This window comes from Geodermatophilus sp. SYSU D01176, assembly GCF_054050015.1.
This window is the reverse complement of sequence record NZ_JBJGYN010000002.1, coordinates 115,344-230,686: the sequence shown is the minus strand read 5'-3', so window position 1 is coordinate 230,686 and position 115,343 is coordinate 115,344. Positions and strand designations below refer to the sequence as shown.

Sequence of the window (115,343 nt, the reverse complement as noted above, 5' to 3'; positions counted from 1 at the left end):
ACTCGGTGTTGCCCACCTGCACGGCGATCGGCCCACCCTGGGTCACCCCGTGCCGGACGCCTCCGGTCAGCGTGACGACGTCCTGCTCGAAGGACATCCGCGCTCCGCGGCCGTGGCCGAGGCGGCGGCGGGCGAGGTCGACGTCGAGGTCGGGCGTCGTGACCTGCACGCCGGCGGGGAGGCCCTCGAGGATGGCGGTGAGCTGCTGGCCGTGCGACTCACCGGCGGTCAGCCAGCGCAACATGACCGCGATTGTGCCAGTCGGGTGGCCCCGTCCCGGCGGCCCTCCTGCAGGGGCCCGCCGCGAGCCTGCGAGTGGCGGGAGGCAGGAGGGTCCTTCTGCTGAGCCCGCGGAGGTGGGGAGGACGGGGTCCTCCTTCAGGGCAGCGCGTGCCCCTGCAGAGCGAGCGCCAGGACGGCCCCCACCAGCAGCGGCGGCCCGAACGGCAGCGCGGTGCGCCAGCCGGCCCGCCCGGCCGCGATCAGCGTCAGGGACGCCGCGGCCCCGGTCACCAGGCCGAGGAACACCCCGGCCAGCAGCGCACCCCAGCCGACCCACCCCAGCACCAGGCCGAGCAGGCCCAGCAGCTTCACGTCGCCGAACCCCAGCCCTCGCGGGGAGACGACGGCGGCGACCGCGGCCAGCCCGAACGCGACCGCACCGGCGAGGGTCGCGCGCAGCAGCGCCGGCCAGGTGCCGAGCGCGACCGCGTCGACGGCCAGCGCCGTGGCCACCGCGGCGTACGCCGGCACGGTCACCCGGTCGGGCAGCCGGTGGACGGCGAGGTCGACCTGGGCGAGGACCACCCCGGCGAGGCCGGCCCAGGCCAGCGCGACGGTGCCCGGTCGCACGCCGCCGGCCAGCAGCGCGCCGGCCAGGGCCAGCGCGGCCAGGACGACGGTGAGCGCGGTGCGCCGCGCGCCGGCGCCGGCCGCGCGGTCCCGCCGGGCCAGCCGGACCGACACCCGGGCCAGCCACGGCCCGAGCAGCAGGCCGCCGGCGAGCGCGAGGACGGCGACGGCGCCGGCCGGGACGTCCGCGGCGGGCACGCCGGTCAGCGGGGACCGACGGCGGCGTCGAGCGCGCCCCGCATCGCCACCAGCGGCGCGGGCTGCCCGGTCATGAGCTCGACCTGCGCGGTGGCCTGCCAGAACAGCACCTCGAGGCCGCCGACGGCGGTGCCGCCGACCTCGGTGACGGCCGTGGCCAGCGGTGTCGGCCAGGGGTCGTAGAGCACGTCGAGGACGGTCTGTCCCGCCGTCCAGGGCAATCGCGCGACGGCCGGCTGGCCGCCGACCGGCACGGTGCTCACCACGACCTCGGCGTCGACCACGGCCGAGGACAGCGACACCACCGTCGTGGCGATCCCGAGGGTGTCCAGGACGCGCAGCAGGTCCGCGGCCCGGCCCGGCTCGCGGACGACGACGTCGACGTGCCCGGCGCCGAGGGACGCGAGCGCGACCGCCGCGGCCGCCGCCGTCCCCCCGGCGCCGACGATCGCGGCCCGGTCCACCGAGGTGACCCCGGCCTGCTGCAGGGTGGTGCCGACACCGAGGACGTCGGTGTTCTCCGCCCGCCAGCCGGCCTCGGTGCGCACCAGCGTGTTGGCCGCGTGCAGCAGGCGCGGCAGCGGCTCCACCACGTCGGCGACGTCCACCGCCGCCTGCTTGCACGGCATGGTCACCGAGAAGCCGCGCCACTCCTCGCCAAGCCCGGCGAGCAGCACCGGCAGGTCCTCCGCGCCGACGTCGAGGGCGTCGTAGCTCCAGTCGTCGAGGCCCAGCGCCGCGTAGGCGGCCCGGTGCAGCAGCGGGGACAGCGAGTGCCCCACCGGGCGGCCGAGGACGGCGGCCCTCACCCGCCCGGCTGCTCGCGCAGCCACTGCTGGAACAGCAGCACGTTCTGCTGGTGCTCCTCGGCGGTGCGCGCGAAGCGGGTCTCACCGGTGTCCGGGTCGATGACGACGAAGAAGCGCCAGTCGCCCGGGGTCGGCGCGAGCACCGCCTGGATGGCCTGCTCGCCGGGGTTGCCGATCGCGCCCGGCGGGAGGCCGGCGTGGACGTAGGTGTTGTACGGCGAGGGGTTGGCGCGGTCCTCGGGCGTGGTGGTGATCCCGGACTTGCCGTTGGCGTAGTTCACCGTGGTGTCCAGCTGCAGCGGCATGCCGTCGGCCAGCCGGTTCTCCAGGACGCGGGCCACCATGGCCATGTCCTCGGGCGAGGCGGCCTCGGCCTGCACGATGCTGGCCTTGGTGAGCACGGTCAGCCGGTCGGCCTCGGGCACGCCGAGCGCGTCGAGCGCCTGGTCGGTCCGGGCCACCATGCCGGCGAGCACGTCCGCGGGGGTGTCGTCGGGCTCGATGTCGTAGGTGGCCGGGAAGAGGAAGCCCTCGAGCATCCCGTTGGCGTAGGCCGGCAGCCCGATCGCGGCGGGGTCGGCCGCGACGGCCTGCAGCTCGGGCAGCGGCGTCCCGGTCTCCTCGGACAGCAGCGCCAGGGTGGCGGCCACGGTGAGCCCCTCGCGCACCGTCACGCGGGTGACCTGGCGGGCCGCGGGGTCCAGCAGCAGGTCGAGGGCGGCCGCGCCGCTCATCTGCGAGCGCAGCGCGTAGACGCCGGGCTGGATGCCGGTCGCGGCCGGCTCGTTCTCGGCAGCGTCGACGAACGGGCCGGGCGAGGCGATGACGCCCTCGGCCACGAGGGTGCGGGCGATGTCGCTGAGCGTGTCGCCGGAGGAGACCCGCACCTCGACGGTGCCGCTGCCCTGCCCGGTGTAGTCCTCACCGCCGGGGTTGACCAGGCCGATGAGCGCCTTGCCGCCGTAGAAGATGCCGCCCACGAGGCCGGCGAGGACGAGCAGCGACAGGATGACCGCGAGCGGGCTGCGCCGGCGCCGCGGCCGGCCGGAGCCGCTCCCGCCGCGGGGCGGCCCGTCGTCGGGACCGGGCTCGTGCTCGTCGTGCCAGGGCTCGTCGTGCTGCGGCTCGGCGCGCCGGCCGCGGCGCCGGCGGCGGACGTCCTCGGAGCCGGAGGCGCCGAGCACCTCCAGGCCGCCGGTCGAGTCGGCGTCGTCCCACCCGTGCGGGTCGACGTCGTGCGCGTGGGTCCCGGCCTCGTGCACCCCCGGGACGGCGGGGACGGCGCCGAGCCCCACCGTGGCGTCGTCGGCGGGGGCGTCGGAGCGGCGGGACAGCCGGGACCAGGCGCTCTCGGGTCGCGGCGGCAGGTCGGGCAGCGGCTCGGAGGGGTGCGGCGGGCGGTCGGACCGCGGCTCGCCGACGTCGAGCAGCGGGCCGCGCAGCGGTCCGGTGCCTGGGTCGGCTTCGGCCCGGCGGCGGCGCGGGCGGGGGGGCTGGTTGGGCATGGAGGCCAGCCACGCGGACGCGGGCACGCCGCTCGGGGTGTCCGGGGAGGCGTGCCGACCCCGCCGTCCCGGCGGGGTCGGGTCGCTCACGAGCGCTCCCGCTGCGCGTCCAGATAGGCCTGGAGGATCACGACGGCCGCGGCCTGGTCGATCACCGAACGCTGGCGGCGGCTGTCCAGACCGTTCGCCCGGAGGGAACTGGCTGCGGTCACGGTGGAGAGCCTTTCGTCGACGAGGTGCACGGGCACCGGGCCGATGCGCCCGGCGAGTGCCCGAGAGTAGGCACGCGCGTCCTTCGCCGAGGCGCCCGACGCACCCGAGAGGTGCCTCGGCTCCCCCACGACCACCTCTGTCACCTCGTGTTCCGCGACGAGGGCGGCGATCCGGTCGAGGTCGGACTCGTCCCGGGCCCGCTGCACCGTCTCCAGCGGGCTGGCCAGGGTGCCGGTCGGGTCGGAGATCGCCAGCCCGACGCGCACGGTGCCGACGTCGACGCCCAGCCGGCGGCCCTGCCGCCTCGGGCGCGGCGGGATCGGCAGGCCGCCGGGCAGCCCGCCGGAGAGGTCGATCTGGGCGGTCTCGTGCCGCACCGGCGGGAAGCCGGCGCGCAGGTCGATCTGCTCGGTCGCGTGGTGGACCGGCTGCCGCGGCGGGGTGGGCGGCGTGGCGCGCGGCCGCGACGGGGGGACGGCGGGCCGCCCCTGCATCGGGCGCTCGCCCGCCGGACCGGTCTGGTCGGGGTGCTGGTCGGGCACTCCGCTCACCTCCCTGCGGCGGTCGCGACCGCCTGTTCGCCGGCCTGCAGGGCCGCTGGGATGCCCGCGGGGTCGGTACCGCCCCCCTGGGCCACGTCTGGCTTGCCTCCGCCACGTCCGCCGACGGGGGCCGCTGCCGCCCGCAGCACGTCGCTGGCCGACAACCCGCGCTCCTGTGCGGCCGGGTTGAGGGCCGCCACCAGAGCCACCTTGCCCCCCGACTCGGACGCGAGCAAGACCACCGCCGGACGGTCGGCCGGCAGCCGGCCGCGGACGTCGAGGGCCAGTGTGCGCAGGTCCCCGCCGCCGAGTCCGCCCGGCGCGCTGGTGACCAGGGCCACCCCGCCGACGTCGCGGGCCCCGGCGGCCAGCTCCCCGGCCGCGGCCAGGGTCTGCTGGGAGCGCAGCTCGGCCAGCTCCTTGTCGACGTCGCGCAGCCGGGCGAGCATGGCGCTGACCCGCTCCAGGACGTCGTCGGTCGGGGTCTTGAGCAGCTCGCCGAGCTGGCGCACCAGGTCGCGCTCGCGGGCCAGGTAGCGGAAGCCCTCCAGGCCGACGACGGCCTCCACCCGGCGCGAGCCCGAGCCCACCGAGGACTCGCCGGTCAGCGCCAGGGTGCCGATCTGCGCGCTGCCCTGCACGTGGGTGCCACCGCAGAGCTCGCGCGACCAGGGCCCGCCGATCTCGACGACCCGGACCTGCTCGCCGTAGGTCTCGCCGAACAGCGCCAGCGCGCCGATCGCCTGGGCCTCGGGCAGCGACATGTAGGTGGCGCTGACCCGGTGGTCGGCGCGGACGGCGGCGTTGGCGACGTCCTCGATGTCGTGTCGCTGCTGCTGGGTCAGCGCGCCCTGCCAGGCGAAGTCCAGCCGCAGGTAGCCCGGGCGGTTGTAGGAGCCCGACTGCAGCGCCTGCGGGCCGAGCACCTGGCGCAGCGCGGCGTGCACCACGTGGGTGCCCGAGTGCGCCTGGCAGGCCGACAGCCGCCACTCGCGGTCGACCTCGGCGGTCAGCTCGGCGCCCTCGCGGAGCTCGCCCTCGAGCACCCGCACCTGGTGGGCGATCAGGCCCTTGACCGGCCGCTGCACGTCGAGCACCTCGGCGCGCCCGCCGTCCCAGGTCAGGACGCCGGCATCGGCGACCTGGCCGCCGGACTCGGCGTAGAACGGCGTCCGGTCCAGCACCACGCGGGTGATCTCGCCGGGACCGGCCGGCGTGCTGGGCGCGCCCTCCTCGGCGGCCAGCTCGGCGACCAGCCCGAGCACCCGGGAGTCGGTGCGCAGCGTGTCGTAGGCCCGCCAGTCGGTGGGGCCGTGGTCGGCCAGCAGCCGGCGGTAGGCCAGGACGTCGACCGAACCGGTCTTCTTGGCGCGGGCGTCGGCGCGGGCCCGGTCGCGCTGCTGCTGCATGAGCGCGCGGAAGCCCTCCTCGTCGACGCGCACGCCCTGCTCGGCGGCCATCTCGAGGGTGACGTCGATCGGGAAGCCGTAGGTGTCGTGCAGGGAGAATGCCTGCTCGCCGGAGAGGGCCGGCGTCCCCGCGGCCTGGGCCTCGCGCACGGCGGTGTCGAACAGCGCCGTCCCGGAGGTCAGCGTGCGCCGGAACGCCTCCTCCTCGGCGTAGGCGACGGCGGAGATGCGGGCGAAGTCGGCCTCCAGCTCCGGGTAGCTGGCCTTCATCGCGTCCCTGGACACGGGCAGCAGCTCCGGCAGGGTCGACTCGTCGACGCCGAGCAGCTTCATCGACCGGACGGCGCGGCGCAGCAGCCGGCGCAGGATGTAGCCGCGGCCCTCGTTGCCGGGGGTGACGCCGTCGCCGATGAGCATCAGCCCGCTGCGCACGTGGTCGGCCACGACCCGCAGCCGGACGTCGTCGCCGTGCTCGCGGCCGTAGGTGACCCCGGCCAGCTCGGCGGCCCGGTGCAGCACCGGGGCGACCTCGTCGATCTCGTACATGTTGTCGACGCCCTGCAGCAGGTAGGCCACCCGCTCCAGGCCCATGCCGGTGTCGATGTTCTTCTTCGGCAGCTCGCCGACGATCCGGAAGTCCTCCTTGCTCCGGACGTCGGTGAGCTCGTACTGCATGAAGACGAGGTTCCAGATCTCCAGGAACCGGTCACCGGCCGTGTCGACCAGCGGGCCTCCGTCGGGGCCGAACTGCGGGCCGCGGTCGAAGTAGATCTCGCTGCACGGACCGCCGGGGCCGGGCTGGCCGGTGTGCCAGTAGTTGTCCTTCTTGCCCAGCCGCTGGATCCGCTCGACCGGGAGACCCGCGATCCGGTGCCACGCCTCGGCGGCCTCGTCGTCGTCCAGGTAGACGGTGACCCAGATCCGCTCCGGGTCGAAGCCCAGCCCGCCGTCGTCCACGGGGCCGGTGACCAGCTCCCAGGCGTGCTGGATCGCCCCCTCCTTGAAGTAGTCGCCGAAGGAGAAGTTGCCGTTCATCTGGAAGAACGTGCCGTGGCGGGTGGTCTTGCCCACCTCCTCGATGTCGAGGGTGCGCACGCACTTCTGCACGCTGGTGGCCCGCGGGTAGGGCGCCGGCTCCCGGCCGGTCAGGTACGGGATGAACGGCACCATCCCGGCGACGGTGAACAGCAGGGACGGGTCCGGGGAGACCAGCGAGGCACTGGGGACGACGGTGTGCCCGCGCTGGGCGAAGTGCTCGAGGAAGCGGCGGCGGATCTCGGCGGTCTGCATGTCCTACTCGTGTGGGGGCTCGGTCGTCGGGGTCGCGGCGTCCCGCGACGCTCAGCGGTCGGTGGCGTGCCGGCCGGGCAGCTGCGCCTGGCCGGCCTCGGGCAGCGGGGCGTCCAGGCCGGTGCCGGCCCGCAGCTCCCCCTCCCGCTCGGCCATCGCCGCACGCACGTCGGCGCCGAAGTCGCCGATGGCGTCGGCCAGGTCGCGCAGCCCCTCGGCGATGGAGGCGCCGATGCCGGCCGGGGTCATCTTCTCCGCGGCCGCGGACAGCTTGCGGACGACGAGGGCGCCGATGGTGATGCCCATGGCCAGCCAGAACAGCCGGCGCATCAGGCGGCCCGCCGGGCGGCGCGGCGGGAGCGGCGCGCGGCCTTGTCGCGGGCGGCGGCCTCGGCGATGGCCTGGCCCTCGCGCCGCTTGCGGGCGGCGCTGCGGACGCCGTAGCTGAACGCGGCCACCTTGATCAGCGGGCTGCCGAGCGTGGCGGCGACGACGCTGGTGAGGGCGGCGACGTTGCTCGAGACGTTGGCGGCGTTGCCGGTGATGTCGTCGACCCGCTCCAGGTTGCTGTTGACGTGGGCCACCGTCGTCGACGCCTGGCTCAGGATCGGGCCGCTCTGCTCCCGGGTCTGGCGGATCGTCAGCGTCGCCTCGTCCAGCGTGCGACCCAGCTTGAGGATCGGGACGGCGAGCAGCACCACCAGCAGCACCAGCGCCAGCGCTGCGATCAGTCCGGCCCACTCTCCTGCGGACACCCGGTCCTCCTGGTTCATCTGCCGCACTTCCGCGGCGCAACGGTCGATCTCGGCGTCCGGGCCCCCGCCGGTCGCCGCCGGCGGGCGTCGGCCCGGCGTGGTCACAGTAGTCGCGGCCTACGGAGGCCGTCCGTGCCCCGCCGGGACTCAGCGGCCGCGCCGGACGATCGCGCGCAGCTTGGCCAGCCGCGCCCCGATCGTCGCCTCCGCCCCGCGGTTGGTCGGCCGGTAGTAGTCCTTACCCACCAGGGCGTCCGGCGGGTACTGCTGCGGCACCACGCCGTCGGGGTGGGCGTGCGGGTACACGTAGGTGCCGCCGTGGCCGAGCTTCTTGGCCCCCGCGTAGTGCGCGTCGCGCAGGCCGGGCGGCACCGGTCCGGCCAGGCCGGCGCGGACGTCGGCGACGGACTCGCCCATGGCCACGGTGACCGCGTTGGACTTCGGCGCCGTCGCCAGGTGGACGACGGCCTGCGCCAGCGGGAAGTGGCCCTCCGGCATGCCGATGAAGGCCACCGCCTCGGCGGCGGCGACCGCGGTCTGCAGCGCCGTCGGGTCGGCCATGCCGATGTCCTCGCTGGCCGAGATGACCAGCCGGCGGGCGATGAAGCGCGGGTCCTCGCCCGCCTCGACCATGCGCGCCAGGTAGTGCAGCGCGGCGTCGACGTCACTGCCGCGGATGGACTTGATCAGCGCGCTGGCGACGTCGTAGTGCTGGTCGCCGGACCGGTCGTAGCGCACCGCGGCCTGCGCCACCGCCGTCTCCAGGGTCGGCAGGTCGATCCGCGTCCCCCCGGCCGCCAGCGCGGCACCGGCGCCGGACTCCAGCGCGGTCAGCGCCTTGCGCCCGTCCCCGCCGGCGATGCGGACCAGGTGCTCCTCCGCCTCCGGGCTCAGCGTGACCGCGCCGTCCAGCCCGCGGTCACTGGTCAGCGCACGGCGCAGCAGCGAGCGGACGTCGTCGTCCCCCAGCGGCTGCAGCGCCAGCACCAGGCTGCGGCTCAGCAGCGGGCTGACGACGGAGAAGAAGGGGTTCTCGGTGGTCGCGGCGATGAGGCTGACGATCCGGTCCTCGACCGCCGACAGCAGGCTGTCCTGCTGGGTCTTGGAGAAGCGGTGCACCTCGTCGATGAACAGCACGGTGCGCCGGCCGGCGTAGGTGAGCTCGCGCTTGGCCCCCGCGATGACCGCCCGGACCTCCTTGACGCCGGCGTCGAGGGCCGACAGCTGCACGAACTGCCGCTTGGTGGCCAGCGAGATGACGTGCGCCAGCGTCGTCTTGCCGGTGCCCGGCGGGCCGTAGAGGACCAGCGACATCGGCTCGTCGCCCTCGACGAGCCGGCGCAGCGGCGCGCGCGGGCCCAGCAGGTGCGACTGGCCGACGACCTCGTCCAGCGACCGCGGCCGCATGCGGACGGCGAGCGGCGCCCCCGGGTCGACGCCCGAGTTGTCCTGCTCCGGCTCGTCGAACAGCGAAGTCACGACGCCCTCGGTCCGCTCCCGCGGCGCGCTCCGCTCCTCGGTCGCTGCGTCATGACTCGCCTCCGCGGTCGCTCCGCTCCTCGCTCGCAGAGCTCGCTGCGATGCTCACTCCCTGTCGGCTCGGGCGCTCCCTGGGATGCTCACGCGCCTGTCCGCTCACGCTTGCGAACGCTACCCGCGGGGCACGACAGACCCCGTGCAGCAACGACGCATCGGAGACCGCACCGTCGGCGCCATCGGCCTGGGGGCGATGCCCTTGTCGACCAAGGACGACCGGCCGTCGCGGGAGGAGGCGATCGCCGTCGTCCACGCCGCCCTGGACGCGGGCGTGACGCTGATCGACACCGCCGACGCCTACGCCCGCGACGAGGCGGAGTTCGGCCACAACGAGGAGCTGGTGGCCGCGGCCCTGGCCGCCTACGGCGGCGACACCTCCGGTGTGCTGGTCGCCACCAAGGGCGGGCACACCCGGCGCGGCACCGACTGGGAGCTCGACGGCTCCCCCGGCTACCTCCGCAAGGCGTGCGAGGACTCGCTGCGCCGGCTGGGCGTCGACGCGATCGGCCTCTACCAGTTCCACCGGCCCGACCCGGACACCCCGTGGGAGGAGTCGATGGGCGCGCTGCGGCAGCTGGCCGACGACGGGCTGGTGCGCACGGTCGGCATCTCCAACGCCGACGTCGCGCAGATCGACGTGGCCCGCTCGATCGTCGGCCCGGCGCTGGTGAGCGTGCAGAACCAGTTCTCCCCCGGCTGGCGGTTCTCCGCCGACGAGATCGCCCACTGCGAGGGGCACGGGCTGGCGTTCCTGCCGTGGAGCCCCTTCGGCGGGGTGTCGGCGGCCGGGTCGCTGGAGTCGTCCGCGCCGGCGTTCACGGAGGTCGCCGAGGAGCTCGGCGCGTCGGTGTACCAGGTGACGCTGGTCTGGCACCTGGCGCAGTCCGAGGTCGTGATCCCGATCCCGGGGGCCTCCCGGCCGTCGTCCATCGAGGACTCCGCGGCCGCCGCGGACCTGCAGCTGACCCCCGAGCAGCTCGCCCGCCTGAACACTTCGGACTGACCCGCCCCTACGTCGTGCGGTCGAGTGCCTGCCGCCGCTCCGCGCCCAGCAGGTCGCCCAGCCACGGCGGTGTCGCGATCCCGGGCCGTCTCTTCCGGAGACGTCGGGCCAGAGCCCAGCCGGACTCGGGGACGGCGACGCTGGCCAACGAGCGCAGCAGCGGCGTCGGATCCCGCAGCGAGGCGGCTCGCCAGAACTCCGCGGCCGCGGCCCGGCGGTGGCCGCCCCGCCGAAGCGAGGACGCCATCCAGCGGTGGAACCAGGCCGCATCGAGGGGACGGCCGCCGCGCAGGTCGGCGGAGAGCTCCTCGATCAGCCGCAGCTCCGCGAGCACGCCGTCCGACGAGGTGGACATGTTGGCCGCGTGCATGCGGTAGCCCACCAGTGGGGCGTCCACCGTGGCCGGTGCGCCGAGGCGCGCCAGCCGGATCCACAGCTCCCAGTCCGCCAGCACGCGGAATCGGCGATCGAAACCACCAGCCTCCTCGACCAGCCGTCGCCGCGCCACCACGTTGGAGCATCCGCCCGGCACCGTGTTCCACCAGGGCAGCAGAGCAGTGAGTTCCTCGTCCGGCGGCGGGACGGTGCGATAGCGCACGGTGCCGTCGGGCTCGAAGCCCACGACCCCCGCGACCGCCCAGTGCCGCTCCGCCGCCTCGGCGGCACGAAGCTGCGCCGCGAGCTTCTCGGGCGCCCACAGGTCGTCATCGTCGCAGAACCCGACCCAGGTGCCCCGGGACGCGGACAACGCCCGGTTGCGGGCCGCGACGACACCCCGCGAGGTCTCCTCCCGCAGGACGCGGACGCGGGCATCGCACAGCGCCGCGACGGCGTCGCCGGTCCCGTCCGTGGAGCCGTCGTCCACGACGACGACCTCCAGGTCGACGTCGGTCTGGGCCAGGACGCCGGCGAGGGTGGTCCGGAGGAGCGCCCGGCGGTTCCTCGTCGGGATGACCACGGTCACTCGGGGCGCGGGGTCAGCCACGGCACCTGCGGGATCGGCCGAACACGCGGCCATCATGCCGCTGACCCCGGCCGCGGCGCGCTTCCGGGCGCGCGTGAGCACCGGGAGCCGGGTGCGCGTTGGTCAACTGTCCGGCGGGTTCCCCCGGGGCGCACGACGGAGTGGGTGGAGAACGCCCTGGGGTCAGACCTGCGCGCGACCCCTCGCCGGATTGTGGCGCGCCCGCGAGCTGGTCGGGTTCTTCGCACTCCGCGAGCTCGAGTCCGTTACGAAAGAGGTCGCGCTGAGGGTGGCCTGGGTCCTGGTGCAGCCGATCGCGGTCGTGGCCGCCTTCACCCTGGTCTTCGACGAGTTGGCCGGCATCGGCCACGGCTTCCCTACCCGCTGTTCGCGCTGACGGGCCTGGTCCCCTGCACCTACTCCTCCAGCGCCGTCGCCTGGGCGAGCACGGTGCTCGTCGGCGACTTCGCCCCGATCACGAAGGTGTACTGCCCCCGTCTCGCCGCGCCGGCCGGCGCCCTCCTGCCGCCGGTGGTCGACCTCGGGGTGTTCCTGCTGCTGGTCGGTCTGCCCATCCTGCATGACGGCGCCGCGCCGACCTGGCGGGTGCTCGCCGTCCCGATGTCGCTGCTCCTCCCGGTTCTGACGGCGTTCAGCGTCTCCTGTGGCTGTCGACGCTCAACGTCCGGTACCGCGACGTCCAGCACGCCATCGTCCCGCTGCTGCAACTGTGGCTGTTCCTGAGCCCGGTCGCCTACCCCAGCACTCTGCTGTCGGGCCGGCGGGAACTGGCCTTCGCCGTGAACCCCCTGACGGGGTCATCGGGGTCGGGCGGTGGTCGCTGCTGGGAGTCACGTGGCCCGGCTGGTCGCTCGCCGTCTCCCTGGTCACGGTCGCCGTCCTGCTGGCCGGGGGCTGCGGTCTTCCGGCGAGCCCAGCGGACCTTCGCGGACGTGATCTGAAGCGATGGACCGCGTCGAGCTGACCCGGGCGAGCAAGCACTTCGTGCTGGGTGGGCACCGCAACGCCCGCGAGGCGCTGAGCGCCACGGCCAGGTCGGCGATGTCCGGGGCCGGGGGACTGCCGCCGTAGAGGTGGAGCATCTCCGCGTTGGTGACGCCGGCACCACCGAAACGCGGGTGGAGCTGTCGTCCCACACCTCCAGGACCCGGCCCCGGATGTCGGCGCCACGCTTGGTCAGCACTCCTCCGTGTAGTACCGGTCGACGGAAGGCCCGTCGAAGCGGAACTGCCGGCTCGACGGGGACGTCCGGCGCAGGTCCCCGAACCGGACCGCGCCCACCGGGGGCCGGTAGTGCCGGCCGAGCACGGTCGCCCCGAGCCGGAGCTTCAGCGAGCCGGGCAGGACGCGGGCGGCCAGCTTCGGCCACCGGCGGTCCCCGGGCATGGCGTCCCCCGTCGTCGGTTCGGCTCCGTCATCGCGGTCGGGCGCCTGGTGCGTAGGTAGAACAGCACCCCGGCCAGGCAGCCGCGCACCTGGGGTGCCAGCAGGGCGTCCGCGGCACGGGGCGCACCCCGGAGCCGGCGCAGCAGGGCCTTCGCCGCGGTCGTGGCGTACCACCTCGGCAGGACGAGGAACAGGCGGACGAGGTTGCTGCGCCCCCGGTGCCGCTCGAACTGCACGAGCAGCGCACACGCGTGCCCGCGCATGTAGAAGTACATCTGCCGCAGCAGCTCCTCGTGGGTGCGCCGGTGGTGGTGGCGCACGACCGCCGAGGGTTCGTAGCGGCACCGGCCCCCGGACGCGAGCAGCCGGTACCACATCTCAGAGTCACCGCTGCACCCCGCGGCGCCGACGTCCAGCCGCTCGTCGAACCCTCCGAGGGCCGCCACGGCGCTCCGGCGGAAGGCCATGTTCGCCCCGGCGCCGATCTCCCAGACCGGCGCTCCGCGCCGGTGGCGGGTCAGGAACTCTGGGCCGAAGTCCCGGCGCGCGAACCCCCGCCCGAACCCGGCGTGGTCCTCGAAGAGCACCTGCGCGTCGGTGTCCAGCTCGGCGGGCAGCACCAGCCCGGTGACCGCCGTGATCGAGGCGTCGTCGAAGGCCCGACGCGTCCGCCACGTCCAGTCGGGGTGCGGCTCGGCGTCGTCGTCGGTGTAGGCGACGAACTCCGTTGTCGCCGCTCGCAGGCCCGTGTTGCGGGCGATGTCCAGGCCGGGCCGTGGCTCCAGGACGTACCGGACGCCCGGCATCCGATCCACCAGCTCGCGGGTGGCCGCGGACGACGGCGCGTTGTCGACCACCACGACCTCGGCCGGGGGCACGATGGAGCGACCGAGGGCCGCGAGGCAGCGGGCCAGCCATTCCGGCCGGTCCCGCGTGCAGATGACGACCGTGACGTCGTCGGCGGCTCCCGGGAGCGGTGCGGCTGCCCGGCCGGGACCGGCCGCCGCCTCGTCCCGGGCCGCGGCCAGGCGCGCGTCGGCCCGGGAGAGCGGCAGCTGCGTGGCCGGCACGACGAGCTGCCCGACCGGCACGCCGCCCGACCACAGGAGGAGCAGCACGTCGGCCGGGGCTGGACCGGCCGGCAGCGACGGGAGGACCGGGTCGAGGTCGCCGTCGAGGTCGACGCCGATGATCGGCCGGGGCGCGAGCGAGTGCGCGGCCGGTCGTCCCCCGGTGATCCGTCTCCGCCACCGCCCGGCCCAGGAGCGGCTCGCGTACCGCAGGCGCCGGAGTCGGTGGCGCCGGGGGTGCCGGTAGGGCCAGAGCGCCGCGTCCATCGCCGCCAGCACGTCGGCCCGGCGCTCGCCGGTGCGTCGCAGGTACGCGTCGAACCACACCAGGAAGGCCTCGTGCGCGGGGCTGAGGTCGGCGGGGTCGAAGGTGCCGGCCCGCGCTGCACGGGCGCAGACGGAGTCGTCGTGCTGGCGGTAGCGGTCATGCCAGGAGCTGGCCACGTACACCGGGACGGTGCGGTAGATCTTGGCGAAGAAGGCACGGTCCTCGAACATGCCGCGGAAGGATTCCTCGAACCCGCCGACGCTCGCCACGGCATCCTGGCGGAGCAGGACGCTGCACGTCGCCGGTGCGTTGACCTGCTCACGCAGCAGGCCGGTCAGCAGCCGGGGCGGGTCGACCACGGTATCTCCGGGCACGCCGATCTCCCGGAGCTCGTCGGTCCGGCCATCCGGGTCGCCCTGCCAGCTGTGCCAGTACTGGGTAGGGCCGCAAATCATGCCCACCTCGGGATGGTCCGCGGCGAGGCGCACCTGTGCCGCGAGCTTGCCGGGCAGCCACACGTCGTCGGCGTCGAGGAAGGCCAGCAGGTCCGCGCGGGCGTGCGCGATGCCGAGGTTCCGGGACGCGCTCATGCCGCGGTTCGTGCCGCCCGGGTGGGCCAGGTACCGAATCCGGTCGGGGTGGCGGCGGGCCCAGGCCCGCGCGATCGCGCCGCTCCGGTCGGTCGATCCGTCGTCGACGAGGAGCAGCTCCCAGTCCGGGAAGGTCTGGGCGACGACGCTCTCGATCGCCTCGTCGAGGAACCGTTCGGCGTCGAGGAAGATCGTGACCACGGAGACGGCGGGGGTCATGGGCTGAGCGTCTCCAGCGCCAGACCCCGCTCCCGGATCGCCGCCACGACGATCGGCAGCGCGGCGATGGTCGCCGACCGGTCGAGGGCCTCGTCGGCCAGCGGGTGCTCCACCCAGTCGTGGAACAGGACGACGTCACGCGAGGCGGCCCGGCCTGCCACGGAGACGATCTCCTCGACCGTGGCGCCCGGCCGCCAGTCGGTGGGATCGACGGTCCAGAGCCAGGTGTCCACGGGCAGCCGGCGCAGCATCACCGCGCCGGCGGGATCGATGTGGCCGTGCGGTGGGCGGAACAGCCGGACATCGGCCCCGAGTACCTCCGACACCGTTCGCCGTCCCTCCGCGTACTCCTGCCGCAGCTGCGCCCGAGCTGTCTCCCACGGGAGGGGGTGGGTCATGCTGTGCGACCCCACCGCGTGCCCTCCCGCCCGGATCCGGTGCACCAGCTCCGGATGCGCCCGGGCGTTCCTGCCGACGCAGAAGAAGGTGACACGAACGCCGAGCTCGGCGAGCACGTCCAGGATCCGGTCGGTCGAGCCGGGCTGGGGACCGTCGTCGAAGGTCAGGCCGACGCAGCCCTCCGGCACGCGCCTGCGGACCTGCGCCACGCGGTCCTTCCCCCGCCACTGCCACTCCTCCGCCCGCGCGCTCACCGCCGCGGGCACCCGCCTCGTCACGCGCAGGATTCTTCGCAGGGGCCTGCGGCGGGCAGGCTCTCGGTCGAGGAGCACAGCTAGCACCCCCGCCCGTCCGTGAGGGCGGGAAGCTGCTCCCGGAACCAGGCGATGGTGCTCCGGAGGCCGTCCTCCAGTCTGATCCGCGGTTCCCAGCCCAGTCGGGTGCGGGCGAGGGTGATGTCGGGCCGGCGCACCGTCGGATCGTCCTCCGGGCGCGGGAGGGGCACGATCTCGACGCCGGCGCCGCACAGCTTCCGGATCACCTCGGCGAGCCGCAGGATCGACAGCTCCTGCGGATTGCCCAGGTTGACCGGGCCAGCGAGATCCGACCGCAGCAGCCGAACGAGCCCGTCGACGAGGTCGTCCACATAGCACACCGACCGCGTCTGGCTGCCGTCACCGGCGACCGTGATCGGGCTCCCAGTGAGTGCCTGCCGGATGAACGTCGGGATGGCGCGTCCGTCGTACGGCCGCATCCCGGGGCCGAACGTGTTGAAGATGCGGGCGATCGCGGTGTCCACTCCGTGGGTCCGGCGGTAGGCCATCGTGAGGGCTTCGGCGAAGCGCTTGCCCTCGTCGTACACACCGCGGGGACCGACGGGGTTTACGTGCCCCCAGTACCCCTCTGGCTGCGGGTGGACCTGCGGGTCGCCGTAGGCCTCGCTGGTCGAGGCCAGCAGAAATCGGGCGCCCTTTTCCCGGGCGAGGCCGAGCGCGTGCAGCGTGCCGATGCTCCCCACCTTGAGCGTCTCGATCGGCAGCTTGAGGTAGTCCACCGGGGAGGCCGGGGACGCGAAGTGCAGCACGGCGTCGACGCGTCCAGGGACGTGGACGTAGTCGGTCACGTCCGCCCGGACGAGCCGGAAGTGCTCCGAGGGCAGGAGGTGCGCGACGTTCCCCGGCCCGCTGGTGAGGAAGTTGTCCAGGCAGACGACCTCGTACCGCTCGGCCAGCAGCCGGGCGCACAGGTGGCTCCCGAGGAACCCCGCCCCTCCGGTCACGACGGCCCGGCTCCGCCCGCTCATGCAATTCGTCTACCACGTTCGGGGCCAGTCACGGCCCCGTGCCGCCCCGCCCGCCCCATCTGCGGGAAAGATGGAGCGATGTCCATTCCGGGGGGCGGCCACCCGATGGTCAGCGTCGTCGTGCCGACGCGGAACCGCCCGCGACTGCTGGCCCGCGCGCTGACGGCGATCCTGCGGCAGGACTACGCCGGTCCCATCGAGTGCATCGTGGTCTTCGACCAATCGGAGCCCACCCTCCCGCCGGATTTGAGCGTGCCGCAGAGACGCAGCGTCCGGGGGATCACCAACACCCGGACACCGGGACTCCCGGGCGCCCGCAACTGCGGGATCCTGGCCGGCAGCGGGGAACTCGTCGCCTTCTGCGACGACGACGACGAGTGGCTGCCCACCAAGCTCACCGAGCAGGTGCCGGACCTGTTGCGGTCGACGCGCCACTCCGTCGCCTCGACGGGAATCGTCACCCTGATGCAGGGCCGGAGCCGCGAGCGGGTCCTCGACCTGCGTGAGGTCCCCCACGAGATGTTCCTGGACTCGCGGGTGATGGAGGTGCACTCCTCGACCCTGCTGATCCGCCGCTCCACGCTGCTCGACCAAATCGGCCTGCTCGACGAGAACATCCCGGGTGGCTACGCCGAGGACCACGAGTGGCTGCTCCGCGCGACCCTGCACGCCCCCGTTCTGGTGACCCCGGCTGCCCTGGTGCGCGTGCTCATCCACCGCTCCTCGTACTTCTCGGAGCAGTGGCAGCTGATCGCCGACGCGAGCCGCTACCTGCTCGAGCGGTATCCCGACATGGCGCGCTCACGCCCGGGCCTGGCGCGGATCTACGGCCGCCTGGCGCTGGCCGAGGCGGCTTTGCGACACCGCCGGGTGGCCCTCCGCTACGCCTGGGACAGCATCCGCCTGCAGTGGCGCCAGCACCGGGCCTACACCGCGATCCTGATGGCCGTCGGCGTCCTCACGCCGGACATCGCGATCCGGCTCGCCAACCGGCTCAAGCGCATCCTGTCCTGGCGCGCGGAGCGCGCCGCGGTACGGGCCCGCTCCCGCGAGCAGGAGCAGCACGGCAGCGGGGCGGTCCCGGCCGGGTGAGGCCGCGCCCCAGCGTCGACCGCGCTCAGCGACCGAGGGTCTCCTTCCGCGCCGCGAGCGCCAACGCCGCCTTGCCGGCGTCCGCTCCCCTCGTCGATCCCCAGGTCGGAGCGCTCCAGCAGCTCCTTGCGGACGGCGGCGGAGCGGACGCCCTCGGGCACCGTCCCGATGGTCATCTCCGGTGGTCGGTGCTCCTCCGCGGCGAACAGCTCGAGCCCCATCTCCTGAGACTGCGTGGGAGCAGCCGGTCGGCCTGCGCATGACGGGCGATGGCTCCGGTCAGTTCGAGGGCGTCGCCGTCCATCGTGCGGGTCACCTCATGGGCCACGGCCCACCGGCCATCCAGTCCGGGATCGCCGAGACGACGGTGACGAACACGCCGCCGACGCTCAGGTGACCAGCCACCGAGGGGGCCGCGACGCCGGGCCGGGCACCGTCGGACACCGCACCGTCGACCGCGGACACCGCGTCGACGTCGACCGCCCGGAGCTCGTTGCGCAATCCGGGACCCATGCGGTACTCGTCCTCCGCATCCGTGCGGCTGTCCAGCTCGAGGGCGACGCGCACCCCCACCGCGGCGATGCTCCGCCGGATCCAGGGGCGGCGAAAGGCTCGGGCCCCCTCCGCTCACAGCTGTTCCCGGGTTGGCTGACGGAGGTGGTCAACTGACGAGAGCGCGCGATGTCGCACGCTTCGAGGCGTTCAGCCGTGCGAGATCACGCGATCTCGCTGCCGCGACGGCACGAAGCCTCGACCAACCGGCACACCGCTGTCATTCCTGAAGGAGGGAGGCCGTGTCAACCCCGTCGGTTTGTCGGGATTGACGTTCGTTCGGCCCTCTCCGCCCGGCTGTCGGGCGCGTTGAACGGGCGGTGTCGGGGTCAAGGATCGGCCGGAGGCCGACCGCGGAGCGGCCGGTGGTCCTTGATGCCGGCGCCGTTCGACGCATGCTGTTCAGCGCGGAGAGGGGGTCTGTCGGTCCTCCGTCCAAGCGATGGTGTCGGCAGGCTCCAGCGCCCGGTGCCCCCGGCGCGCGACAGGCCCCGCGGAGGCTGTCGGTCATTCCTGCGCCGCCCGCGGTGGGCGGCATGGAGTGCGGTGCGACAACGCGGTCGGCGGGGTCAATCAGACGGGGCGACCTCGCCACGGGTGGGGGTCATGACAAGCGGCGACCCGCGCCGACCGCGGTGGCCCGGTGATCACGCCGCCGAAGGGAGGATGTGATCGGTCAGCCGGCGGACGGTGTGATCGCGCAGCGCGTAGAAGGCCAGTTCGACCAGTTCCCGTGCCGCGGCCACGGTGCCGATGTTGCGGCCGCGGCGGGCGGCGACCCGGTCCCGGTGCGCGCCCAGGCGGCTGTGGCTGCTCGCCCGCTGCACCGCCTCGACCGCGGCCCAGCGCACCAGCCGGCTGCCCTGCTTGGTGATCCGCCCGCGGCGCACGGTGGTGTCGGACTCATGATGCGTCGGGGTCAGCCCCGCCCAGCTGGTCAACCGGGTCGGGCCGGCGAAGCGGGTCACGTCCCCGATCTCGGCGACGAACACCGCGCCCAGCACCGGCCCGACCCCGGGGATGGTCTGCACCGCCCGATAGCCCGCATCGGCGCGCAGCCGGGCGGCGGTGACCTTGCCCACCTGGTCGATCTCGGTGTCGACGGCCGCGATCAGCCGGCGCAGCGACGCCACCCGCAGCGCTGCTGCCGAGGTGAGCTCGCACCGGTCGAGCAGCGCCGTGCCGGCGACGCCGAACAGATCGCTGACCGGCACCGCCACACCCTGCCCGGCCAGCACCGCGTGCACCTGGCAGCGCAGGTTCGTGCGCAGCTGCACCAGCTTGGCCCGGTGGCGCACCAGCTCACGCAGCTCCCGGGTGGCCGGCGGGGCAATCCACGCCTCCGGCAACCGGCCCATCCGCAGCAGATCGGCCAGGTCGGCCGCGTCGCGCTGGTCGTTCTTGACCCGCCGGTAGGAGAACGCCTTCACCCCCAGCGGATGCGCCAGGTGCACCACCGCGCCGAGCTCGGCGAGCTCATCGGCGGCCCAGTACCAGCCATAGGTGGCCTCCAGCACCACCTCCGGCCGCTCACCGGCCCGGGCCATTACCACCGCCAGCCGGTCGGGATCGTTGACGATGCGCACCGTCTCCAGCGTCTGGCCGGCCTCGGTCATGCGCACCAGCACCGAGCGACGCCGGTGCAGGTCGATACCGACGTACTGCCGCCCGTCGTAGTCTTCGCTCACCCGGGGCCTCCCTCGTCGAAAACGGACGTGAGCACCCCGAGCATCACCGGGGAGTCCCACGAGGAGCGGAGGCCCCGCTCCTTCATCGCATCAGGGGTGAGCGGGGTCGGTCGGCCCCGGGGCGCCGGGCTCGCCCGGCAGCGCCGGCTCGTCGGGGATCGCGTCGATGCCGGCCTCCTTGCGCTGCGCGTCGGTGATCGGCGTCGGGGCACCGGTCAGCGGGTCGTAGCCCGCGCCGGTCTTCGGGAAGGCGATGACCTCGCGGATGGAGTCCACCCCGGCCAGCAGCGCGCAGGTGCGGTCCCAGCCGATCGCGGCGCCGGCGTGCGGCGGCGGACCGTAGGCGAAGGCCTCGAGGAAGAAGCCGAACCGCTCGCGGGCCTCCTCGCGGGACATCCCGAGCGTCTCGAACACCCGCTCCTGCAGGTCCGGGTCGGCGATGCGGACCGACCCGCTGGCCAGTTCGTTGCCGTTGCACACCAGGTCGTAGGCGTCGGACAGCGCGCCGCCCCTGTCCTCGGCGAACCGGTCCCGCCACTCGGGGGTGGGCGAGGTGAACGGGTGGTGCATGAAGGTCCAGTCGCCGTCCTCGGTCTCCTCGAACATCGGGAAGTCGACGACGAAGAGGAACGACCACGAGCCCGGCTCGATCAGCTCCAGCCGGCGGGCGATCTCGTTGCGCGCGGCACCCAGCAGCTCCTGCGCCGGACGGCGCGCGCCGGCGGCGAAGAACACGCAGTCCCCGGGCGCGGCCCCGACCGCCTCGACCAGGCCGGAACGCTCCTCCTCGGAGATGTTCTTGGCGACCGGCCCGCCCAGCGTGCCGTCCTCGGCGATGGTCACGTAGGCCAGGCCCCGGTGCCCGCGGGACCTCGCCCAGTCCTGCCAGGCGTCGAACGCCCGCCGCGGCTGCGACCCGCCGCCGGGCATCACGATCGCGCCGACGTAGGGCGCCTGGAACACCCGGAACGGGGTCTGCGCGAAGTACTCCGTCAGCTCGGTCAGCTCGATGCCGAAGCGCAGGTCGGGCTTGTCCGAGCCGAACCGGTCCATGGCCTCGCGGTAGCTCATCCGCGGGATCTCGGGGACCTCGTAGGAGGCCAGCTCGCGCCACAGCGCCCGGACGACGTCCTCGACCACGGCCAGGACGTCGTCGCGCTCGACGAAGCTCATCTCGAAGTCCAGCTGGGTGAACTCCGGCTGCCGGTCGGCGCGAAAGTCCTCGTCCCGGAAGCAGCGCGCGATCTGGTAGTAGCGCTCCAGCCCGCCGATCATCAGCAGCTGCTTGAACAGCTGCGGGGACTGCGGCAGGGCGTACCACTTCCCGGGCTGCAGGCGCACCGGGACGACGAAGTCACGGGCCCCCTCCGGTGTCGAGCGGGTCAGGTCCGGCGTCTCGACCTCGACGAAGCCGTGCTGCGCCATGACCCCGCGAGCGACCCGGTTGACCTCCGAACGGAGCCGCATCGCCCGGGCCGGACCCTGCCGGCGCAGGTCGAGGTAGCGGTACCGGTAGCGGACGTCGTCCGAGGCCGCCTGGTCGGTCTCGATCGGGAACGGCAGCGGAGCCGACGGCGAGAGCACCCGCAGCTCGGCCGCGGCCACCTCGATCTCGCCGGTCGGCAGCTCCGGGTTCTCGTTGCCCTCGGGACGGCGGCGCACCTCGCCGGTGACCAGCACGCAGAACTCGTTGCGGAGGTGGTGGGCCTCCTCCTCGCGGACGACGACCTGGACGTAGCCCGAGGCGTCGCGCAGGTCGACGAAGACCACGCCGCCGTGGTCGCGGCGGCGGGCCACCCAGCCGGCGAGGGTGACCGTGGAACCGGCGTCGGACGCGCGCAGCGTTCCGGCGTCGTGGGTGCGCAGCACTGGAGGGCCTTTCGGGGGTGGGTTACCAGCGGTCGTGGACGTGCGCGCGGATGCGCTCGTCGTAGACGCGCTCGAGGTCGGCGAGCTGGGCGTCGGTGAGCGGGGGCAGCCCGGCGGCCGCGACGTTGCCGCGGACCTGCTCGACGGTCCGCGCGCCGGGGATCACCGTGGTGACGCCGGGCTGGTCGATGACCCAGCGCAGCGCGAACGCCGCCGTGGGTGCGTCGCCGGCGATCTCGGCGACCTCCCGGGCGGCCGCCACGCCGACCTCGAAGGGCACGCCGGAGAAGGTCTCGCCGACGTCGAAGGCCTCGCCGTGGCGGTTGAAGTTCCGGTGGTCGTCGGGCGCGAACGCCGTCGTCTCGTCGTACTTGCCGGTCAGCAGCCCGCTGGCCAGGGGCACGCGGGCGAGGATGCCGACGCCGGCCTGCACGGCCGCGGGCAGCAGCTCCTCCAGCGGCTTGCGCCGGAAGACGTTGAGGATCACCTGGATTGTCTGCACGCCCGGGTGCTCCAGCGCGGTCAGCCCCTCGGCGACGGTCTCCACCGAGACGCCGTAGGCCGCGATCGCGCCGTCGGCCACCATCGCGTCGAGCGCGTCGTACACCCGGTGGTCGGAGTACACCGCCGTGGGCGGGCAGTGCAGCTGCACCAGGTCGAGGGTGTCGACGCCGAGGTTGCGCCGGGACTGGTCGATCCAGCCCCGGAGGTTCTCCGGGGAGTACTGCTCGGCCGTGTGGGGGTTGGCCTGCCGACCGGCCTTGGTGGCGACGAACGGCCGGTCCGGGCGGGCGACCAGCGCCCGGCGGATCCGCTCCTCCGACCTGCCGCCGCCGTAGACGTCCGCGGTGTCGAGCAGGGTGACCCCGGCGTCCAGTGCCGCGTCGAGGACGTCCTGCGCGGTGTCCTCGTCGACGTTGCCCCAGTCCGCACCCAGCTGCCAGGTGCCCAGGCCGACGACGCTGACGTCGGCCCCCGTCCGGCCGAGCGGCCGCTGCTCCATGGTCGTCACTCCCCTACGCTCGCACGCACTCGGTCGAACAGCTCGCCCACCGGGACGGGGCGCTGCTCGCCGGTGTGCATGTCCTTGAGCTGGCCGACGCCCTCGGCCAGGTCCCGCTCGCCGATGACGACGACGTGCGAGGCGCCCGACCGGTCGGCCGCCTTCATCGCGCCCTTGAGCCCGCGCCCGCCGTAGACGGTGTCGGCCGCGACGCCGGCCTGGCGCAGCTGCCCGACCAGGCGCACCGCCACCCGCCGCGCCTCCTCGCCCAGCGGGACGACGAACGCCTGCACGCCGGTCGCCGCGGCGACGTCGAGCCCCTCGGCCTGCACCGCCAGCAGCGTCCGGTCGACCCCGACGGCGTAGCCGATGCCGGAGACGTCCGGGCCGCCGAGCGCGGCCGAGAGTCCGTCGTAGCGCCCGCCGCCGCCGATCGCCGACTGCGCCCCGAGCCCGTTGTGCACGAACTCGAACGTCGTCTTCGTGTAGTAGTCCAGCCCGCGCACCAGCCGTGGCGCCTCGGTCCAGGTCACGCCGAGGTCGGTCAGGTGCTGGCGGACGGCGTCGTAGTGCGCCCTGGTGGAGTCCGAGAGGTGGTCGACCATCAGCGGCGCGTCGTCCAGCTGCGCCTGCACCTCGGGGCGCTTGTCGTCGAGCACCCGCAGCGGGTTGATCTCCGCCCGGCGGCGGGTGTCCTCGTCAAGGTCCAGCTTGTCGAGGTAGGCGACGAGCTTCTCCCGGTACTGCGGCCGGCAGGTCGCGTCGCCCAGCGAGGTCAGCAGCAGCTCGTAGTCGGTCAGCCCCAGGTCGCGGAAGCCCTGCACCCCGAGCGCGACCACCTCGGCGTCCAGCGCCGGGTCGTCGACGCCGAGCGCCTCCATGTCGACCTGGGTGAAGTGCCGGTAGCGGCCGGCCTGCGGGCGCTCGTAGCGGAACGCCGAGCCGACCGTCCACAGCTTCACCGGCAGCGCGCCGGTGTGCAGCCGGTGCTCGATGAAGGCCCGCATGAGGCCCGCGGTGAGCTCCGGGCGCAGCGTCAGCGAGCGGCCGCCGCGGTCGTCGAAGGTGTACATCTCCTTCGTCACGACGTCGGTGGACTCGCCCACCCCGCGGGAGAACACCTCGGTGTGCTCGAACACCGGCGTCTCCACGTAGCCGTAGCCGGCCCGCCGCAGCGGCGCGGTCAGCGTCTCCCGGACGGCGAGGAACCGGTCGGACTCCGGCGGCAGGACGTCGAAGGTGCCCTTCGGGGCGGTCAGCCCGCTCACGAGCCCTCCTCGTCGGCGCTCGTCGGCCGCGTCCGCGGCGTCGCTGTGCTCTCCGGTGAGCTCGCGACCGCGCTCACAGCCCGCGCCCCTTGGGCGCGCCCGCCGCCTGGGCCAGGTACGGGTTGGTGGCCCGCTCCCGGCCGATCGTGGTCGCCGGGCCGTGCCCGGGCAGCACCACCGTCTCGTCGTCCAGCGGCAGGACGACGTCCTGCAGCGAACGCAGCATGTCCTCCCACGACCCGCCGGGCAGGTCGACCCGGCCCACCGAGCCGGCGAAGAGCACGTCGCCGGCCAGCAGCCCCGGCGCCTCCCCCAGGTCGAGGGAGAAGACGACCGAGCCCCGGGTGTGGCCGGGCGCGTGCCGCACGGTCAGCTCGACGCCGGCCAGCGACAGCACCGCGCCGTCGTCCAGCGGCTTCACGTCGGCCGGGTCGGGCAGGGCGACGCCGCTGATCAGCGGGGCCAGCTGCGGGCCGTGCCAGCGCGCCGGGTCGCTGAGCATGCCGGAGTCGGCGGGGTGCAGGTAAGCGGGGATGTCGTAGCCGTCGCAGACCGGCAGCACCGAGAAGGTGTGGTCGAGGTGGCCGTGGGTGAGCACGACGGCGACCGGTTTGAGGCCGTCGTCGGCCAGCATCCGGGCCAGCGGCTCGACGGCGTCCATGCCGGGGTCGACCACCACGCACTCCTGCCGCGGCCCGGGGGCGACGGCGTAGCAGTTGGTGCCGAACGCGCCGGCCGGGAACGAGCGGATGAGCACCCGTGCAGGTTACGCGGGGCTCCCGCGGCGCTCCGGGCCTCTCCGCTGCCGGGGAACGGTCAGGTCCGGCACCTAGACTCGGGGCTTCGACCAGCGGGGTGCGGGCGCACCCGGACGTCCCCCCGCAGCCGTCCGTCTCGAGGAGTACCACGCGTGCCGAGCAACAAGCAGCGGCGGGAGGCCGCCCAGCGGCGCCTGCAGCGTCAGCTGGAACGCCGCGCCGAGCTGGCGCGCAAGCGCCGCCGCAACCTGCTGATCGGGATCACCGCCGCCGCCGTCGTGCTCGTCGTCAGCACCGTCCTGCTGATCACCGGCATCGGCGGCGACGACGACACCGATCCCGCCGCTGCGGAGCCCACGGCCACCTCACCGGCCCCGACCACCCCCGGGGTCGTCGACGGCAGCGACGGCACCTGCGACTGGACGCCGGCCGACACCACCGCGAACCCGAACCTGCAGGCGGACACCGGCACCCCGCCGGTCGACGTCACGCCGACGGGCACCACCGCGGTCGACATCACCACCAACCTCGGCCCGATCGGCCTGACCCTGGACAACGCCAACGCCCCGTGCGCGGTGGCGAGCATGGTGCACCTGGCCGGGCAGGGCTACTTCGACGACACGGTCTGCCACCGCCAGACCGACTCCGAGGGCCTGAAGGTGCTGCAGTGCGGCGACCCGAGCGGCACCGGCATGGGCGGCCCGGCCTACGAGTTCCCGACCCAGGTCACCGGTGACGAGACCTACCCGCGCGGCACCGTGGCGATGGCCAACAGCGGCCAGGGCTTCGACGGCAGCCAGTTCTTCCTCGTCTACGGCGACAGCCAGCTGCCGCCGTCCTACACGGTCCTCGGCACCATCGACGAGGCCGGCCTGGCCACGCTCGACGCCATCGCCGCCAACGGCAACGACGGCAGCAACGGGCCCGGCGACGGCGCGCCCACCCAGGAGGTCCGGATCCAGTCGCTGACGGTCGCCGCGTGAGCCGACGGCTGCGCGCCGCAGGTGGCCTGACCGGGGCGCTGCTCACCCTGACGGCGTGCGGCGGCTCCGCCGCGGAGGGCGAGCAGGGCGGGGGCACCACCGACGCCGGGGACGGCGGCGCAGCGGGGACGGGCACCGTCGCCTGCGCGTGGGGAGAGCCCTCGTCGGCGAACCCCTACCTCACCGAGGTGGCACCGCCGGAGGACGTCGTGCCCACCAGCGGCACCACGGACCTGCTGGTGGCGACCAACCTCGGCGACCTCACCGTCACCCTGGACCGGGCGGCCACGCCGTGCGCGGCGGCCAGCCTGGTGCACCTCACCGAGCAGGGCTTCTTCGACGACACCCCCTGCCACCGCGAGGTCGACAGCGAGGGGCTGCAGGTGTTGCAGTGCGGCGACCCGACCGGCACCGGTGCGGGCGGGCCCACCTACACCTCACCGACCGAGGTGACCGGTGCGGAGACCTATCCGCGCGGCACCGTGGCGATGGCCAACAGCGGCCAGGGCGTCGACGGCAGCCAGTTCTTCCTCGTCTGGGGCGACAGCATGCTGCCGCCGGCGTACACCGTCGTGGGCACCGTCGACGAGGCCGGGCTCGCGGTGCTCGACGAGGTGGCGGCCAACGGCAACGACGGCTCCCTGGACCCCAGCCCCGGGGGCGGCGCCCCGAACGTCCCGGTGACCATCGAGTCGGTCACCGTCGTCTGATGCGGCCGGGCGGTCCGATCCCTCCGCCGACGTCCTCGCCCGACGGCGAGATCGCCGGACCCGCACGCTGCGCGGCTCGGATCCGTGCGAGATCGCCGATCTCGCCGGGGAGAGCGCCTATGCGGTGACGCGCTCGACGTCGAAGACGCCCTCCACGTTGCGCACCGTCTGCAGCACGGCGCCCAGGTGGGCGGGGTCGGCCAGCTCGAAGGTGAACCGGCTGATCGCCACCCGGTCGCGGCTGGTCTGCACCGACGCCGACAGGATGTTCACCCGCTCGTCGGCCAGCGCCTTGGTGACGTCGGAGAGCAGCCGGTGCCGGTCGAGCGCCTCGACCTGGATGGCCACCAGGAACACCGACCCCGGCTGGGAGGCCCACTCCACCTCGACCAGCCGCTCGGGCTTGCGCTCCAGGTCGGCGGCGTTGGTGCAGTCGGTGCGGTGCACGCTCACCCCGCCGCCGCGGGTCACGAACCCGAGGATGGCGTCGCCGGGCACCGGAGTGCAGCACTTGGCGAGCTTGGCCCACACGTCGGTCATGCCGTGGACGACGATGCCCGGGTCGCCGCCGGAGGAGCGCCGGTGCGCCGGGCGGCGCATCGGGATGGTCGTCTCGGCGATGTCCTCGACCGCGCCCTCGGCGCCTCCCAGCGCGGCGATCAGCTTCTCGACGATCGACGAGGCGGAGATCTGGTTCTCCCCCACCGCGGCGTACAGCGCCGTGACGTCGGCGTAGCGCAGGTCCTTGGCGAGGGTGGCCAGCGCGTCGTCGCGGAGCAGCCGCTGCAGCGGCAGGCCCGCCTTGCGCATCGCCCGGGTCAGCGCCTCCTTGCCCGCCTCGACGGCGTCCTCGCGGCGCTCCTTGGTGAACCACTGGCGGATCTTGGTGCGCGCGCGGGACGACCCGACAAACGCCAGCCAGTCCTGCGAGGGCCCCGCGGTCGGCGACTTGGAGGTGAAGATCTCGACGACGTCGCCGTTGTTGAGCGTGCTGTCCAGCGAGACCAGGGTGCCGTTGACCCGGGCGCCGATGCAGCGGTGGCCGACCTCGGTGTGCACCGCGTAGGCGAAGTCCACCGGGGTGGCGTTGCCCGGCAGGCTGACCACGTCGCCCTTGGGCGTGAAGACGAAGACCTCCTGCGGACCGAGGTCGTAGCGCAGCGTCTCCAGGAACTCGCCGGGCTCCTGCGCCTCCCGCTGCCAGTCCAGCAGCTGGCGCAGCCACAGCATGTCGTCGGGGGACCCGGTCTTGGCCCCGCGGCCCTCGGCGGCGGGGCGGCCGCCGGACTTCGCCTTCTCCTTGTACTTCCAGTGCGCGGCGATGCCGTACTCGGCGGTGCGGTGCATGTCGTGCGTGCGGATCTGCAGCTCGACCGGCTTGCCCTGCGGGCCGATGACCGTCGTGTGCAGCGACTGGTACATGTTGAACTTCGGCATCGCGACGAAGTCCTTAAAGCGGCCGGGCACCGGCTGCCAGTGCGCGTGCATGATGCCCAGCGCCGCGTAGCAGTCCCGCACCGAGTCGACCAGGATCCGGATGCCCACGAGGTCCCAGATGTCGGTGAAGTCCCGGCCGCGGACGATCATCTTCTGGTAGATCGAGTAGTAGTGCTTGGGCCGGCCGGTGACGACGGCCTGGATGCCCGCGGCCTTGAGCTGCTCGGTGACCGCGGCGGTGACCTCGGCCAGGTAGGTGTCCCGGGACGGCGCCCGCTCGGCCACCAGGCGGACGATCTCGTCGTAGCGCTTGGGGTAGAGGGTCGCGAACGCGAGGTCCTCGAGCTCCCACTTGATGGTGTTCATGCCCAGCCGGTGGGCCAGCGGGGCGAGGATCTCCAGCGTCTCCCGCGCCTTCTTCTCCTGCTTCTCCGGCGGGAGGAAGCGCAGCGTGCGCATGTTGTGCAGCCGGTCGGCGAGCTTGATGACCAGCACCCGGGGGTCGCGGGCCATCGCCACGATCATCTTGCGGATGGTCTCGGCCTGGGCGGCGTCGCCGAGCTTGACCCGGTCGATCTTGGTGACGCCGTCCACCAGGTGCGCGACCTCCGGGCCGAACGCCTCGGTGATCGACTCCACCGTCTGCCCGGTGTCCTCGACGGTGTCGTGCAGCAGCGCGGCGACCAGCGTCGTGGTGTCCATGCCCAGCCCGGCCAGGATGGTGGCCACGGCCAGCGGGTGGGTGATGTAGGGATCGCCGCTCTTGCGCTTCTGCGTGGCGTGCGCGGCCTCCGCGAGGTCGTAGGCCCGCTGCAGGAGGGCGAGGTCGGCCTTCGGGTGGCTCTGCCGGTGCAGCGCGGCCAGCGGCTCCAGCACGGGACGGACCACCCCGCTGCGCTGGCCGGAGGCGATCCGGCGGGCCAGCCGGTCGCGCACCCGGCGCCGGGGTACGCCGCCCTGCGGGTCCTGCTCACCGGGGGGCTCGGTGCCCACGTCGTCCGGACGGCGGACCAGCGGACGGCTGGGCAGCGGCTGTCGCTCGCCGCCCTCTGGCGTACCCGCCCCCGCGGGCAGTGCGGGCGCGTCGGGCCGCACGGCAGCCACGTTGGTGGCAGCGTCGGGGCCCATGGCGACTCCTGCTCGGCCGTCGGTCGGGTGACCCTCCCCATGCTAGACGGGGAGGGCCTGCTCGCGACCCCACCTGGGAGTCGGCTACCTCTCAGGTGGTCCAGAGCGCGTGCACGGTGTGCGGGACCAGCCGCTCCCGGCCGGCGAGACCGGCCAGCTCGATGACCACCGACACCGCCACCACGACCCCACCCAGCGCCTCGACCAGCGAGACGCTGGCCGCCAGGGTGCCGCCGGTGGCCAGCACGTCGTCCACCACCAGCACCCGCTGCCCCGGCGCGATGGAGTCGGTGTGCACCTCGAGGGTCGCGGTGCCGTACTCCAGCGAGTAGTCGGCCGAGAGCCGCTCGCGGGGCAGCTTCCCGGCCTTGCGGACCGGCACCACGCCGACGCCGGCTTCCAGCGCCACCGCGGCGGCCAGCAGGAAGCCGCGGGCCTCGACGCCGACGACCACGTCGAAGCCGGGGTCGCCGGCGCCCGCGCCGGCCACCGCGGCCGCGCGCGGGTCGACGAGGGCGGGCGCGGCCAGCCCCTCGACCATCCGGCGGAAGGCCGGCCCGTCGGCGAACACCGGTGTCAGGTCCCGGAAGACCACGCCCGGCTCGGGGAAGTCGGGGATGTCGACGGCGAGCCCGGCGATGAGCTCGTCCAGCGGCAGGTCGCCGGCGGCGGCCGCGGTGCTCACCGGCGCTTCCGGCCGCCGGAGCGGCGGGTGCCCGGCTGCTGCGGGCGGGCCCCGGGCCGCGGCGCGGCGGTCGCCCCGCGGCGCGGGGACGGCCGGTCGTCGGGACGCACCGACTCCGGCGACTCCACCACGACGTCCGCCCGGGCCGGGCCCAGGTCCTCCTCGCGCTCGGCGAGGGCGACCCCGGCGGTCCGGCGGGCGGAGCCGGCCGCGCGGCGGGCGGTGGCCACCGTCCCGGTCCCGGTCGCCCGGTCTCCGGCCTGCCGCGCCTGGGACGACCGGCGGGCCAGCACCCGCCTGCGCAGCGCCTGCACCTCGGGCTCGCGCTCCTTGAGGTCCGCGACGATCGGCGTGGCCAGGAAGATCGAGGAGTAGGCACCCGCGGCCAGCCCGACGAACAGCACCAGGGCGAGGTCCTTGAGCGTCCCGACACCGAGCAGGCCGGCACCGACGAACAGCAACCCGGCCACCGGCAGCAGCGCGATCACCGAGGTGTTGATCGAGCGCATCAGCGTCTGGTTGACCGCCAGGTTGGCCGCCTCGCCCCAGGTCATCCGGGCCGACTTGTCCAGGTCCTTGACGTTCTCGTCGACCTTGTCGAAGACCACGACGGTGTCGTACAGCGAGAAGCCGAGGATGGTGAGGAACCCGATGACGGTCGAGGGGGTGACCTCGAAGCCGATCAGCGCGTAGACGCCGGCGGTGACGACGATGTCGTGCAGCAGCGCCGCGATCGCACCGACCGCCATCTTCGGCTGGAAGCGGAGCGCCAGGAAGGCGATGACCGCCACGAGGAAGACGGCGAGGGCGACGAGCGCCTGGCGGGTGATGTCCTGCCCCCACTCGGGGCTGACCGCCTCGGGGCTGACCTGCGCCGGCTCGACCCCGGCCGCACCGGCGATCGCGTCGACCACCGCCCGCTCGGTGTCGTTGTCCAGCGCCCCGGTGCGCAGCAGCAGCTCGTCGCCGCCGACCACCTGGGCCGAGGCCACCTCGGCACCGGCGTCCTCCGCGGCCGCTTGCACCTGCTCCAGCTGGGTGGCGTCGCCCGGCAGCCGCAGGCTGTTGCCGCCGGCGAAGTCGATGCCGAAGTTGAAGCCCCGGACGACGATGAAGACGACGCACAGCAGCAGGACCACCGCGGTGACCACGTAGATGAGCCGGCTGCGGCCGACGACGTCCAGCCCGGCCTCGCCGTTGTAGAGCCGGTGCGCCAGCGAGGCGCGGTGCCGCGGGCGCCGCGGGCCGGTCTCGCCCTCACGGGGCAGTCCGGCCTCGGCCAGCGCGGTCTCGTCCGCGGCCGCGGCCGCGTCGTCGGCCGCGCTGCCGGCGGGGGCCGCCTCGTCGGCGTCGGTGCCCACGGGCAGCTCGTCGGCGTCCGGTCGGGACTCGCGGCCGGTCATGCGTCGCTCCTGTCCTGCGTGGTGCGGCCGGCGCCGGCGGCCACGAGCTCACGGTCCCGGGTGGGACGACGGCCGGCCGCCGCGCGCGGGCGGTCGAGGCCGGCGCCGAGGCCGGACACGCGGCTGTTGCTGAAGACGCGGTAGCGCGCCAGCACCGCCATGAGCGGGTGGGTGAAGAGGAAGACGACGACCAGGTCGAGGACCGTCGACATGCCCAGGGTGAAGGCGAAGCCCTTGACGTCGCCGATGGCCAGCACGTAGAGGATCGCCGCGGCGAGGAAGCTGACCGCGTCGGCCGAGAGGATCGTCCGGCGGGCCCGGACCCACGCCCGCGGCACCGCCGAGCGCAGGGTGCGGCCCTCGCGGACCTCGTCCTTGAGGCGCTCGAAGTAGACGACGAACGAGTCCGCGGTGATGCCCAGCGACACGATGAACCCGGCGATGCCGGCGAGGCTGAGCGTGAAGCCGATCTGCCGGCCCAGCACGACCAGGACGGCGTAGACGACGACCGCCGACAGCACCAGGCTGGCGATCATCACCAGGCCGAGCAGCCGGTAGTAGAGCAGCGCGTAGACGAACACCAGCGCGATGCCGATGGCGCCGGCGATCAGGCCGGCCTGCAGCTGCTCGGCACCGAGCTCGGTCGAGATCGACTGCGCGGTGGCCTGCGTGAAGGTCAGCGGCAGCGCGCCGTAGCGCAGCTGGTTGGCCAGCTCCTCGGCGCCCTCCTGGTCGAAGGACCCGGTGATCGTGGTCGGGTTGGCGGTGATCGCGCCCTGGATGGTGGGCGCCGAGATGACCCGGCCGTCGAGGGTGAAGGCGACGTTGGCACCGACGTTGGCCGCGGTGTACTCCGCCCAGGTCTGCTCGGCGTCGCTCTCGAAGTCCAGCAGCACGACCCACTCGCCGGTGCCCTGCTGGGTGCCGGCGCTGGCGTCGGCGATCTGGGTGCCCTCGATGATCGACGGGCCGAGCAGGTACTTGGCCGTGCCGTCCTCGGTGCACGCGGCGACGTAGCTCTCCGGCAGCTCCACCTCGGGCGTGGTGTCCTCGGGGTCGCAGGTGAGCGTGGCGTACTCGGCCGCGGCCTGCTCCTGGGTGACCGGCGGCGCGCCGGGCTCGGGCAGCGAGGGGTCGGCGACGGCGCCGTCGCTCGGCGCGGCCGACCCGGTCGGCGCGGCCGGGTCGCTCGGGGCGGCGGGGTCCGTCGGCGCCGCGGGGTCGGTGGGCGCCGCGGGATCGGTGGGCGCGGCCGGGTCGGTCGCGCCGTCGGTCGGGGCCGCGGACTCCCCGGCGGCGGGGGTTTCCCCGGTCGTGGGGATCTCCTCGGCGGCCGGGGCGGCCGGCTCCGGGCCCTGGATCACCGGGCGAAAGCGCAGCTGCGCGGTCTGGCCCAGCTCGCGCGCCTGCTCGCCGTCGTCCCCGGGGACGGAGATGACGATGTTCGCGTCGCCCTCGGTGACGACCTCGGCCTCCGCGACGCCGAGGCCGTTGACCCGCTGCTCGATGATCTGGCGGGCCAGCTCGAGCTCGGTGGGGTCGGGAGCCTGGCCGTCCGGGGTGGCGGCGGTGAGCGTCACCGTCGTCCCGCCGCGCAGGTCGAGGCCGAGCTGCGGGGTGCGGGTGTCCCCGGTGAGGAAGACGAGGCCGTAGAGGACGGCCACGACGAGGAGGAAGGCGCCGAAGTACCGGCGCGCAGGCAGCGTGCGCTGGGCCACAGGGCGGCTCCGGATCAGCGGGTGCGGTCGGCCGGGCCGCCGTCCGCCGTGCCGTTCGTGTCGTCGCCGGGGAAGACCGTGCCGCCGGCACCGGGGCCGGTCGCTCCCGCGGGCTTGCGGATCTCGAGGACCGCCTGCCGCGCGAAGGTGACCACCACGCCGGGGGCGATCTCCAGGTCGACGGTGCCCTCGCCGAGGGCGGCGACGGTGCCGTGCAGGCCGGCGGTCGTCATGACCGGGGTGCCCGGGGTCAGCGACTCCTGCAGCGTCCGCTGCTGCTCCTGGACCTTCTTGCGCTGCCGCGCCGGGAGCACGATCAGCAGCACGAAGGCCAGGACCAGGATGACGAGCGGGAACAACTCCACGACAGATGTGCCTCTCTACCGCGCCGTACGGGCCGCGGTGGGTGCGGCCCGGGACGGGGCCGCTCGGGTGCGTCGGCTACGGCGCGGGGACATCCGGGCGACCGTGCGGGACGCGCGCGGGCGACGCCGGACGAGTTGCGCGCCAGCGCTCCGCAGTCTAGGCGTCGAACAACGTTTCTGACGACGAACCCGGGGCGTGTGGGTCGGCTGTGACCCGACCGAGGGGGACGCCGCCGCGCGGCACCGGCTGCCCGAGGTGCTGCCACGCCGCCTCGGTGGCCACCCGCCCGCGGGGCGTGCGGGCGAGCAGGCCGGCGCGCACGAGGAACGGCTCGCAGACCTCCTCCACGGTGTGCGGCTCCTCCCCCACGGCCACCGCCAGGGTGGCGACGCCGACCGGACCGCCGCTGAAGCGCATGACCAGCGCCTCCAGGACGGCGCGGTCGAGCCGGTCCAGGCCCAGGTGGTCGACGTCGTAGAGGGCGAGCGCGGCCTCGGCGACCGCACGGGTCACCCGCCCGTCGGCGCGCACCTCGGCGTAGTCGCGGACCCGGCGCAGCAGCCGGTTGGCGATGCGCGGGGTGCCCCGGGACCGCCCGGCGATCTCGGCCGACCCGTCCGCGGTGAGCTCGACGCCCAGCAGCGCGGCACTGCGGGCCAGCACCCGCTCGAGCTCGGCCGGCTCGTAGAACTCCATCTGCCCGACGAAACCGAACCGGTCGCGCAGCGGCCCGGTCAGCAACCCGGCTCGCGTGGTCGCCCCGACCAGCGTGAACGGGTTGATGTCCAGCGGGATCGCGGTCGCCCCCGGCCCCTTGCCGACGACGACGTCGACGCGGAAGTCCTCCATCGCCATGTAGAGGAGCTCCTCGGCCGGACGCGCGATCCGGTGGATCTCGTCGATGAAGAGGACGTCGCCGGGAGCGAGGTTCGACAGCATCGCGGCGAGGTCGCCGGAGCGCTCGATCGCCGGCCCGCTGGTGATCTTCACCGACGTCCCCAGCTCGGAGCCGATGATCAGCGCGAGGCTGGTCTTGCCCAGCCCGGGCGGGCCGGAGAGCAGCACGTGGTCCGGCGGGCGGCCGCGCCGCTTGGCGCCCTCGAGGACCAGCTCCAGCTGGCGGGCCACCTTGGGCTGGCCGATGAAGTCGGTCAGCGAGTGCGGCCGCAGCGCCGACTCGACGACCCGTTCCTCGTCCCCGGCGCCCGCGGACACCGAGAAGTCGCGGGCCACGCCCTCGGCCGGCTCGGCAGACAGCCCCCGGTCGAACGGCGAGCTCATGACCGGCCCAGCAGGCGCAGCGCCTGGCGCAGCAGGACGGCGACCTCCACCGAGCCGGTCGAGGTGACCTGCTCGTCGGCCAGCGGGGCGAGCTGCACGATCGCCGCGTCGGCCTCCCTGGTCGTCCAGCCCAGGCCGACCAGCGCCGCGGTCAGTTGGTCACGCCACGGCGCGACGGGGGTGACGGCGGGCAGTCCGGACGGCGCGGCGGCGCCGTCGAGCTGGGTGTCGGTCGTGGTGGCACCGAGCCGGTCGCGCAGCTCGAGGATCAGCCGCTCGGCTCCCTTCTTGCCGATGCCCGCCACTTGCATGAGGGCCTTGACGTCGGCCATCGACACCGCGCGGCGGACCTCGCGCGGCGGGTGGATGGCGAGCACGGCCTGCGCCAGCCGCGGTCCCACGCCGTTCGCCGTCTGCAGCAGCTCGAACAGCTGCCGCTCGTCGTCGTCGGCGAAGCCGTAGAGGGTGAGCGAGTCCTCGCGCACCACCAGGCTGGTCGCCAGTCGCGCGTTCTCGCCCACCTGCAGCCGGGCGATGGTGCCGGGCGTGCACTGCACCGCGAGGCCGACGCCGCCGACCTCGACCACCGCGCCGTCCGGCGACACGGCCGCCACCCGTCCGTTCACCGAGGCGATCACCGGGACACCCCCTGCCAGCGCGGCAGCGTCCGCTGCACCACCGGCGCGCCGATCCCGCCGGCCAGCGCCGCGACCTCGAGCCGCTGCTGCGCCGGGCCGCGCCAGGCGTGGCAGACCGCCAGCGCCAGCGCGTCGGCGGCGTCGGCGGGCTTGGGCGGGGACGCCAGTCCCAGCACCCGGGTGACCATCAGCGTGACCTGCTCCTTGTCCGCGCGGCCGCTGCCGGAGATGGCGGCCTTGACCTCGCTGGGGGTGTGCCAGGCGACCGGCCGGTCGGCCTGGGCGGCGGCGAGTGCGGCCACACCCGCCGCCTGCGCCGTCCCCGTGGCGGTGCCCTTGTTGTTCTGGGTGAAGACCCGCTCGATCGCCACGACGTCGGGCCGGTGCTCGCGCAGCAGCGCGGTGACGGCGGTGTGCAGCTCCAGCAGCCGCAGCTCGAGGTCGAGCTCCGCGGCGGTGCGCACGACCCCCACGCCGACCGCGACCGGCCGCGCGCCGGGACGCCCGTCGACCACTCCCCACCCGCACCGGGTGAGGCCCGGGTCGATGCCGAGCACCCGCATGGAGCCTCCCGCCGTCAGCCGAACTGGTGTTCGACCCACGCTAACCCCTGCGGACGACGGTCCCGCGCCGCCACACCCGGCCTCCGGCGATTTCCGCGGAAACCGCCGGACGGGGCTCAGCCGACCTTCTCGAGCACCTCGTCGGAGACGTCGTAGTTGGCGTAGACGTTCTGCACGTCGTCGCAGTCCTCGAGCGCGTCGATCAGCCGGAAGACCTTGCCCGCGGCCTCCTCGTCGAGCTCGACGGAGACGCTGGGCACGAAGCCGGCGTCGGCGGAGTCGTAGTCGATGCCGGCGTCCTGCAGCGCGGTCCGCACGGCGACCAGGTCGGTCGGCTCGCACACGACCTCGAAGCCGTCGCCCTGGTCGCGCACCTCCTCGGCGCCGGCGTCCAGGACGGCCATGAGCACGGCGTCCTCGTCCACACCGTCGCTCTTCGGCACCACGATGACGCCCTTGCGGGAGAACAGGTAGGACACCGAGCCCGGGTCGGCCATCGACCCGCCGTTGCGGGTCATCGCGGTGCGCACCTCCATGGCCGACCGGTTCTTGTTGTCGGTCAGGCACTCGATGAGGACGGCGACACCGCCGGCCGCGTAGCCCTCGTAGGTGATGCTCTGGTAGTCGACGCCACCGGCCTCGAGGCCCGCGCCGCGCTTGACCGCGCGGTCGATGTTGTCGTTGGGCACCGAGCTCTTCTTCGCCTTCTGGATGGCGTCGAACAGCGTCGGGTTGCCCGCCGGGTCCCCGCCGCCGGTGCGGGCCGCGACCTCGATGTTCTTGATCAGCTTGGCGAAGAGCTTGCCGCGCTTGGCGTCGATCCCGGCCTTCTTGTGCTTGGTCGTCGCCCACTTGGAGTGGCCACTCACGGCATTCCCCTCTCGTTCCCGGCGGCAGCGCCGTCCCTCTCGGCCAGGTGGCGTCGGACGATGTCGACGAACAGCGCGGGCACCCGGCGGTCCCCGGTCAGCTCGGGGTGGAAGCTGGTGGCCACCAGGTTCCCCTGGCGGACCGCGACGATCCTACCGTCGGCCGCTCCCCCGACGACCCGGCCGAGGACCTGCACCCCCTCCCCCGCCTGCTCCACCCACGGCGCCCGGATGAACACGGCGTGCACGGGGCCGCCGGCCACGCCCTCGATCTCCACCTGCGACTCGAAGGAGTCGACCTGCCGGCCGAAGGCGTTGCGCCGCACCGTGACGTCCAGCCCTCCGACGGTGACCTGGTCAGGCGGGGCGTCCAGCAGCCGGTCGGCGAGCATGATCATCCCGGCGCAGGAGCCGAAGACCGGCAGCCCGCCGGCCACCGCGGCGCGCAGCGGCTCCAGCAGGCCGAACCGGGCGGCCAGCTTGGCCATGGTGGTCGACTCCCCACCGGGGACGACGAGCGCGTCGACCGCCGCGAGCTCCTCCGGACGGCGGACGGTGACCGCCTCGGCACCCAGCTCCAGGAGGGTCGCGAGGTGCTCGCGGACGTCGCCCTGCAGGGCCAGCACACCGACGACGGGCTTCCTCGACACGAGGGACCAGGCTACGTCGACCGGTCAGGGCCCCGCCGCCCGCTGCGAGCTCCAGGTCAGGAGCCGCTCCAGCGGGCCCCGGCCCAGCGCCACCCGCCACGCCGTCGCCAGCAGCAGGGCGGTGACGGTGAAGCGGACCCAGGTCCCCCAGTCGTCGGAGGAGTCGACGTCCAGGGCCGCGATGACGACGAGCTGCGCGGTGTAGACCGTCAGCGCCAGCGCGCCCACCGACGCCAGCGGGTACGTCAGCCGCGGCAGCAGGTCGGCCACGACCAGGCACACCCCGACGACGGCGACCGCGACCCCGCCGGAGCCAACCACCTCGAACGGGGTCGAGCTGTGCGGCTGGGCGCCGGCGAACCAGGCCGGGTCCCACTCCCCGGAGGAGCCGAAGCCGGCCTCGATCCCGACCAGCCGCTGCCCCGGCGCGAGCTGCCGGGTGCTCAGCCAGCCGCCGAGGTAGCCGGTGACCGCGGCGACCGACCCGCCGGCGACCAGCCCCGCGCGCACCCGGGCCGCACCCAGGTCCAGCCGGCCCACGGCCAGCCCGACCAGCACGAACGCCAGCCAGACCGCCGCCGGGTAGTAGCCGGTGACCAGCAGGAAGGCGAACGCGCCGCCCTCCTCGTCCCGCGCGGTGGCGTACTGCCCCACCGCGAGGGTGAGCGGCGGCGCGACCAGGGTGACGACGCCCGCGGCGAGGAGCAGCCGCGCGGGCGGCCAGCGCAGGAACGGCAGCGCCAGGACGAAGAGCACCGCGTACACGCCGAGGATGACCGCGACGAAGGTGTCCAGCAGCTCCAGCACGCCGCCGATGGCGAACACCCACGCGGCGCGGACGAGGACGCGGGTGCGGGCCCGGGCGAGCTCGCGCCCGGCGGCCGGCGTGCGGCCGCCGGAGATCAACGCGATGGAGACGCCGGCCAGGGTGGCGAACAGGATCGACGAGCGGCCGTCGACGAGCGCCCGCCAGGTGGCCGGGTCCCAGCCGAGGTCGCCGGTGTCGCCCAGGTGGGCGCCGAACATGCCCAGGACGGCGAGGCCGCGGGCGACGTCGAGACCGCCGATCCGCCGTCCGGCCGCGGTCTCCCGGGACGGGCGTGCGGCGACGCGGGCGCCCTCGACGTCGTCCCGCTGCGCCGTCATGGGGCTACCAGCCGCGGGTGGCGTACCGCTCGCTCTCCGGCAGCGTGGCCACGTTGATGCCGACCATCGGCTCGCCGAGCCCGCGGGAGACCTTGGCGATCACGTCGGGGTCGTCGTGGAAGGTGGTGGCCTGCACGATGGCCGCGGCCCGCTGCGCGGGGTCGCCGGACTTGAAGATGCCCGAGCCGACGAACACGCCCTCGGCGCCCAGCTGCATCATCATCGCCGCGTCCGCGGGGGTCGCGATGCCGCCGGCGGTGAAGAGCACGACCGGCAGCTTGCCCAGGCGGGCGACCTCGGCCACCAGGTCGTACGGCGCGCGCAGCTCCTTGGCGGCGACGAACAGCTCGGTCGCGTCCAGGGTGCCCAGCCGGCGGATGCCGGCGCGGATGGCCCGCATGTGCCGCACGGCCTCGACGACGTTGCCGGTGCCGGCCTCGCCCTTGGAGCGGATCATCGCCGCGCCCTCGGCGATCCGCCGCAGCGCCTCGCCCAGGTCGGTGGCGCCGCAGACGAACGGCACGGTGAACTCGCTCTTGGCGATGTGGTGGGCCTCGTCGGCCGGGGTGAGCACCTCGGACTCGTCGATGTAGTCGACCCCGAGGCTCTGCAGCACCTGCGCCTCGACGAAGTGGCCGATGCGCGCCTTGGCCATGACCGGGATGGTGACCGCGTCGACGATGCCCTGGACCATGTCCGGGTCGCTCATCCGGGCGATGCCGCCCTGGGCGCGGATGTCGGCGGGCACCCGCTCGAGGGCCATGACCGCGACGGCGCCGGCGTCCTCGGCGATCCGGGCCTGCTCGGGGGTGACGACGTCCATGATGACGCCGCCCTTGAGCTGCTCGGCCATGCCGCGCTTGACGGCCTCCGTCCCGGTGGTGCTGGTGCCGGTGCTGCTCGGTTCGGTCGCGCTGTGCTCTGCCACGGGAACTGCCTCGGTCTCGGACGTCGGGGAGGGGCCCTCGATGCTACGGGCGCGCCCGGCTCCCCCCGGCGGCGCTTCCGGTGACCTCCCGCAGGTCGTCCTCGATGTCGAAGAACCGTGGCAGCGGACGGGCGGCGTGCAGCCGCAGCAGGGTGGGCAGCCGGCGGGTGCGCAGGGCGTGGGTGTCGCGGACGGCGTCGTTGTAGAACCGCCGGGCCAGCCCGACCCGGGTCGCCGTCCCCTCCAGGTCGGCGCGCAGCGCGGCGGGCACGCCGGGCAGGTCGCCGGGGAGCTCGCGCAGCTCGCGGCCCACGGCGTTCTCGGCCAGCTCCCGGTCGCCGGCCCGCGGGGCGCGCACCTCCCGGACGCACGCCCCCAGCCGGGCGGCCCGCTCGACCCCGATCGCGGCGGCGTGGTGCCGGCACAGCTCCTCGGCCAGGGCGGCGCGGCGCTGCAGCTGGGTGTCCAGGGCCGTCCACGCCCGCTCGACCCGCGCCTCCAGGCGGCCCAGCCGGGTGAGCGTCCACGTCACCCAGGAGACCAGCAGCAGGACGACGACGGCGGCGGACAGCAGCCAGACGTCGGGGGTCACGACGGCTGAGGCTAGCGCTGCACCCACCGTCGCAGGGCCGACCGGGTCGGCGGGTCCCCCGGCACGGCGGCCAGGTCGGCCAGCCGCGTGTCGTCGTCGCTCGCCGTCACCTCACCGCTGCCCGGCAGCAGGACGGTCTCGTAGACGGCGAGCACCCGTCGGGCCACCACCGACCAGTCGTACTCCGCGGCGACCCGGCGGCCGGTGGCGGCCAACCGCGCCCGGCGCTCCGGGTCGGCCAGCAGGTCCGACACGGCGCGCGCCAGGGCGCGGGCGTCCCCGCGGCGCACCAGGACGCCGGCGGCGCCGTCCTCGAGCACCGCGGCGAACGCGTCGAGGTCGCTGGCGACGACGGGGGCTCCGGCGGCGAGGGCCTCGATGAGCACGATCCCGAAGGACTCCCCGAGCAGGTTCGGCGCGCAGTAGACGTCGACCGACCGCAGGAACGCGCCCTTCTCCGCCTCGGTGAGCTCGCCGAGCAGCGCGACGTGCGGGGCGAGGTCCTCGCCGAGGACGTCGCGGACGGCGGCGGGGTCGCCGCGGCCGGCGATGAGCAGCTGGGCGCCGGGGTGCCGGCGGACGACGGTGCGCATCGCCTCGAGCAGCACCGGCAGGCCCTTGCGCGGCTCGTCGTAGCGGCCGAGGAAGCCGATGGTCGGCCCGTCGACGCCGCGGGCGCGCCCGGGCAGCGAGGGCCCCTCGGCGAAGGCCCGCACGTGCACCCCGTTCGGGATGATCACCGCGTCGCCGCCGAGGTGCTCGACCTGCACCCGCCGGGCGAAGTCCGACACCGCGATGCGCCCGGCGATCTTCTCCAGCCACGGCCGGACGAGCGGGCCGAAGGCGGCCAGGGTCTTGGACCGGGTCGTGGCGGCGTGGAAGGTGGCCACGATCGGGCCCTCGGCCATCATGCAGACCAGCAGGCCCACCGACGGGGGCACGGGGTCGTGCACGTGGACGACGTCGAAGTGCCCCTCGCGCAGCCAGCGGCGCACCCGGGTGGCGCTGACCGGCCCGAACTGCAGGCTGGCCATCGAGCCGTTGTACGGGACCGGCACGGCGCGCCCGGCCCAGGTCGTGTGCTCGTCGGGCAGCGACTCCTCGCGCTCCGCGGGGGTGAGCACCTCGACGTGGTGGCCCAGCGCGCGCAGCGTCTCGGCCAGGTCGCGCACGTGGTACTGGACGCCGCCGGGGACGTCCCACTGGTAGGGGCAGACCAGCCCGATGCGCATCAGCGGTGCCCCTCCCGTGGTGGGTCGGGCGGGACGTCGTCCCAGATCCGGCCGAGGACGTGCCAGTCCTCCGGGTGGTCGGCGATGCCGGCGGTGAAGGCGTCGGCCACGCCCTGCATCGCGGCGGTCACCCGGTCCCGCAGCCGCCCGGGCCCGTCGACCGGGACCTCCGGGTGGACGACGTGCCGCCAGCCGTGCTCGGTGAAGTGCGACACGGCCGGGTGCAGAGCGGCGCCGGTCTGCGCGGCCAGGAGCGCCGGCCCGCCCGGCATCGTGGTGCGGCGGCCGAAGAGGTCGACCGGCACGCCACCGCGGCCGAGGTCCCGGTCGACCAGCAGGCAGATCGACCCCCCGGCGTCCAGCCACTCGCGGAGCACCACCGAGCCCGGCCGGGGCCCGCCGGTGAGCGGCACGACCCGCATGCCGAGGGTCTCGCGGTAGGCGAGGAACCGCCGGTAGAGCGACTCGGGCCGCAGCCGCTCGGCGACGGTCATGAAGGGGCCGCCGAGCCAGTCGACCAGCCAGACGCCGGCGGCGTCCCAGTTGCCGCTGTGCGGCAGCGCGACCACCAGGCCCCGCCCCTGGTCGCGCGCGGCCTCGAGGTGCTCGCGACCGGGCAGCTCGGTGCCGGCGAGGATGCGCTGCACGCCCAGCCGGGGCAGCCGGAAGGCCTCCTGCCAGTAGCGCGCGTAGGAGCGCACCGCCCGCACGGTCAGCTCGTCGAGCGCGTCCTCGCCGAGCCGGCCCCCGGTGGCCACGCGCAGGTTGGCGCGCAGCTGCCGCACGCCCCGGCCCCCACGCCACGCCACCCAGCGGCCGGCGGCGTCGGAGGCACCGCGGGCCACCGGCTCGGGGAGCGCCTGCACGGCGTTCCAGCCGGCGGCGTAACCGAGGTCGGTCAGCCGGGCCGTGGCGCGGGCCCGCAGTCCCGGCTCCCCCGGGAGCAGCCGCAGCGCGGGCGGGCGCGAGGTCGCCGTCCCCGGCTCCGACCCCGGGGCGTCGGTCACAGCACCAGGCCCGTGGACGGCGGGGTGGACGGCGGCGTCGGCAGCGCCCGGCCGCGGGCCTGCCGGTGGACCTCGGCGAACCGCTGGGCGACGGTGACCGCGCTGCCCACCGTGAGCACCCACAGGGCGACGTGCAGCGACCAGGGGATGCCGAGGCCCAGGAAGCCGGTGCCGACCAGCACGAGGATCAGCCGCTCGGTGCGCTCGACGATGCCGACGTCGCAGCGCAGCCCCATGCCCTCGGCGCGGGCCTTGACGTAGGAGGTGAGCACCCCGAGCACCAGGCACAGCAGCGCGAGCAGCACGAGGAGCCGGTTGTCCCCGGCCCCGGAGAACCACCAGACCAGCGCGCCGAAGATCGCGGCGTCGGCGGCACGGTCCCCCGTGGAGTCCAGCACGGCACCGAACACCGAGCCGCCGCCGCGGGCCCGGGCCAGCGCGCCGTCGAGCATGTCGAGCAGCACGAAGACGGTGACGGTGAACGCGCCCCAGAACAGGTGCCCGGTGGCGATGAGCCCGACCGCGCCGGCGATCGCGCCCAGCGTGCCGACCAGCGTGACCGCGTCCGGGGTGACGCCGGCCCGGGCTAGCCGGGTCACGACCGGCGCCCAGAACCGGCCGACCGCGGCGCGGGCGTTGCCGCCGAGCACCTCAGGCCTCCGGCGTGGGCCGGCCGTCCGGCCAGTTCTGCGCCAGCAGCGCCCGGGTCTCCCGCAGCACCTGCGGCAGCACGCGGGTCAGCCCGATGACCGGCATGAAGTTGGTGTCCCCGCCCCAGCGGGGGACCGCGTGCTGGTGCAGGTGGTCGGCGATCCCTGCGCCCGCGACCGAACCCTGGTTCATGCCGATGTTGAAGCCGTGCGCCCCCGAGACCGCGCGGACCACCCGCATCGCGGTCTGCGTGAACGCCCCGAGCTCGGCGACCTCCTCTGTCGTGAGGTCGGTGTAGTCGGGCACGTGCCGGTACGGGACGAGCATCAGGTGCCCGGCGTTGTACGGGTAGAGGTTGAGCACCGCGAACACCAGCGCCCCGCGCGCGACGACCAGTCCCTCCTCGTCGTCCATCTGCGGGATCAGGCAGAACGGGCAGTCGTGCGCGCCCGTGGGCTTGCCCTCGCCGCGGATGTAGGCCATCCGGTAGGGCGTCCACAGGTGCTCGAAGACCGTCGTCGGCCCCTCGTCCGCCGTGACCGGGAGCCGGTAGGCCTCCGGGAGCTCGCTGGTCATCCGGCCACCAGCGCCTCGGCGGTCGGGTCGGTGTTCGCCCGGCTCGCGATCCACTCGGCGACGGCGGCGACCGCCTTCTCGACCGGCACGCCGTTGTGCTGGCTGCCGTCGCGGAAGCGGAAGGAGACCGCCCTGGCCTCCGCGTCGGTCGCCCCGGCGATGAGCACGAAGGGCACCTTCTGCTTGCTCGCGGTGCGGATCTTCTTCTGCATCCGGTCGTCGGAGTCGTCGATCTCCACGCGGATGCCCCGGGCCCGCAGCTGCAGGGCGACGTCGCGCAGGTAGCCGACCTGGTCGTCGGTGACCGGGATGCCGACCACCTGCACCGGGGCCAGCCACGCGGGGAAGGCGCCGGCGTAGTGCTCGGTGAGGACGCCGAAGAACCGCTCGATCGAGCCGAACTTCGCCGAGTGGATCATCACCGGCTGCTGCCGGGAGCCGTCGCCGGTCGTGTACTCCAGGCCGAAGCGGGCCGGCTGGTTGAAGTCGTACTGGATGGTCGACATCTGCCAGGTGCGGCCGATGGCGTCGCGCGCCTGCACGGAGATCTTCGGCCCGTAGAACGCCGCGCCGCCCGGGTCGGGGACGAGCTCCAGGCCGGTCTCCTCCGCCGCCTCCTGGAGCACCTCGGTCGCGACCGCCCACTCCTCGTCGGACCCGATGAACTTCGCGGAGTCCCCGCGGGTCGAGAGCTCCAGGTAGTAGTCGGTGAGCCCGAAGTCGCTGAGCAGGCCGAGCACGAACGCCAGCAGGTGCCGGATCTCCCCGGGCGCCTGCTCGGGGGTGACGTAGCTGTGCGAGTCGTCCTGGGTCAGCCCGCGCACCCGGGTCAGGCCGTGGACGACCCCGGACTTCTCGTACCGGTAGACCGAGCCGAACTCGAAGAAGCGCAGCGGCAGCTCGCGGTAGGACCGCCCGCGCGACCTGAAGATCAGGTTGTGCATCGGGCAGTTCATGGCCTTGAGGTAGTACTCGCTGCTCTCCAGCTCCATCGGCGGGAACATGGTGTCGGCGTAGTACGGCAGGTGCCCGGAGGTCTCGAACAGTCCGCGCTTGCTGATGTGCGGGCTGCCGACGTAGTCGAAGCCCTCCTCGATGTGCCGGCGGCGGACGTAGTCCTCCATCTCCCGCTTGACCACGCCGCCCTTGGGGTGGAACACGGCCAGGCCGGAGCCGATCTCGTCGGGGAAGCTGAACAGGTCCAGCTCGGCGCCCAGGCGGCGGTGGTCGCGGCGCTCGGCCTCGGCCAGTTGCTCCAGGTACGCCTTGTGCGCCTCCCGGCTCTCCCAGGCGGTGCCGTAGATCCGCTGCAGCTGCGGGTTCTTCTCGCTGCCGCGCCAGTAGGCCGCCGCCGACCGGGTGAGGGAGAACGCGGGGATGGTGGACGTGCGCGGCAGGTGCGGGCCGCGGCACAGGTCGGTCCACACCAGGTCGCCGGTGCGGGCGTCCCGGTTGTCGTACATGGTCAGCTGCGCGCCGCCGACCTCGACGGAGGCGCCGTCATCCGAGGACGCAGCCTCGCCGCCCTTCAGCCCGATGAGCTCGAGCTTGAACGGCTCGTGCGCGAGCTCGGCCTGCGCGTCGGCGTCGCTGATCTCCCGGCGGGAGAAGTACTGGCCCGCCCGGACGATCTCCTGCATCCGCTTCTCGAGGGCCTTGAGGTCCTCGGGGGTGAAGGGCCGCTCGGGGGCGAAGTCGTAGTAGAACCCGTTCTCCACCGGCGGGCCGATGCCCAGCCGGGTCCCGGGGAAGAGGTCCTGCACGGCCTGGGCGAGCACGTGGGCGGCCGAGTGCCGGATCACCGCGCGCCCCTCCGGGCTGGCGGCGGGCACCGGCTCGACCTCGGTGTCGGCCTCGGGCGCCCACGCTAGGTCCTTGAGGTCGCCGGTGGCCAGGTCCCGGACGACGACCGCGCCGTCGGGGCCCTTGAGCGGGGTGCCGGCCGCCTTGAGCGCGTCCTGGGCCGTCGTCCCGGCCGGCACCCGGATCGGGGCGGTGGCGGCGAGGGTGGGCGCGGCTGACACGGGAGCTCCTGCGGGGTCGAGGATCGGGCACCCGCGAGCCTAGTGCGCGGTGCGCGTCCCCCCGGGACGCCGCCCGGGGGATCAGGCCGGCAGGAGCTCGACCGGGTCGCCGACCCGCACCGTCCCGGGCCGCCGCACCTCGGCGTACACCCCGAGGCAGTGCTTGGGCGTGCGGGTGACGGCGACCTCGACCTCGCCGAGGCGCACGGTGCGCCCCACCCAGGTGCGCTCGTCCTCCCCCTCGGGGAGGTCGAGCAGCAGGTTGGCGCGGGGGTCGTCGGCCGAGCAGCCCTCGGGGACGTCGCCGGCCGCGGCGCGGGCCACGGCCGCCCGGCTGACCAGGTGCACCGCGGCGGCGTCCACCTGCGGCTGCTCCGACCGCGCCAGCCGGACCGGCCGGCCCAGCACCTCGGTGAGCGTGGTCGTGTCGGCCTCGGCGTCCCCGGTGGCGACGACCTGCGCCATCTGCGGGGTGCCCTTGACCGTCACCCGCTCCCCCGTCGTGGTGTCGACGACGGTCCAGGCGCGGTCGCCGACCAGCCCCGCCGTCCCGACCTCCGCCTCCCGCACGGTGCGCCCCCCGAGGCTCTTCACCGGGTAGACGCTCACCTGCACGACGCTGCCCGCACCCGTCACGAGGCGACCGTACGTCCGCCCGGTCCGCCGGGCAGCCGCCGGCGCAGGCGACGCCGCTGGGCGTCGAGATACGGCCGCGCCCGGCGCTGGCCGCCCTCGCGATCGATGGCCGCCTGCAGGGCGTCCAGCGCCCGGACCACCCGGTCGGCGTCGGGCTGCCAGCCGCGCCGCTCGCACTCCTCCAGCCAGTCGACCGGCGCGCGGTGCCCGCGCTCGGCGTTGCAGCGGCTGCAGGCGGCCACCTCGTTGGCCGGCCACGACGGCCCGCCCTTGAGCCGGGGGACGACGTGCTCGGTGGTCGGCCGGACCAGGCCGCCGAGGACGCGGCCGCACCAGGTGCAGGTGTCGCCGTCGCGGGCGAGGGCCTCGGCGAGGCGCTCGGCGCGTCGCGGCCGGCGGGGCCGGTCCGGGACGGGCGGGGCTGGGGACCGGCGGCGGGACACCTCCCCGATGGTCCCCCTCGGCCGCACGCGGCGCTGCCCGCGGACGACGAGAGGCCCGGGTCCGATGGACCCGGGCCTCTCGTGCCGGTGGGCGATACTGGGTTCGAACCAGTGACCTCTTCGGTGTGAACGAAGCGCTCTACCACTGAGCCAATCGCCCGGCACTGCTCATTGTGCCAGACCCTCGTCCCGGCAACGGCACCCACCCGGCCGCCCGACGCTCAGCGCCAGAGCGGCACCCACCCCGGCACCCAGTCCGGGACCCCCATGACGTGCAGCACGACGACCAGGACGCCGTAGACGAAGGCGGCGGTGGCCAGCGCGACGGCCACCCGCACCCACGCCCGCTGACGGCCCAGCCACTCGGTCCACGCCCGGACGTGCCGGCGGGTGAAGTGCAGCAGCCGCTCGGCCCAGGCGAACTCGGTGGCCAGCAGGAACAGGCCCGCGATGACCGTGAGCCAGCCGGGCCCGGGCAGCGGGATGGTGACCAGCCCGACCGCCACGACCAGCCCGCCGACGACCCCCACCACCAGCCGGTAGCCGTGGTCGAGGGGACGCCGGGCAGCCAGCCGCCGCCGCCAGTGCGTGCGCGCGACGCGCTCCCGCAGGCTGCGGTGGCCGTCGTCGCCGTGGCGGACACGCCGCGCGCCGGGAGCCCGGGTGCGGGCTTGCTCCGCGCCGGACGGGGTCACCGTCTCCGGACCGCTCAGCTGGGCACCTCCCCCGACGCCACGATCTCGGTCGGCTCCGGCGGAGCCTGCCGACCGGGCTCGAGACTCACCGCGTAGCCGGTGTAGGCGTCCAGCCCGGACGACCCGGAGCCTACGGTCCAGAGCGCGGGTTGCGGGGACGTGACGTCGAAGGTGCCCAGGGGCGCCGGCGAGCCCGCCCCGGTCCCCCACACGACGTAGGTCTGGTCCTGGACGTCGTTGGGCGCCAGGCCGTGGGCGACCACCTGCACCTGGTCGTCGCGGGCCACGACGGTCGCGACCGTCGTCCCCCCGGCCGCCATCGGCGCGATCGTCGCCTGGCCGGGGGTCAGCAGCGCGTCGACCAGCTCCGCCTGCTCCGCGGCGGTGGCCTGCGCCTCCTCGCGGGCCGAGCTGAGCACCACGTTCCAGGTGCCCAGGGCCAGGATCGCGGCGACCGCGGCCGCCGCGAGGGCGTGGGGCAGCACCCGGCGCCAACCGGCCTCGTCGTCCGCCGGGCCCAGCGGGAGCGAGACCCGGTGTGCACCCGACGCCGGGCGCTCGGGCCCGGGTGGGAGGACCGCGCCGCCCGCTGCGGAGGGCACCGGCGGCACCGGTGGATCCGTCCGCCGGCCGTCCCCCGCCGGCCGCGGCAGCTGCTCGGTCTCCTCCACGGCGGCCCGCAGCCGGTCGCGCAGCCGCTCCGGCGGCTCGGCGGGCGGCAGGTCGGCGGCGAGGGCGCCCATGACGTCGGTGGTCTCGGCCACCGTCCCCCGGCAGCGGGGGCAGGTGGGCAGGTGCGCGGCGAAGAGCTCCTCGTCCTCCGGCTCGAGGGCGTGCAGCGCCCAGCCGACGGCGAGCTCGTCGAACGACTCGTGGTCGCCGCGCCGCGGGTCCCGGGGCGCGTTCACCGGCTCGTCCCGTCGACCGGCGCGGACGCGCCCAGGGCGCCGGCGGGCGCCGCTCCGCCGAGCTCCTCGCGCAGCCGGCGCATCCCCGCCAGCATCCGCGTCTTCACCGTGCCCAGCGGCGTGCTGGTCAGCGCCGCGACCTCCCGCTGTGTGTAGCCCCCGTAGTAGGCGAGGGTGAGGGCCTCCCGCTGCGGAGCCGGCAACGCGCTCAGCGCCCCGCGCACCTGCTCGGACACCACCCGGCTCCACGCCTCGTCCTCGACGTCACGGGTCGACGTCGGGGTGGACAGGGCCAGGTCGTCCTCGGCCCGTGTCTGCCGGCGGCGGTGCGACTCCTCCCGGCGGACGGCGTCGACGGCCTTGTGGTGGACCATCGCCAGCAGCCACGAGGAGAACGAGCCGCGGGCGGCGTCGAACGCCCCCGGGTCGCGCCACACGCTGAGGAACACGTCCTGCAGCACGTCCTCGGCCAGGACGTCGTCGTTGAGGATCCGCCGGGCGAGCGCGAAGGCCGGGCGGCTGTACCTCTCGTAGAGCTCGTCGACGGCGCTCCGGTCGCCCGCGCGCAGGCGGAGGAGGAGGTCGGCGCCCGCGGGGCCGTCCCCGACGCGCCGTGCCGAACTGCTCACGAGCTCCATCGTCACACGCGGTCTTCGCAACAGGCAGGCGGCGCGGTTCAGGTGTGCCCGGAACGGGCACCCAGAGGAACGACACGCCCGGAGATCGTCCGGGCGTCACCTCGGTCAGGGAAGGTCGTTGTTCGAGACATGATCAACCGCGCCACGCCCGGGTACACCTGCCCGACGACGCTGCACCTCGTGGGTCCGCAGTCGTGGACGGAGGTCCCCGCGCTGCTCAGCTACGAGGTCAGCGACCCGTTCGCCGTGCGCATCACCTTCGGCGACAACGCCGAGGAGGACGGCATCTGCTGGCTCGTGGGCCGGGACCTCCTCCAGGCGGGCCTCGACCGGCCGGCGGGCGAGGGCGACGTCCGGCTGTGGCCGTCCCGGACCTCGGGCGACGTCCTCTTCCTGCACCTGCGCGCGCCCTCGGGCGAGGCGCTGTTCGAGGTCTCGCGCGGCACGGTCGCCGGCTTCCTGCAGTTGACCGCGAACGTGGTCCCCTTCGGCGAGGAGTCCTCGGTGCTCGAGGTGGACGGCGAACTGGCCGCCCTGCTGTCCAACGGCGGGGCGGACCCGACCGGTCGGTGACGACCGGGGGGACCCCCCGCGAACCCCTCTCCGGAGGTCGGGTATGGTTCTCCCTGCACGACAGCAACGCGGACGTGGCTCAGCTGGTAGAGCATCACCTTGCCAAGGTGAGGGTCGCGGGTTCGAATCCCGTCGTCCGCTCGGAACCTCGGGCGCTGGTCGCGAGACCGGCGCCCGTGTGCGGTGGAGTGGCCGAGAGGCGAGGCAACGGCCTGCAAAGCCGTCTACACGGGTTCAAATCCCGTCTCCACCTCGGCGCCGCCGAGCACGGTGGAGCGGATCGGGCGATTGGCTCAGTGGTAGAGCGCTACCTTGACACGGTAGAGGTCACTGGTTCGAACCCAGTATCGCCCACAGACACGAGAGGCCCGGGTCCGGTGGACCCGGGCCTCTCGCCATCTCGGGACGGCCCGTGCTGTCCGTCCCGCCGGCGCCGCCACGGTGCGGACTGCCGCATCGGGACTGCTCACGCGGGGAGGTCGGCACCGCCGGCGGCCGACTCCCGCGCCCGTTGCCGGGCCTGCCAGGCGGTGCTCCCGTACGCGAGCGCTGCGGCCGTGCGACAGAGGGGGAGCCACGGGTCGTCGTTCGAGATCCACTGCGGGACTGCCAGGACGGCGGAGAGCACGGCCAGCCCGACCCGGATGCGCGCGGTGTTGCGGACGCGCTCGGCGTCCCGGTTCAGCGGGACGGGCGCATCGGCGGGCGCGCGGCGAGTGTGCCCTCAGCCCAGGGCGGGTGCCACGCGCTCGGCCCAGAAGCGGTCGACCTGCGCCTCGAGCTCCTCGACGGTGCCGCTGTTGTCCAGCACGACGTCGGCCACGGCCCGGCGTTGCTCGTCGGTGGCCTGCGCGGCGATCCGCGCGCGGGCGTCGTCCTCGCACAACCCCCGCTCGACCAGCCGCCGCACGCGGGTGTCGAGGTCGGCCTCCACGACGAGGACCAGGTCGTAGGCGCCGGCCTGGCCGGTCTCCACGAGCAGTGGCACGTCCTGCACCACCACCGAGTCCGGCGGCGCGGCGGCGACCAGCTGGGTGGCGCGGGCCCGCACCAGCGGGTGCACGATGCCGTCCAGCCGGCGACGGGCGTCGGGGTCGGCGAAGACGATGGCGGCCAGCGCCGGGCGGTCGAGCGCACCCCCGGGGCCCAGGACCCCGGACCCGAACGCCGCGACGACGGCCTCGAGGCCCGGGCTGCCGGGCTCGACGACCTCCCGGGCGATGCGGTCGGCGTCCACGATCCGCGCGCCGCGGGCAGCCAGCAGCCCGGCCACGGTGCTCTTCCCCGATCCGATCCCGCCGGTCAGCCCGATCCGCAGCACGCACGGACAGTAGCCAGGGCGCGGGAGACGGTCACGGACGGGTAACACCCGCCCGCCGTGTCCGGCGCGTCGCTCCAGTCACACGCGCCCCATCGGCAACTCTCTCCTCGGCGATCTTCCCCGCCCCAGAGAGGCAGAACCGACCATGTCCCGTCCCGCGCACGCCGCCCCCTCGTCGACCCCCGCCGCCACCCGCCGCGGTCCCGGTCGGCACCGGCTCGACCGGCCGGCCGGCGTGCGGGCCACGGACCTGCCGATGGTCCGCGAGCGGCTGGAGCGCGCCGGCGCCGCCCGTCCGCGCAACGCCTTCATGCGCTGGCTGTCGGCCACCGCCCCGGCCGGCCGGCACACCTGGCAGTTCCTCGCCACCAGCGGCGGTCGTCCGCGCACCGCGTTCGCGATCATCCTCAGCCTCTGAAGGCGGGCCCCGCGACGGGGCCGCGCAGGCCGGGAGGCCCCGTGGACGTCGTCCCCGGGGCTCTCTTCGTCCCTCCACGGGGATGGGGGGGACGACCGAGGCCCGGAACCCCGCGGGGTCCCGGGCCTCGGCCTCAGGTGGTGCTGTTCAGCTGTGCGGAGCGGGGATCACTCGCCGCCGGCCAGCTTGGCCCGCAGCGCGGCGAGTGCCTCGTCGCTGGCGAGCGTCCCGCCGGAGGTGTCGCTGGTCTCGACCTCGCCGCCGCTGGAGTAGTTGCCACCGGCCGCGGCCTCGGCGTCGGCCTCCTTGGCCGCCGCGATCTGCTTGCGGTGCGCCTCGTAGCGGGCCTGGGCCTCGGCGTACTGCCGCTCCCAGGTCTCGCGGGCCTCCTCGTAGCCCTCGAGCCACTCGCCGGTCTCCGGGTCGAAGCCCTCGGGGTAGATGTAGTTGCCCTGCTCGTCGTACGAGGCGGCCATGCCGTAGGCGGCCGGGTCGAACTGCTCCTCGTCGCCGATGACGCCCTCGTTGGCCTGCTTGAGCGACAGCGAGATGCGGCGCCGGTCGAGGTCGATGTCGATGACCTTGACCAGGATCTCGTCGCCGACCTGCACGACCTGCTCGGGGATCTCCACGTGGCGCTCGGCCAGCTCGGAGATGTGCACCAGACCCTCGATGCCCTCGTCGACGCGGACGAACGCACCGAAGGGCACCAGCTTGGTGACCTTGCCGGGCACGACCTGGCCGATCTGGTGGGTCCGGGCGAACTGGCGCCACGGGTCCTCCTGCGTCGCCTTCAGCGACAGCGAGACCCGCTCACGGTCCAGGTCGACGTCGAGCACCTCGACGGTGACCTCCTGGCCGACCTCGACGACCTCGGACGGGTGGTCGATGTGCTTCCAGGACAGCTCGGAGACGTGCACCAGGCCGTCGACCCCACCCAGGTCCACGAACGCACCGAAGTTGACGATCGAGGAGACGACACCCGTGCGGACCTGGCCCTTGGCGAGCTTGTTGAGGAACTCGCTGCGGACCTCGGACTGGGTCTGCTCCAGCCACTGGCGACGGGAGAGGACGACGTTGTTGCGGTTCTTGTCGAGCTCGATGATCTTGGCCTCGAGCTCGCGGCCCACGTAGGGCTGCAGGTCGCGGACGCGACGCATCTCGACCAGCGAGGCGGGGAGGAACCCGCGCAGGCCGATGTCGAGGATGAGGCCACCCTTGACGACCTCGATGACGGTGCCGGTGACGACCTCGTCGGCTTCCTTCTTCGCCTCGATCGTGCCCCAGGCGCGCTCGTACTGGGCGCGCTTCTTGGACAGGATCAGGCGGCCTTCCTTGTCCTCCTTCTGGAGGACGAGGGCTTCCACCTCGTCGCCGACGCTGACGACCTCGTTGGGGTCGACGTCGTGCTTGATGGACAGCTCGCGCGAGGGGATGACGCCCTCGGTCTTGTAGCCGATGTCCAGCAGCACCTCGTCCCGGTCGACCTTGACGATGACGCCTTCGACGATGTCGCCGTCGTTGAAGTACTTGATCGTCTGGTCGATGGCCGCGAGGAAGTCCTCGGCGGTGCCGATGTCGTTGACGGCGACCTGGGGGGTGCTGTTAGGACGGACCTGGGTGGAGGTCATGTGGTCGAGTGCTCCGGACGGGGGATGCGTAGGGACAGGACGTCCCGCGGCCGGGTGACCGCGGGGAGCGGGGAGAGCCGGCGCGCGCCGTACCCCTTCACGGGTTCAGCACTGACAGACCTCTGGCGCATCCCCCATGGTACGGAGCCGGAGACCGGCCGGTCCACCTGGGTGCAGCACCGGGGAACGACCCGCGGCGTGTCACGATCGGCGTGTCATGGACACCCCGGCCGCGCCCCCGCCCGCCCTGCCCCTCGCCGACGACGGCTACCCGGCGCCGAGCGGGGTCGCCCGCCGGCCGGCAGGAGCGGCCGAGTCGGTCCGCGCCAACCGGCACTGGTGGGACGCCGCGGCGCCGGCCTACCTCGCCGAGCACGGCACCGACCTCGGGGACGTCGACTTCCTGTGGTGCCCGGAGGGCCTGCGCGAGGGCGAGGCGCGCCTGCTGGGGGACGTCGCCGGGCGCCGGGTGCTCGAGGTGGGCTGCGGGTCCGCGCCGTGTTCGCGGTGGTTGCGTCGCGAGGGGGCGGACGTCGTCGGGCTCGACCTCTCCGGCGGGATGCTGGCCCGCGCCGCCCAGCTCAACCGCGCCACGGGCATCGCCGTCCCCCTGGTGCAGGCCGACGTCGGGGCGCTGCCGCTGGCCGCGGCCAGCGTGGACCTGGCGTGCTCGGCGTTCGGCGGGCTGCCGTTCGTCGCCGACGTCGAGGGCGCGCTGGCCGAGGTGGCGCGGGTGCTGCGGCCCGGCGGGCGGTTCGTCGCCTCGGTGAACCACCCGTTCCGTTGGCCGCTGCCGGACTCCCCCGACCCCGAGGACCTGCGGGTTGTGTCCTCCTACTTCGACCGGACGCCCTACGTGGAGACCGACGAGGACGGCGTGGCGGTCTACGTCGAGCACCACCGCACCGTCGGCGACTGGGTGCGCGCCGTCGCGGGGGCGGGGCTGGTCCTCGACGACCTGCTCGAGCCGGAGTGGACGCCGGGTCGCACCCAGGAGTGGGGCCAGTGGTCGCCTGCCCGCGGCGCGCTGGTCCCCGGGACGCTGATCCTGGTCTGTCTCAAGCCCGACTGAGGACGGGACGGCCCGGATGCAGGGGCCGGCGCCGAGCCTGCGAGGCGTGGGGGCATCGGGATCCTTCGTCCGGTCCGCGTCGTCGACGTCGCCGCGGAACGCCTCGTCGAGCAGCGCGCGGACCGCGGCGGGGGTCTGCGCCGGCACGTGTGCGGTGTGCAGCAGCTCGACGACGACCACCCGGGATCCTCGCAGCCCGACCCTCGACCTCAGGCCGAGCGTCAGACCCGAACGCCCTCCTGCCCGTCGTGGCGACACCGCGAGCCCGGCCGGGGACGGCACCCGGCAGGGTGCACCGGTCGCGGGGGCCCGCAGGGTCCCAACCGGGACACGGGAGGGGCTCCACGCAGCCGGGGGACGGCACCCGGCCGCGGTGCGGTCCGGTAGGACCGCGATCAGCTCAGTGGGCGGCCTCGTTCCAGGTCCGGCCGAAGCCCACCGAGACCTCCAGCGGGACCGAGAGCTGCGTGGCACCGGCCATCTCCCGGCGCACCAGCGTCTCCAGCGCCTCCCGCTCCCCCGGCGCCACCTCGAGCACGAGCTCGTCGTGCACCTGCAGCAGCATCCGCGAGCGCAGGCCCTGGGTCGCGATCGCCTGCTCCACCCGCAGCATGGCCACCTTGATGACGTCGGCCGCCGAGCCCTGGATGGGGGCGTTGAGCGCCATCCGCTCGGCCATCTGCCGACGCTGGCCGTTGTCACTGGTCAGGTCGGGCAGGTACCGCCGGCGGCCCAGCGTCGTCTCGGTGTAGCCGGTCTGCCGGGCGTCGTCGACGACGCCGTCGAGGTACTCCCGGATGCCGCCGAACCGCTCGAAGTAGGCCTGCATCTGCTCGCGCGCCTCCTCGGTGGAGATGCGCAGCTGCGAGGCGAGCCCATAGGCGGACAGCCCGTACGCCAGGCCGTAGCTCATCGCCTTGATCCGGCGGCGCATCTCGGGGTCGACGTCCTCGATCGGGATGTTGAACGCCCGCGAGGCGACGAAGGAGTGCAGGTCCTCCCCCGAGGTGAAGGCCTCGATGAGCCCCTCGTCGCCGGACAGGTGCGCCATGATCCGCATCTCGATCTGGCTGTAGTCCGCCGTCATCAGCGACTCGTAGCCGGAGCCGACGACGAACGCCTGCCGGATCCGCCGGCCCTCCGCGGTGCGGATCGGGATGTTCTGCAGGTTCGGGTCGGTCGAGGAGAGCCGGCCGGTGGCGGCGATCGTCTGCTGGAACGTCGTGTGGATGCGCCCCACGTCGTCGACCATCGGGATGAGGCCGTCGATGACGGTGCGCAGCCGGGTGACGTCCCGGTGGCGGAGCAGGTGCTCGAGGAACGGGTGACCGGTCTGCGCGAGCAGGGAGGTCAGCGCCTCGGCGTCGGTCGTGTAGCCGGACTTGATCTTCTTGGTCTTCGGCAGGCCGAGCTCCTCGAACAGGACCGCCTGCAGCTGCTTGGGCGAGCCCAGGTTCACCTCGCGGCCGATCACCGCGTAGCACTCGGCGGCTGCCGCGGCGACGCCCTCGGCGAACTCGCGCTGCAGCTCCTGCAGGAACTCCAGGTCCGCGGCGATGCCGCGCTCCTCCATGTGGGCGAGCACGAAGGTCAGCGGCAGCTCGATCTGGCCGAGCAGGTGGTCCCCACCGCGCTGACCCAGCACGGACTCCAGCGCGTCGGAGAGGTCGTTGACGGCGACGGCCTTGAGGACGTCGGCGTGCGCGGCCTCGCGGGCGAGGTCCTGCTCCGACGGGCCCAGCCCGTCGAGCGTCAGCTGGGCCTCCTCGGCGGCGGAGTCCTTGAGCTCTCGGCGCAGATAGCGGACGGCGAGGTCGCCCAGGTCGAACGACCGCTGCCCCGGCAGGGCGAGGTAGGCGGCCAGCGCGGTGTCGCTGACCACGCCGGCGAGGTCCCAGCCGCGCGCCCAGACGGCCAGCAGCGGGCCCTTGACCTCGTGCACGACCTTCTCGGCTGCCGGGTCGGCGAGCCAGGCGGCCAGCGCCTGCTCGTCGGCGGCGTCCAGGCCGGGGCCCAGGTCGACGAAGGTGGCGTGGTCGTCGGCGGCGGCCAGCGCGAGGCCGGTCAGCTCGCCGGTGCCCCGGCCCCAGGTGCCCCGGAAGATCAGCCCGGTGCGGCTGGTCCGCGCGTGCTGCTCCAGCCAGGCGCCCAGACCGCCTGCGGGCACCTCGTCCTCGGTGACGTCGAAGCCGCCCTCGGCCTCCGGCTCGGCGCTGGTCAGCGTGGCGAACAGCCGGTCCCGCAGGACCCGGAACTGCAGGTTGTCGAAGAGGGTGTGCACCTCGTTGCGGTCCCACGGGCGGACGGCGAGGTCGGCCGGCCCCACCTCCAACGGCACGGCCCGGTCCAGCTCGGTCAGCCGCCGGTTCTGCAGCACGGAGGACAGGTGCTCGCGCAGCTTCTCGCCGACCTTGCCCTTGACCGTGTCGACCCGGTCGACCAGGGCGTCGAGCGACCCGTACTCGCGGACCCACTTGGCCGCGGTCTTCTCCCCCACGCTCGGGATGCTCGGCAGGTTGTCGCTGGGGTCGCCACGCAGCGCCGCGAAGTCGGGGTACTGCGCCGGCGTCAGGTTGTACTTGGCCTCGACCTCCTCCGGGGTGAACCGGGTGAGGTCGGAGACGCCCTTGCGGGGGTAGAGCACGGTGACGTGCTCGTTGACCAGTTGCAGGGCGTCGCGGTCGCCGGTGCAGATGAGCACGTCCATGCCCTGCTCGACGGCTTTCACGGTCAGGGTGGCGATGACGTCGTCGGCCTCGTAGCCCTCGGCGGTGATGACCGGGATGTGCAGTGCGGCCAGCACCTCCTGGATCAGGCTGACCTGGCCGCGGAAGTCGGTCGGGCTCTCGCTGCGGTTGGCCTTGTACTCGGCGTAGATCTCGCTGCGGAACGTCTTGCGCCCGACGTCGAAGGCGACCGCCACGTGGGTGGGCTGCTCGTCCCGCAGCACGTTGATCAGCATCGAGGTGAAGCCGTAGACGGCGTTCGTCGGCTGCCCGGTCGTCGTGGAGAAGTTCTCGACGGGCAGGGCGAAGAAGGCGCGGTAGGCCAGGGAGTGGCCGTCGAGGAGCAGCAGCCGCGGACGCGTCCGCTCAGCGGCGGGGGCGGCGGGGCTGGACGCGGGGGCGGAAACCGGAGCGGACATCGCCGCCGATCCTAGGTGCGCCCACCGACGACGCCTGGCCGACGAGCCCAGGAGGGCCCCGCTGCCCCACGGCCCCCTGCCGGGTCCCGCCGCCGGCCCTGTCCGGAGGCTCGCCCGAGCCTGCGAGGGGTGAGGAGGACGGGGTCCTCCCACGGTGGGGGGCAGGGGGTCCCTCGACCTGCAGCGAGTCCGTCGCGGGAGCGCTGGCTACGGTGCGGGGGTGACCGCCGACCGCCCCGACTGGCTCGACGCCGGGCAGACGAGCCCGCTGGACGACAAGCTCGGTATCCGCCTCACCGACTTCGACCCCGACCACGTGGTCGCGACGATGCCGGTCGAGGGCAACCAGCAGCCGTTCGGGCTGCTGCACGGCGGGGCCACCTGCTCGCTGGTCGAGACGGTCGGCTCCTGGGCCGCGGCGCTCGGGGCCGGTCCCGGCCGACAGGCGGTCGGGGTTGAGCTCAACGTCAGCTACCTGCGGGCGGCCACCGAGGGGGTCGTCACCGCCGTCGCGACGCCGGTCCGCCGCGGTCGGACGCTGGCCACCTTCACCATCGAGGTCACCGACGAGCAGGGCCGCGTGACCGCCACCGCCCGGCTCACCTGCATGCTGCTGGCTGCTTAGGCCCGACCCTCGGCGACGTCCGGCAGCGACACCAGGCGGGCCGGCGGACGACGGCGCACCGGCGCACGGCGCGGCACCGGAACGGTGACACCGCCGCGCTGCCAGGCCGCGAGCGTCCGCGCGAGCGTCTCCCGCGGCACGATCCGCCGGGTGGTCAGCGGCGCGAAGCCCATCCGCGCGAAGAACCGCTGCCGCTCGGCCTCGTGCCCGCCGACGGCCCCGACGACGTGCGCGGCGCCGACCTGCGACGCGTACACCACGGCGGCGGCGAGCAGCGCCGCACCGGCGCCGCACCGGCGGTGGTCGCGGTGGACGACGAGATTGTCGACCGTGACCTGGGGGACGCCGAGGACCACCGACAGCGGGTCGACCCCCAGGACAGCCAGCCCGACGGCGAGTTCGCCGCCGCGCTCGCCGCCGTCCGGCGCGTTCGGGCCGGGCAGCACCGCGAGCACCACCTGGTGCGCCGGGTCGGCGAGCAGCCGGCGGAAGCCGGCCGCGGCCGCCGCCCCGGGGGTCTGACCGGTCAGCACCCCCTCGGCGTGGGCCTCGGCGCGGTGCTGGCGCACCAGGGTGAGCACGGCGGGCAGGTCGGCGGGACGCGCGGCGCGCGTCGTGACGCGGGACCGGGAACCGGGAACTGACACGGGGGCCTCCCTGGACGGTGGCCGGAGCCTGCACCCGCCGGCCCCCGTGATCACGACGGCGCGCCGCCCGTGGGACGGACGTGACGGGTGCGGCGTGTCGCGGACAGGTAACAGCTGGGCCGCGGGGACGTCGAACCGCAACACCGCTGGGTTACCGTCCCCCGTCATGCACACAGCCAGGGAGGTCGAGTGACGCACGCACCAGGCCGGGTGCCGGGACGCGGTGCACCCGGGGGACCCGCCCCCACGGGGCGCCGGTCCGCACCGGGATCCCGGACGTCCGGTGGCCGGATGCTGCTCCGCCTGCTCCTGCTGACCCTCCTCGGCGGCCTCGCCCTGACGCTGGCTCCCGGTACGGCGTCCGCGCAGACCGAGGAGCCCGCGGCCACCGAGCAGGTGTCGGGCACCCTGCGGACCAACCTCAGCGGGCCCATCGAGGGCGTCGAGGTCGTCGTCACCACCGCCGACGGCGGCGAGGTGGACACCGTGGAGACCGACGAGAACGGCCAGTGGGCCGTCCCGCTGCCCGGTCCGGGCCAGTACACGGTCACCATCGACGCCGAGGACCTGCCCGAGGGCGTGGTGCTCACCGGCGAGGACAGCCGCACGGTCGCCGTCGACGCGGGTCGCAACCAGGGCGTCATCATCGCGCTCAGCGACGGCAGCCGGGAGGCCGGCGGCGGCACGGTCCGCTGGATCCAGCTGCTGGTCGAGGGCCTGCGGTTCGGCCTGCTCATCGCCATGGCGGCGGTCGGCCTCTCGCTGATCTTCGGCACCACAGGGCTGACCAACTTCGCGCACGGGGAGCTGGTGACCATCGGCGCGATCGCCGCGTGGTTCATCAACGTGGAGGGCGGCGTGCCGCTCATCCCGGCCGCCCTGATCGCCATGGTCATCGGCGCGGGCGTCGGGGCGCTCAACGAGCTGGCCCTCTGGCGGCCACTGCGCCGGCGCGGCACGGGCCTGGTCGCGGCGCTGGTCATCTCGATCGGCCTGTCGCTGCTGCTGCGCTACCTGTACCAGATCATCTTCGGCGGCGGCTCGGAGGCCTACGCCGACTACCGCGGTCAGCGGGCGGTGAACTACGGCGCGTTCACCATGACCAACGCCGACCTGTCCTCGATCGTCATCGCGCTGGTCGTCCTGCTGCTCGTGGCGGTCATGCTGCAGCGCACCAAGATCGGCAAGGCGATGCGGGCGGTCGCCGACAACCGCGACCTCGCGGCGTCCTCGGGCATCAACGTCAACCGGGTGATCCTGGTCGTCTGGATGATGGGCGGCGCGCTCGCGGCCCTCGGCGGCGTCCTGCTGGGCCTGTCCGACGAGGTGCAGTGGGACATGGGCTTCCGCCTTCTGCTGCTCATGTTCGCCGGGGTCACCCTCGGCGGTCTCGGCACCGCCTACGGCGCCCTGGTGGGCAGCATCGTGGTGGGTGTCTTCGTGCAGATGTCGACGCTGGTCATCCCGAACGACGTCAAGTACGTCGGCGGACTGCTCCTGCTGATCGTCATCCTGATCGTGCGGCCGCAGGGCATCCTCGGCAGCCGGGTGAGGGTGGGCTGAACGATGGGTGAGCTGATCGACGCGCTGGCCGTCGCGCTCAAGGCCGGCCTGGGCTTCCAGGCCATCTTCCTGGCGCTGCTCGCCATCGGGATCAACGTGCAGTTCGGCTACACCGGGCTGCTGAACTTCGGGCAGATCGCGTTCGCGATGCTCGGCGGTTACGGCATCGCCATCTCGGTGAGCCAGTGGGGACTGAACTTCTGGGTGGGCGTGGCCGTCGGCATCCTCGCGGCCGTCGTCCTCGCGCTGCTGCTGGGTCTGCCGACCCTGCGGCTGCGCGCCGACTACCTGGCCATCGCCACCATCGCGGCGGCCGAGGGACTGCGGCTGCTGTTTCGCTCGGTGTCGGCCACCCCGGTCACCAACGGCACCCGCGGTCTGTCCGGCTTCAACGCCGACTTCGTGGCGCTGGCGCCGTGGGACACCTCGCGCCGCTACCCGATCCTCGGCACCCGGTGGAGCGGCGCGGAGCTGTGGGTGACGACGGTCGGCTGGCTCCTCGTCGCGCTGTCCTGCGTGCTGATCTGGCTGCTGGTGCGCAGCCCGTGGGGCCGGGTGGTGAAGTCCATCCGCGAGGACGAGGACGCCGTGCGCGCGCTCGGCAAGAACGTCTACGTCTACAAGATGCAGGCCCTCGTCCTCGGCGGTGTGCTCGGCGCCCTCGGCGGCATGGTCTACGCGCTCGGCACCGCGTCGGCCAACCCCGACCAGTACCAGAACGCCAACACGTTCCTGGCCTACGCCGCCCTCATCCTCGGCGGCGCGGCCCGCGTCCTCGGCCCGGTCGTCGGCTCGATGCTGATGTTCTTCATCATCCAGTTCGCCGACACCGGCCTGCGTACGCTGATCGACAACGGGGTGATCCCCGAGGACCTGCTCTCGGCGACCGACGTGGCTCAGATCCGGTTCGTGCTCATCGGGCTCGGACTCATGCTGCTGCTGGTCTTCCGACCACAGGGCATCTTCGGTGACCGACGAGAGGTGATGCTCGATGCCCGCTGACCCGACTCCCGGCCAGTCGGCCTCGCACGGCGCGACCGCCTCCGGCGCGACGGCCTCCTCCGGCGCGGCCCGGGGCGCCTCCGGCCCGGAGCAGGCCTGGCGGACGGGTGACGCGCCCCGCCGGGTGGCCCAGGCGGCGCTCAAGGACCTCCCGTGGGAGGTCGGGGTGGCCAAGCCCGACCCGGCCATCGTCGTCGACGGAGTCACCCGCACGTTCGGCGGCCTCACCGCGGTGTCGGTGGACCACCTGGAGGTGCAGCGCGGCGGCATCACGGGGCTGATCGGGCCCAACGGCGCCGGCAAGACCACGCTGTTCAACCTGCTGACCGGCTTCGACCAGCCCAACACCGGCTCGTGGTCCTTCGACGGCCGCCCGCTGGGCAAGCTGGCGCCGCACCAGGTGGCCCGGCTGGGCGTCGTCCGCACCTTCCAGCTCACCAAGGCGCTGTCCCGGCTCACCGTGCTGCAGAACATGCTGCTCGGCGCACAGGGGCAGAAGGGCGAGAGCTTCCTGCGCGCCCTGGTGCCGGGCATCTGGCGCGGTCAGGAGCGGGCCAACACCGAGAAGGCGATGGAGCTGCTCACCCGGTTCAAGCTGGACCGGAAGAAGGACGACTTCGCAGGCACGCTCTCGGGCGGCCAGCGCAAGCTGCTCGAGATGGCCCGCGCGCTCATGAGCGACCCGAAGGTCGTCATGCTCGACGAGCCGATGGCCGGGGTGAACCCCGCGCTGACGCAGAGCCTCCTCGGCCACGTCAAGGACCTCCGTGAGGAGGGCATGACGGTGATCTTCGTCGAGCACGACATGGACGTCGTCCGGGACATCAGCGACTGGGTCGTGGTCATGGCCGCGGGCAAGGTCATCGCGGAAGGTCCGCCGGAGTCGATCAGCCAGAACCAGGCGGTCGTCGACGCCTACCTCGGCGCGCACCACGATGCCCCGCTCACGGTCGAGGAGGAGGACCGCGTCCTCGCCGAGGCCCAGGCGGAGATCGCCCGCGAGGAGAACGCCGAAGGCGACGTCATCGGCTCCGACACCCGACGCGAGGAGGACCGATGAGCACCATGGACGACCCGGCCATGGAGGACCCGATGTTCCAGGTCGGGCACTCCGAGGGCGGCACCCCCGACGAGCGGGCGATCGCCGGGGAGCTGTCCCGGGCCGAGCTGGCCGCCACCCGGGAAGAGCACGTGCGGCTGGCCGACGGCGCCCTGGTGCGGGCCGACGAGCTGATCGCCGGATACGTGCCGGGTGTCAACATCCTCAACGGCTGCGACTTCTACCTGCAGGACGGCGAGCTGGTCGGCATCATCGGCCCGAACGGAGCCGGCAAGTCCACGCTGCTCAAGACGCTGTTCGGGCTCATCCCGGTGCGCTCGGGCACGGTGACGCTGCGCGGGGAGGACATCACCTCCGCCCCGGCCCACCGGCTGGTCTCCCTCGGCGTCGGCTACGTGCCGCAGAACAACAACGTGTTCCCCTCCCTCACCATCGAGGAGAACATGCAGATGGGCGCCTACCTGCGGCCGAAGGTCTTCCGCGAGCGCTTCGACTACGTGGCCGACCTGTTCCCGCTGCTCGGGGAACGCCGCAGGATCAAGGCCGGGTCGCTGTCGGGCGGCGAGCGGCAGATGGTGGCCATGGGCCGGGCGCTCATGATGGAGCCGTCCGTCCTGCTGCTCGACGAGCCGTCGGCCGGTCTCTCCCCCGCCTACCAGGACGAGGTCTTCATCCGCTGCCGGCGGATCAACGCGACCGGCGTCTCGATCATCATGGTGGAGCAGAACGCCCGCCGGTGCCTGCAGATCTGCGACCGGGGCTACGTCCTCGACCAGGGCCGCAACGCCTACACCGACACCGGTGAGGCCCTGATGCACGACCCCAAGGTCATCGAGCTCTACCTGGGGACGCTGGCCAAGGCGCACTAGAGAGGACCACCCTTCCCCCACACCTCGCACGCTCGGCGCGGGTCCCTGAAGGGCGGCCGTTCCCGCACGTCACCCCGATGGCGCCGGTCCCCTGTGGGGCCGGCGCCGTCGTGCTGGGTAGGCAGACGGCGTGAACTGGACCTGGGAACTGCGGTCCCGCGACGGCGGGATGAACGGGCTGGAGTTCGCCCGCTGCACGACGGCGAGCGGCTTCTCCCGCGTGCTGGTGCACGCCGCACCCGCGCAGCTGGAGCTGACGGTGGTGGCCGACGACGACACGGTGGTGCTGCGGGGCGACGCGGACCGCGACGGCGCCTACTCCCCCATCACGCTGCTCGAGCTCGACGGTGGCGGGGTGCGCCGCACCGAGGTCTGGCCCGGACCCGAGCTGCACGGGCTGCCGGTGCTGCTGCCCGGCGGTGAGGTCGGCGTCCTGACGGCCTGGGAGCACGCCCCTGATCGCAGCTGGTGGCGCTGGTCGGTGGAGTTCTCCAACCACCGCGGCCGGCCCGCCGACTGGGCGCCCGAGGGCCAGCACCTGCAGCGCTGACCCCGCGGACGACGACGGCCCGGCACCCGCGAGGGGTGCCGGGCCGCTGCCCGTGGGACGGGGCTACATCAGCGCTGCGGGCCGATGCCCTGCGAGTTGAGCCCCTCGATGATGCGGGCTGACTCCTCGAAGCCGATGACCACGATGGCGTCGGGGTTGAAGTCGGCCATCTGCTGGATCTCGGCGTCGTAGTTGGCGGCCTGCGGGTCGTAGGTCAGCGTCTGGATGCTGTCCTCGGGGAGACCCGCCGCGACCAGGTTCTGCCGGGTGTTCTCCATGAGCCCGGTGCCGTACGGGTCGTTGAGCGCCATGATCCCGACGGTGTTGTTGCCGTCGTTGATGATCAGGTCCGACAGCGCCCGCGCCTGCAGCGTGTCCGGGGGCGCGGTGCGGAAGTACAGCCCGTTGTCGTTGTAGTCGGTGAACTGGTCGGAGGTGTTCGCCGGCGAGAACTGGAGGACACCGGCGCCGGTGATCCGGTCGATGACCGTGAGGCTGACGCCCGAGGAGGCCGCACCGATGATGGCGCTGACGCCCTCCTGGAGCAGCCGGTCGACCGTCTGGGTGGCGGTGTCGGTCGACGCGTCACCGGAGTCACCCTCGGCCAGGCGGACGTCCTGACCGAGGACACCGCCAGCGGCGTTGATGTCCTGGACCGCCAGTCGGGCGCCGGCCACCTCGGGCGGGCCGAGGAAGGCCAGGTTGCCGGTGAGCGGCAGCAGCGTGCCGATGACCAGTTGCTCGCCGGTGGTGCCGGCCGCTGCATAGGCCGGGCCCTCGTCGGAGGAGGCGTTCTCCTCGTCCCCGGCGAAGACGAAGCTCGTCGGAGTGAGGACGCCCTGGTCGTCGAACTCCATGATGCCGAAGCTCGCCCGGGCCGGCTCACCCGGATCGCTGAAGGCCAGCGGTCCGGAGATGCCGTCGTAGTCGACGTTGCCGCCGTTGTTGATGATCTCCAGGCAGGCGGCGAAGTCGGTGCACTTCTCGCCGCCGAACGTCATCCCGTTGACGAACGCCTTGAAGACGTTGGCGTCGTTCGTGCCGGCGGCCTGCGCGGCCAGCGCGGTGATGACGATGGCGTCGTAGGTCTCGCCCGCGTAGTTGTAGTCCTCGAGGTTGGGGTCGATCTGGTCCAGCCGGCTGGTGAAGTCCGACGACAGCTCGGTCAGCGGGGTGGTGCCCTTCATGCCGTCCAGTGCCCCCGGCTGATCGGAGAAGGCATTGGCCAGCGCGTTGCCCATGTTGCCGTCGGTCCCGTAGACGTTGACCAGCCGCTCGCCACCGCCGCCGCCGCCGGCCCCGTTCTCACCGCCGCCGTCGTCGTCCCCGCCGCCGCACGCGGTGAGGACGAGCAGCGCCGCGGCCGAGACGGCGGCAGTGCGCGCGAGGATCCCTGTGCGCATCAAACAACTCCCACTGTGGTGTAGGCGTGCACCCGGCTCGCCCAGGCGGGCGACCGGTCAGTGGGGGGAAGGTAGCTGCCGGATCCGGGGGTGGAGCCGGGGTCGCCCGGACCGTGATCAGGTCGTGACCTGCTCGCTCCCAGCTCGTCACAGAGTGTGTTCGGCGCGCCACGAGCGTCACACCGGCGGTGTCAGCTCCCCGGCGCGGGGTCCGCCGCGGCCTGCGGCTGCAGGATGCGCTGTGCGAGCGCCTTCATCGACGTCCGTTCGTTCATGGCCGTCCGCTGGATGAACCGGAAGGCCTCGGCCTCGGTCATGCCCTCGTCGGCCATCAGCTTGCCCTTGGCCTGCTCGACCACCTTGCGGGTCTCCAGGCGCTCCTCGAGCGTGCGGACCTCGCCGTCGAGAGCGGTCATCTCGGCGAAGCGGCCGCGGGCCACCTCGATGGCCGGCACCAGGTCGTTCTTGGAGAACGGCTTGACCAGGTAGGCCATCGCGCCGGCGTCGCGGGCCCGCTCGACCAGCTCGCGCTGGCTGAAGGCGGTCAGCACGATGACCGGGGCGATGCGGGCCGAGGCGATCTGCTCGGCGGCGGAGAGCCCGTCGAGCACCGGCATCTGGATGTCGAGGATGACGAGGTCCGGCCGCAGCTCGGTGGCCCGGTCGACGGCCTGCTGTCCGTCCCCGACCTCGGCGACGACGGTGTACCCCTCCTCCTCGAGCATCTCCTTGAGGTCGAGGCGGATGAGCGCCTCGTCTTCGGCGATGAGGACCCGGATCGGCTCGCTGCTCACGCGCGGCAGCCTATCGATGCCGGGCGGTCCGCGACGGCCCGTTAGGCTGTTCCCCGCCTCACCGGCCGCCCCAGCGGGCCGGTACGCCCCCGTACCCCAATCGGCAGAGGGAGCGGATTCAAAACCCGCGCAGTGTGCGTTCGAGTCGCACCGGGGGCACCACGACATCGCGGTCCTCCGGACCGCCCCGCCACCACGTGACGTCCCCGGCACCGCTGAGCCGCTGCCCGTGTCCCGGTCGGTGAAAGGACCCCTCCTCCCCACCCCTCGCACGCTCGGGGCGGTGCCCTGGAGGGGGCCACCGGGCCCCCGCGACGGGCCCACCCCGGCCACCCGCCGTCCCCGGCCCGGATCGAACCCCGGACCCCCGCCCTGCTCGCCTCGGCAGGACAGGCCGACCCGGCGTTTACGGTGGCACCGTGAGCCAGCCCGAGCCGACGCCGTCCGCCCCGCACATGACCCCGGAGCAGTTCCGTCGGCACGGCCACCAGGTCGTCGACTGGATCGCCGACTACTGGACGCGGATCGGCTCCCTCCCCGTCCGCTCCCCCGTCGTCCCCGGCGACGTGCGCGCCGCGCTGCCGGACGCCGCCCCCGAGCAGGGCGAGCCGTTCGACGCCGTGCTGGCCGACCTCGACCGGGTCGTCGTCCCCGGCCTGACCCACTGGCAGCACCCCGGCTTCCTCGGCTACTTCCCCGCCAACACCTCGGGGCCCTCCGTGCTCGGGGACCTGGTGTCGTCCGGCCTCGGCGTGCAGGGCATGTCCTGGGTGACCAGCCCGGCCGCCACCGAGCTCGAGCAGCACGTCCTCGACTGGTTCGCCGACCTGCTCGGCCTGCCGGAGGCCTTCCGCTCGACCGGGCCCGGCGGCGGTGTGGTGCAGGACTCCAGCTCCGGCGGCAACCTCATCGCGCTCCTGGCGGCGCTGCACCGGGCCAGCGGCGGCGGGACGGTGCGCCAGGGCGTCCGGCCGGAGGAGTACACCGTCTACGTCTCCGCGGAGACGCACTCCTCGATGGAGAAGGCCGTGCGGATCGCGGGCCTGGGCAGTGACGCCGTCCGCATCGTCGAGGTGGACGGCGACCTGGCGATGCGTCCACAGTCGCTCAAGGCGCGCCTGGAACGGGACGTCGCCCGCGGGTACCGGCCGGTGCTGGTCTGCGCCACGGTCGGGACGACGTCGACGACGGCCGTCGACCGGCTCGCCGAGCTGGGCCCTATCTGCCGCGACGCCGGCGTCTGGCTGCACGTGGACGCCGCCTACGCGGGCGTGAGCGCCGTCGTCCCCGAGCTCCGGGAGCTGCAGGCCGGGGTCGAGTGGGCCGACAGCTACACCACCGACGCGCACAAGTGGCTGCTCACCGGCTTCGACGCGACGCTGTTCTGGGTGGCCGACCGGGCCGCGCTGACCGGGGCGCTGGCGATCCTGCCGGAGTACCTGCGCAACGCGGCCACCGACGCCGGCGCGGTCGTCGACTACCGCGACTGGCAGATCGAGCTCGGCCGCCGCTTCCGGGCGCTGAAGCTGTGGTTCGTGCTGCGCTGGTACGGAGCCGATGGCCTGCGGGCGCACATCCGGTCCGGCGTCGCGCTGGCGCAGGAGCTGGCCGGATGGGCCGACGCCGATGACCGCTTCGACGTCGTCGCCCCGCACCCGCTGTCGCTGGTGTGCCTGGCCCCGCGCTGGCCCGAGGGCGTGGACGCCGACGTCGCCACCATGACGCTGCTGGAGCGGCTCAACGACGGCGGCGAGGTCTTCCTGACCCACACCACCGTCCGCGGCCAGGTGGTGCTGCGGGTGGCGATCGGCGCGCCGACGACGACGCGCGCGCACGTCGAGCGGGCGTGGGCACTGCTGTGCGAGGGCCACGACTGGCTGGCCGCCGACTTCGCCGAGTCCGCCGCCGAGCGCGCCCGCGAGGAGGCCGAGCGCCGCGCCGCCGCCGAGCGGGCCCGCGAGGAGGCGGCACGAGCGGAGGCTGCGCCGGCCCCGGTCGAGACGCCGGCCGCGCAGGACGAGACGGCGGCTCAGGCCCGCGCCCAGGAGGACCTGCCGCCGTCGGCACCCACCCCGGCGCCCGAGGGGGACGCCGCCCGCCCGGAGGCCGACGGCGTCGTCCCGGCCGACGCGCAGGCCGACGCCAGGGGCACCGGCTCCTGAATCAGCCCTTGAGCGACCGGATGAGGCCCTGCTGGGCGACCGTGGCCACGTGGGTGCCGTCGGCCGCCCACACCTGGCCGAAGCACAGCGCCCGGCCGCCGGAGGCCGCGGGGCTGTCGGTCTCGTAGAGGAACCACTCGTCGGCCCGCACCGGCGCGTGGAACCACACCGCGTGGTCCAGGCTGGCACCGACGTACTGCCCGCCCCAGCCGCCGCCGATCCGGGCCAGCCCGGCCGAGAGCAGCGTCAGGTCGCTGACGAAGGTCAGCGCCGAGCGGTGAACGCTGGCGTCCTCGGGCAGCCGGCCGGCGACCCGCATCCACACGCAGGTACGGGTGTCCGGCGGCGTCTTCGGCGTCCGGTCGAAGGGGTCCTCCAGCAGCCGCTGCTCCACCGCCTCGCTGATGACCAGCGCGGCCGCGGCCCGCTCGCCGTAGGGGGCGACCACCTCGGGCAGGCTCGGCAGGGTCTCCGGCCCGGGCACCTCGGGCATCGGCAACGCGTGCTCGACGACCGGGGTCTCCGGCACCGAGGCGTCGGCGGTGAGGGCGAAGATCGCGACGTCCTCACCGCGGCGCCGCTGCCAGGCGATCACCCGGCGGGTGCTGAAGGTGCGCCCGTCCCGGATCCGCTCGACGGCGTAGCGGATCTCCTCGTGCGGATCGCCGGGCCGCAGGAAGTACGAGTGCAGCGAGTGCACGCCGCGCTCCCCCGGCAGCGTGCGCGACGCGGCCATCAGCGCCTGCCCGGCGACCTGCCCGCCGAAGATGCGCTGCAGCGGCGTCCGCGGCGTCTGGCCGACGAAGAGGTCGGTGTCCCGCTCCTCCAGGCCCAGGACCGCCATCAGCGCCGCGGCCTGGCTCCCGTCGCGCACGTGCGTCACGGGCTCTCCTCGCCGGCGCCCGTCACGCCCGCGCCGGGGCGTGCCGTGCCTTCGCGTGACCTCGCGAGCTCGGTCACGAGTCCGTTCCGACCTCGTGCACACGGATGAGGTTGGTGGAGCCGGGGGTGTTGGGCGGGCTGCCGGCCACGACCACCACCCGGTCGCCCTCCCGGAGCCGGCCGATGGACAGCAGCGAGAAGTCGACCTGCCTGACCATGTCGTCGGTGTGCTGCACCTCGGGGACGAGGAACGTCTCCACCCCCCAGGACAGCGCCAGCTGGCTGCGCACGCGCCCGTCGATGGTGAAGGCCAGCAGCGGCATCCGCGGGTGCAGCGCGGCCAGCCGGCGGGCGCTGTCACCGGTCTGGGTGAACGTGGCGAGGGCCCTGACGTCGAGGGACTCGGCGATGTCCCGGGCGGCCCGCACGATGGCGCCGGACCGCGAGCGCGACCGCCGGACCAGCTCGGGGGCCCACGCGGTGTCGCTCTCGACCGCGTCGATGATCCGTTCCATGGTGCGCACGGCACCGATCGGGTGCGCGCCCACGGAGGTCTCCCCCGAGAGCATCACGGCGTCGGCCCCGTCGAGGACGGCGTTGGCGACGTCGGAGGCCTCGGCGCGGGTGGGCCGGGAGTTGGTGATCATCGACTCGAGCATCTGGGTGGCCACGATGACCGGCTTGTTGCGCTCGCGGGCGGCCTGGATGGCCCGCTTCTGCACCAGCGGCACCTGCTCCAGCGCCAGCTCCACGCCCAGGTCGCCGCGGGCGACCATGATGCCGTCGAACGCCTCGACGATCTCCTCGAGGTTCGCCACCGCCTCCGGCTTCTCCAGCTTGGCGATGACCGGGACGGAGACGTCCTCCTGGCGCATGATGTCGCGCACCAGCTCCACGTCGCGCGGCGAGCGCACGAAGGACAGCGCGATGAAGTCGACCCCCATGTGCAGGGCGAATCGGAGGTCCTCCTCGTCCTTGTCCGACATCGCCGGCACGCTCACCGCGACGCCGGGCAGCGACAGGCCCTTGTTGTTCGACACCTCGCCGCCCTCGACGACCAGGCACCACACGTCCGGGCCCTCGATCCCGACGACCGACAGCGCCAGCTTGCCGTCGTCCACCAGCAGCCGGTCGCCGACCTTGGCGTCGGCGGCCAGGCCCTTGTAGGTGGTGGAGACCCGCTCGGGGGTGCCCTCGACGTCGTCGACGGTGATGCAGACCCGGCTGCCGGTCTCCCAGTGGACCGGGCCGTCGGCGAAGGTGCCGAGACGGATCTTCGGCCCCTGGAGGTCGGCGAGGACGGCCACGGCGTGACCGGTGCGGTCGGAGGCCTCGCGGACCATGTGGTAGGCCCGCTGGTGGTCGGCGTGCGCGCCGTGGCTGAAGTTCAGCCGGGCGACGTCCATCCCCGACTCGACGAGGGCGGTGACCTGCTCCAGGGAGCCGGTCGCCGGACCGAGCGTGCAGACGATCTTCGCGCGACGGGACATGCACAAGACGCTAGTGGGGCGGCCAACCGGGCGCGGGGAGGGTCCCCCGTGATCCTCGTCCACCGCGACGAGGGCCGGGCCCCGCGGATGCAGGACCCGGCCCCCGTCCGACGAGCGGGGGCCCGGAGGGGCCCCCGAGGAGGACTCGACCGCAGGGCTCCGCCCGATCGGGACGGCGGGAGGACCCCGTCCTCCCCACCCCGCGCAAGCTGGGGACGGGGCCGGAGCCTCGGGACGGGGCCTTACCGGAGCGCGACCGCGGTGGGGGTCACCGGACGCGGCAGCATCGTCGAGCCGGTCAGCCAGGCGTCGGCGGCGGCGGCGGCGGCCCGGCCCTCGGCGATGGCCCACACGATGAGCGACTGCCCGCGGCCCATGTCACCGGCGACGAAGACGCCGGGGACGGTGGACATGAACTCACCGTCCCGGGCGACGTTGCCGCGCTGGTCGAGGTCCACGCCCAGCCCCTCGACCAGGCCGGTGCGCTGAGCGCCGGTGAAGCCCATGGCCAGGAAGACCAGGTCGGCCGGGAGTTCCCGCTCGGTGCCCTCGACCTTCTGGAACCGGCCGTCGACCCGCTCCACGTCGTGGATGAGCAGCGCGCGCACGGTGCCGTGGTCGTCACCGACGAAGCGCTCGGTGTTGACGCTGTAGAGCCGCTCCCCGCCCTCCTCGTGGGCGCTGGAGACCCGCATGACCATCGGGTAGGTCGGCCACGGGTTGGTGTCGGCCCGGCGCTCCGGCGGCGCCGGCATGATCTCCAGCTGGGTCACCGAGAGGGCGCCCTGCCGGTGGGCGGTGCCGAGGCAGTCCGCGCCGGTGTCACCGCCACCGATGATCACGACGTGCTTGCCGTGGGCGTTGATCGGCGGCTCGTCGAGCTCGCCGAGGGCCTGCCGGTTGCCGAAGGGCAGGTACTCCATCGCCAGGTGGATGCCCCGCAGCTCCCGGCCGGGCGCGGGGAGGTCGCGGCCGAGGGTGGCGCCACCGGCCAGGACGACGGCGTCGTACTCGCCCCGGAGCTGCTCGACGGTCAGGTCGCCGTCCCGGCCGCTGCCGACCTCGACACCGGTGACGAACCGAGTGCCCTCGGCCCGCATCTGGCCCAGCCGCCGGTCGAGGACGGCCTTCTCCATCTTGAACTCGGGGATGCCGTAGCGGAGCAGCCCGCCGACCCGGTCGGCGCGCTCGAACACGGTGACGTCGTGCCCGGCGCGGGTGAGCTGCTGCGCGGCGGCCAGCCCGGCCGGGCCGGAGCCGATGACGGCGACCTTCTTGCCGGTGTGCTTCTGCGGGGGCACCGGCCGGACCAGGTCGCGCTGGAACGCCTGGTCGATGATCTCCCACTCGATCTGCTTGATCGTGACCGGCGACTCCTCCAGGTTCAGCACGCAGGAGCCCTCGCACGGCGCCGGGCACAGCTTCCCGGTGAACTCCGGGAAGTTGTTGGTCGCGTGCAGCCGCTCGATCGCCTCGGTCCAGTCGTCGCGGCGGGCGAGGTCGTTCCACTCCGGGATCAGGTTGCCCAGCGGGCAGCCGTGGTGGCAGAACGGGATGCCGCAGTCCATGCAGCGGGCGGCCTGCTGGCGCACCGCGGCGACCGGGAAGACGGCGTCCTCCCCGTTCTGCCGGGAGAGGTAGACGTCCTTCCAGTCCAGGATCCGCACGTCGACGGGGCGCCGCGGCGGCAGCGCCCGCTCGTGCTTCAGGAAACCGGTCGAGTCAGCCACGTGCGGCCTCCATCACTGCCCTGTCGACATCCGTACCGGCCGCCTCCGCGGCGCGCCGGGCCTCGAGCGCGCGGCGGTAGTCGCGCGGCATGATCACGCTGAACCGCTCGGACCAGCGGCCCCAGTCGGCCAGCAGCGCGGCGGCCACCGGCGACGCGGTGTCCGCGGCGTAGCGGACCAGCACGTCGCGCAGCCACTGCGCGGACTCCCCGTCCAGCGGCTCGACGTCCACCATCTCGGTGTTGACCCGGTGCCGGGGCAGGTCGAGGACGTAGCCGATGCCGCCGGACATGCCGGCCGCGATGTTGCGGCCGGTGGGGCCGAGGATCACCGCGGCGCCGCCGGTCATGTACTCCAGCGCGTGGTCGCCGACGCCCTCGACGACGGCCAGCGCACCGGAGTTGCGCACGCAGAACCGCTCGCCGACCCGGCCGCGCAGGAAGACCTCGCCGGCGGTGGCGCCGTAGCCGATGACGTTGCCGGCGATGACGTTGTCCTCGGCGGCGAAGGTCGCCTCGCGCGCCGGGCGGACGACGATGCGCCCGCCGGACAGGCCCTTGCCGACGTAGTCGTTGGCGTCGCCGAACAGCCGCATGGTGATGCCCCGCGGCACGAAGGCGCCGAAGGACTGGCCGGCCGACCCGGTGAAGGTCAGGTCGATCGTGCCCTCGGGCAGACCCTCGCCGCCGAAGCGCCGGGTGACCATCGAGCCCAGCATCGTGCCGACGGTGCGGTTGACGTTGCGCACCGGCAGCTCGAGGCTCACCGGCCGCGCGTCGAGCAGCGCGCCCTCGCACAGCTGGATCAGCGTCTGGTCCAGGGCGACGTCCAGGCCGTGGTCCTGCTCGCGCACCTGGTGCCGGGCGGCGCCCTCGGGCAGCTCCGGCACGGCCAGCATCCTGGACAGGTCCAGCCCGGCGGCCTTCCAGTGGTCGACCGCCTTGCGGGTGTCGAGCAGCTCGGCGTGCCCGATCGCCTCGTCCAGCGAGCGGAAGCCCAGCTCGGCGAGGTACTGGCGCACCTGCTCGGCGAGGAACTCGAAGAACGTGACCACGAACTCCGGCCGCCCGGTGAACCGCTTGCGCAGCTCGGGGTTCTGCGTCGCGACGCCGACCGGGCAGGTGTCGAGGTGGCAGACGCGCATCATCACGCAGCCGGAGACGACCAGCGGCGCGGTGGCGAAGCCGTACTCCTCGGCGCCCAGCAGCGCGGCGATGATCACGTCGCGGCCGGTCTTCATCTGCCCGTCGGCCTGCACCACGATGCGGTCGCGCAGGCCGTTGGCCAGCAGCGTCTGCTGCGTCTCGGCCAGGCCCAGCTCCCACGGCGAGCCGGCGTGCTTGAGCGACGTCAGCGGCGCCGCACCGGTCCCGCCGTCGTGCCCGGAGATGAGGACGACGTCGGCGTGCGCCTTGCTCACGCCGGCCGCGACCGTCCCGACCCCGACCTCGCTGACCAGCTTGACGTGGACCCGCGCCTCGTCGTTGGCGTTCTTCAGGTCGTGGATCAGCTGCTTGAGGTCCTCGATCGAGTAGATGTCGTGGTGCGGCGGCGGGCTGATCAGGCCGACGCCCGGCGTGGAGTGCCGGGTGCGGGCCACCCACGGGTAGACCTTGGCGCCGGGCAGCTGGCCGCCCTCGCCGGGCTTGGCGCCCTGCGCCATCTTGATCTGGATGTCGTCGGAGTTGACCAGGTACTCGCTGGTGACGCCGAACCGGCCGCTGGCCACCTGCTTGATCGCCGAGCGGCGCAGGTCGCCGTTCGGGTCGGGCTGGAACCGGTCGGGGTCCTCGCCGCCCTCGCCGGTGTTGGACTTGCCGCCCAGCCGGTTCATGGCGATCGCCAGGGTCTCGTGCGCCTCCTGCGAGATGGAGCCGTAGCTCATCGCGCCGGTCTGGAAGCGCTTGACGATCTCGCTCGCCGGCTCGACCTCGTCGATCGGCACGGGCGGGCGGACGCCGGTGCGCAGGGTGAACAGGCCGCGCAGGGTGGCGGCCTCCTCCGACAGCTGGTCGACGGTCTGCGTGTACCGCTGGAACACCTCGAACTGCCGCGACCGGGTGGCGTGCTGCAGCAGGAACACCGTCTCGGGGTTGAACAGGTGCACCTCGCCCTCGCGGCGCCACTGGTACTCACCGCCGGTCTCCAGCCGCCGGTGCGCGCGCTCGGTCGGGTTCTCCGGGTAGGCGCGGCGGTGGCGCATCGCCACCTCCTCGGCCAGGACGTCGATGCCGACGCCGCCCAGCGGGCAGGAGGTGCCGGTGAAGTACTCGTCGACGAGCTCCTGGGAGAGGCCGACGGCCTCGAAGATCTGCGCCATCGTGTACGAGCCGACGGTGCTGATGCCCATCTTGCTCATGACCTTCAGGACGCCCTTGCCCAGCGCCTTGACCACGTTGCGGTTGGCCTGCGCCGGCTGGATGCCGGTCAGGACGCCGTCGCGGATGAGGTCCTCGATCGACTCGAAGGCCAGGTACGGGTTGACCGCGGCGGCGCCGTAGCCGAGCAGCAGCGCGACGTGGTGCACCTCGCGACAGTCGCCGGACTCGACGACCAGGCCGACCTCCATGCGGGTCTTCTGCCGCACGAGGTGGTGGTGGACGGCCGCGGTCATCAGCAGCGACGGGATCGGCGCGCGGTTCTCGTCGCAGTCCCGGTCGGAGAGCACGATGATCCGCGCGCCGGCGGAGATGGCCTTGCTCACCTTGGTGCGCAGCTGCTCGACGGCCTGCGCCAGCGCCGTCCCGCCGCCGTGGACGTCGAAGTGGCCGGTGATCCGGACGGCGGCGTAGCCGGGCAGGTCGCCGTCGTCGTCGATGTGCAGGATCTTGGCCAGCTCGTCGTTGTCGATGACCGGGTAGGGCAGGAACAGCTGCCGGCAGGACGCCGGGGTGGCCCGCAGCAGGTTCTGCTCGGGGCCGAAGGTGCGGCCCAGGCTGGTCACCAGCTCCTCGCGGATGGCGTCCAGCGGCGGGTTGGTGACCTGGGCGAACAGCTGCCCGAAGTAGTCGTAGAGCAGCCGGGACCGGTCCGAGAGCGCGGCGACCGGGGTGTCGGTGCCCATGGAGCCGATCGGCTCGGCGCCCGAGGACGCCATCGGGGTGAGCAGGACCCGCAGGTCCTCCTCCGTGTAGCCGAACAGCTGCTGCCGGCGGACGACGGACTCGTGGCTGGGCCGGGCGCGGCGGCGCTCGGGCAGCTGCGGGAGGTGCACGAGGCCCGCGTGCAGCCAGTCCTCGTAGGGGCGCTCCCCGGCGAGCGCCCCCTTGACCTCCTCGTCGGAGACGATCTTCCCGGCGGCGGTGTCGACCAGGAACATCCGGCCCGGCTGCAGCCGGCCCTTGGCGACGACGTCGGCGTCGGGGATGTCGAGGACGCCGACCTCGCTGGCCAGGACGACCAGGTCGTCCCGGGTGTGCCACCAGCGGCCCGGGCGCAGCCCGTTGCGGTCGAGGACGGCGCCGATCAGCGTGCCGTCGGTGAAGGCGACCGCGGCCGGCCCGTCCCACGGCTCCATGATCGAGGCGTGGAACCGGTAGAAGGCCCGGCGGGCCGGGTCCATCTCGTCGTGGTTCTCCCACGCCTCCGGGATCATCATGAGCACCGCGTGCGGCAGCGAGCGGCCGGACAGGTGCAGCAGCTCGAGCACCTCGTCGAAGGTCGCCGAGTCGCTGAAGTCGCTGGCGGTGACCGGGAAGATGCGCTCCAGGCCCAGCTCGGAGGCGGGACCGGCCGGGCCGTCGAACAGCTCGGTGTCGAGCTTGGCCTCGCGGGCGCGCATCCGGTTCCGGTTGCCCTTGATGGTGTTGATCTCGCCGTTGTGCGCGATCACCCGGAACGGGTGGGCCAGCGGCCAGCTCGGGAAGGTGTTGGTCGAGAACCGGCTGTGCACCAGCGCGATCGCCGACGCGTAGCGCTCGTCGCGCAGGTCGGGGAAGAAGGCGGGCAGCTGGTCGGTGGTCAGCATGCCCTTGTAGGTGATGGTGCGGCTCGACAGCGAGGCGATGTACAGGGAGCTGCCGGCCTCGGTCGCGGCCCGCTCGGCGCGCTTGCGCAGCACGAAGGCGCGCCGCTCCAGCCGGGTGACGCCGTGGACGGCGACCCCGCCGCCGAAGGCGCTCCCGTCGGCCCGGGCACCGATGGTCTCGGCGACGAACACCTGGGCGAAGTGCGGCATGACCGCGCGGGCGGTGGGGCCCACGTCGGCGCCGTCCGGGTCGACCGGCAGCTCGCGCCAGCCGAGGACGGTCAGGCCCTCCTCGGCGGCGAGGCGGTCGACGTCCGCGAGGCGCGCGGCCCGCTCGGTCACGTCCACGGGCAGGAAGGCGATGCCGACGGCGTACTCGCCCACCGGGGGCAGGTCGAAGTCGACCTCGGCGCGCAGCAGCGCGTCGGGGACCTGGGTGAGGATGCCGGCGCCGTCGCCGGAGTTCGGCTCCGAGCCGGCCGCGCCGCGGTGGTCGAGGTTGTGCAGCGCCGTGAGGCCCGCGGCCACGATCCTCCGGCTGGCGCGACCCTGCACGTCGGCCACGAAGGCGACGCCGCAGGCGTCCTTGTCGTTGGCCGGGTCGTACAGGCCGGACGCCGGGGGCACCGCGGAGAACGGGACGGCCGTCCCGCGGGCGTCGGAAGGGACAGCGGCGGGGGCGGTGGAGTCGGACATGTCACTCCCGTCGTCGGCACGCCGCCTGCATCCCCGTCGGCGGTGACGGGAGCGGGCGGGGGGCGGGGGGCCCGGCCGGTGGTCAGTGGGCAGAGGAGCGGAGCACTGCGGGTGGCCGGCCGGCACGCGGTCGGGAGACCGTCGGGCAGACCCGGCTGGGCGAGTGCCGGGGGTGGTGCCCCGGCGCTGTCGTCCGCGGGGCGGCGCTGGCCCGGTTCCGACGCGTGCGACCCCGCCAGGATCACTGTGGGGTCCTGGCAGAAGGGTACACAGCCGTAACACCGATCTCGTACGGCCGAATCCGCGCCCGCGGCGCGTCGCCCTCAGGGCTCGGGGTGTCGCCGGGGCCCGTCCCCACCAGCCTCTTCGCCGTCGCGGCGCTCCGCGGCGGCAGGGGCGGCGTCCGCGGGGCGTGCGGCGACGGTCCCGGTGTCGCCAGCGTCACGTCCGCGGGTGATCACCTCACGCGGCCGGCCGCGCTGCCAGACCAGGTAGGCGACCGCGAGCAGCCCGACGACGACGGCGGTGTAGACGTTGAGCCGGATGCCGGCGATGGTCTCGGCGGGGTCGGTGCGCAGCAGCTCGATCCACAGCCGGCCGGCGCAGTAGAGGGCGACGTAGAGCGCGAAGGCCCGCCCGTGGCTGAGCCGGAAGCGGCGGTCGGCCCAGATCACCACGAGCGCCGCGGCCAGGTTCCACAGCAGCTCGTAGAGGAAGGTCGGGTGGAAGGTGCCGAGCACGAGCGGCTGGCCGTCGGGCCCGACCACCGCGCGGGTGCCGGTCCACTCGTAGATCCGCAGCGCCCAGGGCAGGTCGGTGGCCCGGCCGTAGAGCTCGTTGTTGAACCAGTTGCCCACCCGGCCGATGGCCTGGGCCACGAGCAGCCCGGGGGCCAGGGCGTCCCCGAACGCCGGCAGCGGGATGCCGCGGCGCCGGCAGGCGATCCAGGCGCCGACCGCACCCAGGGCGATGGCCCCCCAGATGCCGAGGCCGCCCTCCCAGATGGCGAAGGCCCGCCACGGGTCGCCGCCCTCACCGAAGTAGGGGCGCGGGCTGCTGACGACGTGGTACAGCCGGCCGCCGATGATCCCGAACGGCACGGCCCACACGGCGATGTCGAGGACGTCGCCCGGCGCTCCGCCCCGGGCCACCCAGCGGCGCTCGGTGAGGACGACCGCGGCGACGATGCCGGCGATGATGCACAGCGCGTAGGCGCGGATGGGCAGCGGGCCCAGCTCCCAGACCGCCTGGGTGGGGCTGGGGATGACGGCGAGGACGCTCACGCCTCCTCCTCGCTGGCGCTCGTCGGACGCGTGCGCGGCGCTGCTGTGTCCACTCGTGACCTCGCGAGCTCGGTCACCGAACGGCCACCGGACGGCGGACGCCCGCGGCGAGGTCCTCCGAGAGGCGGCGCACGCCGTCGGCCCCCCGGCCCTCGAGCAGCTCGCGCACGTAGGCCGACCCGACGATGACGCCGTCGGCGAAGCCGGCGACCTCGGCGGCCTGGTCCCCGTTCGAGACGCCCAGGCCCACGCACACCGGCAGGTCGGTGACCGCGCGGGTGCGCGCGACCAGCTTCTCGGCGGCGTCGCCGACGGTGGCCCGCGTGCCGGTGACGCCCATGGTGGAGGCGGCGTAGACGAACCCGCGGCAGGCCGCGGTGGTCGCGGCCAGGCGGGCGTCGGTGGACGACGGCGCGACCAGGAACACCCGGTCGAGGTCGTGCGCCGCGGAGGCGGCCAACCACGCCGCGGCCTCGTCGGGGACGAGGTCGGGGGTGATGGCCCCCGCTCCCCCGGCGGCGGCCAGGTCGGCGGCGAACCGGTCGACGCCGTAGCGCTCGACCGGGTTCCAGTAGCTCATCACCACCGGGACCGCGCCGGTGGCGGCGACCGCCTCGACGGCGCGCAGCACGTCCCGCATGCCGACGCCCGCGCGCACGGCCGGGTCGACGGCCTGCTGGATGACCGGGCCGTCCATGCCCGGGTCGCTGTAGGGGACGCCGACCTCGACGATGTCGGCCCCACCCACCCCACCGGCGTCGGCCCCGCCCTCGACCGCCGCGACCATGGCCGCGATCGAGGCGTCGACGTCCGGATAGCCGACCGGGAGGTAGGCGACCAGCGCCGCGCGCCCCTCGGCCTTCGCCCTCCCGATGGCCTCCGCCAGCCGGCTGCTCACGCGGACTCCCCCGCGTCCTGCCCGGCGACCGCGTCGCCGGAGGTGACCGCACCCTCGGTGGGCTGCTGGTCGGTGTCCATGCCGGCGCCCGGCTCGACGTGGTCGCGGTCGCCGAGGCCGAACCAGCGCGACGCCGTCTCGACGTCCTTGTCGCCGCGGCCCGAGAGGTTCACCAGCAGCAGCGCGTCCGGGCCCAGCTCCGCGCCCAGCTTCATCGCGCCAGCGAGGGCGTGCGCCGACTCGATCGCCGGGATGATGCCCTCGGTGCGGCACAGCAGCGCGAAGGCCTCCATGGCCTCGGCGTCGGTGACCGCCCGGTACTCCGCCCGGCCGATGTCGTGCAGGTGGGAGTGCTCGGGGCCCACGCCCGGGTAGTCCAGCCCGGCGCTGATCGAGTGCGACTCGACCGTCTGGCCGTTCTCGTCCTGCAGCAGGTAGGAGCGGGCGCCGTGCAGCACCCCCGGCGTCCCGCCGGTGATGGTGGCCGCGTGCCGGCCGGTCTCCACGCCGTCCCCGCCGGCCTCCAGGCCGATCAGCCGGACGCCGTCGTCGGGCACGAAGGCGGTGAAGATGCCGATCGCGTTGGAACCGCCGCCGACGCAGGCCAGGACGGCGTCGGGCAGCCGGCCGAGCCGCTCGAGCACCTGGGCGCGCGCCTCGTCGCCGATGACCCGCTGGAAGTCGCGGACCATCTCCGGGAACGGGTGCGGGCCGGCCACGGTGCCGAAGACGTAGTTGGTCGTCTCGACGTTGGTGACCCAGTCGCGGAAGGCCTCGTTGATCGCGTCCTTGAGGGTGCGCGAGCCGGTGGTGACCGGGACGACCTCGGCGCCGAGCAGCCGCATCCGGGCCACGTTGAGCGCCTGGCGGCGGGTGTCCTCCTCGCCCATGTAGATCGTGCAGGACAGCCCCATGAGCGCCGCCGCGGTCGCGGTCGCGACACCGTGCTGCCCGGCCCCGGTCTCGGCGATGACCCGCTGCTTGCCGATCCGCTTGGTCAGGAGCGCCTGGCCCAGCACGTTGTTGATCTTGTGCGAGCCGGTGTGGTTGAGGTCCTCGCGCTTGAGCCAGACGCGCGCTCCGCCGGCGTGCTCGGCGAACCGCGGTACCTCGGTGATCGGGCTGGGCCGGCCGGTGTAGTCGCGCTGCAGCGCGGCGAACTCCTCGATGAAGGCCGGGTCGACGCGCATCGCGCGGTAGGCCCCGGTCAGCTCGTCGAGGGCGGCGATCAGGGCCTCGGGCACGAACCGGCCACCGAAGACCCCGAAGTGGCCGGTGGCGTCGGGCCAGCTCGGGTGCGCCGGCTCGACTCGCGCTTCCGGCGGGGAGACGGCGCTCGTGGTCATGGCCCCAGTGTCCCGCGTTCGCAGGTGCAGGTGGTGGAGGGGGTCAGCGCGCCGGACCTCGGAACTGCGGCGCCTGCTCCTGCGGGTCGGCCCTCCTGCAGGGGCCCACCGCGAGCGTGCGAGCGGTGGGGGGCGGGAGGGTCCTTCTTCAGCGGGGGGTGTGCGGGGTGGCCGGGTGCGCGCCGGCCGTGACCAGGTCGGCGACCGCCTGGCGGGCGTCGCCGGCGGTGACCAGGCCCTCGCCGACGAGGACGGCGTCGGCGCCGGCGGCCGCGTAGGAGATGAGGTCGTGCGGGCCGCGGACACCGGACTCGGCGACCTTGACCACCCCCGACGGCAGCCCGGGGGCGATCCGCTCGAAGGTGGAGCGGTCGACCTGCAACGTGGTCAGGTCGCGGGCGTTGACCCCGATCACGGCGGCGCCGGCGGACAGCGCGCGGTCGGCCTCGGCCTCGGTGTGCACCTCGACCAGCGCCGTCATGCCCAGCGACTCCACCCGCTCCAGCAGGCCGACCAGGGCGTTCTGCTCGAGCGCGGCGACGATCAGCAGGACGACGTCCGCCCCGTGGGCGCGCGCCTCGTGCACCTGGTAGCTGGTCACCACGAAGTCCTTGCACAGCACCGGGACGTCGACGGCGGCCCGGACGGCGGCGAGGTCGGCCTGCCCGCCGCCGAAGCGCCGCCGCTCGGTGAGCACGCTGATCACCCGGGCGCCGCCGTCGGCGTACTGGCGGGCGAGCACCGCGGGGTCGGGGATGGCGGCGAGCGCGCCCTTGGAGGGGCTCTGCCGCTTCACCTCGGCGATCACGCCGACGCCGGGGGCGCGCAGCGCGGCCAGGGCGTCGAGGGGTGGGCGGGCGTCCCGTGCCGCGGCCTTGACCTTCGCCAGCGGCGTGACCGCCTCGCGTGCCGCCAGGTCCTCCCGGACGCCGGCGACGATCTCGTCGAGCACGGACACGAGTCCTCCCCGCTGCTGCTCGTCATCCGCCCACCGGGCCATGCAGACCGACCACCGGGCGCGGCCCCGGCCGGGACCCGATCCGTGGACCCACTCTAGAGGCGGCGGACGCACCGGTTCCCCGCGGGGGCGGGGGCACTCCCAGGCCGCGGGTGTGGACCCGGGGGTCCCGGGTAGTCATCGCGGTTCGGTCGGGTCCTCGGTGGGGTCCTCCCCGCGGTCGAGCGCCCGCCAGGCGTCCAGTGCGCGGTCCTCGTCCGTGCGCGGGCGGACGGGGGTGACGGCCGTGGCGGCGGGGCGCTCGTAGCGGCGTCCCATGCCCGGCCAGGTGCGTCCGCGCAGCACGGTGAGCAGCCCCGCCGCCACGGCCAGCAGCCCGGCGACGAGGGCGAGCACCGGCCAGGCGGCGGACACCGCGGTCGTGAGCGTGCTGCCCGGCGTCCCGCTGCCGACGAGCCCGGCCGCCGCGGCGTCCGGGTCGGGAACCAGCCCGCGCAGCCCCGACCAGCCGAGCACTCCCCCGGCGACGGCGGCCAGCAGCCCGACCAGCACGCGCCCGGCACCCCGGACGGCGACCAGCGCGACCGCGGCCGCCAGCAGCAGCAGGCCCCCGGCCGGGACGAGCGGCGCGAGCTCCGAGCCGGTCAGCTGCTCGGTGACCGGCGGCAGGGGCTCGGGGCGTACGACGGTCGCGGTGACCCAGGCCTGCCCGCCGGTGGACAGCGCCAGCGCCCCGGCCGCGGCCGTCCCGACGACGGCCGCGGCCATCTCGTGGCGGGCCGTCGCCGTCACGGCAGCTCCCGCATCCCCTCCGCCGTCGCGATCGCCGACAGCACCGCCCGCGCCTTGTGCCGGGTCTCGGCCTCCTCGGTCGCCGGGTCGCTGTCGGCGACGATGCCCGCGCCGGCCTGCACGTAGGCGCGGCCCTGGTGCAGCACCGCCGTCCGGATGGCGATCGCCATGTCGAGGTCGCCGCTGGCGTCGACGTAGCCGACGGTGCCGGCGTAGAGCGCCCGCCGGGTGGGCTCCAGCGACTCGATGATCTCCATCGCGCGCGGCTTGGGCGCCCCGGAGACGGTGCCCGCGGGGAAGGTCGCGTCGAATACGTCCAGGGCGTCGTAGGCGGGCGCGACCTCCCCGGCGACGGTCGACACCAGGTGCATCACGTGGCTGTAGTGCTCGACCCGCATGAAGTCGGGCACCTCGACCGACCCCGGCACGCAGACCCGGCCCAGGTCGTTGCGGGCCAGGTCGACCAGCATCACGTGCTCGGCGCGCTCCTTGGGGTCGGCGAGCAGGCCCTCGGCCAGCCGCACGTCCTCCTCGGGGGTCGCGCCGCGCGGGCGGGTGCCGGCCGGCGGGTGGACGACGGCCGAGCTGCCGGTCACCGTGACCAGCGCCTCCGGGGAGGAGCCGACGACGTCGAACGGCGACTCCCGCCCGGCGAAGCGCAGCAGGTACATGTACGGGGAGGGGTTGGTCGCCCGCAGCACCCGGTACAGGTCCAGCGCCTCGACCTCGGTGGGCACCTCGAAGCGCTGGGAGAGCACCACCTGGAAGGCGTCGCCGGCGCGGATGTGCTCGCGGACCCGCTCCACGCCGTCCGCGAAGACCCCCGGCGCCATGTTGCTCTGCACCGTCGGGGGCGTGGCCGTGGCGAAGGTGGCCACCCCGGGCGGCGCGGCCTTGGCCAGGTCGGCGGCCATCGCGTCGAGCCGGGTGACCGCGTCGTCGTAGTCCGCGGAGAGCGCGTTGGCGATCAGCAGCACGGTGCCGTCGTGGTGGTCGAGGACGGCGAGGTCGGTGACCAGCATGAGCGCCAGCTCGGGCATGCCGAGGTCGTCGGTGCTGGTGACCGGCAGCCGCTCCAGCCGCCGGACGACGTCGTAGCCGAGGTAGCCGACCAGCCCGCCGGTGAGCCGGGGCAGGTCGGGGCGGCGCGGCGAGCGCAGCCGGCGGGCCAGCGTGCGGACGGCGGCCAGCGGGTCCCCGGGCAGGTCGTCGGTGAGGCCGGGCAACTCCTCCCCCAGCCACAGCGCGGCGCCGTCCCGCTCGGTCAGCACCCCGGCGCTGCGGACGCCGACGAAGCTGTACCGGCTCCACTGCTTGCCCTGCTCGGCGGACTCGAGCAGCACGGTGCCCGGCCGGTTGCCGGCGAGCTTGCGGTAGATGCCGACCGCGGTCTCGCCGTCGGCGAGCAGCCGCCGGGTGACCGGCACCATCACACGGCCACGCCCCGCCCGGTCGAGCGCCGCGAACTCCATCCGCGACGGGGCGGTCTCACCGAGCCGCACGGGTGACCTCCAGCGGGCGGTGGAAGCAGGAGCGCTGGCCGGTGTGGCAGGCCGGGCCCTCCTGGTCGACGAGCACCAGCAGCGCGTCGCCGTCGCAGTCCAGGCGGACGTCGCGGACCCACTGGCGGTGCCCGGAGGTCTCGCCCTTCACCCAGTACTCGCGCCGGCTGCGCGACCAGTAGGTGGCCCGGCCGGTGGTGAGGGTGCGGCGCAGCGCCTCGTCGTCCATCCAGGCGACCATGAGAACCTCACCGGTGTCGTGCTGCTGGACGACGGCGGCGACCAGCCCGGCGGGGTCGCGGCGCAGGAGTGCTGCGACCGCGGGGTCCAGGGCGGACTCGGCGGCGGGGGCGGCGGACATGCGCCCGATCGTCCCACCCGCTGCCGACCGGCCGGGTCACCGGTGCGGCGTCGCCCCCCCGTCGGGGCGGCCCCCGAACCAGGCGCGCGCCGGCCGGCCGGAGCTGAGCCCCAGGGCGACCGCCGGCCCGGCGGCGAAGCAGAGGACCAGGAGCAGCAGTACGCCGGTGGCCGAGTCGAAGGCGGTGAGCAGGCGCACCGCCCAGTAGGCGGCCAGCGCAAGCTGCAGCGCGAGTGCACCGACCAGCACCCAGCGGGCGAGGGGGCTGCGGCGGGTGAGGGCCAGGATCCCGCCGGCTCCCAGCGCGGCGACCGAGACCAGCTGCACGACGGCGAGCGCGCCAGCCTCGGCGGCCAGGGCCGCTCCGTCGGCCGGGAAGCCGGGCTGGTCCGCGGCCATCGCGAACACCGTCCCCACCAGCTGGACGTAGGCGGTCGCGAGGGCCACGCCCGCGGCCTGCACGAGGGCGAGCACCGCGGCGGCGACGACCTGCCCCGGCCGCTGCGGGCGGGCGGGCGCCGGCGACCAGGGCTGCGGCCACGGGGTCGCGTGGAGAGCCGCCGGGGGAACCCAGTACGGCATCGTCGTCGGCGGGGGGCCGGCGTAGGGGGCGCCCGGCTGGGTCTCGGTCGCCGGGTCGGACCAGGGGTCGGGGCGGGGGCCCGTCACAGGACGGCTGCCAGCGCCCGGCCCGCCACGCGGCCGGAGAACAGGCAGCCGCCGAGGAAGGTGCCCTCCAGCGAGCGGTAGCCGTGCACCCCGCCGCCGCCGAAGCCCGCGACCTCGCCCGCGGCGTAGAGGCCGGGGAAGACCGCACCCCCGGGCCGCAGCACCCGGCCGGAGAGGTCGGTCTCGAGACCGCCGAGGGTCTTGCGGGTGATCAGGTTCAGCCGGACGGCGACCAGCGGGCCGGCCTCGGGGTCGAGGAGCCGGTGCGGCGGGGCGACGCGGATCAACTTGTCGCCGAGGTAGTTCCGGGCGCCGCGGATCGCGGTGACCTGCAGGTCCTTGGTGAAGGGGTGGGCGATCTCGCGGTCGCGGGCGACGACCTCCCGCTCGACGTCGGCCAGCCGCAGCTCGGGGGTGCCGCCGGTGACGCGGTTCATGCCGGCGACCAGCTCGGGCAGCGTCCGGGCGACGACGAAGTCCTCGCCCTCGTCGAGGAAGGCCTGCACGGGCGCGGCGACCCCGGCCCTGACCCGGTTCAGCAGGAGCGTGACGTCCTTGCCGGTGAGGTCGGGGTTCTGCTCGGAGCCCGACAGCGCGAACTCCTTCTCCACGATCTTGTGCGTGGCGACGAACCAGGTGTGCTCGTGGCCGGTCTGCCCGATGTGGGCCAGCGTGCCGAGGGTGTCGAAGCCGGGGAACAGCGGCACGGGCAGCCGCTTGCCGGTCGCGTCCAGCCACAGCGACGAGGGCCCCGGCAGGATCCGGATGCCGTGCCGCTCCCAGACCGGTGAGTGGTTGGCGATGCCCTCGGTGTAGTGCCACATCCGGTCGCGGTTGACCACGTTCGCGCCGGCGGCCTCCGTGGCCTGCAGCATCCGCCCGTCGACGTGTGCCGGGACGCCGGACAGCAGCCGTTGCGGCGCCGGGCCGAGGCGGGCGGGCCAGTTCTGCCGGACCAGGTCGTGGTTGCCGCCGATGCCGCCGGAGGTGACGACGACGGCCTGCGCCGAGACCTCGAACCCCCCGGCCGCGTCGCGGGTGCTCGCCTCCCCCCGGGCGACGCCGCTGGGCTCGAGCACGGTGCCGCGGACGCCGGTGACCGCGCCGCCGCTGACCACCAGCTCGTCGACGCGGTGGCGGAACAGCAGCTGCAGCACGCCGCGGTCGGCGGCGTCCCGGACGCGGCGGGCGAAGGGCGCGACCAGGCCCGGCCCGGTGCCCCAGACGATGTGGAAGCGGGGCACCGAGTTGCCGTGGCCGGTGGCGGTGTAGCCGCCGCGCTCGGCCCAGCCGACGACGGGGAAGAACCCGACGCCCTGCTCGCGCAGCCACGCCCGCTTCTCGCCCGCGGCGAACTGCAGGTAGGCCTCGGCCCACCGGCGCGGCCAGTGGTCCTCCGCACGGTCGAAGGCGGCGGCGCCGAGCCAGTCCTGCCGGGCCAGCTCGAGCGAGTCGTGCACCCGCAGCCGGCGCTGCTCGGGCGAGTCGACGAGGAACAGCCCCCCGAAGGACCACCAGGCCTGCCCGCCGAGGGACTGCTCCGGCTCCTGGTCCAGCAGCACGACCCGCTTGCCCGCGTCGGCCAGCTCCGCGGCGGCGACCAGTCCGGCCAGCCCCGCCCCCACCACGACGACGTCGGTGTCGATCACGGAGTGAACGCTAACGGGTGCGCTGTGTCCGGCGGCCCTGCTCGGGCGGTCGCGTCGCCCGGGCGGGGCGCGTCCACTCCCGGACCGGGCGGCGGACGGCGAGCGCCAGGCAGCCGACCGGCCCGACCAGCAGCAGCAGCGCCTGCCCGGCCACCGATCCCAGGCCCAGCGCGCCGAACAGCAGCGCCGTGCCGAGCAGCCCGAGCACCAGGACGACGCTGACGCCGGCCAGCAGGACCCACGCCCGCGCCCGCCCGAGGACCACCAGCACCGCGCCGGCCAACGCCGCCCCGGCGAGCACCGCGGGGACGGCGGCGGACCAGGCCGTCGCCACCTCCGGGTCGCGCAGCAGCCAGGCCAGCCACAGGTACTCGGCGGCGACCAGGACGGCGAAGACGGCGGCGAACGGCACGAGCACCGGGCGCCCGGGCGATGGGGACGCGGGTTGCTGCCGGGGCGCGGCCCGCGGCGAGCGCCGCGCCGCCGCCCGGCCGCGGGAGGGGGACGACGCCATGGCCGGCAGCGTAGGTCGGCCGGCTGTGCGGTCGCCGGACGACGGTCAGCGGGTCCGGCGCGGCCTCGCGGCGACCCAGCGGCGCACCCGCGGGGTGGCCGCGAGCACCGCGGCGAGCACCGGGGCGAGCAGGAGCAGCAGCGGCAGGGCCGGGTTCCCGGCGTCCTCGGTGCCGGTGGCCGCCCAGACGACCGCCCCGGCCAGCAGCGCGACCGGGACGACGGCCAGGACCAGGACCAGCCAGCTGCGGCGGGCCAGCAGCCACGCCGCGCCGAGGACCTGCACCAGCGGCGCGGCGAGCAGCAGGTAGGTCCAGGGGTCGGGTCCGGCGTCGGCGGAGAGCCCCCCGAGCGCCACGGCGATGACGGCGAGGAAGAGCGTGGGCAGCGCGCCGACGATGCCCAGGACGCCGGCGACCAGCGCGAGCGGCGGGATGCGCGCGTCCGGTGGGGGGAGGTCGGCGGCCGGACGGCCTCGGTCGCGGGGGGTGGCCACACCCGCAGGCTAGGCGCCGCGGGGCCCGCACCGACCTCACCCCGCGGTCGCCGTCCTCGTGTTGCACCGCGAGGACGGGGGCCACACCGCGAGGTCGGCGTCCAGCGGCGGGTCAGGCCGCGGGCGTCGGTTCCCCGGCGGAGGACCGGCGCCACGAGGCGTGCAGCCGCGCGTAAGGCCCCTCGGCGTCCACCAGCTCGGCGTGCGGACCGCGCTGCACCACCCGGCCGGCGTCGACGACGAGCACCTCGTCGGCCCGTTCGGCGGTGGAGAGGCGGTGGGCGATGGTGAGCGTCGTCCGCCCGTCGGTGAGCCGGTCCAGGGCATGGGTGAGGCGGCGCTCGGTGGCGGGGTCGACGGCGCTGGTGGCCTCGTCGAGCACCAGCAGGTCCGGGTCGGCGACGTAGGCCCGGGCGACGGCGACCAGCTGCCGCTCGCCCGCCGACAGGGACTCCCCCCGCTGGCCCACGCGCGTGGCCACACCGTCGGCCAGCCCAGCCACCCAGTCGCCCAGGCCCAGCTCCTCGAAGGCGGCGCGCACGTCGGCGTCGGACAGCCCCGGCCGGCCGTAGCGCACGTTGTCGGCAACGGTGGCGTCGAAGAGGAAGCCGTCCTGCGGCACCATGACCACCCGCTGTCGCAGCGATGCGAACGCGACCTGCGCCAGCGGGATCCCGGCGAGCAGCACCCGCCCCTCGGAGGGGTCCATGAGCCGGGTGACCAGCTTGGCGAACGTCGTCTTGCCCGACCCGGTCTCGCCGACGATGGCGACGCGGCGGCGCGGGGCGATCTCCAGGTCGACGTCCGCCAGCGCCGCCCGCGCCCCCGGCGCGTAGCGGAAGGTCACGTGCTCGAAGCGCACGCCCAGCGGCGTGTGCGGCAGCTGCCGGGCCGAGTCGGGATCGGCGACGGCGGGGTCGCGGACGTCGGGCTCGGTCTCCAGCACGTCGAGCACCCGGCGGAACCCGGCGACCGCGTTCTGCGCCTCGTTGAGCACCTCGCTGGCGGTCTGCACCGGCGCGACGAACAGCGTCACGAGGAAGAGGAACGCGACCAGGGTGCCGGGCGTGAGGCCGCCGTCCACCCCGAGCAGGACGCCGACGACGACCACCGCGACGTTGGCGACGGCGGCGATGAACTCGCCGCTGACGAAGACCGTCGCGGTGACCTGCTGGGCCTTCACCTGCGACCGGTAGTGCCGGTGGATGGCCCGGTCCAGGCGGGCGGCGGTGCGCTCCCGGATGCCGTACGCGCGCACGGTCGACGCGCCGACGACCGCCTCCGAGACCGCGGCCAGCACGTCCCCGACCCGCTCCCGGACCACCCCGTACACGACCGCCAGCCGCGCGGCGAAGAACCGGACGGCGATCGCCAGCGGCACGAAGCACAGCAGCACGACCAGGGTCAGCTGCCAGGAGTAGACCGCCATGACGACGGTGGCCACGAGCAGCTGCCCGAGGCTGACCACGCCGAGCACGCCGCCCCACTGCATGAAGGTGGAGAGCTGGTCGACGTCGCTGGTCACCCGGGACACCAGCGAGCCCCGGCGCTGGGTCTGCTGGTGCAGCACCGAGAGGTCGTGCACGTGCCGGAACGCCCGCACGCGCAGCCCGGCCAGCGCGGTCTCCGTCGTCCGGAAGAGCCGGACGTTCATCCGGTAGACCGCGACGACGGTCAGCACGACCACGACGGCACAGACCGCGACGACGTCCCGGACGAGGTCGAGGTCCGGCCCGCCGGGGCCGGCCAGGCCGCGGTCGATGACCTGCTGGACCGCGATCGGCACGACCACCCGCCCCGCGGTGGCGACCAGCGCCAGGGCGAAGGTCGCCGGCAGGCCGCGGCGGAACTCCGGCATCATCCGCAGCCCGCGGCGGAGGGTCGCGAGGGCGCCCTCGTTGCGGTGCTCGACGAGCGCCGTCACGCCGCCACCTCGGTCTGCGCGTAGGCGCGCACGAGCGCCGCGTACCCGGGGACCTCGGCCAGCAGCTGCTCGTGGCTGCCGCGGGCGAGCACCCGGCCGCCCTCGAGCCAGACCACCTCGTCGGCCAGGGCGATGGTGGCCTGCCGGTAGGCGACCACGACGACGGTCGCGGGCGGCTCGGCGTCGCGCAGGGCGTCGAGGATGCGCGCCTCGACGGCGGGGTCGACGGCGCTGGTCGCGTCGTCGAGCACCAGCAGGCGGGGGCGGCGGACCACCGCGCGGGCCAGCGCGATCCGTTGCCGCTGGCCGCCCGACAGCGTGGCGCCGCGCTCGCCGACCCGGGTGTCGAGGCCGTCGGGGAGCCGGCGCACCACGTCGTCGACCGCGGCCACCCGCAGTGCCGTCCACACCTCCTCGTCGGGGACGTCCGCGCCGAGGGTGACGTTGCCGCGCACCGTGTCGTCGAACAGGAAGGTGCCCTGCGGGACGAACGCGGCCTGCGCGCTGACCTCGCCCTCGCGCAGCGACCGCAGGTCGACCCCGTCGAGCAGCACCTCGCCGGTGCCCGGGTCGACCAGGCGGACCAGCAGCCCGGCCAGCGTCGACTTGCCCGACCCGGTCGGTCCGACGACGGCGACCGTGCTGCCGGGGGCGACGTCGAAGGTGACGTCCGACAGCGTCGGGCGGGCCGCGCCCTCGAAGCCGTACTCGACCCCGCGCAGCCCCAGCCCCGCGCCGCCGGTGCCCGCGGCCGCGACCTCGGTGCCGTGCGCGGTCTCGCCGGTCGCGTCGAGCACCGGCGTCACCCGGTCGAACCCGGCCAGGGCGCGCGGCAGGTCGGCGAGCACCCAGCCGATGGCGCGGATGGGCAGCGCCAGCAGGGTGAACAGGTAGGCGATGGACACCAGGTCGCCGGCGTCGGTGGCGCCGTCGGCGACGCGGCCGGCGCCGATGAGCAGCACGGCGAGGGTGCCCAGGTTGGGCAGCGCCTCCATCAGCGGGTCGAACAGCCCGCGCACCCGGCCGACGGCGACCAGGCTGTCGCGCAGTTCCTCGGCGCGTCCGGCGAAGCGGCGGGTCTCGACGTCCTCCCGGCCGAGGGTCTTGACGACCAGCGCGGCGTCGAAGCTCTCGTGCGCGATCTCGCTGACCTCGGCGCGCAACTGCTGGGCCCGGCGCATCCGCGGGCTCATCGCCTGCGAGTAGACGGCGTTGACCACGAACACCAGCGGGAAGACCACCAGGCCGACCAGCGCCAGCCACGGGTCGGTGGCGACCAGCGCGACCACGGTGATGCCGATCATCACGACCGCGCCGCAGGCGAAGGGCAGCGGCGCGACGAAGAACCAGGCCGCCTCGACGTCGGAGTTGGCGTTGGACAGCAGCTGACCGGTCGGGTGGCGCTGGTGCCAGGACAGCGGCAGCCGCAGGTACTGGCCGGTGACCCGGCGGCGGTAGTCGGCCTGCAGGCGGTAGCCCATGACGCCGGCGAACAGCCGCCGGCCGAGGATGCCGAGGATCTTCAGGACGGCGACGCCGAGGATCGCGGCCGCGGCCAGGGCGAGCGCGCCGGTGGAGGTGACCCCGTCGTCCAGCGCCGGGAGGACGACGCGGTCGACGACCTCGCCGAGCACGTAGGCGCTCGCGACGGTCATCGCGCCGTAGAGGCTGCTGGCGAGGAAGGCCAGCGTGAACATGCCCGGCTGCTCGACGATCGCGCGCCCGACGTGGCGCATCCCTCGCCGGACGACGGCGTCTCGGCGGCGGGGCACAGCTCTCCTCGGTGGTCGTGCGGACGGCGTCCCCGACTGTACTTAGGAGCGCTAAGGAGAGCGCTCCGTTTCCGGGACCCGCCCCGTCGGTAACCCCGGCCGGTGACCTCCTCTTCCCGCCCGCTGGCCGAGCGCGAGCGCGCGGCGCTCGCCGACCTCCTCGAGGAGCTGGGGCCGGACGCGCCCACCTGCTGCGCGGGCTGGACGACGGCGCACCTGGCCGCGCACCTCGTCACCCGGGACCGCCGTCCGGACACCATGCCCGGCTTCGCCCTGGAGGCCACGCCGGTCGGCCGCCCGTTCGCCGCCTGGTCCCACCGCGTGGAGGACCGCCTGCGCGCCGGCACCCCCTACGCCGACCTGGTGGCCCGCGTGCGCTCCGGGCCGCCGCGGTGGCTGCCGGCCGCGTGGCCACGGGTGGCGGAGGTGGTCGACACCGCGGAGTACGCCATCCACCACGAGGACGTCCGCCGGGCCCAGCCGGGCTGGACGCCCCGGGCGCTCCCGCCGGAGGCACAGGACCGGCTGTGGGGCAACGCCGTCGTCTTCGGCCGGGTCGCCGCCGGCCGGGTGCCCGGCACGCTGGTGCTGCGCCGCGGCGACGCGCCCGGGGTGGAGCGGCGCTACGGCAGCGGCACGCCGGGGACGGTGGTGGAGGGCGAGCCGCTCGAGCTGCTGCTGTGGGCCAGTGGCCGCAGGGACGTCGCCCGCGTGGAGGTGGCCTAGCAGCCCGGGCACCCCGACGGACGACGCGCGCCGGAGAGCCGGTCCCCGAGGACTCCCGCGCGGCTACGGTCCGGCCATGTCCGTCTCCGACCGTGCACCGGTGACCAGCAGCTCTCCGGTCGAGGCCCACCGCCCCGGCCCGGAGGTGCATGCCGCCGTCGAGGCGCCCCTCGACGCGATGTGGAGCGTCCCCGGTTCCGGCCTCCCCACCGGGCGCCTCCCCGGTTCCGGGTCCTCGCGCCCGGACCGGACGCCTCGACGGACGCTCGCGGTCGCCCTCGCAGTGGCCTGGCTGACATGTCCGCTCGTCGAGCCGATGCCCGACGACGACCTCCACTACCCGCTGTGGCAGCTGCCGATCGACCTCGCTGCGGTGGGCACCATCGTGCTGGCGGTGGCGGCGCTGTGGCGTGGCAGCCGGCACGCGGCCCGGCTGGCCGTCGCCGCCGGGTGCCTCATGGCCGTCGAGACGATCACCTGCCCGTGGGCGGGGCACACCCCGGTGGGCTGGTGGACATGGGTACAGACCGGCCTGTCCTCGCCGTGATGGCCCTCGGCGTCGCGCTGCACCGCCTCGGGCAGGTCCCGCCCCGCTGCTGATCGATCAGCGCAGCGGGTGGTCGGTCTCCCGCCGGACGGGGACGCCGGCGTCGCCGAGGGCGGCCTTGACGTCGCCGATGCGGAGCTTGCCGAAGTGGAAGACGGTCGCGGCGAGCACCGCGTCGGCGCCGGCCTCGACCGCCGGCGGGAAGTGCGCGGTCTCCCCCGCACCGCCGCTGGCGATGACCGGCACGGTGACCTCGCGGCGCACCGCGCGGATCAGCTCGAGGTCGAAGCCGGCCTCGGTGCCGTCGGCGTCCATGGAGTTCAGCAGCACCTCGCCGACGCCGAGCTCGGCGGCCTGCACCACCCACTCGACGGCGTCGCGGCCGGTGCCGCGTCGCCCGCCGTGCGTGGTGATCTCGAAGCCGGAGTCGGTGACAGCACCGTCCCGGCAGCGGCGGGCGTCCAGGGAGAGGACCAGAACCTGGTTGCCGAAGCGGCCGCTGATCTCGCTGATCAGCTCCGGCCGGGCGACGGCGGCGGTGTTCACCGCCACCTTGTCCGCGCCGGCCCGCAGCAGCTTGTCGACGTCGGTCACCGACCGCACGCCGCCGCCGACGGTGAGCGGGATGAACACGCTCTCCGCGGTGCGGCGGACGACGTCGTAGGTGGTCTCCCGGTCGCCGGAGCTGGCGGTGATGTCGAGGAAGGTCAGCTCGTCGGCGCCCTCGGCGTCGTAGACGCGGGCCATCTCCACCGGGTCGCCGGCGTCGCGCAGGTCGACGAAGTTGACGCCCTTCACCACCCGGCCCGCGTCGACGTCCAGGCACGGGATGACGCGCACCGCCAGGCTCATGCCGGCACCTTCCGCACTGCGTCGGCCTCGACCTCCACCAGCATGGCCGGGTCGATCAGGGCGGCGACCTGCACCATCGAGGTGGCCGGCCGGATGTCGCCGAAGACCTCGCCGTGGGCGCGGCCGACCTCCTCCCAGCGGGAGATGTCGGTGACGTACAGCCGGGTGCGGACGACGTCGGCGAGGGTGAAGCCGGCCCGCTCGAGGGCCTCCTCGACGTTGGCCAGCGCCTGCCGGGTCTGCGCCCCGGCGTCCCCGGGGTGCACGACGGCGCCGTCGACGGTCGCGGTGGTGCCGCTGACCCAGGCCATGTCGCCGTGCACGACGACGCGGCTGTAGCCGACGACCGCCTCCCAGGGCGTCTCCGAGCCGAACCGGACCACGCTCATGCGAGCTCCTCGGTGACCCGCAGGGCCTCGGGCAGCGTGAACGCGCCCGCGTAGAGCGCCTTGCCGACGATGGCGCCCTCGACGCCGACCGGGGTCAGGCCGGCCAGCGCGCGGATGTCGTCGAGCGAGCTGACCCCGCCCGAGGCGACCACCGGGCGCGGCGTCGCGGCGCACACCTCGCGCAGCAGGTCGAGGTTCGGGCCGCGCAGCGTGCCGTCCTTGGTGATGTCGGTGACGACGTACCGGGCGCAGCCCTCGGCGTCGAGGCGGCCGAGGGTCTCGTAGAGCTCGCCGCCCTCGCGGGTCCAGCCGCGTGCGGCCAGCCGGGTGCCGCGGACGTCGAGGCCCACGGCGATGCGGTCGCCGTGCTCGGCGATGGCGCGGGCGCACCACTCGGGCGACTCGAGCGCGGCGGTGCCGAGGTTGACCCGGCGGCAGCCGGTGCCCAGGGCCGCGGCCAGCGACGCGTCGTCCCGGATACCGCCGGAGAGCTCGACGTCGACGTCCAGCGCGCCGACCACGCGGGCCAGCAGCTCGCGGTTGCTGCCCCGGCCGAAGGCGGCGTCGAGGTCGACCAGGTGCACCCACTCGGCGCCGTCCCGCTGCCACTGCAGCGCGGCCTCGAGCGGGTCGCCGTACGAGGTCTCGCTGCCGGCCTCCCCCTGCACGAGGCGGACGGCCTGGCCGTCGGCGACGTCGACGGCGGGGAGCAGCTGCAGCTTCGGCACGCACCCCAGCCTAGGGACCCCCTGCAGGTGGCCCGCGTCACCGATGCCAGCGGCAGCCGGTGGCGCCGTCGAGCTGGTCGCGCGGGAGGTCCAGGTGGCCCACGTGCCGGGCGGTCTCCTCGACCACTCGCGCTGGAGGTCCAGCCGGCCGACCAGCTGGGTGCGCTCGCCGCCGCCGCCGGGCGGGTGCGGGGCGGCGTCACCGGCCGGACGCCAGCGAGCTCCGGCGGCCGGGCAGCCGGGTTCCGGCGGGGTGACAGGGTGGCCGGGTGGAGTTCAGGGACGTCGTCCGCCGGCGGCGCATGGTGCGCGACTACGACCCCGACCGGCCGGTGCCGCCCGAGGTGCGCGAGCGGCTGCTCGAGCACGCGCTGCGCGGGCCGTCGGCCGGCTTCACCCAGGGCTGGGCGTTCCTGGTGCTGGAGGACGCCGCCGACCGCGAGCTGTTCTGGTCGGTGACGGCGTCCGAGGGCGCACCGGACGCCTGGCTGACCCGGATGCGGCGGGCGCCGCTGCTGGTCGTGCCGCTGTCGTCGAAGGCCGCCTACGTCGAGCGGTACGCCGAGCCCGACAAGGGCTGGACCGACCGCGACGAGGCCCGCTGGCCGGTCCCCTACTGGGACGTCGACGCCGGCATGGCCGCGCTGCTGATGCTGCTGACCGCCGTCGACGAGGGGCTCGGCGCCTGCTTCTTCGGCGTCCCGGCCGAGCGGGTGGACGCCCTCCGCGCGGCGTTCGGCGTCCCGGACACCCACCGGCCGGTCGGCGTGGTGTCGGTCGGCTACCCGGGGACGGAGGACCGCCGGTCGCCGTCCCTGCGGCGCGGCCGGCGCGGGGTCGACGAGGTCGTGCACCGCGGGCGGTGGTGAGCGGCCCCCTGGTTGACTGCCCGCGTGAGCGACTCCCGCGGCGTCCTGGTCACCGGTGGTTCGCGCGGCATCGGCCGCGCCATCGCGCACGCCTTCGCCGGCGCGGGCGACCGCGTCGCCGTGCACTGCGGCGCGTCGCGGGAGCGCGCCGAGGCGGTGCTCGCCGAGCTGCCCGGCGACGGGCACGTGCTGGTGCAGGCCGACCTCGCCGACGCCGACGCGGTGGGCCGGATGGTCGACGAGGCCGCTGCGGCGCTCGACGGGCTGCACGTGCTGGTCAACAACGCCGGGGTGTTCACCGCCCACCCGCCGCTGTCGGTCTCCTACGAGGAGTGGCAGGCGGCGTGGTCGCGGACGCTGGCGGTGAACCTGCTCGGCGCGGCCAACGCCACCTTCCGCGCGGTGCCGCACCTGGTCGCCGCGGGCGGCGGTGCGGTCGTCAACGTCTCCAGCCGAGGCGCCTTCCGCGGCGAGCCGGACACCCCGGCCTACGGGGCGTCCAAGGCCGGCCTCAACGCCTTCGGGCAGTCGATGGCGATCGCGCTGGCCCCGCACGGCATCTCGGTGGGCACCGTGGCGCCGGGGTTCGTGCAGACCGAGATGGCCCGCGAGGTGCTCGACGGCCCGGGCGGGGACGCCGTCCGCGCGCAGTCGCCCTACGGCCGGGTGGCCCGCCCCGAGGAGGTCGCCGCGGCGGTGCTGTGGCTGGCGTCGCCGGAGGCGCGGTTCAGCACCGGGACGATCATCGACGTCAACGGGGCCTCGTACCTGCGCAGCTGACGCACACTCGGTGCGTGGCCCTCACGTTGCCCCGGCGTGCCGGCCGGCGCACCAACGTGGGCCTGCTGGCGCTGCTCCTGCTGGCCGGGGGCACCGGCGTCCTGGCGTTCACCGTCGGGTCGCCGGCCCCGGCGCGGCTGGTCGTGGCGGCGCACGGTGCGGCGGGTCTCGGCCTGCTGCTGCTGATCCCGTGGAAGGCCGTCGTGGTGCGGCGGGCGTGGCACCGGCGGCCCGCCGGCGGCGGCGTCTCGCTGGGCCTGGCGACCGTGCTGACGCTGCTGACCGGCGTCCTGCACGCGGGAGGGGGAACCGGGCCGTGGTCCTGGGCGGCCGGCGTCCCGGTGCTGCACGTCCACGTCGCCCTCGGCGTGGCCACCGGTGCCCTGCTCGTCGTCCACGCGTGGGGACGGCGGCAGCGGCCGCGCGCGACCGACCTCGGCCGGCGCGCCCTGCTGAGGGCCGGTGCGCTCGGCGCCGGCGCGGTGGCGCTGTGGGGCGTGGGCGAGGGGCTACTGCGGCTGACCGGCGCGCCGGGCGCCGCGCGCCGGGCCACGGGCTCGTTCGAGCGCGGCACCGGCGACCCGGCGGCCATGCCGGTCACCCAGTGGATCTCCGACGTCGTGCCGGACTCCCCCGCCGCCGTGCTCGAACTGGTCGGGGCCGGACGGCGGGTGCGGGTGCCGGTCGCCGACCTCGACCGGGGGGACGTCGCCCGCGCGGCGCTCGACTGCACCGGCGGCTGGTACGCCGTCCAGGACTGGCGCGGCGTCCGCCTGGACCGGCTGCTCGCCGCCCTGGGCCCGGAGCTGCCGGCCGACGGCAGCGTCGACGTCGTCTCGGTCACCGGGTTCCGGCGCCGGCTGCCGCTGCCCGAGGCGGGCGGGCTGCTGCTGGCCACCCACGCCGCGGGCCGGCCGCTGTCGGCGGGACACGCCGCACCGGTGCGGCTGGTCGCCCCCGGACGGCGGGGTTTCTGGTGGGTGAAGTGGGTGGCGCGGGTCGAGGTCGTCGATGCGCCGTGGTGGCTGCAGTCGCCGTTCCCGCTGCAGTGAGTCAGCTCAGGGTCTGCAGCCAGTTGGTGAGCAGCTGGGCGCCGGCGTCCCCGGACTTCTCCGGGTGGAACTGGGTGGCCGACAGGGCTCCGTTCTCCACCCCGGCCACGAACCGGTCGCCGTGCTCGGCCCAGGTGACCAGGGGAGCGGCCAGCGGGGACGGCGCACCCTCGGAGCCCAGCGGGAAGTTGCGCACCCCGTAGGAGTGCACGAAGTAGAAGCGCTGGTCCTCGAGCCCGTCGAAGAGCACCGTCTTCTCCGGCGCCTGCACGGTGTTCCAGCCCATGTGCGGCAGCACCGGCGCCTGCAGCTGCTCGACCACACCGGGCCACTCACCGCAGCCCTCGGCGTCCTGACCGTGCTCGACGCCGCGCTCGAAGAGCACCTGCATGCCCACGCAGACGCCCAGCACCGGCCGGCCGCCGGCCAGCCGGCGGCCGATGACGCGCGGCCCGTCGACGGCCTTGAGGCCTGCCATGCAGGCGGCGAAGGCGCCGACCCCGGGGACGACGAGACCGTCGGCCTCCAGGGCGGCGTGCGGGTCGGCGGTCACCGTGACATCGGCACCGACGCGGGTCAGTGCGCGTTCGGCCGAGCGGAGGTTGCCCGAGCCGTAGTCCAGGACGACGACCTTCTTCACGGATGCCACGGTACGTGGGAGCAGCCGGGCGCCCGACGCGATTCCCGCAGGTGCGGTGGCGGACGTCGCACCGCGGTGCCCCCGTCGGCCCGACCGGCGAGAGGCCGGATCGGTGGAGCGCCACGACACCACCCGCTGTCCCCCGCCGGGGAGGTCGGCCAGTGGGGCGACCTGGCCGCTGCACCACTCGCGTCCGCCGCGGCCTGATCCGACCGACGACGCAGACCGAGCCGCACGACCTCGAGGTCGTGCGGCTCGGCATGCGTGCACGCTGCGGCGGGCGCCCGAGCGCTTCAGCGGGTGGCCCACTCCCGGTGCGGTCCGCGGTGGAAAGCCGCGTGAACCTGATCGCGCAGCTGGTTGACGCGCTGGTCGAGCGATCGAGGACCGCGCCTCGGCGCTCACACGAGCCGGAGGACACCCGACGCCGTGGCCAGCACCGCCGCGACGAGCAGGACGACGGCGAAGGCCACCTGCGGACCGGTGCGGCCCTTGGTGTCGGAGTCGGCCTTCCAGATGCTGTACGCCCCGCCGAGCAGGAACCCGCCGACGACGAGCAGCAGAACGGCGAAGGTCATGCCGTTACAGCGCGCCCTTGGTGGAGGGGACGTCGGTGACCCGCGGATCGATCGCGACCGCGGCCCGCAGCGCCCGCGCCAGCGCCTTGAACTGACCCTCGACGATGTGGTGGGCGTCGCGGCCGGCGTAGAGCACCCGCACGTGCAGGCTGATCCGCGCGTTGAACGCGAACGACTCGAGCACGTGCTTGGTCAGCGACGTCGGGTAGTCCGGCCCGATCATCGGCGTCATGTTCTCGGGCTCGGCGTGCACGAAGTACGGCCGGCCCGAGAGGTCGACGGCCGCCTGGGCGAGCACCTCGTCCATGGGGATCGTCGCGTCGCCGTAGCGGGTGATGCCCTTCTTGTCCCCCAGTGCCTGGGCGAACGCCTGGCCGAGAGCGATGGCGACGTCCTCCACCGTGTGGTGGGCGTCGATGTGCAGGTCACCGTCGGCCCGCACGGTGAGGTCGATGCCGCTGTGCTTGGACAGCGAGGTCAGCATGTGGTCGTAGAACCCGACCCCCGTGCTGATCGAGCTGGTGCCGGTGCCGTCGAGGTCCAGCTCGACGACGAGCTTCGTCTCGCTGGTCTCGCGCTCGACGCGTGCGGTACGGCTCACTTCTCCTCCTCGCTGGCGCTCGTCGGCGGCGTTCGCCGGCTCGCCGTGTTCATGCGTGAGCTCGCAAGCTCGCTCACCGACCCGAGTCTCCCAGGTGCTCTTCACGCACGACCTCACCCAGTGCGGTGAGGAAGGCATCGGTCTCCGCAGGCGTCCCGGCCGTGACCCGCAGCCAGCCGGGCAGGCCGACGTCGCGCACGAGGACGTCGTGCGCGAGCAGCGCCTTCCAGACGGCGGGGGCGTCGGCGAAGTGCCCGAAGAGGACGAAGTTGGCGTCGCTGGGAACGCTGGTGAGGCCCAGGCCCGGCAGCGCGGCGACGATCCGGTCCCGCTGGGCCTTGACCGCGTCGACGGTGGCCAGCAGCGCGTCGGTGTGCGCCAGCGCCGTCCGCGCCGCCGCCTGGGTGAGCGACGACAGGTGGTAGGGCAGCCGGACCAGCTGCAGCGCGTCGACGACCGCCGGGTCCGCGGCCAGGTAGCCCAACCGCAGGCCCGCCATCCCGAACGCCTTGCTCATCGTGCGGCTGACCAGCAGCCGCGGCCGGCCGGGCAGCAGGGTGAGCGCCGACGGCGTGCCCGCGCGGGCGAACTCCGTGTAGGCCTCGTCGACGACGACCACGCCGTCAGTGGCGTCGTAGATCGTCGTGATCGTCTCCAGCGCCACCGCGGTACCGGTGGGGTTGTTCGGGCTGGTGACGAAGACGACGTCCGGGCGGGCCTCGCGCACCTGCGCGGCCGCCTGCGTGGCGTCGATGGTGAAGTCCTCCCGGCGGTGCCCGTCGACCCAGGAGGTGCCGGTGCCCGCCGAGATGATCGGGTGCATCGAGTAGGACGGCGTGAAGCCCAGCGCCGTCCGCCCCGCTCCCCCGAACGCCTGCAGCACCTGCTGCAGCACCTCGTTGGAGCCGTTGGCCGCCCACACCTGCGCCGGCCCGACCGGCTGACCGCTGGTGCGGGTCAGGTAGGCGGCCAGGTCGCGGCGCAGGTCGAGCGCGTCCCGGTCGGGGTACCGGTTGAGCTCCAGCGCCGCGTGCCCGAGCGCCGTGCCGAGGTCGGCGAGCAGCTCCGGCGGCAGCGGGTGCGGGTTCTCGTTGGTGTTGAGCCGGTGCTTCACCTGCAGTTGCGGGGCGCCGTAGGGCGTGCGGCCGCGCAGCTCCGGCCGCAGCGGGAGCTCGTCGAGAGAGGTCACGACTTCTGCCGGGCCCGGACGGCGGCGGCGTGCGCGGGCAGGTCCTCGGCGCCGGCGAGGGCGTCGACGTGCCCGGCGACGTCGGCCAGTGCCTGCTCGTCGTACTCGACCAGGTGGATGCCGCGCAGGAACGACTGCACCGACAGGCCGCTGGAGTGCCGGGCGCAGCCGCCGGTGGGCAGCACGTGGTTGGAGCCGGCGATGTAGTCGCCGAGCGAGACCGGCGACCACGCGCCGACGAACACCGCGCCGGCGTTGCGCACCCGCATCGCCACCTCGCGAGCGTCCCGGGTCTGGATCTCCAGGTGCTCGGCGGCGTAGGCGTCGACCACGCGCAGGCCCGCGTCGACGTCGTCCACCAGGACGATGCCCGACTGGCTGCCGTCCAGCGCGGTGGTGATCCGGTCGGAGTGCTTGGTGGCGACGACCTGCCCGGGCACCAGGTCCAGGACGGCATCGGCCAGCGCCTCGCTGTCGGTGACCAGCACCGCGCCGGCCAGCGGGTCGTGCTCGGCCTGGCTGATTAGGTCGGCGGCGACGTGCACCGGGTCGGCGGTCTCGTCCGCGAGGATCGCCACCTCGGTCGGGCCGGCCTCGGAGTCGATGCCGATGAGCCCGCGGAGCAGCCGCTTGGCCGCCGTCACGTAGATGTTGCCCGGGCCGGTGACCATGTCGACCGGCTCGCATGAGCCGGCGCCGTAGCCGAAGACGGCGATGGCCTGCGCCCCGCCGACGGCGTAGACCTCGCTGACGCCGAGCAGCGCGCACGCCGCCAGGACGCCGGGGTCGGGCAGGCCGCCGTGGTCGCGCTGCGGCGGGGAGGCCACCGCGATCGACTCCACCCCGGCGATCTGCGCCGGGACGACGTTCATGACCACGCTCGACAGCAGCGGCGCCAGCCCGCCGGGCACGTAGAGGCCGACGCGGCGCACCGGGAGCCACCGCTCGGTGACCGTGCCGCCGGGCACGACCTCGGTGGTGACGTCGGTGCGGCGCTGGTCGGCGTGCACCGTCCGGACCCGGGCGATGGCCTCCTCGAGCGCGGCGCGGACGGCGGGGTCGATGCCGGCCAGCGCGGCGTCGATCGCCTCCTGGGGGACGGCGAAGTCCTCGAGCTCCACGCCGTCGAGGCGGGCGGTGATCTCGCGGACCGCCTGGGCGCCGCGGACCCGCACGTCCTCGCAGAGCGGGCGGACCGTGGCCAGCACCGAGTCGATGTCGGTGGCGGCGCGGGGCAGCAGGCCGGCGAGCTCACGCACCCCCGGCAGGGCGGATCCACGCAGGTCGATGCGGGCGAGCACGGGGACACCTCCGGGGCGGGAACGGAACACCCCAGGGTAGCCGTCGGAGCTCCGGCGCCCGGCGAGCTGCCCGGTCCGGGAACCCGGGCCACCCGTAGGCTCGCCAGCCGTGGACGTCATCCCGCTCTTCCCGCTGGGGACGCCGCTGTTCCCCGGGGTGGTCCTGCCGCTGCAGGTCTTCGAGCCGCGCTACCGCCGGCTGGTGCGGGACCTGCTGGAGCTGCCGGAGGGCCCGGCCCGTTCCTTCGGCGTCGTGGCCATCCGGCAGGGCTGGGAGGTGGAGCACGTCGCCCCGGCCGAGGCGCTCTACGACGTCGGCTGCACCGCGCTGCTGCAGAAGGTGCACCCGCAGGCCGACGGCGGGTTCCGCGTCGTCGCCGTCGGCGGCGACCGCTTCCGGCTGCTCGACCTCGTCGTCGGCGAGGACCCGCCCTACCTGCAGGCCGAGGTGGAGTGGCTGGCCGAGGAGGAGGCCGCCGAGGAGGCTGCCGGCGACCACGAGGGGCTGACCGCGCCCGGGGGGTGGCCGGCCGACCCCCGGCACGAGGACCTGGTGTCGGAGGTGGCGCGCGGCTCGATGGAGGTGCTGGTGCGCGGGGTGGGCGGGCTGTTCGCCCGCTACGTCACCGCGGTGGCCACGCTGACCGGGGACGTCGACGGCGAGGAGCCCGAGACCGCCGACCTGCTCGACGCCGTCTCCGGGGACCCGCGGGCGCTGTCCTACCTGGTGGCCTCGGCGGCGCTGCTGACCGCCGAGGACCGGCAGACGCTGCTCGCCGAGTCCGCCACCCGCCGGCGGCTGCAGACGGAGTCCCGACTGCTGCGCCGCGAGCTCACGCTGCTGGAGACGGTGGGCGCGGTGCCCGCTCCGCTGCAGCGCTTCACCGGCCCGCGCAGCGTGAACTAGACGAGTAAGTCCGAGCGGGATCAGTGGTCATAGGCGATCAGTGATCTTGTGACCGGCTGGCCGGTCTGGCGGTTGTGCCAGATGGCGGCGGTGAGGGCGAGTAGGCGCTGGGCGACGCGCACGGTAACCCCGGCCAGGCTGCGGCCGCCGTGCAACTCCAGGTCCAATTGGCCCTTGAGCGTGTCATGGCCCGATTCGATGAGCTGGCGGATCGGGGCGAGCAGCCGCTGTCCGGGGCGGGGCGTGCGGTTGCGGTAGGACGGGCGTAGCAAGCCGATGCCGTGGTCGGTCAGGTAGCGGTCGAGCTCGGCGGAGACGTAGCCCTTGTCGGCGATGAGCAGCAACCCGGGACGGTTGGCGAGCAGCTCGGCGTCGTGGTCGAGGACGGCCATGAGCACCTGGCGCTCATCGAGCTTGGGATGGGCCAGCGCCCAGGTGATCGGCAGTCCGGCCGGGGTGCAGATCAGGTGCAGCCGCAGTCCCCAGAAGTAGCGGGAGTGGCTGGCGCAGTATCCGTAGCCGGCCCACCCGGCCAGGTCCGAGCGCTGCGCCGTGGGCCGGGATCGGGCGCACTCCACCGGGGTGGAGTCCACCAGCCAGACCGGGTCGGCCCACAGATCGGTGTCCGCGGCCAGCATCCTGATCAGCCGCTGCACCAGTGGCAGGGCCGCGCGCAGCCGCTTGTTGTAGCCGGACTGGCCGGGCAGATAAGGGAACGCGCCGGGCAAGGCTGCGGGCACCGCCCGCAGCCAGCGGGCCTCGGAGCGCACGCCCAGCAGCGCCTGGGCCACGGCCAGGGTGAGCAGCTCGGCGTCGGTCAGCTTCGGCGGGCGACCGGCGCGGCGCCGAGGGCTCAGATAGTCGTCGATCCAGACATAGAGTGCGGTCAGGAGGGTGTTTAGGTCGGTCCTCACAACCCCGAGCCTGAACACCCTCCGCCCGTCTCTACAGCGGCCTTCGGCCCTCCGGGGCGTTAGGACTTATTCGTCTAGTAGGGAGGACCCCGTCCCCCCACCCCTCGTGGAAGGAGCCCCGTCCTACCCTCCCCTCGCAGGCTCAGGGCGGGGCCCGGGCCCCTGGACGGGGCCGACCTCACGGAGCAGCGGCGCGTCGGCCGGCGGGACGGCGGCCGGCACGGGGTCGGCCCGGTCGAGGTCCTCGGCGGCGGTGAGCAGCGTGGACACCACGTAGGCCAGGACGGCGAGGAAGGGTGCGACCGCCAGTGCCGCCGGGGAGCCCAGCTGCAGCGGGGTGACCACCCGGGTGCCAGTGGCGGAGAGCTCGGCCGGCGAGGGACCCGCGCCCAGTAGCTCGCCGAGCTGCCAGGCGGCGAGGGAGGCCAGCACCGTCCCGACCGCCAGGGCGAGCACGGTGGCCACCCCGCGGCGGCGGCGCAGCCGCCAGGCGACCAGCCCGGCGACGAGCCCGAGCCCGCCCAGCAGGAGCGTGTAGACGCCGTCGTCGGCGATCAGCAGCTCGGGCGGGGGCTGCCCGACCGGGACCGGGCCGTCCGCGGTGACCTCGAACGTGGCCCGCGGCGCGAGCGCCCACCACAGCAGCCCGGCCGCGACCCCGGCGAGGAGCAGCACGCCGGCCAGCACCAGCGAGCCCCGCAGGTCGGCGCGCAGCTCGTCGCGGCCCGACCACGGGATGCCCGCGCCCCACCGGGCGGGGCGGACGGGCGGCGCCCCGGCGGGCACGACGGGTGCGGGGGTGCTCTCCACGTCCCCAGTGAACCCTGCCGGACCGGCCGTCTCATCCCCGGCGGCCGGACGGCCGATCAGCGCGCCGCCCCCGGCCCCCTCCCACGCCGGCCCCGTCCAGAGGCGCGCCGCGAGCCCGGTCACGTGCTGGAACGGCCATCCTCCAGGGGCCCACGCCGAGCCTGCGAGGCGTGGGGGGAAGGGTGGTCCTCCTTCACAGGAGGGCGACGCTCGTCGGACCCAGCAGCGCCTTGATGTCACCCATGAGCGCCGTGCTGGGCCGCACCCGCAGCCCCTGGTCCAGCCGCAGCACGGTCTCCCGGTTGCCGTTGACCAGCTTCAGCTGCACCTCCGTGGTGCCCGGGTGGCTACCCAGCACCTCGCGGAGGCGCTCGACGACCGGCGGGGTGCAGCGGGCCGCCGCCATCGACACCAGGACCGGGCCGCGCGCACCCTCGGTGAGCTCGGGGATGGTGACCTCGGAGCCGAACAGCGACGGCTGGTCGTCGCGCCGGCTGATCCGGCCCTTGACCACGACGATCTGGTCGCGGACGACCTTCTCCGAGACCTCCGCCCACGTCTTCGGGAAGAAGAGCACCTCGATGCCGGACTCGAGGTCCTCGAGGGTGGCGATCGCCCAGGGGGCGCCCTGCTTGTTGGTGCGCGGGGCGACCGAGGTGAGGATGCCGGCGATGGTGACGTTCGCGCCGTCCTCGACGCCGCCGGCGTTGATCTCGGCGATCGGCGTGTCCGCGTTGGCCGCCAGCACGTGCTCCACGCCGTGCAGCGGGTGGTCGGAGACGTAGAGGCCGAGCATGTCCCGCTCGAACACCAGCCGCTCGGACTTCGACCAGTCCGCCGTGGGGATCGCGATGTCCAACGCCCCGCTGAACGGGTCGTCCTCGCCGGAGTCCCCGCCGAAGCTGCCGAACAGGTCGAACTGCCCCTCGGCCTCCTTGCGCTTGAGCGCCATCGCCGAGTCGACGGCCTGGGCGTGCACGGCGACGATGCCTTGACGGGAGTGGCCGAGGGAGTCGAAGGCGCCGGCCTTGGCCAGGGACTCGATGACCTTCTTGTTGCAGGCCACCGTGTCGATCTTGCGCATGAAGTCCGCGAAGTCCTTGAAGGCGCCCTTCTCCTCGCGGGCCCGGCGGATCGAGTCCACGACGTTGTGCCCGACGTTGCGCACCGACGCGAGACCGAAGCGGATGTCGGTGCCGACCGCGGTGAAGTCCCAGGACGACTCGTTGACGTCCGGGGGGAGCACCTTGATGCCCATCCGCCGGCACTCGGCCAGGTAGATCGGCCGGCGGTCCTTGTCGTCGCCGACGCTGGTGAGCAGCCCGGCCATGTACTCGGCCGGGTAGTTGGCCTTGAGGTACGCCGTCCAGTACGAGACCAGGCCGTAGGCGGCCGAGTGGGCCTTGTTGAAGGCGTAGTCGGCGAACGGGACGAGGATGTCCCACAGCGTCTTGATCGCCGCGTCGGAGTAGCCGCGCTCCTTCATTCCGGCCTCGAACCCGACGAACTCCGCGTCGAGGACCGACTTCTTCTTCTTGCCCATCGCGCGGCGCAGCAGGTCGGCCTTGCCGAGCGAGTACCCGGCGACCTTCTGCGCGATCGCCATGACCTGCTCCTGGTACACGATGAGGCCGTAGGTCGTGCCGAGGATGTCCTCCAGCGGCTCGGCCAGCTCCGGGTGGATCGGCGTGATCTCCTGCTGGCCGTTCTTGCGCAGCGCGTAGTTGGTGTGCGAGTTCGCACCCATCGGGCCGGGCCGGTAGAGGGCGCCGACGGCGGAGATGTCCTCGAAGTTGTCCGGCCGCATGAGCCGCAGCAGCGAGCGCATCGGGCCGCCGTCGAACTGGAAGACGCCGAGGGTGTCGCCGCGGGACAGCAGCGCGTAGGTGGCCGGGTCGGTGAGGTCCTTGCTGATCTCGTCGAGGTCGATCGGCTCCTTGCCGTTCGCGACGATGTTGCGCAGCGCGTCGTCGATGACCGTGAGGTTGCGCAGGCCCAGGAAGTCCATCTTCAGCAGGCCGAGCGTCTCGCAGGTCGGGTAGTCGAACTGCGTGATGATCGCGCCGTCGGCCTCGCGCCGCATGATCGGGATCGAGTCGATCAGCGGGTACCGGCCGATGATGACGCCGGCGGCGTGCACGCCCCACTGGCGCTTGAGGCCCTCGAGCTTGCGGGCCTGGTCGACCACCTCGGCCGCGCCCGGGTCGGACTCGTAGCGGGCCCGGAACTCGGCGGCCTCCTTGTAGCGCGGGTGGGCGGGGTCGAAGACCCCCGACAGCGGGATGCCCTTGCCCATCACGTCCGGGGGCATGAGCTTGGTCAGCTCGTCACCCACCGAGTAGGGCCGGTCGAGCACCCGGGCGGCGTCCTTGATCGCGGCCTTGGCCTTGATGGTGCCGTAGGTGACGATCTGGCTGACCCGCTCCTCGCCGTACTTCTGCGAGACGTACTGGATGACCTCGCCGCGGCGGCGGTCGTCGAAGTCGATGTCGACGTCGGGCATGGAGACGCGCTCGGGGTTGAGGAACCGCTCGAAGATCAGCCCGTGCGCCAGCGGGTCGAGGTCGGTGATGCCCATGGCGTAGGCGGCCAGCGAACCCGCCGCCGAGCCACGGCCCGGGCCGACCCGGATGCCGTTGTCCTTGGCCCAGTTGATGAAGTCGGCGACCACGAGGAAGTACCCCGGGAAGCCCATCTGGGTGATGATCCCGACCTCGTAGTCGGCCTGCTTGCGCACGTGGTCGGGGATGCCGTTCGGCCAGCGCTTGTGCAGCCCACGCTCGACCTCCTTGACGAACCAGGAGGTCTCGTCCTCCCCCGGCGGCAGGGGGAACCGGGGCATCAGGTCGGCGCCCTCGGTGAAGCTGACGTCGCACATCTCCGCGACCAGCAGCGTGTTGTCGCAGGCGGAGGCGAGCTCGCCGGGGAACAGCGCCCGCATCTCCGCGGCGGACTTCAGGTAGTAGCCGTCACCGTTGAACTTGAAGCGGTTGGTCTCGTTGAGCCGCGACCCGGTCTGGATGCACAGCAGGGCGTCGTGCGCCTCGGCGTCCTCCTTGTGCGTGTAGTGCAGGTCGTTGGTCGCCAGCAGCGGGATGTCCAGCTCGCCGGCGATCTGCATCAGCTGCGGACGGGTCTTCTTCTCGATGGAGAGCCCGTGGTCCATCAGCTCGGCGAAGAAGTTCTCCTTGCCGAAGATGTCCTGGAAGTCGGCGGCGGCCTGGCGGGCGCGGTCGTACTTGCCGGCCCGCAGCCACATGTTGACCTCGCCCGACGGGCAGCCGGTCGTGGCGATGAGGCCCGCGCCGTAGCGCTCGAGCAGGTCGCGGTCGAACCGCGGCTTGCGGTACTGCCCCTCGAGGCTGGCCATCGAGGAGATGCGGAAGAGGTTGTGCATCCCCTCCGTCGTCCGCGCCAGCAGCGTCATGTGCGTGTAGGCGGCCTTACCGCGGGACGAGCCGCCCTCGCCGTCCTCGTCGATGAGGTTGTCGCCGAAGTCGAACGGCGCGCGGTCGAAGCGCGAGCCGGGCGTGTAGTAGCCCTCCATGCCGATGATCGGCTTCACGCCGGCGCCCTTGGCCTGCTTGTAGAAGTCGTAGGCGCCGAAGACGTTGCCGTGGTCGGTCATCGCCAGGGCGGGCATCCCCTGCTCCGCGGCGGCCTTGGTGACCTCCGGCAGCTTGGCCGCGCCGTCGAGCATCGAGTACTCGGTGTGTACGTGCAGGTGCACGAACGAGTCGGACGACGGGGTGCTCACAGGCGTCGGTGCTCCTCACGGGTCGTGCGTGCCCGGCCGTCGGGGATCCGGCGGGCGACCGGCGGGGAAGACCGGCGGTGCTGTGGTCCGGGGTGCGGGCCGGGGGCTGACCCGATCCTCGCACCACGGAGGTCTACAGCGGGGGACCGACAGGAAGGTGTCTCGCCACAGGCGGACCGATCCGTCACAGCGGCCGGCGCATCGTGACGTGTGCGATGCCCGCCTCCTCGTAGACGCCGCCGACGGCGGTGTAGCCGGCCCGCTCGTAGAAGCCCCGGGCCGTCAGCTGGGCGTGCAGCTCCGCCTCAAGGAGCCCCAGCGCGGCCGCCTGCCGGTGCAGCTCGGCGAGGACGTCGGCGCCGTGGCCACGCCCGCGGGCCGACGCGTCGACCGCCATCCGGCCGATCACCCCGCGGCCGTCCCGGACCACCAGCCGCCCGGTGGCCACGACGCGGCCGGCGGCGTCCCGCGCGACGGCGTGCACCGCGGTGGCGTCGTGCTCGTCCTGCTCGATCTCGGCGGGCACGCCCTGCTCTTCGACGAAGACCCGGGTGTGCAGGGCGACGACTTGGGGCCAGTCCGCGGCGGTCGCCACCCGCGCGGTCACGCGACCTCCGCGCTGCGCTCGTCGGCGGGTGCCCGCCGCGGTGCTGCCCCGACGCGTGAGCTCGCACGCTCGCTCACGTCGGCCTCCGGGCGATGTCCGGCAGCGCGGAGGCGGGCACCAGCAGGAAGCGCAGGTCGATCAGCGCGTGCAGCAGGACCGGGAGCAGCAGCGACCCGGTGCCGAGGTAGAGCCCGGCCATGATGCCGCCCAGGACGCCGGTGGTCACGATGCCGGCAACGCCCTGGTAGGCGTGCGCCAGCCCGAACGCCAGCGCGCCGATCGCCACCAGCACGGGGGTCGGCAGCCCACCGCCGACCGCGGCGACGACGGCGAGGAGGAACCCGCGGTAGAGCCACTCCTCGCAGACGCCCGCGGTGACCCCGACCAGCGTGAACAGCCGCCGCTCGGTCGTCGTCCGCGGCAGCAGGGCGAGGGTGGCGTGCACGGCGGGCTCGGAGTGCCGGCCCTCGCCCGGCCGGCGCAGCTCGCTCGCCGCCCGGGTCAGCGCGCCGGAGCGCAGCGCCCGCGTGGAGACGACGACGAAGCCGAGGACCGCGACGGTGGCCGCGACGGCGAACGGGCCCGGCCACGACCGCGGCCAGCGCAGGCCCACGGCGGCGGCGTCCACGCCGGGCGCGGACAGCCAGACGACCAGGGCGAGCACCGCCAGCCCCCACTCCAGCACCAGCAGCCGGACGTAGAAGGACCGGCGCGCGCCGTCCTCGGTGCGCAGCCGGCCCTCGAAGCGGCGGTGCAGCACGTGCCCGACGACCGGCTCGCCGACCACCAGGTAGCCGGCGACGACCACCGCGGACAGCGCGGCCGGACCCCAGTCGGCCAGCGAGCCGGGCAGCCCGACCGGGTTCATGGCCGAGCTCGCACGCTCGCTCGCACCGGCGTCAGGACTCGGCGCGCAGGATGTCGAGCGCGCCGGCCAGGTCGGGCGGGTAGGGGCTGGTGAACTCCATCCAGCGGCCGTCGCCCGGGTGCGGGATGCCCAGGCGCGCGGCGTGCAGCCACTGCCGGGAGACCCCCAGCCGGGCGGCCAGGGTCGGGTCGGCGCCGTACATGGCGTCGCCGACGCAGGGGTGCTGCAGCGCCGCGAAGTGCACCCGGATCTGGTGGGTCCGGCCGGTCTCCAGCCGGATGTCGACCAGGCTGGCGGCCGGGAAGGCCTCGACGACCTCGTAGTGGGTCACCGACGGGCGCCCGCCCTGGACGACGGCGAACTTCCAGTCGTGCTTCGGGTGCCGGTCGATCGGGGCGTCGATGGTGCCGCGCGACGGGTCGGGGTGGCCCTGGACGAGGGCGGCGTACCCCTTCTCGACCGTGCGCTGCTTGAACGCCGCCTTGAGCGCGGTGTAGGCCCGCTCGCTCTTGGCCACGACCATCAGCCCCGTCGTCCCGGCGTCGAGCCGGTGGACGACGCCCTGCCGCTCGGCGGCACCGGAGGTGGCGATGCGGTAGCCGGCCGCCGCGAGTCCGCCGACGACGGTGGGACCCTCCCAGCCGGGGCTGGGGTGCGCGGCGACGCCGACGGGCTTGTCGACCACCACGACGTCGTCGTCGTCGTGGACGACGGTCAGCCCGGCGACCGGCTCCGGCGCGGCCGGCTCCCCGGGCGGCGGGGGCAGCTCGACCTCCAGCCAGCTGCCGCCGCTGACCCGGTCGCCCTTGCCGCGGACCCGGCCGTCGACGACCACCCGGCCCTCGTCGGCGAGGTCGGCGGCCGCGCCGCGGGAGAGGCCGAAGAGCCGGGACAGCGCCTGGTCGACGCGCTGACCCTCGAGCCCGTCGGGCACCGGGAGGGCCCGGTGCTGGCCCGCGGGACTGATCACGGCGTCCATTCTGACCGTCGCAGCGGGAGAGCCGGCGCAGCACTGCCGGCGCCGGGCCGCTCGCGGCAGGTGGATCCGCGCCCCGGCCCTCCCCGGGGCCGGTGACGGACCGGGACGTCCACCCTCCAGGGGCCCGCGCCGAGCTCGCGAGGCGGGAGCAGGAGGGTGCCCTTCCTCAGTCGCGCGCCGGGGCGTCGCCCCCGGTGCTGCGGGTGCCGTCGAACTCGATGCCGCGCAGCGCGAGGACCACGCCCAGGACGCCGCCGCAGACGATCGCCGAGTCGGCGATGTTGAAGACCGGGTAGAACTCGCCGTCCGGCGCGAACACGGAGATGAAGTCGACGACGCCGCCGCGCAGGAAGCCGGGCTCGCGGAAGACGCGGTCGACGAGGTTGCCCACCGCGCCGCCGAGCACCAGGCCGAGTGCGACGGCCCAGCCGGTGGAGAACAGCCGGCGGGCGGTGCGCACGATGACCACCGCGACGGCGACCGCGATGAGCGTGAAGACGACGGTGAAGCCCTCGGCGAAGGAGAACGCCGCGCCGGTGTTGCGGGTGTGGGTCAGGTACAGCGCCCCGCCGAGCAGCCGGATGTCCGCCCCGCGCTCGACGGTGGCGACGACGGCCAGCTTGGTGGCCAGGTCGAGGACCAGCACCGCCAGCGCGAGCGAGAGCAGCAGGCGGGTGCGGGGCCGGCGTCCCGCGGTGCCCCCGCCGGCCGCGACGGCGCCGTCCTGGGGGTCGCTCGGTCGGTCCGGGGCGTCGCTCGGCGTGGGCAGGGGGGCTCCTCGGTCGATGGCCTGGGTGGCTGGCGCGGCCGGTGGCCGGCGTCCCGATCGACGATAGCGGCGACCGGCCACGGCCCTGCGCCGTCCGCCGGGTTCGCAAATCGGGACCGGTGTGATCCATCTCATGACCCTCTGCGAGGCAGCACACCACCCGGAGTGACATGTTCGGAGGTCACCTGGTCGATGTTGGAGGGCAGCACCCTCCCCTTGAGCCGGAAGGCCGTCGTGTCCACCGATCTCGCACCAGCCACCGACCCCGACGTCGTGCTCGTGGGCGGCGGCGTCATGAGCGCGACCCTGGCGTCGCTGCTCGAGGTCGTCGCTCCGGACTGGAGCGTGACCGTCTTCGAGTCCGGGCCCGCGGTGGCCGGCGAGAGCTCCGGCGCCTGGAACAACGCCGGCACCGGGCACGCGGCGCTGTGCGAGCTCAACTACACGCCCGCCGGCCGGGACGGCTCGGTCGACGTCACCAAGGCCGTGACGATCAACGAGCAGTTCGCCGTGTCCCGCCAGTTCTGGTCGCACCTGGTGCGCTCCGGGCTGACCGGCTCGCCCAAGGACTTCATCACCCCCGTGCCGCACGTCAGCTTCGTGACCGGCGAGGCGGGCCGCTCCTACATGCGCACCCGGCACGCCGCCATGGCCGCGCAACCGGTGTTCGACGGCCTGGAGTACACCGACGACCCGGCCGTGCTGGCCGAGTGGGTGCCGCTGGTGATGGCCGGCCGACCCACCGAGCAGGTCGTCGCCGCCACCCGCTCCACCGCGGGCACAGACGTCGACTTCGGGGCGCTGACCGGGCTGCTGTTCGGCGCCGCCGAGGACCGGGGCGTGCACGTGCACGTCAACCAGCGGGTCACCGACGTCGAGCGCCGGGACGACGGCCGCTGGTCGGTGACCGTGCGCGACGCCGTCTTCGGCGAGGAGCGCACCGTCCGCACCCGCTTCCTGTTCGTCGGTGCCGGTGGCGGCGCGCTGCCGCTGCTGCAGAAGGCCGCCATCCCCGAGATCCGCGGCTTCGGCGGCTTCCCGGTGAGCGGCATGTTCCTGCGGACCAACTCCCCGGAGCTGGTCTCCGCCCACCAGGGGAAGGTGTACGGCCAGGCCGCCGTCGGCGCACCGCCCATGTCGGTGCCGCACCTCGACCTGCGCCTGATCGACGGCGACCACTCGCTGCTCTTCGGCCCGTACGCCGGCTTCTCGCCGAAGTTCCTCAAGGCCGGCTCGGTGTTCGACCTGCCGCTGAGCGTCAAGCCGAACAACCTGGGCTCGATGCTGGGCGTGGCCCGCACCGAGCTGGCGCTCACCCGCTACCTGATCGGCGAGCTGCTCCAGTCGCGCCGCGCCCGGCACGAGACGCTGCAGGCGTTCGTGCCGCTGGCCGAGCAGGCGGACTGGGACATGATCACCGCCGGCCAGCGGGTCCAGGTGATCAAGCGCGACCCGGCGTCCGGCCGCGGGGTGCTGCAGTTCGGCACCGAGCTGGTCGTCGGCGGCGAGGGGACGATCGCCGGTCTGCTCGGCGCCTCCCCCGGCGCCTCGACGGCGGTCTCGGCGATGCTCACCGTGCTCGAGCGCTGCTTCCCCGACCGGATCGCCGCCTGGCGGCCGAAGCTGCAGGAGGCGATCCCCTCCTACGGCCGCCGGCTCAACGAGGACCCGGCGCTGCTGGCCGAGGTCCGCGCCCAGACGATGCAGGCGCTCGAGCTCAACGGCTGAGTCCGCCGAACACACGCCGAACGCCCCCTCCGGTCCTCGGAGGGGGCGTTCGGCGTGTGTCGGCCCGACGACTCCAGGCAACGCGCTCCCCGCTTCGTCGTCCGGAGCGCCTGTGGGGAAGCCGTGGCCCGGGACGAGAGCCGGGGGCGGCACCTGGCCGCGGTGTCGGCCGGGGGCCCGCCTGCAGGGGACCACCGCGAGCCTGGGGTGGTGGGGCAGGCGGGCCCTTTCTCAGTCGACCTGTGAGGCTTCTCCGGTCTCGCCGCGCCAGGTGGCCAGCCGGCCGGCCCGGCTGACCGCCCGCAGCCGGCGCTCGGCCTCCGCGCGTGACCCGCGCGCGGACACCAGCAGCGCCTGGTCGCCGCGCATCAGCCGGGTCGTCGGGCCGGGCACGAACGACCGCCCGTCGCGCACGATGAGGACCACCGCCGCGTCGTCGGGCAGCCGCAGCTCCGGCAGGTAGACGCCGTGCAGCCGCGACCCGTCCGGCACGGTCAGCTGCATCAACTCGGCGTCCAGCTCCTCCAGGGGTGCAGCCTCGACCTGCACGTCGCGAGGCGTGACCGGGGTGGCGATCCGCAGGCGCCGCGCGAGCCACGGCAGCGACCAGCCCTGGACGATCGTGAAGACGACGACCAGCACGAAGACCGTGTCGAAGACGGTCGTCGCCCCGGGCACCTGCGCGGTCAGCGGGATGATGGCCGCGACGATCGGCACCGCCCCGCGCAGGCCGGCCCAGGAGATGAAGACCTGCTGCGCCCAGGGGAACCGGAACCACACCAGGCTGGCTCCCACCGACAGCGGACGGGCGAGCAGCAGCAGCGCGGCGCCCACCACGAGCGCCGGCCCCACGGCGTCGGCCAGCCGGCCCGGCGACACGAGGAGGCCGAGGAGGACGAACAGGCCGATCTGCGCCAGCGAGGCCATGCCCTCGGCGAAGCCGACGCTGGCCGTGCGGTGCGGGACAGTGGCGTTCCCGAGCACGACGCCGCAGAGGTAGACGGCGACGAAGCCCGACGTGTGCGCCAACGAGGCCGACGAGTACGCGAGCACGCAGAGCGCCAGCGTCGCCAGGGGGTAGAAACCGGCCACGGGCAGTGCCACACGGCGCAGCAGGGCGGCGCCACCGAAGCCGATTCCGACCCCGATGACGGCCCCTCCGAGGAGCTCGACGACCACCACCACGCCCACCAGCCACCACGGCTGCGTCGTCGCTCCGGTGAGCGACTCGGCCAGGACGGTCACGAGCAGGATGACCGGGGCGTCGTTGAGGCCGCTCTCCGCCTCCAGGGAGGCCGCCAGCCGGCGCGGAAGGGGCAACCGCCGCAGCGTGGCGAAGACGGCGGCGGCGTCGGTGGAGCTGATGACGGCGGCCAGCAGGAGGGCGAAGCCCCAGTCGAAGCCGAGGAGGAGGACGCCGATGCCCGCAGTCACGCCCACGCTGACCGCGACGCCGATGGTGGACAACGCGATCCCGGGTCCGATCGCCCGCCTGACGTCGCCCCACCGGGTCGTGAGACCACCTTCGGCCAGGATGACGACGAGCGCGGCGTATCCCAGCGTCTGCGTGAGCCCGTAGTCCTCGAACTCCACGCCGAGGCCGCTCTCCCCCATGGCCACCCCGAGCGCGAGGTAGAGCAGCAGGCTGGGCAGGCCCAGCCGATCTGCCAGTCGGAGCGCGATGGCCGCCACGAGGACGACGACCGCACCCACGGCGAGCGCGACGGTGACCGTCGGGTTCACCGCGCGTGCCTGTCCACCTCCGCATTCTCCCGTACGCCGAGGCCGGCCCCGTCCTGCGACCCGGCGGGCCGGGTGGGGACGGGCGGCGGAACCCGGTGGCGGGCTCGGGGATGATGGGGGTGTGAGCTCACCCGGCCCCTTCCGCGCGCTGCCCTCTCAGGTCGACCTGCCCGCCCTGGAGCAGGAGGTCCTCGGCCGCTGGGAGGCCGACAAGGTCTTCGCCCGCACGCTGGAGGCCTCCACCGGCCGGCCGCAGTGGAACTTCTACGAGGGCCCGCCGACGGCCAACGGCCGCCCCGGCACCCACCACATCGAGGCGCGCGCGTTCAAGGACGTCTTCCCCCGGTTCAAGACCATGCAGGGCTGGCACGTGCCCCGTCGCGCCGGCTGGGACTGCCACGGCCTGCCGGTGGAGATCGCCGTCGAGCAGGAGCTCGGCTTCGCCGGCAAGCCGGACATCGAGCGCTACGGCATCGCGGAGTTCAACGCCCGCTGCCGCGAGTCGGTCATGCGGCACGTCGACGCCTTCAGCGACCTGACCCGCCGGATGGGCTACTGGGTCGACATGTCCACCGCCTACTGGACGATGGACCAGGCCTACATCGAGAGCGTCTGGTGGTCGCTCAAGCAGGTGCACGGCAAGGGTCTGCTGGTCGAGGACCACCGGGTGGCGCCGTACTGCCCCCGCTGCGGCACCGGCCTGTCCGACCACGAGGTCGCCCAGGGCTACGAGTCGATCACCGACCCGTCGGTGTACGTCCGGCTGCCGGTCACCAGCGGCGAGTGGGCGGGGAAGGCCGACCTGCTCATCTGGACGACGACGCCGTGGACGCTGCCGAGCAACACCGCGGTCGCCGTCCACCCGGACGTGACCTACGCGGTCGCCCGCACCGCCGAGGGCACGTTCGTCGTCGCCGAGCCGCTGCTGACCGCCGTCCTGGGCGAGGACGCCGAGGTGCTCGCCCGCACCACCGGCCGCGACTGGGAGCGGGTGACCTACCGGCGCCCGTTCGAGCTGGTCGACTTCCCGGACGACAACGCCCACTACGTCGTCCTGGCCGAGTACGTCACGACCGAGGACGGCACCGGCCTGGTGCACCAGTCCCCCGCGTTCGGCGCCGACGACCTCGCCACGACCCGCGCCTACGGCATGGCCGTGGTCAACCCGATCGACGGCACGGGCCACTTCCTGCCGGAGGTCGGCCTGGTGGGCGGGCACTTCTTCAAGGGCGCCGACCCGACCCTCGTCGAGGACCTGCAGCGGCGCGGCGTCCTCCTGCGCGAGCAGCGCTACGAGCACACCTACCCGCACTGCTGGCGCTGCCACACGCCGCTCATGTACTACGCGCAGCCGTCCTGGTACATCCGGACGTCCGCGGTCAAGGACCAGCTGCTGGCGGAGAACGAGAAGACCTCCTGGTACCCCGAGCACATCCAGTGGGGTCGCTACGGCGACTGGCTGCGCAACAACGTCGACTGGGCGCTGTCCCGCGACCGGTACTGGGGCACCCCGCTCCCGGTCTGGCGCAACGACGCCGACCCGGAACGGTTGGTCGTCGTCGGCTCGCTGGCCGAGCTCTCGGAGCTGACCGGCCGCGACCTGTCCGACCTGGACCCGCACCGGCCGTTCATCGACGAGGTCACCTTCACCCTGCCCGGCGAGGAGGGGACCTACCGGCGGGTGCCCCAGGTCATCGACGCCTGGTACGACTCCGGCTCCATGCCCTTCGCGCAGTGGGGTGCGCCGTACCGCAACCAGGCAGAGTTCGAGGCCGCC

General features: G+C 74.3%; 106 protein-coding genes and 5 tRNA genes (2 of these 111 cut by a window edge). 27 read left to right on the top strand and 84 right to left on the bottom strand.

Translation table 11 applies throughout. From position 1 onward, the window contains the following. From aroC to ACI78Z_RS02595, 9 genes are all read right to left on the bottom strand, one after another. On the bottom strand, positions 1–244 hold the start of the coding sequence (aroC, locus tag ACI78Z_RS02635) for a chorismate synthase (protein ID WP_457034963.1). 950 nt of this gene lie to the left of the window's left edge; 244 of the gene's 1,194 nt are visible here — the first part of the coding sequence; it begins with the start codon at positions 242–244; the stop codon falls past the left edge of the window. 134 nt (positions 245–378) lie between these two features. Further along, positions 379–1,050 carry a prepilin peptidase gene (locus tag ACI78Z_RS02630; RefSeq protein WP_457034962.1) on the bottom strand — a complete coding sequence of 224 codons (672 nt, stop codon included), beginning with the start codon at positions 1,048–1,050 and terminating at the stop codon, positions 379–381. Positions 1,051–1,055: 5 nt separating this feature from the next. Next, a complete protein-coding gene (locus ACI78Z_RS02625; RefSeq protein WP_457034961.1) occupies positions 1,056–1,859 on the bottom strand; it encodes a shikimate dehydrogenase in 804 nt (267 codons plus the stop codon). Next, positions 1,856–3,454, bottom strand: a complete 1,599-nt coding sequence (gene mltG / locus ACI78Z_RS02620; RefSeq protein ID WP_457034960.1) for an endolytic transglycosylase MltG — start codon at positions 3,452–3,454, stop codon at positions 1,856–1,858. Before mltG ends, ACI78Z_RS02625 begins: the two co-directional genes overlap by 4 nt. Further along, positions 3,451–4,119 carry a Holliday junction resolvase RuvX gene (gene ruvX, locus ACI78Z_RS02615; protein WP_457034959.1) on the bottom strand — a complete coding sequence of 223 codons (669 nt, stop codon included), beginning with the start codon at positions 4,117–4,119 and terminating at the stop codon, positions 3,451–3,453. Before ruvX ends, mltG begins: the two co-directional genes overlap by 4 nt. A 5-nt stretch (positions 4,120–4,124) precedes the next feature. After that, positions 4,125–6,818: an alanine--tRNA ligase gene (gene alaS, locus ACI78Z_RS02610; RefSeq protein WP_457034958.1), complete on the bottom strand. Its 2,694-nt coding sequence runs from the start codon at positions 6,816–6,818 to the stop codon at positions 4,125–4,127. A 51-nt stretch (positions 6,819–6,869) separates the two neighbouring features. Further along, entirely contained in the window at positions 6,870–7,148 is a 279-nt protein-coding gene (locus tag ACI78Z_RS02605) for a hypothetical protein (protein ID WP_457034957.1), read from the bottom strand. After that, complete coding sequence (locus ACI78Z_RS02600; RefSeq protein WP_457034956.1) at positions 7,148–7,573, bottom strand: DUF948 domain-containing protein; 426 nt, start codon at positions 7,571–7,573, stop codon at positions 7,148–7,150. The genes ACI78Z_RS02605 and ACI78Z_RS02600 overlap by 1 nt, the downstream gene beginning before the upstream one ends. A 147-nt stretch (positions 7,574–7,720) precedes the next feature. Beyond that, positions 7,721–9,052 carry a replication-associated recombination protein A gene (locus ACI78Z_RS02595; protein WP_457034955.1) on the bottom strand — a complete coding sequence of 444 codons (1,332 nt, stop codon included), beginning with the start codon at positions 9,050–9,052 and terminating at the stop codon, positions 7,721–7,723. Positions 9,053–9,248: 196 nt separating this feature from the next. Between ACI78Z_RS02595 and ACI78Z_RS02590 the strand changes: the two genes are divergently transcribed. Continuing rightward, positions 9,249–10,112, top strand: a complete 864-nt coding sequence (locus ACI78Z_RS02590; RefSeq protein WP_457034954.1) for an aldo/keto reductase — start codon at positions 9,249–9,251, stop codon at positions 10,110–10,112. Between the two features lie 7 nt (positions 10,113–10,119). Here the strand turns inward: ACI78Z_RS02590 and ACI78Z_RS02585 are convergent, their stop codons facing one another. Beyond that, the gene (locus tag ACI78Z_RS02585; RefSeq protein WP_457034953.1) at positions 10,120–11,097 is read right to left on the bottom strand and encodes a glycosyltransferase family 2 protein; all 978 of its coding nucleotides are present in this window, start codon (positions 11,095–11,097) and stop codon (positions 10,120–10,122) included. 395 nt (positions 11,098–11,492) lie between these two features. Then, positions 11,493–11,783 (bottom strand): hypothetical protein, encoded by a 291-nt coding sequence (locus ACI78Z_RS02580; protein WP_457034952.1) that lies wholly within the window; start codon positions 11,781–11,783, stop codon positions 11,493–11,495. 259 nt (positions 11,784–12,042) lie between these two features. On the opposite strand from ACI78Z_RS02580, the gene ACI78Z_RS02575 reads away from it, so the two are divergent. After that, positions 12,043–12,168 (top strand): hypothetical protein, encoded by a 126-nt coding sequence (locus ACI78Z_RS02575; RefSeq protein WP_457034951.1) that lies wholly within the window; start codon positions 12,043–12,045, stop codon positions 12,166–12,168. Between the two features lie 105 nt (positions 12,169–12,273). Here ACI78Z_RS02575 and ACI78Z_RS02570 read toward each other — a convergent pair whose 3' ends face one another. From ACI78Z_RS02570 to ACI78Z_RS02555, 4 genes are read right to left on the bottom strand one after another with little or no spacing between them, the layout of a single operon-like run. Further along, on the bottom strand, positions 12,274–12,483 hold the full coding sequence (locus ACI78Z_RS02570) for a hypothetical protein (protein ID WP_457034950.1): 210 nt from the start codon (positions 12,481–12,483) through the stop codon (positions 12,274–12,276). Beyond that, complete coding sequence (locus ACI78Z_RS02565) at positions 12,426–14,630, bottom strand: glycosyltransferase (RefSeq protein ID WP_457034949.1); 2,205 nt, start codon at positions 14,628–14,630, stop codon at positions 12,426–12,428. The genes ACI78Z_RS02570 and ACI78Z_RS02565 overlap by 58 nt, the downstream gene beginning before the upstream one ends. Beyond that, positions 14,627–15,307, bottom strand: coding sequence for a polysaccharide deacetylase family protein (locus tag ACI78Z_RS02560; RefSeq protein ID WP_457034948.1), 681 nt, complete (start codon positions 15,305–15,307; stop codon positions 14,627–14,629). The genes ACI78Z_RS02565 and ACI78Z_RS02560 overlap by 4 nt, the downstream gene beginning before the upstream one ends. Before the next feature lie 56 nt (positions 15,308–15,363). Further along, the gene (locus tag ACI78Z_RS02555; protein ID WP_457034947.1) at positions 15,364–16,332 is read right to left on the bottom strand and encodes a UDP-glucuronic acid decarboxylase family protein; all 969 of its coding nucleotides are present in this window, start codon (positions 16,330–16,332) and stop codon (positions 15,364–15,366) included. A gap of 78 nt (positions 16,333–16,410) precedes the next feature. Between ACI78Z_RS02555 and ACI78Z_RS02550 the strand changes: the two genes are divergently transcribed. Beyond that, on the top strand, positions 16,411–17,424 hold the full coding sequence (locus tag ACI78Z_RS02550) for a glycosyltransferase family 2 protein (RefSeq protein ID WP_457034946.1): 1,014 nt from the start codon (positions 16,411–16,413) through the stop codon (positions 17,422–17,424). 312 nt (positions 17,425–17,736) lie between these two features. On the opposite strand, the gene ACI78Z_RS02545 is transcribed toward ACI78Z_RS02550, so the two are convergent. The 6 genes from ACI78Z_RS02545 to ACI78Z_RS02520 form a co-directional block, all read right to left on the bottom strand. Further along, positions 17,737–17,997 (bottom strand): hypothetical protein, encoded by a 261-nt coding sequence (locus tag ACI78Z_RS02545; protein WP_457034945.1) that lies wholly within the window; start codon positions 17,995–17,997, stop codon positions 17,737–17,739. 626 nt (positions 17,998–18,623) lie between these two features. Continuing rightward, positions 18,624–19,664 carry an IS110 family RNA-guided transposase gene (locus tag ACI78Z_RS02540; protein ID WP_457034944.1) on the bottom strand — a complete coding sequence of 347 codons (1,041 nt, stop codon included), beginning with the start codon at positions 19,662–19,664 and terminating at the stop codon, positions 18,624–18,626. A gap of 90 nt (positions 19,665–19,754) precedes the next feature. Continuing rightward, the gene (gene aspS / locus ACI78Z_RS02535; RefSeq protein WP_457034943.1) at positions 19,755–21,533 is read right to left on the bottom strand and encodes an aspartate--tRNA ligase; all 1,779 of its coding nucleotides are present in this window, start codon (positions 21,531–21,533) and stop codon (positions 19,755–19,757) included. A 22-nt stretch (positions 21,534–21,555) separates the two neighbouring features. Continuing rightward, the gene (locus ACI78Z_RS02530) at positions 21,556–22,536 is read right to left on the bottom strand and encodes an aldo/keto reductase (RefSeq protein ID WP_457034977.1); all 981 of its coding nucleotides are present in this window, start codon (positions 22,534–22,536) and stop codon (positions 21,556–21,558) included. 5 nt (positions 22,537–22,541) lie between these two features. Continuing rightward, positions 22,542–23,804: a histidine--tRNA ligase gene (hisS, locus tag ACI78Z_RS02525; protein ID WP_457034942.1), complete on the bottom strand. Its 1,263-nt coding sequence runs from the start codon at positions 23,802–23,804 to the stop codon at positions 22,542–22,544. Between the two features lie 73 nt (positions 23,805–23,877). Further along, entirely contained in the window at positions 23,878–24,561 is a 684-nt protein-coding gene (locus ACI78Z_RS02520) for an MBL fold metallo-hydrolase (protein ID WP_457034941.1), read from the bottom strand. Positions 24,562–24,714: 153 nt separating this feature from the next. Here ACI78Z_RS02520 and ACI78Z_RS02515 point away from each other — a divergent pair, with 153 nt between their 5' ends. Both ACI78Z_RS02515 and ACI78Z_RS02510 read left to right on the top strand, forming a co-directional pair. Beyond that, positions 24,715–25,545, top strand: coding sequence for a peptidylprolyl isomerase (locus ACI78Z_RS02515; protein ID WP_457034940.1), 831 nt, complete (start codon positions 24,715–24,717; stop codon positions 25,543–25,545). Beyond that, on the top strand, positions 25,542–26,255 hold the full coding sequence (locus ACI78Z_RS02510; RefSeq protein WP_457034939.1) for a peptidylprolyl isomerase: 714 nt from the start codon (positions 25,542–25,544) through the stop codon (positions 26,253–26,255). The genes ACI78Z_RS02515 and ACI78Z_RS02510 overlap by 4 nt, the downstream gene beginning before the upstream one ends. 117 nt (positions 26,256–26,372) lie before the next feature. Here the strand turns inward: ACI78Z_RS02510 and ACI78Z_RS02505 are convergent, their stop codons facing one another. The 24 genes from ACI78Z_RS02505 to ACI78Z_RS02390 form a co-directional block, all read right to left on the bottom strand. Next, complete coding sequence (locus ACI78Z_RS02505; RefSeq protein ID WP_457034938.1) at positions 26,373–28,820, bottom strand: RelA/SpoT family protein; 2,448 nt, start codon at positions 28,818–28,820, stop codon at positions 26,373–26,375. Positions 28,821–28,911: 91 nt separating this feature from the next. Further along, positions 28,912–29,505, bottom strand: a complete 594-nt coding sequence (locus tag ACI78Z_RS02500) for an adenine phosphoribosyltransferase (protein WP_457034937.1) — start codon at positions 29,503–29,505, stop codon at positions 28,912–28,914. Beyond that, positions 29,502–30,908, bottom strand: coding sequence for a protein translocase subunit SecF (gene secF, locus ACI78Z_RS02495; RefSeq protein ID WP_457034936.1), 1,407 nt, complete (start codon positions 30,906–30,908; stop codon positions 29,502–29,504). Before secF ends, ACI78Z_RS02500 begins: the two co-directional genes overlap by 4 nt. Beyond that, complete coding sequence (gene secD, locus ACI78Z_RS02490; RefSeq protein ID WP_457034935.1) at positions 30,905–32,626, bottom strand: protein translocase subunit SecD; 1,722 nt, start codon at positions 32,624–32,626, stop codon at positions 30,905–30,907. Before secD ends, secF begins: the two co-directional genes overlap by 4 nt. 14 nt (positions 32,627–32,640) lie before the next feature. After that, on the bottom strand, positions 32,641–32,991 hold the full coding sequence (gene yajC / locus ACI78Z_RS02485) for a preprotein translocase subunit YajC (RefSeq protein ID WP_457034934.1): 351 nt from the start codon (positions 32,989–32,991) through the stop codon (positions 32,641–32,643). A 157-nt stretch (positions 32,992–33,148) separates the two neighbouring features. Further along, positions 33,149–34,273, bottom strand: coding sequence for a Holliday junction branch migration DNA helicase RuvB (gene ruvB / locus ACI78Z_RS02480; protein WP_457034933.1), 1,125 nt, complete (start codon positions 34,271–34,273; stop codon positions 33,149–33,151). Then, positions 34,270–34,911: a Holliday junction branch migration protein RuvA gene (gene ruvA / locus ACI78Z_RS02475; protein ID WP_457034932.1), complete on the bottom strand. Its 642-nt coding sequence runs from the start codon at positions 34,909–34,911 to the stop codon at positions 34,270–34,272. The genes ruvB and ruvA overlap by 4 nt, the downstream gene beginning before the upstream one ends. Beyond that, entirely contained in the window at positions 34,908–35,474 is a 567-nt protein-coding gene (gene ruvC / locus ACI78Z_RS02470) for a crossover junction endodeoxyribonuclease RuvC (protein WP_457034931.1), read from the bottom strand. Before ruvC ends, ruvA begins: the two co-directional genes overlap by 4 nt. 116 nt (positions 35,475–35,590) lie before the next feature. After that, the gene (locus ACI78Z_RS02465) at positions 35,591–36,343 is read right to left on the bottom strand and encodes a YebC/PmpR family DNA-binding transcriptional regulator (RefSeq protein WP_457034930.1); all 753 of its coding nucleotides are present in this window, start codon (positions 36,341–36,343) and stop codon (positions 35,591–35,593) included. Next, the gene (pdxT, locus tag ACI78Z_RS02460) at positions 36,340–36,993 is read right to left on the bottom strand and encodes a pyridoxal 5'-phosphate synthase glutaminase subunit PdxT (RefSeq protein ID WP_457034929.1); all 654 of its coding nucleotides are present in this window, start codon (positions 36,991–36,993) and stop codon (positions 36,340–36,342) included. Before pdxT ends, ACI78Z_RS02465 begins: the two co-directional genes overlap by 4 nt. Before the next feature lie 24 nt (positions 36,994–37,017). Beyond that, positions 37,018–38,139, bottom strand: coding sequence for a heparan-alpha-glucosaminide N-acetyltransferase domain-containing protein (locus ACI78Z_RS02455; RefSeq protein WP_457034928.1), 1,122 nt, complete (start codon positions 38,137–38,139; stop codon positions 37,018–37,020). 4 nt (positions 38,140–38,143) lie between these two features. Continuing rightward, on the bottom strand, positions 38,144–39,067 hold the full coding sequence (pdxS, locus tag ACI78Z_RS02450; protein ID WP_457034927.1) for a pyridoxal 5'-phosphate synthase lyase subunit PdxS: 924 nt from the start codon (positions 39,065–39,067) through the stop codon (positions 38,144–38,146). Positions 39,068–39,110: 43 nt separating this feature from the next. Beyond that, complete coding sequence (locus tag ACI78Z_RS02445) at positions 39,111–39,659, bottom strand: hypothetical protein (RefSeq protein ID WP_457034926.1); 549 nt, start codon at positions 39,657–39,659, stop codon at positions 39,111–39,113. 11 nt (positions 39,660–39,670) lie between these two features. Next, positions 39,671–40,891, bottom strand: a complete 1,221-nt coding sequence (locus ACI78Z_RS02440; protein ID WP_457034925.1) for a glycosyltransferase family 4 protein — start codon at positions 40,889–40,891, stop codon at positions 39,671–39,673. Further along, positions 40,891–41,898, bottom strand: coding sequence for a phosphatidylinositol mannoside acyltransferase (locus ACI78Z_RS02435; RefSeq protein ID WP_457034924.1), 1,008 nt, complete (start codon positions 41,896–41,898; stop codon positions 40,891–40,893). Before ACI78Z_RS02435 ends, ACI78Z_RS02440 begins: the two co-directional genes overlap by 1 nt. Further along, positions 41,895–42,548, bottom strand: a complete 654-nt coding sequence (gene pgsA / locus ACI78Z_RS02430; protein WP_457034923.1) for a phosphatidylinositol phosphate synthase — start codon at positions 42,546–42,548, stop codon at positions 41,895–41,897. Before pgsA ends, ACI78Z_RS02435 begins: the two co-directional genes overlap by 4 nt. A 1-nt stretch (position 42,549) precedes the next feature. After that, a complete protein-coding gene (locus ACI78Z_RS02425; protein WP_457034922.1) occupies positions 42,550–43,125 on the bottom strand; it encodes an HIT family protein in 576 nt (191 codons plus the stop codon). Continuing rightward, positions 43,122–45,149, bottom strand: a complete 2,028-nt coding sequence (thrS, locus tag ACI78Z_RS02420) for a threonine--tRNA ligase (RefSeq protein WP_457034921.1) — start codon at positions 45,147–45,149, stop codon at positions 43,122–43,124. Before thrS ends, ACI78Z_RS02425 begins: the two co-directional genes overlap by 4 nt. Positions 45,150–45,230: 81 nt before the next feature. Further along, the gene (locus ACI78Z_RS02415) at positions 45,231–45,785 is read right to left on the bottom strand and encodes an MOSC N-terminal beta barrel domain-containing protein (RefSeq protein WP_457034920.1); all 555 of its coding nucleotides are present in this window, start codon (positions 45,783–45,785) and stop codon (positions 45,231–45,233) included. Continuing rightward, entirely contained in the window at positions 45,782–46,228 is a 447-nt protein-coding gene (locus ACI78Z_RS02410; RefSeq protein ID WP_457034919.1) for an HNH endonuclease, read from the bottom strand. The genes ACI78Z_RS02415 and ACI78Z_RS02410 overlap by 4 nt, the downstream gene beginning before the upstream one ends. An 88-nt stretch (positions 46,229–46,316) precedes the next feature. Next, a tRNA-Val gene (locus ACI78Z_RS02405) sits at positions 46,317–46,388 on the bottom strand. A 61-nt stretch (positions 46,389–46,449) separates the two neighbouring features. Continuing rightward, positions 46,450–46,923: a TIGR02611 family protein gene (locus ACI78Z_RS02400; protein WP_457034918.1), complete on the bottom strand. Its 474-nt coding sequence runs from the start codon at positions 46,921–46,923 to the stop codon at positions 46,450–46,452. Positions 46,924–46,937: 14 nt separating this feature from the next. Then, positions 46,938–47,831 carry an anti-sigma factor gene (locus tag ACI78Z_RS02395; protein ID WP_457034917.1) on the bottom strand — a complete coding sequence of 298 codons (894 nt, stop codon included), beginning with the start codon at positions 47,829–47,831 and terminating at the stop codon, positions 46,938–46,940. Further along, positions 47,828–48,469 (bottom strand): sigma-70 family RNA polymerase sigma factor, encoded by a 642-nt coding sequence (locus ACI78Z_RS02390; RefSeq protein ID WP_457034976.1) that lies wholly within the window; start codon positions 48,467–48,469, stop codon positions 47,828–47,830. The genes ACI78Z_RS02395 and ACI78Z_RS02390 overlap by 4 nt, the downstream gene beginning before the upstream one ends. Before the next feature lie 129 nt (positions 48,470–48,598). Between ACI78Z_RS02390 and ACI78Z_RS02385 the strand changes: the two genes are divergently transcribed. From ACI78Z_RS02385 to ACI78Z_RS02370, 4 genes are all read left to right on the top strand, one after another. Beyond that, the gene (locus ACI78Z_RS02385; protein WP_457034916.1) at positions 48,599–49,042 is read left to right on the top strand and encodes an SsgA family sporulation/cell division regulator; all 444 of its coding nucleotides are present in this window, start codon (positions 48,599–48,601) and stop codon (positions 49,040–49,042) included. 68 nt (positions 49,043–49,110) lie between these two features. Next, positions 49,111–49,183: transfer RNA gene (locus tag ACI78Z_RS02380), tRNA-Gly, on the top strand. A 41-nt stretch (positions 49,184–49,224) separates the two neighbouring features. Beyond that, positions 49,225–49,295 (top strand) — tRNA-Cys (locus tag ACI78Z_RS02375). 29 nt (positions 49,296–49,324) lie between these two features. After that, positions 49,325–49,396 (top strand) — tRNA-Val (locus ACI78Z_RS02370). 370 nt (positions 49,397–49,766) lie between these two features. Here the strand turns inward: ACI78Z_RS02370 and coaE are convergent. Further along, positions 49,767–50,363, bottom strand: coding sequence for a dephospho-CoA kinase (gene coaE / locus ACI78Z_RS02365; RefSeq protein WP_457034915.1), 597 nt, complete (start codon positions 50,361–50,363; stop codon positions 49,767–49,769). 145 nt (positions 50,364–50,508) lie between these two features. On the opposite strand from coaE, the gene ACI78Z_RS02360 reads away from it, so the two are divergent. After that, positions 50,509–50,781, top strand: a complete 273-nt coding sequence (locus tag ACI78Z_RS02360; protein ID WP_457034914.1) for a hypothetical protein — start codon at positions 50,509–50,511, stop codon at positions 50,779–50,781. A gap of 167 nt (positions 50,782–50,948) precedes the next feature. On the opposite strand, the gene rpsA is transcribed toward ACI78Z_RS02360, so the two are convergent. Next, entirely contained in the window at positions 50,949–52,412 is a 1,464-nt protein-coding gene (rpsA, locus tag ACI78Z_RS02355; protein ID WP_457034913.1) for a 30S ribosomal protein S1, read from the bottom strand. Positions 52,413–52,629: 217 nt separating this feature from the next. Here rpsA and ACI78Z_RS02350 point away from each other — a divergent pair, with 217 nt between their 5' ends. Further along, positions 52,630–53,484: a class I SAM-dependent methyltransferase gene (locus ACI78Z_RS02350; RefSeq protein WP_457034912.1), complete on the top strand. Its 855-nt coding sequence runs from the start codon at positions 52,630–52,632 to the stop codon at positions 53,482–53,484. 400 nt (positions 53,485–53,884) lie between these two features. Here ACI78Z_RS02350 and polA read toward each other — a convergent pair whose 3' ends face one another. Further along, positions 53,885–56,629 (bottom strand): DNA polymerase I, encoded by a 2,745-nt coding sequence (gene polA, locus ACI78Z_RS02345; RefSeq protein ID WP_457034911.1) that lies wholly within the window; start codon positions 56,627–56,629, stop codon positions 53,885–53,887. A gap of 220 nt (positions 56,630–56,849) precedes the next feature. On the opposite strand from polA, the gene ACI78Z_RS02340 reads away from it, so the two are divergent. Next, a complete protein-coding gene (locus ACI78Z_RS02340; RefSeq protein WP_457034910.1) occupies positions 56,850–57,254 on the top strand; it encodes a PaaI family thioesterase in 405 nt (134 codons plus the stop codon). Here the strand turns inward: ACI78Z_RS02340 and ACI78Z_RS02335 are convergent. Beyond that, positions 57,251–57,901: a GNAT family N-acetyltransferase gene (locus tag ACI78Z_RS02335; RefSeq protein ID WP_457034909.1), complete on the bottom strand. Its 651-nt coding sequence runs from the start codon at positions 57,899–57,901 to the stop codon at positions 57,251–57,253. The two genes, ACI78Z_RS02340 and ACI78Z_RS02335, sit on opposite strands and share 4 nt — an antisense overlap. A gap of 291 nt (positions 57,902–58,192) precedes the next feature. Between ACI78Z_RS02335 and ACI78Z_RS02330 the strand changes: the two genes are divergently transcribed. The 5 genes from ACI78Z_RS02330 (at position 58,193) to ACI78Z_RS02310 (ending at position 62,945) form a co-directional block, all read left to right on the top strand. After that, complete coding sequence (locus ACI78Z_RS02330; protein WP_457034908.1) at positions 58,193–59,464, top strand: branched-chain amino acid ABC transporter permease; 1,272 nt, start codon at positions 58,193–58,195, stop codon at positions 59,462–59,464. Between the two features lie 3 nt (positions 59,465–59,467). Continuing rightward, on the top strand, positions 59,468–60,466 hold the full coding sequence (locus ACI78Z_RS02325; protein WP_457034907.1) for a branched-chain amino acid ABC transporter permease: 999 nt from the start codon (positions 59,468–59,470) through the stop codon (positions 60,464–60,466). Beyond that, positions 60,456–61,526, top strand: a complete 1,071-nt coding sequence (locus tag ACI78Z_RS02320; RefSeq protein WP_457034906.1) for an ABC transporter ATP-binding protein — start codon at positions 60,456–60,458, stop codon at positions 61,524–61,526. Before ACI78Z_RS02325 ends, ACI78Z_RS02320 begins: the two co-directional genes overlap by 11 nt. Continuing rightward, positions 61,523–62,395, top strand: coding sequence for an ABC transporter ATP-binding protein (locus tag ACI78Z_RS02315; protein WP_457034905.1), 873 nt, complete (start codon positions 61,523–61,525; stop codon positions 62,393–62,395). The genes ACI78Z_RS02320 and ACI78Z_RS02315 overlap by 4 nt, the downstream gene beginning before the upstream one ends. Positions 62,396–62,525: 130 nt before the next feature. Beyond that, complete coding sequence (locus ACI78Z_RS02310; protein ID WP_457034904.1) at positions 62,526–62,945, top strand: DUF7712 family protein; 420 nt, start codon at positions 62,526–62,528, stop codon at positions 62,943–62,945. Between the two features lie 68 nt (positions 62,946–63,013). Here ACI78Z_RS02310 and ACI78Z_RS02305 read toward each other — a convergent pair whose 3' ends face one another. After that, a complete protein-coding gene (locus tag ACI78Z_RS02305; RefSeq protein WP_457034903.1) occupies positions 63,014–64,348 on the bottom strand; it encodes an ABC transporter substrate-binding protein in 1,335 nt (444 codons plus the stop codon). Between the two features lie 191 nt (positions 64,349–64,539). Further along, positions 64,540–65,142 carry an ANTAR domain-containing response regulator gene (locus tag ACI78Z_RS02300; RefSeq protein ID WP_457034902.1) on the bottom strand — a complete coding sequence of 201 codons (603 nt, stop codon included), beginning with the start codon at positions 65,140–65,142 and terminating at the stop codon, positions 64,540–64,542. Between the two features lie 85 nt (positions 65,143–65,227). On the opposite strand from ACI78Z_RS02300, the gene ACI78Z_RS02295 reads away from it, so the two are divergent. Then, positions 65,228–65,304 (top strand) — tRNA-Leu (locus ACI78Z_RS02295). 257 nt (positions 65,305–65,561) lie between these two features. Continuing rightward, positions 65,562–67,304 carry a pyridoxal phosphate-dependent decarboxylase family protein gene (locus tag ACI78Z_RS02290; protein WP_457034901.1) on the top strand — a complete coding sequence of 581 codons (1,743 nt, stop codon included), beginning with the start codon at positions 65,562–65,564 and terminating at the stop codon, positions 67,302–67,304. Position 67,305: 1 nt separating this feature from the next. Here the strand turns inward: ACI78Z_RS02290 and ACI78Z_RS02285 are convergent, their stop codons facing one another. The 17 genes from ACI78Z_RS02285 to ACI78Z_RS02205 all read right to left on the bottom strand — a co-directional run bounded on the left by ACI78Z_RS02285 (position 67,306) and on the right by ACI78Z_RS02205 (position 90,232). Further along, entirely contained in the window at positions 67,306–68,187 is an 882-nt protein-coding gene (locus ACI78Z_RS02285; protein WP_457034900.1) for an acyl-CoA thioesterase, read from the bottom strand. 73 nt (positions 68,188–68,260) lie between these two features. Then, complete coding sequence (pyk, locus tag ACI78Z_RS02280) at positions 68,261–69,676, bottom strand: pyruvate kinase (protein WP_457034899.1); 1,416 nt, start codon at positions 69,674–69,676, stop codon at positions 68,261–68,263. A 242-nt stretch (positions 69,677–69,918) separates the two neighbouring features. Then, positions 69,919–71,406, bottom strand: a complete 1,488-nt coding sequence (locus ACI78Z_RS02275; protein WP_457034898.1) for a glutamate synthase subunit beta — start codon at positions 71,404–71,406, stop codon at positions 69,919–69,921. Continuing rightward, complete coding sequence (gene gltB / locus ACI78Z_RS02270) at positions 71,399–76,069, bottom strand: glutamate synthase large subunit (protein WP_457034897.1); 4,671 nt, start codon at positions 76,067–76,069, stop codon at positions 71,399–71,401. Before gltB ends, ACI78Z_RS02275 begins: the two co-directional genes overlap by 8 nt. Before the next feature lie 323 nt (positions 76,070–76,392). Continuing rightward, positions 76,393–77,352 carry a prolipoprotein diacylglyceryl transferase gene (gene lgt, locus ACI78Z_RS02265; RefSeq protein WP_457034896.1) on the bottom strand — a complete coding sequence of 320 codons (960 nt, stop codon included), beginning with the start codon at positions 77,350–77,352 and terminating at the stop codon, positions 76,393–76,395. Between the two features lie 73 nt (positions 77,353–77,425). Beyond that, positions 77,426–78,250 carry a tryptophan synthase subunit alpha gene (gene trpA / locus ACI78Z_RS02260; protein WP_457034895.1) on the bottom strand — a complete coding sequence of 275 codons (825 nt, stop codon included), beginning with the start codon at positions 78,248–78,250 and terminating at the stop codon, positions 77,426–77,428. Next, positions 78,247–79,596, bottom strand: coding sequence for a tryptophan synthase subunit beta (gene trpB, locus ACI78Z_RS02255; RefSeq protein WP_457034894.1), 1,350 nt, complete (start codon positions 79,594–79,596; stop codon positions 78,247–78,249). The genes trpA and trpB overlap by 4 nt, the downstream gene beginning before the upstream one ends. Positions 79,597–79,744: 148 nt before the next feature. Beyond that, positions 79,745–80,554: an indole-3-glycerol phosphate synthase TrpC gene (gene trpC, locus ACI78Z_RS02250; RefSeq protein ID WP_457034893.1), complete on the bottom strand. Its 810-nt coding sequence runs from the start codon at positions 80,552–80,554 to the stop codon at positions 79,745–79,747. 177 nt (positions 80,555–80,731) lie between these two features. Then, positions 80,732–81,346, bottom strand: a complete 615-nt coding sequence (locus ACI78Z_RS02245; RefSeq protein WP_457034892.1) for a Trp biosynthesis-associated membrane protein — start codon at positions 81,344–81,346, stop codon at positions 80,732–80,734. After that, entirely contained in the window at positions 81,343–82,848 is a 1,506-nt protein-coding gene (locus ACI78Z_RS02240; RefSeq protein WP_457034891.1) for an anthranilate synthase component I, read from the bottom strand. Before ACI78Z_RS02240 ends, ACI78Z_RS02245 begins: the two co-directional genes overlap by 4 nt. Beyond that, positions 82,835–83,209 carry a phosphoribosyl-AMP cyclohydrolase gene (gene hisI / locus ACI78Z_RS02235; protein WP_457034890.1) on the bottom strand — a complete coding sequence of 125 codons (375 nt, stop codon included), beginning with the start codon at positions 83,207–83,209 and terminating at the stop codon, positions 82,835–82,837. Before hisI ends, ACI78Z_RS02240 begins: the two co-directional genes overlap by 14 nt. A 36-nt stretch (positions 83,210–83,245) precedes the next feature. After that, the gene (locus ACI78Z_RS02230; protein ID WP_457034889.1) at positions 83,246–83,878 is read right to left on the bottom strand and encodes a hypothetical protein; all 633 of its coding nucleotides are present in this window, start codon (positions 83,876–83,878) and stop codon (positions 83,246–83,248) included. After that, the gene (locus ACI78Z_RS02225; protein WP_457034888.1) at positions 83,875–85,527 is read right to left on the bottom strand and encodes an FAD-binding dehydrogenase; all 1,653 of its coding nucleotides are present in this window, start codon (positions 85,525–85,527) and stop codon (positions 83,875–83,877) included. Before ACI78Z_RS02225 ends, ACI78Z_RS02230 begins: the two co-directional genes overlap by 4 nt. A gap of 10 nt (positions 85,528–85,537) precedes the next feature. Further along, positions 85,538–86,041 carry a hypothetical protein gene (locus tag ACI78Z_RS02220; RefSeq protein ID WP_457034887.1) on the bottom strand — a complete coding sequence of 168 codons (504 nt, stop codon included), beginning with the start codon at positions 86,039–86,041 and terminating at the stop codon, positions 85,538–85,540. Between the two features lie 45 nt (positions 86,042–86,086). Continuing rightward, complete coding sequence (locus ACI78Z_RS02215) at positions 86,087–86,536, bottom strand: hypothetical protein (protein ID WP_457034886.1); 450 nt, start codon at positions 86,534–86,536, stop codon at positions 86,087–86,089. A gap of 112 nt (positions 86,537–86,648) precedes the next feature. Continuing rightward, positions 86,649–88,460: an ABC transporter ATP-binding protein gene (locus tag ACI78Z_RS02210; protein ID WP_457034885.1), complete on the bottom strand. Its 1,812-nt coding sequence runs from the start codon at positions 88,458–88,460 to the stop codon at positions 86,649–86,651. After that, positions 88,457–90,232: an ABC transporter ATP-binding protein gene (locus tag ACI78Z_RS02205; protein ID WP_457034884.1), complete on the bottom strand. Its 1,776-nt coding sequence runs from the start codon at positions 90,230–90,232 to the stop codon at positions 88,457–88,459. Before ACI78Z_RS02205 ends, ACI78Z_RS02210 begins: the two co-directional genes overlap by 4 nt. Positions 90,233–90,334: 102 nt before the next feature. On the opposite strand from ACI78Z_RS02205, the gene ACI78Z_RS02200 reads away from it, so the two are divergent. Both ACI78Z_RS02200 and ACI78Z_RS02195 read left to right on the top strand, forming a co-directional pair. Further along, positions 90,335–90,958 carry a TIGR03085 family metal-binding protein gene (locus ACI78Z_RS02200; protein WP_457034883.1) on the top strand — a complete coding sequence of 208 codons (624 nt, stop codon included), beginning with the start codon at positions 90,335–90,337 and terminating at the stop codon, positions 90,956–90,958. A 76-nt stretch (positions 90,959–91,034) separates the two neighbouring features. Further along, a complete protein-coding gene (locus ACI78Z_RS02195; protein WP_457034882.1) occupies positions 91,035–91,505 on the top strand; it encodes a hypothetical protein in 471 nt (156 codons plus the stop codon). 57 nt (positions 91,506–91,562) lie between these two features. Here the strand turns inward: ACI78Z_RS02195 and hisF are convergent, their stop codons facing one another. Genes hisF through priA form a run of 3 tightly spaced genes read right to left on the bottom strand, consistent with a single transcriptional unit; the run spans position 91,563 to position 93,474 of the window. Then, positions 91,563–92,357 (bottom strand): imidazole glycerol phosphate synthase subunit HisF, encoded by a 795-nt coding sequence (gene hisF / locus ACI78Z_RS02190; RefSeq protein ID WP_457034881.1) that lies wholly within the window; start codon positions 92,355–92,357, stop codon positions 91,563–91,565. After that, entirely contained in the window at positions 92,354–92,746 is a 393-nt protein-coding gene (locus ACI78Z_RS02185; RefSeq protein WP_457034880.1) for a RidA family protein, read from the bottom strand. The genes hisF and ACI78Z_RS02185 overlap by 4 nt, the downstream gene beginning before the upstream one ends. Next, complete coding sequence (priA, locus tag ACI78Z_RS02180; protein ID WP_457034879.1) at positions 92,743–93,474, bottom strand: bifunctional 1-(5-phosphoribosyl)-5-((5-phosphoribosylamino)methylideneamino)imidazole-4-carboxamide isomerase/phosphoribosylanthranilate isomerase PriA; 732 nt, start codon at positions 93,472–93,474, stop codon at positions 92,743–92,745. The genes ACI78Z_RS02185 and priA overlap by 4 nt, the downstream gene beginning before the upstream one ends. Positions 93,475–93,743: 269 nt before the next feature. Here priA and ACI78Z_RS02175 point away from each other — a divergent pair, with 269 nt between their 5' ends. The 3 genes from ACI78Z_RS02175 to ACI78Z_RS02165 are packed head-to-tail and all read left to right on the top strand — an operon-like array spanning position 93,744 to position 96,175. After that, entirely contained in the window at positions 93,744–94,343 is a 600-nt protein-coding gene (locus ACI78Z_RS02175) for a nitroreductase family protein (protein ID WP_457034878.1), read from the top strand. A 24-nt stretch (positions 94,344–94,367) separates the two neighbouring features. After that, on the top strand, positions 94,368–95,123 hold the full coding sequence (locus ACI78Z_RS02170; protein ID WP_457034877.1) for an SDR family NAD(P)-dependent oxidoreductase: 756 nt from the start codon (positions 94,368–94,370) through the stop codon (positions 95,121–95,123). A gap of 14 nt (positions 95,124–95,137) precedes the next feature. After that, positions 95,138–96,175, top strand: coding sequence for a molybdopterin-dependent oxidoreductase (locus ACI78Z_RS02165; RefSeq protein WP_457034876.1), 1,038 nt, complete (start codon positions 95,138–95,140; stop codon positions 96,173–96,175). Position 96,176: 1 nt separating this feature from the next. Here ACI78Z_RS02165 and hisH read toward each other — a convergent pair whose 3' ends face one another. The 5 genes from hisH to hisD form a co-directional block, all read right to left on the bottom strand. Further along, entirely contained in the window at positions 96,177–96,815 is a 639-nt protein-coding gene (gene hisH / locus ACI78Z_RS02160; protein ID WP_457034875.1) for an imidazole glycerol phosphate synthase subunit HisH, read from the bottom strand. 401 nt (positions 96,816–97,216) lie between these two features. Next, entirely contained in the window at positions 97,217–97,393 is a 177-nt protein-coding gene (locus ACI78Z_RS02155; protein WP_457034874.1) for a hypothetical protein, read from the bottom strand. 4 nt (positions 97,394–97,397) lie between these two features. Beyond that, entirely contained in the window at positions 97,398–97,994 is a 597-nt protein-coding gene (hisB, locus tag ACI78Z_RS02150; RefSeq protein ID WP_457034873.1) for an imidazoleglycerol-phosphate dehydratase HisB, read from the bottom strand. Between the two features lie 73 nt (positions 97,995–98,067). After that, positions 98,068–99,183, bottom strand: coding sequence for a histidinol-phosphate transaminase (locus ACI78Z_RS02145; protein ID WP_457034872.1), 1,116 nt, complete (start codon positions 99,181–99,183; stop codon positions 98,068–98,070). Next, entirely contained in the window at positions 99,180–100,484 is a 1,305-nt protein-coding gene (gene hisD / locus ACI78Z_RS02140; RefSeq protein WP_457034871.1) for a histidinol dehydrogenase, read from the bottom strand. Before hisD ends, ACI78Z_RS02145 begins: the two co-directional genes overlap by 4 nt. A gap of 109 nt (positions 100,485–100,593) precedes the next feature. On the opposite strand from hisD, the gene ACI78Z_RS02135 reads away from it, so the two are divergent. Next, positions 100,594–101,391 carry an LON peptidase substrate-binding domain-containing protein gene (locus ACI78Z_RS02135; protein WP_457034870.1) on the top strand — a complete coding sequence of 266 codons (798 nt, stop codon included), beginning with the start codon at positions 100,594–100,596 and terminating at the stop codon, positions 101,389–101,391. Between the two features lie 20 nt (positions 101,392–101,411). On the opposite strand, the gene ACI78Z_RS02130 is transcribed toward ACI78Z_RS02135, so the two are convergent. From ACI78Z_RS02130 to lspA, 7 genes are all read right to left on the bottom strand, one after another. Then, positions 101,412–102,305: an IS982 family transposase gene (locus ACI78Z_RS02130; protein WP_457034869.1), complete on the bottom strand. Its 894-nt coding sequence runs from the start codon at positions 102,303–102,305 to the stop codon at positions 101,412–101,414. A gap of 123 nt (positions 102,306–102,428) precedes the next feature. Then, positions 102,429–103,115 (bottom strand): hypothetical protein, encoded by a 687-nt coding sequence (locus ACI78Z_RS02125; protein ID WP_457034868.1) that lies wholly within the window; start codon positions 103,113–103,115, stop codon positions 102,429–102,431. 193 nt (positions 103,116–103,308) lie between these two features. Next, entirely contained in the window at positions 103,309–106,872 is a 3,564-nt protein-coding gene (gene dnaE / locus ACI78Z_RS02120; RefSeq protein ID WP_457034867.1) for a DNA polymerase III subunit alpha, read from the bottom strand. 184 nt (positions 106,873–107,056) lie between these two features. After that, on the bottom strand, positions 107,057–107,479 hold the full coding sequence (locus ACI78Z_RS02115) for a GNAT family N-acetyltransferase (protein ID WP_457034866.1): 423 nt from the start codon (positions 107,477–107,479) through the stop codon (positions 107,057–107,059). A 73-nt stretch (positions 107,480–107,552) separates the two neighbouring features. After that, positions 107,553–108,347 (bottom strand): CPBP family intramembrane glutamic endopeptidase, encoded by a 795-nt coding sequence (locus tag ACI78Z_RS02110; RefSeq protein WP_457034865.1) that lies wholly within the window; start codon positions 108,345–108,347, stop codon positions 107,553–107,555. A 31-nt stretch (positions 108,348–108,378) separates the two neighbouring features. Beyond that, positions 108,379–109,326 carry an RluA family pseudouridine synthase gene (locus ACI78Z_RS02105; protein WP_457034864.1) on the bottom strand — a complete coding sequence of 316 codons (948 nt, stop codon included), beginning with the start codon at positions 109,324–109,326 and terminating at the stop codon, positions 108,379–108,381. A 166-nt stretch (positions 109,327–109,492) separates the two neighbouring features. Further along, positions 109,493–110,176 carry a signal peptidase II gene (lspA, locus tag ACI78Z_RS02100; protein WP_457034863.1) on the bottom strand — a complete coding sequence of 228 codons (684 nt, stop codon included), beginning with the start codon at positions 110,174–110,176 and terminating at the stop codon, positions 109,493–109,495. Positions 110,177–110,329: 153 nt separating this feature from the next. Between lspA and mqo the strand changes: the two genes are divergently transcribed. Further along, on the top strand, positions 110,330–111,823 hold the full coding sequence (mqo, locus tag ACI78Z_RS02095; RefSeq protein WP_457034862.1) for a malate dehydrogenase (quinone): 1,494 nt from the start codon (positions 110,330–110,332) through the stop codon (positions 111,821–111,823). Between the two features lie 231 nt (positions 111,824–112,054). Here the strand turns inward: mqo and ACI78Z_RS02090 are convergent, their stop codons facing one another. Then, positions 112,055–113,566: a potassium/proton antiporter gene (locus ACI78Z_RS02090; RefSeq protein ID WP_457034861.1), complete on the bottom strand. Its 1,512-nt coding sequence runs from the start codon at positions 113,564–113,566 to the stop codon at positions 112,055–112,057. 121 nt (positions 113,567–113,687) lie between these two features. Between ACI78Z_RS02090 and ileS the strand changes: the two genes are divergently transcribed. After that, on the top strand, positions 113,688–115,343 hold the 5' portion of the coding sequence (gene ileS / locus ACI78Z_RS02085) for an isoleucine--tRNA ligase (RefSeq protein ID WP_457034860.1). 1,488 nt of this gene lie beyond the right edge of the window; 1,656 of the gene's 3,144 nt are visible here — the first part of the coding sequence; it begins with the start codon at positions 113,688–113,690; the stop codon falls past the right edge of the window.

Excerpts from the sequence above, each read along its gene's own strand:
- polA (WP_457034911.1), bottom strand. The coding sequence starts at position 56,629 with ATGTCCGCTCCGGTTTCCGCCCCCGCGTCCAGCCCCGCCGCCCCCGCC.
- ACI78Z_RS02325 (WP_457034907.1), top strand. The coding sequence starts at position 59,468 with ATGGGTGAGCTGATCGACGCGCTGGCCGTCGCGCTCAAGGCCGGCCTG.
- hisI (WP_457034890.1), bottom strand. The coding sequence starts at position 83,209 with ATGTCCGCCGCCCCCGCCGCCGAGTCCGCCCTGGACCCCGCGGTCGCA.
- trpB (WP_457034894.1), bottom strand. The coding sequence starts at position 79,596 with ATGACCACGAGCGCCGTCTCCCCGCCGGAAGCGCGAGTCGAGCCGGCG.
- ACI78Z_RS02555 (WP_457034947.1), bottom strand. The coding sequence starts at position 16,332 with ATGAGCGGGCGGAGCCGGGCCGTCGTGACCGGAGGGGCGGGGTTCCTC.
- ACI78Z_RS02105 (WP_457034864.1), bottom strand. The coding sequence starts at position 109,326 with ATGGACGCCGTGATCAGTCCCGCGGGCCAGCACCGGGCCCTCCCGGTG.
- ACI78Z_RS02390 (WP_457034976.1), bottom strand. The coding sequence starts at position 48,469 with ATGGAGCTCGTGAGCAGTTCGGCACGGCGCGTCGGGGACGGCCCCGCG.
- pyk (WP_457034899.1), bottom strand. The coding sequence starts at position 69,676 with ATGTCCCGTCGCGCGAAGATCGTCTGCACGCTCGGTCCGGCGACCGGC.
- alaS (WP_457034958.1), bottom strand. The coding sequence starts at position 6,818 with ATGCAGACCGCCGAGATCCGCCGCCGCTTCCTCGAGCACTTCGCCCAG.
- ACI78Z_RS02575 (WP_457034951.1), top strand. The coding sequence starts at position 12,043 with ATGGACCGCGTCGAGCTGACCCGGGCGAGCAAGCACTTCGTGCTGGGT.
- ACI78Z_RS02320 (WP_457034906.1), top strand. The coding sequence starts at position 60,456 with ATGCCCGCTGACCCGACTCCCGGCCAGTCGGCCTCGCACGGCGCGACC.
- rpsA (WP_457034913.1), bottom strand. The coding sequence starts at position 52,412 with ATGACCTCCACCCAGGTCCGTCCTAACAGCACCCCCCAGGTCGCCGTC.
- ACI78Z_RS02570 (WP_457034950.1), bottom strand. The coding sequence starts at position 12,483 with ATGCCCGGGGACCGCCGGTGGCCGAAGCTGGCCGCCCGCGTCCTGCCC.
- ACI78Z_RS02385 (WP_457034916.1), top strand. The coding sequence starts at position 48,599 with ATGATCAACCGCGCCACGCCCGGGTACACCTGCCCGACGACGCTGCAC.
- ACI78Z_RS02605 (WP_457034957.1), bottom strand. The coding sequence starts at position 7,148 with ATGCGCCGGCTGTTCTGGCTGGCCATGGGCATCACCATCGGCGCCCTC.
- secF (WP_457034936.1), bottom strand. The coding sequence starts at position 30,908 with ATGACCGGCCGCGAGTCCCGACCGGACGCCGACGAGCTGCCCGTGGGC.
- ruvC (WP_457034931.1), bottom strand. The coding sequence starts at position 35,474 with ATGCGGGTGCTCGGCATCGACCCGGGCCTCACCCGGTGCGGGTGGGGA.
- ACI78Z_RS02195 (WP_457034882.1), top strand. The coding sequence starts at position 91,035 with ATGTCCGTCTCCGACCGTGCACCGGTGACCAGCAGCTCTCCGGTCGAG.
- gltB (WP_457034897.1), bottom strand. The coding sequence starts at position 76,069 with ATGTCCGACTCCACCGCCCCCGCCGCTGTCCCTTCCGACGCCCGCGGG.
- ACI78Z_RS02455 (WP_457034928.1), bottom strand. The coding sequence starts at position 38,139 with ATGACGGCGCAGCGGGACGACGTCGAGGGCGCCCGCGTCGCCGCACGC.
- ACI78Z_RS02330 (WP_457034908.1), top strand. The coding sequence starts at position 58,193 with ATGCTGCTCCGCCTGCTCCTGCTGACCCTCCTCGGCGGCCTCGCCCTG.
- ACI78Z_RS02550 (WP_457034946.1), top strand. The coding sequence starts at position 16,411 with ATGTCCATTCCGGGGGGCGGCCACCCGATGGTCAGCGTCGTCGTGCCG.
- ACI78Z_RS02440 (WP_457034925.1), bottom strand. The coding sequence starts at position 40,891 with ATGCGCATCGGGCTGGTCTGCCCCTACCAGTGGGACGTCCCCGGCGGC.
- ruvB (WP_457034933.1), bottom strand. The coding sequence starts at position 34,273 with ATGAGCTCGCCGTTCGACCGGGGGCTGTCTGCCGAGCCGGCCGAGGGC.
- ACI78Z_RS02360 (WP_457034914.1), top strand. The coding sequence starts at position 50,509 with ATGTCCCGTCCCGCGCACGCCGCCCCCTCGTCGACCCCCGCCGCCACC.
- ACI78Z_RS02350 (WP_457034912.1), top strand. The coding sequence starts at position 52,630 with ATGGACACCCCGGCCGCGCCCCCGCCCGCCCTGCCCCTCGCCGACGAC.
- ACI78Z_RS02185 (WP_457034880.1), bottom strand. The coding sequence starts at position 92,746 with ATGAGCGTGGTCCGGTTCGGCTCGGAGACGCCCTGGGAGGCGGTCGTC.
- ACI78Z_RS02565 (WP_457034949.1), bottom strand. The coding sequence starts at position 14,630 with ATGACCCCCGCCGTCTCCGTGGTCACGATCTTCCTCGACGCCGAACGG.
- ACI78Z_RS02315 (WP_457034905.1), top strand. The coding sequence starts at position 61,523 with ATGAGCACCATGGACGACCCGGCCATGGAGGACCCGATGTTCCAGGTC.
- hisF (WP_457034881.1), bottom strand. The coding sequence starts at position 92,357 with ATGAGCCTGGCGGTGCGCGTCATCCCGTGCCTGGACGTCGACGCGGGC.
- ACI78Z_RS02425 (WP_457034922.1), bottom strand. The coding sequence starts at position 43,125 with ATGACCAGCGAGCTCCCGGAGGCCTACCGGCTCCCGGTCACGGCGGAC.
- ACI78Z_RS02110 (WP_457034865.1), bottom strand. The coding sequence starts at position 108,347 with ATGAACCCGGTCGGGCTGCCCGGCTCGCTGGCCGACTGGGGTCCGGCC.
- ACI78Z_RS02305 (WP_457034903.1), bottom strand. The coding sequence starts at position 64,348 with ATGCGCACAGGGATCCTCGCGCGCACTGCCGCCGTCTCGGCCGCGGCG.
- ACI78Z_RS02505 (WP_457034938.1), bottom strand. The coding sequence starts at position 28,820 with ATGGGCCCCGACGCTGCCACCAACGTGGCTGCCGTGCGGCCCGACGCG.
- ACI78Z_RS02220 (WP_457034887.1), bottom strand. The coding sequence starts at position 86,041 with ATGGCGTCGTCCCCCTCCCGCGGCCGGGCGGCGGCGCGGCGCTCGCCG.
- ACI78Z_RS02530 (WP_457034977.1), bottom strand. The coding sequence starts at position 22,536 with ATGGAGCAGCGGCCGCTCGGCCGGACGGGGGCCGACGTCAGCGTCGTC.
- ACI78Z_RS02155 (WP_457034874.1), bottom strand. The coding sequence starts at position 97,393 with ATGACCTTCGCCGTTCTGCTGCTCGTCGTCGGCGGGTTCCTGCTCGGC.